At 71.5% G+C, this 115343-nt stretch carries 93 protein-coding genes, 7 tRNA genes, 1 other RNA gene and 1 pseudogene (1 of these 102 running past the window's edge); 32 read left to right on the plus strand and 70 right to left on the minus strand.

Annotated features, from left to right (window positions below; all coding sequences use genetic code 11):
- Window positions 1–152: 152 nt before the first annotated feature.
- The 4 genes from WFH25_RS15470 to ptsP form a co-directional block, all read right to left on the minus strand.
- Complete coding sequence (locus WFH25_RS15470) at window positions 153–1310, minus strand: mannitol-1-phosphate 5-dehydrogenase (protein ID WP_336698472.1); 1158 nt, start codon at window positions 1308–1310, stop codon at window positions 153–155.
- Window positions 1307–1744 carry a PTS sugar transporter subunit IIA gene (locus tag WFH25_RS15475; protein WP_022907882.1) on the minus strand — a complete coding sequence of 146 codons (438 nt, stop codon included), beginning with the start codon at window positions 1742–1744 and terminating at the stop codon, window positions 1307–1309. Before WFH25_RS15475 ends, WFH25_RS15470 begins: the two co-directional genes overlap by 4 nt.
- Before the next feature lie 85 nt (window positions 1745–1829).
- Window positions 1830–3386, minus strand: a complete 1557-nt coding sequence (locus tag WFH25_RS15480) for a PTS mannitol transporter subunit IICB (RefSeq protein WP_336698474.1) — start codon at window positions 3384–3386, stop codon at window positions 1830–1832.
- A 65-nt stretch (window positions 3387–3451) separates the two neighbouring features.
- Window positions 3452–5107, minus strand: coding sequence for a phosphoenolpyruvate--protein phosphotransferase (gene ptsP / locus WFH25_RS15485; RefSeq protein ID WP_083295279.1), 1656 nt, complete (start codon window positions 5105–5107; stop codon window positions 3452–3454).
- A 266-nt stretch (window positions 5108–5373) separates the two neighbouring features.
- Here ptsP and WFH25_RS15490 point away from each other — a divergent pair, with 266 nt between their 5' ends.
- Entirely contained in the window at window positions 5374–6144 is a 771-nt protein-coding gene (locus WFH25_RS15490) for a DeoR/GlpR family DNA-binding transcription regulator (protein ID WP_071303090.1), read from the plus strand.
- 76 nt (window positions 6145–6220) lie between these two features.
- A complete protein-coding gene (locus WFH25_RS15495; protein WP_070418429.1) occupies window positions 6221–6493 on the plus strand; it encodes an HPr family phosphocarrier protein in 273 nt (90 codons plus the stop codon).
- 66 nt (window positions 6494–6559) lie between these two features.
- On the opposite strand, the gene WFH25_RS15500 is transcribed toward WFH25_RS15495, so the two are convergent.
- Window positions 6560–6895, minus strand: coding sequence for a hypothetical protein (locus tag WFH25_RS15500; RefSeq protein WP_336698476.1), 336 nt, complete (start codon window positions 6893–6895; stop codon window positions 6560–6562).
- Between the two features lie 56 nt (window positions 6896–6951).
- Between WFH25_RS15500 and WFH25_RS15505 the strand changes: the two genes are divergently transcribed.
- From WFH25_RS15505 to WFH25_RS15540, 8 genes and pseudogenes are all read left to right on the plus strand, one after another.
- The gene (locus WFH25_RS15505) at window positions 6952–7794 is read left to right on the plus strand and encodes an exodeoxyribonuclease III (protein WP_336698478.1); all 843 of its coding nucleotides are present in this window, start codon (window positions 6952–6954) and stop codon (window positions 7792–7794) included.
- 37 nt (window positions 7795–7831) lie between these two features.
- Entirely contained in the window at window positions 7832–8842 is a 1011-nt protein-coding gene (gene trpS, locus WFH25_RS15510; RefSeq protein ID WP_336698479.1) for a tryptophan--tRNA ligase, read from the plus strand.
- A 2-nt stretch (window positions 8843–8844) separates the two neighbouring features.
- Window positions 8845–9444, plus strand: coding sequence for a GNAT family N-acetyltransferase (locus WFH25_RS15515; protein WP_175496049.1), 600 nt, complete (start codon window positions 8845–8847; stop codon window positions 9442–9444).
- Between the two features lie 90 nt (window positions 9445–9534).
- Entirely contained in the window at window positions 9535–10587 is a 1053-nt protein-coding gene (gene ribD, locus WFH25_RS15520; RefSeq protein ID WP_092386665.1) for a bifunctional diaminohydroxyphosphoribosylaminopyrimidine deaminase/5-amino-6-(5-phosphoribosylamino)uracil reductase RibD, read from the plus strand.
- A gap of 29 nt (window positions 10588–10616) precedes the next feature.
- Window positions 10617–11243 (plus strand): annotated as a pseudogene (gene ribA / locus WFH25_RS15525) (GTP cyclohydrolase II); the annotation flags it as partial.
- Window positions 11244–11455: 212 nt separating this feature from the next.
- Complete coding sequence (locus WFH25_RS15530) at window positions 11456–12868, plus strand: MFS transporter (protein WP_336698481.1); 1413 nt, start codon at window positions 11456–11458, stop codon at window positions 12866–12868.
- Window positions 12869–12976: 108 nt separating this feature from the next.
- Window positions 12977–13192, plus strand: coding sequence for a hypothetical protein (locus WFH25_RS15535; protein ID WP_022907338.1), 216 nt, complete (start codon window positions 12977–12979; stop codon window positions 13190–13192).
- 7 nt (window positions 13193–13199) lie between these two features.
- Complete coding sequence (locus WFH25_RS15540; RefSeq protein ID WP_336698482.1) at window positions 13200–15020, plus strand: ABC transporter ATP-binding protein; 1821 nt, start codon at window positions 13200–13202, stop codon at window positions 15018–15020.
- A 43-nt stretch (window positions 15021–15063) separates the two neighbouring features.
- On the opposite strand, the gene WFH25_RS15545 is transcribed toward WFH25_RS15540, so the two are convergent.
- The 3 genes from WFH25_RS15545 to WFH25_RS15555 all read right to left on the minus strand — a co-directional run bounded on the left by WFH25_RS15545 (window position 15064) and on the right by WFH25_RS15555 (window position 18309).
- Complete coding sequence (locus tag WFH25_RS15545; protein WP_336698483.1) at window positions 15064–15684, minus strand: isochorismatase family protein; 621 nt, start codon at window positions 15682–15684, stop codon at window positions 15064–15066.
- Between the two features lie 23 nt (window positions 15685–15707).
- Window positions 15708–17201 carry a D-alanyl-D-alanine carboxypeptidase/D-alanyl-D-alanine endopeptidase gene (dacB, locus tag WFH25_RS15550; protein ID WP_336698484.1) on the minus strand — a complete coding sequence of 498 codons (1494 nt, stop codon included), beginning with the start codon at window positions 17199–17201 and terminating at the stop codon, window positions 15708–15710.
- Window positions 17202–17328: 127 nt separating this feature from the next.
- A complete protein-coding gene (locus tag WFH25_RS15555) occupies window positions 17329–18309 on the minus strand; it encodes a Gfo/Idh/MocA family protein (RefSeq protein ID WP_336698486.1) in 981 nt (326 codons plus the stop codon).
- Window positions 18310–18477: 168 nt separating this feature from the next.
- Between WFH25_RS15555 and WFH25_RS15560 the strand changes: the two genes are divergently transcribed.
- A complete protein-coding gene (locus WFH25_RS15560; protein WP_336698488.1) occupies window positions 18478–20157 on the plus strand; it encodes an HAD family acid phosphatase in 1680 nt (559 codons plus the stop codon).
- A gap of 83 nt (window positions 20158–20240) precedes the next feature.
- On the opposite strand, the gene WFH25_RS15565 is transcribed toward WFH25_RS15560, so the two are convergent.
- The 9 genes from WFH25_RS15565 to WFH25_RS15605 form a co-directional block, all read right to left on the minus strand.
- Window positions 20241–20313: transfer RNA gene (locus WFH25_RS15565), tRNA-Thr, on the minus strand.
- 44 nt (window positions 20314–20357) lie between these two features.
- Window positions 20358–21002: a TetR/AcrR family transcriptional regulator gene (locus tag WFH25_RS15570; protein WP_092386427.1), complete on the minus strand. Its 645-nt coding sequence runs from the start codon at window positions 21000–21002 to the stop codon at window positions 20358–20360.
- 134 nt (window positions 21003–21136) lie between these two features.
- Window positions 21137–22279, minus strand: a complete 1143-nt coding sequence (locus WFH25_RS15575) for a DNA polymerase III subunit delta' (protein WP_071302639.1) — start codon at window positions 22277–22279, stop codon at window positions 21137–21139.
- A 25-nt stretch (window positions 22280–22304) separates the two neighbouring features.
- Window positions 22305–22940 carry a dTMP kinase gene (gene tmk, locus WFH25_RS15580; protein WP_336698491.1) on the minus strand — a complete coding sequence of 212 codons (636 nt, stop codon included), beginning with the start codon at window positions 22938–22940 and terminating at the stop codon, window positions 22305–22307.
- Entirely contained in the window at window positions 22937–25729 is a 2793-nt protein-coding gene (gene topA, locus WFH25_RS15585) for a type I DNA topoisomerase (protein WP_336698547.1), read from the minus strand. The genes tmk and topA overlap by 4 nt, the downstream gene beginning before the upstream one ends.
- A gap of 440 nt (window positions 25730–26169) precedes the next feature.
- On the minus strand, window positions 26170–26475 hold the full coding sequence (locus WFH25_RS15590; RefSeq protein WP_336698493.1) for a hypothetical protein: 306 nt from the start codon (window positions 26473–26475) through the stop codon (window positions 26170–26172).
- A 34-nt stretch (window positions 26476–26509) separates the two neighbouring features.
- Window positions 26510–26716 (minus strand): DUF4244 domain-containing protein, encoded by a 207-nt coding sequence (locus tag WFH25_RS15595; protein WP_070418415.1) that lies wholly within the window; start codon window positions 26714–26716, stop codon window positions 26510–26512.
- Between the two features lie 98 nt (window positions 26717–26814).
- Window positions 26815–27651: a hypothetical protein gene (locus tag WFH25_RS15600; protein ID WP_336698494.1), complete on the minus strand. Its 837-nt coding sequence runs from the start codon at window positions 27649–27651 to the stop codon at window positions 26815–26817.
- Window positions 27652–27659: 8 nt separating this feature from the next.
- Window positions 27660–28658 carry a TadA family conjugal transfer-associated ATPase gene (locus WFH25_RS15605; protein ID WP_336698496.1) on the minus strand — a complete coding sequence of 333 codons (999 nt, stop codon included), beginning with the start codon at window positions 28656–28658 and terminating at the stop codon, window positions 27660–27662.
- A 604-nt stretch (window positions 28659–29262) separates the two neighbouring features.
- Between WFH25_RS15605 and acs the strand changes: the two genes are divergently transcribed.
- Window positions 29263–31251: an acetate--CoA ligase gene (acs, locus tag WFH25_RS15610; protein WP_261647342.1), complete on the plus strand. Its 1989-nt coding sequence runs from the start codon at window positions 29263–29265 to the stop codon at window positions 31249–31251.
- A gap of 78 nt (window positions 31252–31329) precedes the next feature.
- Here the strand turns inward: acs and WFH25_RS15615 are convergent, their stop codons facing one another.
- Both WFH25_RS15615 and WFH25_RS15620 read right to left on the minus strand, forming a co-directional pair.
- Window positions 31330–31791 (minus strand): RidA family protein, encoded by a 462-nt coding sequence (locus WFH25_RS15615; RefSeq protein WP_071295954.1) that lies wholly within the window; start codon window positions 31789–31791, stop codon window positions 31330–31332.
- Window positions 31788–31946, minus strand: coding sequence for a hypothetical protein (locus WFH25_RS15620; RefSeq protein ID WP_022907077.1), 159 nt, complete (start codon window positions 31944–31946; stop codon window positions 31788–31790). Before WFH25_RS15620 ends, WFH25_RS15615 begins: the two co-directional genes overlap by 4 nt.
- A gap of 50 nt (window positions 31947–31996) precedes the next feature.
- On the opposite strand from WFH25_RS15620, the gene WFH25_RS15625 reads away from it, so the two are divergent.
- The 3 genes from WFH25_RS15625 to WFH25_RS15635 all read left to right on the plus strand — a co-directional run bounded on the left by WFH25_RS15625 (window position 31997) and on the right by WFH25_RS15635 (window position 35679).
- Complete coding sequence (locus tag WFH25_RS15625) at window positions 31997–34558, plus strand: transglycosylase domain-containing protein (protein ID WP_336698497.1); 2562 nt, start codon at window positions 31997–31999, stop codon at window positions 34556–34558.
- Entirely contained in the window at window positions 34555–35511 is a 957-nt protein-coding gene (locus WFH25_RS15630; RefSeq protein ID WP_336698498.1) for a metallophosphoesterase, read from the plus strand. Before WFH25_RS15625 ends, WFH25_RS15630 begins: the two co-directional genes overlap by 4 nt.
- 94 nt (window positions 35512–35605) lie before the next feature.
- A tRNA-Pro gene (locus tag WFH25_RS15635) sits at window positions 35606–35679 on the plus strand.
- 179 nt (window positions 35680–35858) lie between these two features.
- Here WFH25_RS15635 and WFH25_RS15640 read toward each other — a convergent pair.
- The 13 genes from WFH25_RS15640 to ffs all read right to left on the minus strand — a co-directional run bounded on the left by WFH25_RS15640 (window position 35859) and on the right by ffs (window position 57847).
- A complete protein-coding gene (locus tag WFH25_RS15640) occupies window positions 35859–36902 on the minus strand; it encodes an LLM class flavin-dependent oxidoreductase (RefSeq protein WP_336698499.1) in 1044 nt (347 codons plus the stop codon).
- 130 nt (window positions 36903–37032) lie between these two features.
- A complete protein-coding gene (locus tag WFH25_RS15645) occupies window positions 37033–37659 on the minus strand; it encodes a thymidine kinase (protein ID WP_071295952.1) in 627 nt (208 codons plus the stop codon).
- On the minus strand, window positions 37659–38360 hold the full coding sequence (locus WFH25_RS15650; protein WP_229086463.1) for a response regulator transcription factor: 702 nt from the start codon (window positions 38358–38360) through the stop codon (window positions 37659–37661). Before WFH25_RS15650 ends, WFH25_RS15645 begins: the two co-directional genes overlap by 1 nt.
- Window positions 38347–39585: a hypothetical protein gene (locus tag WFH25_RS15655; RefSeq protein WP_336698500.1), complete on the minus strand. Its 1239-nt coding sequence runs from the start codon at window positions 39583–39585 to the stop codon at window positions 38347–38349. The genes WFH25_RS15650 and WFH25_RS15655 overlap by 14 nt, the downstream gene beginning before the upstream one ends.
- On the minus strand, window positions 39582–40805 hold the full coding sequence (locus tag WFH25_RS15660; protein WP_070418406.1) for a sensor histidine kinase: 1224 nt from the start codon (window positions 40803–40805) through the stop codon (window positions 39582–39584). Before WFH25_RS15660 ends, WFH25_RS15655 begins: the two co-directional genes overlap by 4 nt.
- A 170-nt stretch (window positions 40806–40975) precedes the next feature.
- Entirely contained in the window at window positions 40976–42139 is a 1164-nt protein-coding gene (locus WFH25_RS15665; protein ID WP_336698501.1) for an Rv2578c family radical SAM protein, read from the minus strand.
- A gap of 46 nt (window positions 42140–42185) precedes the next feature.
- Window positions 42186–43673: a malate:quinone oxidoreductase gene (locus WFH25_RS15670; protein WP_336698502.1), complete on the minus strand. Its 1488-nt coding sequence runs from the start codon at window positions 43671–43673 to the stop codon at window positions 42186–42188.
- A gap of 139 nt (window positions 43674–43812) precedes the next feature.
- Window positions 43813–44865, minus strand: coding sequence for an aspartate-semialdehyde dehydrogenase (locus tag WFH25_RS15675; protein ID WP_309886395.1), 1053 nt, complete (start codon window positions 44863–44865; stop codon window positions 43813–43815).
- 17 nt (window positions 44866–44882) lie between these two features.
- Window positions 44883–46148, minus strand: a complete 1266-nt coding sequence (locus WFH25_RS15680; RefSeq protein WP_070418403.1) for an aspartate kinase — start codon at window positions 46146–46148, stop codon at window positions 44883–44885.
- Window positions 46149–46279: 131 nt separating this feature from the next.
- Window positions 46280–46879 carry a recombination mediator RecR gene (recR, locus tag WFH25_RS15685; RefSeq protein WP_070418402.1) on the minus strand — a complete coding sequence of 200 codons (600 nt, stop codon included), beginning with the start codon at window positions 46877–46879 and terminating at the stop codon, window positions 46280–46282.
- On the minus strand, window positions 46879–49821 hold the full coding sequence (locus WFH25_RS15690) for a DNA polymerase III subunit gamma and tau (RefSeq protein WP_336698504.1): 2943 nt from the start codon (window positions 49819–49821) through the stop codon (window positions 46879–46881). Before WFH25_RS15690 ends, recR begins: the two co-directional genes overlap by 1 nt.
- Before the next feature lie 142 nt (window positions 49822–49963).
- Entirely contained in the window at window positions 49964–57523 is a 7560-nt protein-coding gene (locus WFH25_RS15695; RefSeq protein ID WP_336698505.1) for a choice-of-anchor G family protein, read from the minus strand.
- Between the two features lie 227 nt (window positions 57524–57750).
- Window positions 57751–57847: signal recognition particle sRNA small type (ffs, locus tag WFH25_RS15700), an RNA gene on the minus strand.
- A gap of 37 nt (window positions 57848–57884) precedes the next feature.
- Here ffs and WFH25_RS15705 point away from each other — a divergent pair.
- Window positions 57885–58559 (plus strand): SDR family oxidoreductase, encoded by a 675-nt coding sequence (locus WFH25_RS15705; protein WP_071302619.1) that lies wholly within the window; start codon window positions 57885–57887, stop codon window positions 58557–58559.
- A 149-nt stretch (window positions 58560–58708) separates the two neighbouring features.
- Here WFH25_RS15705 and WFH25_RS15710 read toward each other — a convergent pair whose 3' ends face one another.
- Together WFH25_RS15710 and pta are read right to left on the minus strand one after the other, a co-directional pair.
- Entirely contained in the window at window positions 58709–59905 is a 1197-nt protein-coding gene (locus WFH25_RS15710; protein WP_336698507.1) for an acetate/propionate family kinase, read from the minus strand.
- A gap of 52 nt (window positions 59906–59957) precedes the next feature.
- The gene (pta, locus tag WFH25_RS15715; RefSeq protein WP_071302617.1) at window positions 59958–62066 is read right to left on the minus strand and encodes a phosphate acetyltransferase; all 2109 of its coding nucleotides are present in this window, start codon (window positions 62064–62066) and stop codon (window positions 59958–59960) included.
- A gap of 120 nt (window positions 62067–62186) precedes the next feature.
- Here pta and WFH25_RS15720 point away from each other — a divergent pair.
- Together WFH25_RS15720 and WFH25_RS15725 are read left to right on the plus strand one after the other, a co-directional pair.
- A tRNA-Ser gene (locus WFH25_RS15720) sits at window positions 62187–62274 on the plus strand.
- Between the two features lie 300 nt (window positions 62275–62574).
- Complete coding sequence (locus tag WFH25_RS15725) at window positions 62575–63216, plus strand: hypothetical protein (protein WP_070418396.1); 642 nt, start codon at window positions 62575–62577, stop codon at window positions 63214–63216.
- A gap of 4 nt (window positions 63217–63220) precedes the next feature.
- Here the strand turns inward: WFH25_RS15725 and WFH25_RS15730 are convergent, their stop codons facing one another.
- Window positions 63221–65191, minus strand: a complete 1971-nt coding sequence (locus WFH25_RS15730; RefSeq protein ID WP_336698508.1) for a helicase HerA-like domain-containing protein — start codon at window positions 65189–65191, stop codon at window positions 63221–63223.
- Window positions 65192–65253: 62 nt separating this feature from the next.
- Window positions 65254–66510 (minus strand): multidrug effflux MFS transporter, encoded by a 1257-nt coding sequence (locus WFH25_RS15735; protein ID WP_070419497.1) that lies wholly within the window; start codon window positions 66508–66510, stop codon window positions 65254–65256.
- Between the two features lie 271 nt (window positions 66511–66781).
- On the opposite strand from WFH25_RS15735, the gene WFH25_RS15740 reads away from it, so the two are divergent.
- Window positions 66782–67363: a TetR/AcrR family transcriptional regulator gene (locus WFH25_RS15740; protein ID WP_070418395.1), complete on the plus strand. Its 582-nt coding sequence runs from the start codon at window positions 66782–66784 to the stop codon at window positions 67361–67363.
- Between the two features lie 19 nt (window positions 67364–67382).
- On the opposite strand, the gene WFH25_RS15745 is transcribed toward WFH25_RS15740, so the two are convergent.
- The 7 genes from WFH25_RS15745 to WFH25_RS15775 form a co-directional block, all read right to left on the minus strand.
- Window positions 67383–67928 carry a substrate-binding domain-containing protein gene (locus tag WFH25_RS15745; protein WP_336698510.1) on the minus strand — a complete coding sequence of 182 codons (546 nt, stop codon included), beginning with the start codon at window positions 67926–67928 and terminating at the stop codon, window positions 67383–67385.
- A gap of 10 nt (window positions 67929–67938) precedes the next feature.
- A complete protein-coding gene (locus WFH25_RS15750) occupies window positions 67939–69327 on the minus strand; it encodes an MFS transporter (RefSeq protein WP_336698512.1) in 1389 nt (462 codons plus the stop codon).
- A 73-nt stretch (window positions 69328–69400) separates the two neighbouring features.
- Window positions 69401–70546 carry a cystathionine gamma-synthase gene (locus WFH25_RS15755; protein WP_336698513.1) on the minus strand — a complete coding sequence of 382 codons (1146 nt, stop codon included), beginning with the start codon at window positions 70544–70546 and terminating at the stop codon, window positions 69401–69403.
- A 47-nt stretch (window positions 70547–70593) separates the two neighbouring features.
- Window positions 70594–71958: a cystathionine beta-synthase gene (locus tag WFH25_RS15760; RefSeq protein ID WP_070418392.1), complete on the minus strand. Its 1365-nt coding sequence runs from the start codon at window positions 71956–71958 to the stop codon at window positions 70594–70596.
- 10 nt (window positions 71959–71968) lie between these two features.
- Window positions 71969–73402: a mechanosensitive ion channel domain-containing protein gene (locus WFH25_RS15765; RefSeq protein WP_070418391.1), complete on the minus strand. Its 1434-nt coding sequence runs from the start codon at window positions 73400–73402 to the stop codon at window positions 71969–71971.
- Window positions 73399–75624 (minus strand): adenylate/guanylate cyclase domain-containing protein, encoded by a 2226-nt coding sequence (locus tag WFH25_RS15770; protein ID WP_336698515.1) that lies wholly within the window; start codon window positions 75622–75624, stop codon window positions 73399–73401. Before WFH25_RS15770 ends, WFH25_RS15765 begins: the two co-directional genes overlap by 4 nt.
- Window positions 75625–75850: 226 nt before the next feature.
- On the minus strand, window positions 75851–77746 hold the full coding sequence (locus WFH25_RS15775) for an ABC transporter ATP-binding protein (protein ID WP_336698548.1): 1896 nt from the start codon (window positions 77744–77746) through the stop codon (window positions 75851–75853).
- 92 nt (window positions 77747–77838) lie between these two features.
- Here WFH25_RS15775 and WFH25_RS15780 point away from each other — a divergent pair, with 92 nt between their 5' ends.
- Together WFH25_RS15780 and WFH25_RS15785 are read left to right on the plus strand one after the other, a co-directional pair.
- Window positions 77839–79308: an amino acid permease gene (locus WFH25_RS15780; protein ID WP_442892426.1), complete on the plus strand. Its 1470-nt coding sequence runs from the start codon at window positions 77839–77841 to the stop codon at window positions 79306–79308.
- Between the two features lie 351 nt (window positions 79309–79659).
- A complete protein-coding gene (locus WFH25_RS15785; RefSeq protein ID WP_336698517.1) occupies window positions 79660–80445 on the plus strand; it encodes a hypothetical protein in 786 nt (261 codons plus the stop codon).
- Between the two features lie 153 nt (window positions 80446–80598).
- Here WFH25_RS15785 and rplL read toward each other — a convergent pair whose 3' ends face one another.
- The 4 genes from rplL to WFH25_RS15805 all read right to left on the minus strand — a co-directional run bounded on the left by rplL (window position 80599) and on the right by WFH25_RS15805 (window position 84168).
- Window positions 80599–80982, minus strand: coding sequence for a 50S ribosomal protein L7/L12 (gene rplL / locus WFH25_RS15790; RefSeq protein WP_022907351.1), 384 nt, complete (start codon window positions 80980–80982; stop codon window positions 80599–80601).
- A gap of 51 nt (window positions 80983–81033) precedes the next feature.
- On the minus strand, window positions 81034–81549 hold the full coding sequence (rplJ, locus tag WFH25_RS15795; RefSeq protein WP_070418388.1) for a 50S ribosomal protein L10: 516 nt from the start codon (window positions 81547–81549) through the stop codon (window positions 81034–81036).
- A 269-nt stretch (window positions 81550–81818) separates the two neighbouring features.
- The gene (locus WFH25_RS15800) at window positions 81819–83417 is read right to left on the minus strand and encodes a sensor histidine kinase (protein ID WP_336698518.1); all 1599 of its coding nucleotides are present in this window, start codon (window positions 83415–83417) and stop codon (window positions 81819–81821) included.
- Window positions 83418–83427: 10 nt separating this feature from the next.
- Window positions 83428–84168, minus strand: a complete 741-nt coding sequence (locus WFH25_RS15805) for a response regulator transcription factor (protein ID WP_031274250.1) — start codon at window positions 84166–84168, stop codon at window positions 83428–83430.
- 105 nt (window positions 84169–84273) lie between these two features.
- Here WFH25_RS15805 and WFH25_RS15810 point away from each other — a divergent pair, with 105 nt between their 5' ends.
- The 5 genes from WFH25_RS15810 (at window position 84274) to WFH25_RS15830 (ending at window position 89871) form a co-directional block, all read left to right on the plus strand.
- Window positions 84274–85350 carry an acyl-CoA dehydrogenase gene (locus WFH25_RS15810; RefSeq protein WP_336698520.1) on the plus strand — a complete coding sequence of 359 codons (1077 nt, stop codon included), beginning with the start codon at window positions 84274–84276 and terminating at the stop codon, window positions 85348–85350.
- Window positions 85347–86705, plus strand: a complete 1359-nt coding sequence (locus WFH25_RS15815) for a PIG-L family deacetylase (RefSeq protein WP_336698521.1) — start codon at window positions 85347–85349, stop codon at window positions 86703–86705. Before WFH25_RS15810 ends, WFH25_RS15815 begins: the two co-directional genes overlap by 4 nt.
- Window positions 86702–87430 (plus strand): glycosyltransferase, encoded by a 729-nt coding sequence (locus WFH25_RS15820; protein ID WP_336698522.1) that lies wholly within the window; start codon window positions 86702–86704, stop codon window positions 87428–87430. The genes WFH25_RS15815 and WFH25_RS15820 overlap by 4 nt, the downstream gene beginning before the upstream one ends.
- Window positions 87431–87517: 87 nt before the next feature.
- Window positions 87518–89056 (plus strand): ABC transporter permease, encoded by a 1539-nt coding sequence (locus WFH25_RS15825; RefSeq protein WP_336698523.1) that lies wholly within the window; start codon window positions 87518–87520, stop codon window positions 89054–89056.
- A gap of 83 nt (window positions 89057–89139) precedes the next feature.
- Window positions 89140–89871, plus strand: a complete 732-nt coding sequence (locus WFH25_RS15830) for an ABC transporter ATP-binding protein (RefSeq protein ID WP_336698525.1) — start codon at window positions 89140–89142, stop codon at window positions 89869–89871.
- 96 nt (window positions 89872–89967) lie between these two features.
- On the opposite strand, the gene WFH25_RS15835 is transcribed toward WFH25_RS15830, so the two are convergent.
- The 6 genes from WFH25_RS15835 to WFH25_RS15860 form a co-directional block, all read right to left on the minus strand.
- Entirely contained in the window at window positions 89968–90903 is a 936-nt protein-coding gene (locus tag WFH25_RS15835; protein ID WP_336698526.1) for a biopolymer transporter Tol, read from the minus strand.
- A gap of 182 nt (window positions 90904–91085) precedes the next feature.
- Window positions 91086–91925, minus strand: coding sequence for a carbohydrate ABC transporter permease (locus WFH25_RS15840; protein ID WP_070418381.1), 840 nt, complete (start codon window positions 91923–91925; stop codon window positions 91086–91088).
- Window positions 91918–92913, minus strand: a complete 996-nt coding sequence (locus WFH25_RS15845; protein WP_092386365.1) for a carbohydrate ABC transporter permease — start codon at window positions 92911–92913, stop codon at window positions 91918–91920. The genes WFH25_RS15840 and WFH25_RS15845 overlap by 8 nt, the downstream gene beginning before the upstream one ends.
- 216 nt (window positions 92914–93129) lie before the next feature.
- On the minus strand, window positions 93130–94431 hold the full coding sequence (locus tag WFH25_RS15850) for an ABC transporter substrate-binding protein (protein WP_070418380.1): 1302 nt from the start codon (window positions 94429–94431) through the stop codon (window positions 93130–93132).
- A gap of 92 nt (window positions 94432–94523) precedes the next feature.
- A complete protein-coding gene (locus tag WFH25_RS15855; protein WP_070418379.1) occupies window positions 94524–95681 on the minus strand; it encodes a Gfo/Idh/MocA family protein in 1158 nt (385 codons plus the stop codon).
- Window positions 95678–96424, minus strand: coding sequence for a sugar phosphate isomerase/epimerase family protein (locus WFH25_RS15860; protein ID WP_092386363.1), 747 nt, complete (start codon window positions 96422–96424; stop codon window positions 95678–95680). Before WFH25_RS15860 ends, WFH25_RS15855 begins: the two co-directional genes overlap by 4 nt.
- Before the next feature lie 145 nt (window positions 96425–96569).
- On the opposite strand from WFH25_RS15860, the gene WFH25_RS15865 reads away from it, so the two are divergent.
- Window positions 96570–97781 carry an ROK family transcriptional regulator gene (locus tag WFH25_RS15865; RefSeq protein WP_071302604.1) on the plus strand — a complete coding sequence of 404 codons (1212 nt, stop codon included), beginning with the start codon at window positions 96570–96572 and terminating at the stop codon, window positions 97779–97781.
- A 123-nt stretch (window positions 97782–97904) separates the two neighbouring features.
- A complete protein-coding gene (locus tag WFH25_RS15870) occupies window positions 97905–98624 on the plus strand; it encodes a YqaJ viral recombinase family protein (RefSeq protein ID WP_336698527.1) in 720 nt (239 codons plus the stop codon).
- Here the strand turns inward: WFH25_RS15870 and WFH25_RS15875 are convergent.
- The 6 genes from WFH25_RS15875 to WFH25_RS15900 all read right to left on the minus strand — a co-directional run bounded on the left by WFH25_RS15875 (window position 98621) and on the right by WFH25_RS15900 (window position 102207).
- Window positions 98621–99229: a Pr6Pr family membrane protein gene (locus WFH25_RS15875; RefSeq protein WP_156794870.1), complete on the minus strand. Its 609-nt coding sequence runs from the start codon at window positions 99227–99229 to the stop codon at window positions 98621–98623. The genes WFH25_RS15870 and WFH25_RS15875 overlap by 4 nt on opposite strands.
- An 85-nt stretch (window positions 99230–99314) precedes the next feature.
- Window positions 99315–100004, minus strand: a complete 690-nt coding sequence (gene rplA / locus WFH25_RS15880; RefSeq protein ID WP_070418374.1) for a 50S ribosomal protein L1 — start codon at window positions 100002–100004, stop codon at window positions 99315–99317.
- Window positions 100005–100092: 88 nt separating this feature from the next.
- Window positions 100093–100524, minus strand: a complete 432-nt coding sequence (rplK, locus tag WFH25_RS15885; RefSeq protein ID WP_022906459.1) for a 50S ribosomal protein L11 — start codon at window positions 100522–100524, stop codon at window positions 100093–100095.
- Between the two features lie 142 nt (window positions 100525–100666).
- The gene (gene nusG, locus WFH25_RS15890) at window positions 100667–101716 is read right to left on the minus strand and encodes a transcription termination/antitermination protein NusG (RefSeq protein WP_336698529.1); all 1050 of its coding nucleotides are present in this window, start codon (window positions 101714–101716) and stop codon (window positions 100667–100669) included.
- Between the two features lie 119 nt (window positions 101717–101835).
- Complete coding sequence (gene secE / locus WFH25_RS15895; protein WP_370871658.1) at window positions 101836–102099, minus strand: preprotein translocase subunit SecE; 264 nt, start codon at window positions 102097–102099, stop codon at window positions 101836–101838.
- Between the two features lie 35 nt (window positions 102100–102134).
- Window positions 102135–102207, minus strand: a tRNA-Trp gene (locus WFH25_RS15900).
- A gap of 181 nt (window positions 102208–102388) precedes the next feature.
- Here WFH25_RS15900 and WFH25_RS15905 point away from each other — a divergent pair.
- Window positions 102389–103570: a pyridoxal phosphate-dependent aminotransferase gene (locus WFH25_RS15905; protein WP_336698550.1), complete on the plus strand. Its 1182-nt coding sequence runs from the start codon at window positions 102389–102391 to the stop codon at window positions 103568–103570.
- Window positions 103571–103646: 76 nt separating this feature from the next.
- On the opposite strand, the gene WFH25_RS15910 is transcribed toward WFH25_RS15905, so the two are convergent.
- The 3 genes from WFH25_RS15910 to WFH25_RS15920 are packed head-to-tail and all read right to left on the minus strand — an operon-like array spanning window position 103647 to window position 105549.
- Window positions 103647–104675, minus strand: a complete 1029-nt coding sequence (locus WFH25_RS15910) for a UDP-N-acetylmuramate dehydrogenase (RefSeq protein ID WP_336698530.1) — start codon at window positions 104673–104675, stop codon at window positions 103647–103649.
- Between the two features lie 2 nt (window positions 104676–104677).
- Window positions 104678–105103 carry a MaoC/PaaZ C-terminal domain-containing protein gene (locus WFH25_RS15915; protein WP_071296734.1) on the minus strand — a complete coding sequence of 142 codons (426 nt, stop codon included), beginning with the start codon at window positions 105101–105103 and terminating at the stop codon, window positions 104678–104680.
- Window positions 105100–105549, minus strand: a complete 450-nt coding sequence (locus tag WFH25_RS15920) for a MaoC family dehydratase N-terminal domain-containing protein (protein WP_083295268.1) — start codon at window positions 105547–105549, stop codon at window positions 105100–105102. The genes WFH25_RS15915 and WFH25_RS15920 overlap by 4 nt, the downstream gene beginning before the upstream one ends.
- Before the next feature lie 117 nt (window positions 105550–105666).
- On the opposite strand from WFH25_RS15920, the gene WFH25_RS15925 reads away from it, so the two are divergent.
- The gene (locus WFH25_RS15925; RefSeq protein ID WP_071296713.1) at window positions 105667–106038 is read left to right on the plus strand and encodes a hypothetical protein; all 372 of its coding nucleotides are present in this window, start codon (window positions 105667–105669) and stop codon (window positions 106036–106038) included.
- A gap of 768 nt (window positions 106039–106806) precedes the next feature.
- On the opposite strand, the gene WFH25_RS15930 is transcribed toward WFH25_RS15925, so the two are convergent.
- The 5 genes from WFH25_RS15930 to WFH25_RS15950 all read right to left on the minus strand — a co-directional run bounded on the left by WFH25_RS15930 (window position 106807) and on the right by WFH25_RS15950 (window position 109406).
- A tRNA-Met gene (locus WFH25_RS15930) sits at window positions 106807–106880 on the minus strand.
- A 32-nt stretch (window positions 106881–106912) separates the two neighbouring features.
- Window positions 106913–106984: transfer RNA gene (locus tag WFH25_RS15935), tRNA-Thr, on the minus strand.
- 91 nt (window positions 106985–107075) lie between these two features.
- Window positions 107076–108329: a M23 family metallopeptidase gene (locus WFH25_RS15940; protein ID WP_336698532.1), complete on the minus strand. Its 1254-nt coding sequence runs from the start codon at window positions 108327–108329 to the stop codon at window positions 107076–107078.
- A 113-nt stretch (window positions 108330–108442) separates the two neighbouring features.
- Window positions 108443–109264 carry an inositol monophosphatase family protein gene (locus WFH25_RS15945; RefSeq protein WP_092386347.1) on the minus strand — a complete coding sequence of 274 codons (822 nt, stop codon included), beginning with the start codon at window positions 109262–109264 and terminating at the stop codon, window positions 108443–108445.
- A 57-nt stretch (window positions 109265–109321) separates the two neighbouring features.
- Window positions 109322–109406 (minus strand) — tRNA-Tyr (locus tag WFH25_RS15950).
- Window positions 109407–109545: 139 nt separating this feature from the next.
- Here WFH25_RS15950 and WFH25_RS15955 point away from each other — a divergent pair.
- Together WFH25_RS15955 and cls are read left to right on the plus strand one after the other, a co-directional pair.
- Window positions 109546–110034: a YajQ family cyclic di-GMP-binding protein gene (locus WFH25_RS15955; RefSeq protein WP_069712130.1), complete on the plus strand. Its 489-nt coding sequence runs from the start codon at window positions 109546–109548 to the stop codon at window positions 110032–110034.
- Window positions 110035–110050: 16 nt separating this feature from the next.
- On the plus strand, window positions 110051–111511 hold the full coding sequence (cls, locus tag WFH25_RS15960) for a cardiolipin synthase (RefSeq protein WP_070418368.1): 1461 nt from the start codon (window positions 110051–110053) through the stop codon (window positions 111509–111511).
- Window positions 111512–111671: 160 nt separating this feature from the next.
- Here cls and WFH25_RS15965 read toward each other — a convergent pair whose 3' ends face one another.
- The 3 genes from WFH25_RS15965 to WFH25_RS15975 all read right to left on the minus strand — a co-directional run.
- Window positions 111672–112790, minus strand: coding sequence for a heparan-alpha-glucosaminide N-acetyltransferase domain-containing protein (locus tag WFH25_RS15965; protein ID WP_336698535.1), 1119 nt, complete (start codon window positions 112788–112790; stop codon window positions 111672–111674).
- Window positions 112791–112809: 19 nt separating this feature from the next.
- Window positions 112810–114192 carry an FAD-dependent oxidoreductase gene (locus WFH25_RS15970; protein ID WP_070418366.1) on the minus strand — a complete coding sequence of 461 codons (1383 nt, stop codon included), beginning with the start codon at window positions 114190–114192 and terminating at the stop codon, window positions 112810–112812.
- 82 nt (window positions 114193–114274) lie between these two features.
- Window positions 114275–115343 carry the 3' portion of a polyprenyl synthetase family protein gene (locus WFH25_RS15975; protein WP_070418365.1) on the minus strand. Its footprint extends 11 nt past the window's final position, so the window shows 1069 of its 1080 coding nt (coding positions 12–1080); the start codon falls outside the window, past its right edge; the stop codon is at window positions 114275–114277.

The following is a 115343-nucleotide window of genomic DNA, read 5'->3' on the forward strand; positions in this document are numbered from 1 at the left end:
GGGGGGCCCGCGCCCCGCGGGGGGGCCGCGCGGGGGGTCCGGGGGGGGGCGCGGGCCCCCCGGGGGGGCCGCGGGTGGGGGCCGGCGGGGGGGGGGGGGGGGCCCCCCCCCCCCCCCCGCCTCCAGTCCGTCAGGTGGATGCGTCGAGGACGCTAGGCGCGCGCGGACCGCACCCGGTCCGCGAACGCGGCGTGCAGCGGGTGCTGCTCGTCGAGCCCGGTGATCTCGGTCACGACCTCGGCGTCGCTCCGGTCCGAGCGCAGCAGCGCCTGGAGTTCGACGCTCTGCTCGTCGTCCGGCACGTCGAAACGCAGCGCGGCGCCCATGGCGTCGAGCAGCGCCGTCGGCTCCGTGCCGTCCTCGGCGAGGGCGGCGGCGGGCGACACGAAGCGCTCGTCGCGGGAGAGCTTGCGCAGCGGCTGTCGGCCGACGCGGGTCACGGTGTCGGGCAGGTGCGGGTTCTCGAAGCGCCCGATGATGGCCTGCACGTACGCACGGTGCACCTCGGGGTCGAGCTCGTGGCGGCGGACGAGCAGGTCGCTCGTCTCGGCGAGCACGGACTCGAGCTCGGACCGGACCGCGGGGATCGCGATGGCGTCCGAGATCTTGTCCGCCCCGGCGAGGAAGCCGTGGTACGCGACGGTCGCGTGCCCGGTGTTCACCGTGAAGAGCTTGCGCTCGATCGACGCGGCGAGGCCGTCGACGTAGTGGGCGCCGGGGATCTCCGGCTCGTTCCCGCCGAACGGCGTGCGGTCGATGGCCCACTCGAAGTAGGTCTCGACGGTGACGTCCAGGCCGGCGCCCTCGGGCTGCGCCGGGACGATGCGGTCGACCGCGGTGTTCGCGAAGACAGCCCTGGCGAGGGCCTGGTCGCGGACGTCGGCGGGGAGCGCCTCGACGATGAACTCGCGCAGGCGGTCGGTGGCGTTGAGGGCGTTCTCGCACGCCATCACGGCGATCGGCGCGGCGTCCGCGTCGCGCTGCTGGAGCGCCTTCGCGATGACCGGCGCGATGAACTTCAGGACGTTCGGTCCGACGGCGCAGGTGACGATGGACGCCGTGGCGATCTCGGCGACGACGGCCGATTCGTCCTGGGCGCTGTTCAGGGCACGGAAGTTCGTGACCTCGTGGTCGCGCGCGTTCTGACCGACCTCGTGCACGGTGTACGAGTCGGCAGCGGCGAGAGCGTCGATGAGGGGCGCGGCGACGTCGGCGAAGACGACCTCGTAGCCGGCCTCGTGCAGGAGCAGTCCGACGAAGCCGCGGCCGATGTTGCCCGCGCCGAAGTGGACGGCGGTGGGGGTGCTCACTCGTTGACCTCGCCGAGGATCGACAGGATCGCGGCGGTGTCCGGCGCGTCGGTCAGCTTCTGGACCTCGTCCTCGTCGCTGAACACGATCGCGATCTTGGACAGGATGTCGAGGTGCTCGTTGTTGACGCCGGCGATGCCGACGACGAAGCGGACGGGGTTGCCGTCCCAGTCGATCGGGGTCGCGTAGCGGATGAACGACAGCGCCGAGGACTTGATGGCGTCCTTCGCGTCGTTCGTGCCGTGCGGGATGGCGAGGAAGTTCCCCATGTAGGTCGAGACGCTCTTCTCGCGCTCGAGCATCGCCGGGTAGTAGTCCGCCGTGACCGCGCCTGCAGCCTCGAGGATCTCGGCAGCCTCCTTCATCGCCTCCGACTTGGTCGGTGCGGTGTCCTCGGTGTGGATCCGGATCTGGCTCTCCTGCAGGACGGGCATCGGGGTTCTCCTTGCTTCGTGACGTGGCGTCGTGGACGTGTGGAGGGGACGAGCCGTGGCCCGTCCCCTCCGATACTGCACTTCGTTACTGGTTCTTGAGCTGTTCGACGACCTGGTCGTACTGCGGCGCGTTCATGAAGTTGCCGACCGACACGTGCTGTGCGTTCGGGTTCTTCTGCTTCGCGCGCTCCGTCAGCTCCTCCTGCGTGATGATCAGGTCCTCGTCACCGGAGAGGTTCGCGATCGCCTTGTTGGAGACCGTGACCCCTTCGATGCCCGCCTTCTTGATCTTGTTGCGGAGGACGCTGGCGCCCATCGCGCTGGAGCCCATGCCGGCGTCGCAGGCGAACACGAGGTTCTGGACGCGGGTCGCGGTCGCGGTGGTCGCCGAACCGACGCCACCGAGCGAGGCCTCGGCCTCCTCCTCGTTCGCCGGGGAGTTGTTGCCGAGCAGGCCCGAGGTCGCGGCGTTGACGTCGCGGCCCTTGTTCGCCTGGAGCTTCGCCATCGCGGCGCTCATGTCGCCGCCGCCGTTCGCGAGGTCACGCTTACGGGTCGCGATGAGGAAGAACGACGCGACCGCGAACGACACCGCTGCGGACAGGATGACCGAGAGGATGACGCCGAGGAAGCTGTCCTTCGCCGTTGCACCGAGCACCGCGAAGATCGATCCGGGCGACGCCGGGGCGACGAGACCGGAGTGGAACGCGACGTTGGTCGCGACGCCCGTGGCACCACCGAGGATGACGGCGATGAACAGGACCGGCTTCTGCAGCACGTACGGGAAGTAGATCTCGTGGATGCCGCCGAGGAACTGGATGATGATCGCGCCGGGAGCGGTCGAGCGGGCGATGCCGACACCGAAGAAGGTGAAGGCGAGCAGGATGCCGAGACCCGGGCCGGGGTTCGCCTCGAGCAGGAAGAGGATGCTCTTGCCGGACTCCTGGACCTGCTGCGCGCCGAGCTGGTCGAGCACACCGTGGTTGATGGCGTTGTTGAGGAAGAACACCTTGGCCGGCTCGATGATCACGCTGGCGAGCGGGAGCAGCGAGTGCTGGACGAGGAAGTTCACCGCGTCGCCGAGGCCCTCGGCGATGAGCTTGAACAGCGGCGCGAGCCAGAAGAACCCGGCCATGGCCAACCCGAAGCCGAGGATGCCGGCCGCGTAGTTGTTCACGAGCATCTCGAAGCCCGGCCGGATCTTGCCGTCCCAGAGCTTGTCGATCTGCTTGATGAGGTACGCGCCGAGCGGCCCGCAGATCATCGCGCCGAGGATCATCGTCGTGCCGTTGGCGCCGATGATGACACCCATGGTCATGATCGAACCGACCACCGCACCACGGGTCTCGTAGACCATCCGGCCACCCTGGATCGCGATCGCGAGCGGGATGAGGTAGGTCAGGATCGGGCCGACGAGGCCGACGTTCGCGACGCCGCCCGTCTCACCGAAGCCACCGAGGATGCCCACGGGCGTCCAACCGGTCTCGATGAAGAAGGCGGTGATGATGCCCCACGCGATGAAGATCGCGATGTTGGGCATGACCATGCCGGAGAGGAACGTGCCGAACTTCTGAACGGCGACGCGTGCGCCGCCCCGCGACTTCGCGGGAGCGTCGGGCGCTGCAACGGACGACGTTGTCATGTGCGGTGACTTTCTGTGAGGTGCTGCTGCTGCGTGTGGAGGGGAGGTGGTGCTGGGGGTTCGGATCAGGCGGCGTGCGTCGCGGCCGCGGCGGACTTGGCGGCCGCCGCCGTGCTCGCGGCGAGTGCCGCCTGGGCCATCTCGCGGGCCTGGTCGAGGGTGTGCTTGCCGAGTTCGGCGCGCACGTCGGCCAGGGCCGCGGGGGTCATGGAGAGGGTCGTGGCGCCGAGACCGACGAGCACGACCGCGAGCAGCGGGTCGGCCGCTGCCTCGCCGCAGATGCCGACGGGCTTGCCGGCGTCCGCACCCGCTGCGCCGAGCTGCGCGACGAGGCGGAGCACGGCGGGGTGCCACGGGTCCTGGTAGGACGCAACGGTGCCGAGCATGCGGTCGGCGGCCATCGTGTACTGGGTCAGGTCGTTCGTGCCGATCGACACGAAGTCGGCGGAGGTGAACACCTGCTCGGCCATCAGCGCGAGCGAGGGGACCTCGGCCATCACACCGGCGGTGCGGATCCCGAGCTCGCGGGCGAGGTCGACGAAGTACTCGGTCTCCTCGGCGTCGGCGACCATCGGGGCCATCACCCAGAGGTCGGCCTCGGTCTCGGCGTCGGCCTGGGCGAGCGCGGTGAGCTGGTCGCGGAGCACCTCGGGGTGGTTCCGGAGCGCCCGGAGACCGCGTCGACCGAGGGCCGGGTTCTCCTCGTCCTTGTCGGTGAGGAACGGCAGGGGCTTGTCGGCACCCGCGTCGAGCGCCCGGACGACGACCTTCTTGCCCGGGAAGGCCTCGAGCAGCTGCTTGTAGGAGTCCTTCTGCTCGTCGACGGTCGGCGCCTTCGGCGAGTCGAGGAAGAGGAACTCGGTGCGGAAGAGCCCCACGCCCTCCGCACCGAGAGCAACGGCGCCCGCGGCGTCGGCCGGGCTGCCGAGGTTCGCGAGCAGCGGGACGGTGTGCCCGTCGGCGAGCGCGCCGGCGGTCAGGGGCGCTGCGGCCGCGGCGAGGCGGTCGGCGATGCGCTGCTCGACGTCGGCGACGAGTTCGGCCGACGGGTCGGTCACGACGGTGCCGGCGGCGGCGTCCACGACGACGACCGTGCCGTCGGACAGGTCGTCCGCGCCGGTCACGCCGACGATCGCGGTGATGCCCTTGGCGCGGGCGAGGATCGCCGTGTGCGAGGTCGGGCCGCCGTCACGCGTGACGAGGGCGAGGACCTTGTCGAGGTCGAGGAGCGCGGTGTCGGCCGGCGCGAGGTCACGGGCGACGAGCACGAAGGGGGTGTCCGACTCGGGCACACCCGGGGCGTGGACGCCGCGGAGCTTGGCGATGATGCGCTGGGCGACGTCGTCGAGGTCGGCGGCACGCTCCCCCATGTACCCGCCCATCGAGACGAGCAGGTCGCGGAACTGGCCGAACGCCTCGAACACGGCGCGCTCGGCGTTGGTGCCGCCGTCGATGCGGGCGTGCACGTCGTCGAGGAGGGTCGGGTCCTGCGCCATGAGCGCCTGCGCCTCGAGCACGGCCTGGGCGTCCCCGCCGGCGAGCTGCCCCCGCTTGTTGAGGTCCTCCGCCACCGCTGCGATCGCGGCGGCCACGGCCTGCTTCGCGTCGTCCGCCGAACCGGTCAGGGCGTCCTTCGACGGTTCGCCGAGCGGGTCGGCCATGCGGAGCACGGGGCCGTGGGCGACGCCACGGCCGACGCCGGTGCCGAGCAGTTCGGACATTCGAGACTCCTTCATCTCACGCGCGCTTGCGGTGGGGTGGTTCGTTCGGTGCGCGCAGCGCGGAGACGGGACCCCGCCGGTGCGGCTGAGCAGCACCATACCCCGATCCACGTTGACAAACAAACACATCCGGGGATAAAAATGCAGAAACAGATGCCCGTTTGCGTCTGGTGGCGGATCCGTTCGGGTCGCGGTCGCCGAAGACGTGCCCGGTCGTGTCCGTTCCGTTCCGACTCCCCCACCGCTTCCGAGACGACGAGGCCCCGATGTACGCACCAGAGCGCCACCAGCGCATCGTCGAACAGGCGCGTGCGCAGGGCCGGGTCGACGTCAAGGACCTCGCCGAGCTGCTCGAGGTGACCCCGGAGACGATCCGCCGCGACCTCACCTCGCTCGAGCGGCGCGGGCTGGTCCGACGTGCGCACGGTGGCGCGATCCCCGTCGAACGCATCACCCTGCACCCGGGGGTCGGCGACCGTGGCGGCATCAACCAGGCCGAGAAGATGGTCATCGCCGAGGCCGCGCTCGGCGAGCTGCCCGAGAACGGGTCGGTCATGATCGACGCCGGCACCTCGACGATCTGCCTCGCCGAGATGCTCCCGACCGACCGTGGCCTCACCGTCGTGACGCACTCCCTACCCGTGGCGATGGCGGTCGCGAACCGGCCGGGCATCGACCTGCACCTGCTCGGCGGCAACATCCGCAGCGACTCGCTCGCCGGCGTCGGCACGTGGACGCACCAGCTCATCGGGATGGTCAGCGTCGACGTCGCGTTCATCAGCATCAACGGCATCACGCCCGAGCGCGGCCTCACGACGCACAACATGGCCGAGGCCGCCGTGAAGTCCGCGATGATCAAGTCCGCGCGCCGCAGCATCCTGCTCGCCGACCACACCAAGTTCGGTCGCGAGGAGTTCGGCCGCGTCGCCCCGCTCGCCGCGATCGACACGATCATCACCGACCCCGGCGTGAACGCCGACCTCGTCCGCGAGGTCGAGGCCGCCGGCACCGAGGTCTTCTGGCCCGGCCGCGACTGACCCTGCGTCCCGCCCCGGAACCGCCCACCCCGCGCTCGCTACCATGAGCCAACCACCCATCGACAGGAGTACATCGATGTCCGAAGCCACCCGCACCGTCACCGTCGCCAGCGCGTCCGGCCTGCACGCACGCCCGGCCTCCCTCTTCGTCCAGACCGTGACCGCGTCCGGCCACCAGGTCACGATCGCGAAGGGCGACAAGTCCGGGAACGCCGGCAGCATCCTCGCGCTCCTCGGGCTCGGCATCGAGAACGGCGACGAGGTCACCCTCACGGTGAACGGCGACGACGCCGAGACCACCGCGGACAGCCTGGTCGAGTTCCTCAAGACGGACCACGACGCGGCCTGACCACAGGACGGACGGGAGGCGCGGTGCCAGCTGGCACCGCGCCTCCCGTCCGTCGTCCGGTCGCCCCTACTGCTCCTGCCCCAGCGGCGGGATCGGGCGCAGCTCGCCCCAGGCGAAGGCACTCTCAGCGATGAAGTCCTGCAGGTCGTCGGCGATCTTCAGCAGCATCTCCGGTTCCCCGTCGCGGAGCCACAGCCAGGAGTCGCCGTCGTCGCCGGCGACCGACCAGGCGAGCGCCATCCCCTCGTCGGCGACCTCGGTGTCGACCACCCGCCGCAGTCGTTCGGACCAGTCGCTGTACACCCAGAACTCCGCCGCACGGAACTCGTCCGGACGCAGCATCTGCTCGGCCACGGGACGGAACGCGGCGAGCAGCTCCCCCACGGTCATCACGACGGTCACGGCGCGAGCCTACGACCGTCGCTGTCGTGTCGGCACCCGCCGATAGGGTGTTCTGCATGACTTGCCTGCGCCTCGCATCCGTCAACGTGAACGGCATCCGTGCCGCGTTCCGGAAGGGCATGGGCGACTGGCTCGCCACGCGCGACGTCGACGTGCTCGCCCTGCAAGAGGTCCGCGCGTCGAGCGACGACCTCGCCGGGCTCCTCGGCGACGAGTGGGACATCGTGCACGACCCCGCCACCGCGAAGGGTCGGGCGGGCGTCGCGATCGCCTCCCGCCACAGCGCGCACGTGCACCGCGTCGCGCTCGGTGCGGACGACTTCGACTCCGCCGGGCGTTGGCTCGAGGCCGACTACGAGATCGGCGGCACCACGGTGACGGTCGTCTCGACGTACGTGCACTCGGGCGAGGTGGACACCCCGAAGCAGGACGAGAAGTGGAAGTTCCTCGACGCGATGACCGAGCGGCTGCCGAAGCTCCGCGAGCACAACCCGCTCGCGGTCGTCGTCGGCGACCTCAACGTCGGGCACGACCAGCGGGACATCAAGAACTGGAAGGGCAACGTCAAGCGCGCGGGCTTCCTGCCGCGTGAGCGTGCCTACTTCTCGCGGTTCTTCGGCGAGCAGGGGGCCGAGGTCGAGGGCGCCGACGGCACCACCGGGCCCGGTCTCGGCTGGGTCGACGTCGGTCGCGCCCAGGCCGGCGACGTCGAGGGGCCGTACACGTGGTGGTCGTGGCGCGGCCAGGCGTTCGACAACGACACGGGCTGGCGGATCGACTACCAGATGGCGACCCCGGAGCTCGCCGCGAAGGTCACGCAGTACACGGTCGACCGCGCTGCCGCGTACGACCAGCGATGGTCCGACCACGCCCCCGTGGTCGTCGACTACGAACTCTGACCCGCACCCCCACACTTCTCCAGCACAGGACAGCACCATGACCAAGACGCGCATCTTCTCGGGCATCCAGCCCTCGGCCGGTTCCCTCCACCTCGGCAACTACATCGGCGCGCTCATGCAGTGGCGGACGCTGCTCGACGACTACGACGCCATCTACTGCGTCGTCGACATGCACGCGATCACGTCCCCGCAGGACCCGGCCGAGCTCCGCGCGAACACCCGGGCGACGGCCGCGCAGTACATCGCCTCGGGCATCGACCCGACCAAGGCGACGCTCTTCGTGCAGTCGCACGTCCCGGCGCACGCCGAGCTCGCGTGGGTGCTGAACACGCTCACCGGCTTCGGCGAGGCGAGCCGGATGACCCAGTTCAAGGACAAGTCCGCCCGGCAGGGCACCGAAGCCGCGTCGGTCGGGCTCTTCACGTACCCGATCCTGATGGCGGCGGACATCCTGCTGTACGACACGAAGGTCGTGCCGGTCGGTGACGACCAGCGGCAGCACGTCGAGCTCACCCGCGACCTCGCCGGGCGCTTCAACTCGCGGTTCGGCGACACGTTCGTCGTACCGGAGGCCCGGATCCTCACCGACACGGCGCGGATCTACGACCTGCAGGACCCGACGAGCAAGATGAGCAAGTCGGCCGCGTCCGACAACGGCCTCATCCGCCTGCTCGACGACCCGAAGCGCACCGCGAAGAAGATCCGCTCGGCGGTCACCGACACCGAGCGGGAGATCCGGGCCGACCGTCAGGCGAAGCCGGGCGTGACGAACCTGCTGTCGATCCTCTCGGCGTTCACCGGCACCGCGGTCGCCGCGCTCGAGGAGTCGTTCCAGGGCAAGGGCTACGGGGACCTGAAGGGCGAGGTCGCCGACGCCGTCGTGGCCGAGCTCGAGCCCGTGCGCGCCCGCACGCTCGAGCTGCTCGACGACCCGGCCGAGCTCGACCGGCTCCTCGCCGTCGGCGCCGAGCGTGCCGAGTCCATCGCCGCCGAGACCCTCGCGAAGGTCTACGAGCGCATCGGCTTCGTGCCCCGCACCCGGCGCTGACCGTGCGCCCCGTCACGCTGTCGTCCGCCCGGGTGCACCTCGACGTGCCCACCCGGGCGGACGCGACGGCGATCACCGAGGCCTGCCAAGACCCGGACATCGTGCGATGGACGACGATCCCCACGCCGTACACCGCCCGGGACGCCACGACCTTCGTCGACGCGCTCGTCGGTCCGGGCTGGGCCTCCGACCGCGAGTACACCTGGGCGATCCGTCGGACGGGGTCCACCTGGCTCGAGGGGATCATCGGGTACCGCACGGCGCGGCGGGACCTCGGCTTCTGGCTCGCACCCTCCGCACGCGGGGCCGGGCTGATGCACGACGCCGTCGGCCTCGTGCTCGACTGGGCCTTCGCGCAGGGTGCGCCGGACGTGTACTGGGAGTGCTACGTCGGCAACACCGCCTCGGCCTCGGTCGCCCGTGCCGCGGGGTTCTCGTACACCGGCACCGGCGACGCGCTCATCCCCGGGCGGGACGGCGCTCCGACGACGGCGTGGAAGGGGCTCCGGCGGGCCGACGGCGCTCCCGCGTCCGACCTGCCGTGGCCGGCCGAGACGACGACGGCACGCCCGGATGACGCGTCACCGACCGTTCGCGGATAGTCTCGGACCGTGACCGTCACCCCTCGGCCGTCGGACTCCGCGGCCTCCCCCGCAGCGCACCCCTCGGTCTCGCCGGCCGAGCTCCGTGCGATGCGCCGCGGCCTCGAGCTCGCGGCCCTCGGCCCCGCGGTCGGTGACCACGTCCGCGTCGGCGCCGTGATCCTCTCCCCCGACGGAGCGGTCCTCGCCGAGGGCTGGCACAAGGGCGCCGGTACCCCGCACGCCGAGGTCGACGCGATGTCGAAGGTCGACCCCGCACACCTGGTCGGCGCGACCGCCGTCGTCACCCTCGAACCCTGCAACCACACCGGACGCACCGGTCCGTGCGCCGTCGCCCTGCTCGAAGCGGGGATCGGCCGCGTCGTGTACGCCGTCGACGACCCCGGGCCGGCAGCCCACGGGGGTGCCGAGCGACTCCGGTCCGGCGGAGTCGACGTCGTCTCGGGCGTCCTCGCCGACGAGGTCGAGGACTTCCTCGAGCGCTGGCTCCTCTCGGTGCGCCTCGGACGCCCGTGGGTGACGGTGAAGTGGGCATCGAGCCTCGACGGCCGGGCCGCGGCGGCCGACGGCACGAGCCAGTGGATCACCGGTGCGGCCGCACGCCAGCACGTCCACGAACAGCGCGCCGCGCACGACGCGATCCTCGTCGGGACGGGCACGGTCCTCGCCGACGACCCGAGCCTCACCGCGCGGGGCGACGCCGGGGAACTCCTCGCCGACCAGCCCGTCCCGGTGGTGTTCGGCGCCCGGCCGGTCCCCGACGACGCCGCGGTCCGCCGCCACCCTCGCGCCCTGCTGACGCTGTCCGGCCACGACCTCGCCGCCTCGCTCCACGCACTGCGGGACCACGGCGTGCACTCGGTGTTCGTCGAGGGCGGGCCCACCGTCGCCTCGGCGCTCATCGCGGCCGGTCTGGTGGACGAGTACCTCGTCTACCTCGCGCCCGTCCTGCTCGGCGGCCCCCGCGTTGCCCTCGGTGACGTCGGTGTGGGAAGCATCGGCGAGCGTCGCCGGTTGGACGTACTATCGACCACCAGCCTCGGCCCCGACCTGCTGGTCCGAGCCCGACCCCACCGCGCACCCCGGCCGGCGGCGGCCGAGCCCGGGATCGCGGGGCCCCAGAACGACCGGAGCACCACATGACCGATGCACTCACCTCCCCCACCCCCGGGAGCCCGGTCCAGTTCGAGGTGTCGACGAACGTCCCGACCACGCACGGCACGTTCGAGATGCGCGCGTACCGCGACCTCGTGACGAGCGCCGAGCACGTCGCGATCATCGCCACCGGCCCGGACGGCGCAGCACCGCGCGACGGCGCCCTCGTCCGGGTGCACTCGGAGTGCCTGACGGGCGAGGCGTTCGGGTCCCTCAAGTGCGAGTGCGGCCCGCAGCTCGACGCCGCGCTCGACACGATCGCGGCCGAGGGCGGCGTCGTGATCTACCTCCGCGGGCAAGAGGGCCGCGGCATCGGTCTCATCAACAAGCTCAAGGCCTACCGCCTGCAGGAGGACGGCCTCGACACGCTCGACGCGAACCTCGCGCTCGGTCTCCCCGCCGACTCGCGGGCGTACGGCGGCGCGGCGGGCATCCTCGCCGACCTCGGCATCACCACCGTCCGCCTCCTGTCGAACAACCCCGAGAAGCGCCGCCAGCTCGAGGAGCACGGCATCACGGTGGAGAGCCTGGTGCCGCTGGTCGTCGGCGTCTCCGCGCAGAACGCGGCGTACCTCGACACGAAGCGCGACCGGATGGGGCACCAGCTCCCCGCGCACCTCGAAGCGGGCAGCCCGCTGGCCTGACCGAGCGCCGGCCCGGCCCGGTCACGATCCAGCGGATTCGCAGGTTCACGACATCTGTCGTACGATGGTGGCCCCCGTCACAAGCGGTACACCACCACGAACCGAACGCACCCGATCAGTGCCCGCGCCACCCCGCGCGAACCGATCGGTGTCCGCCGTCCGGAACACCGCTGCGCTCCCCCCGAGCGTCATCCACGGAGTCTCCTCACCCCATGTCCGCCGCACCGGCACCCGCATCCCCGAAGACCGCAGGCAACCCGCGCTCCCGCGTCGTGATCGCCAGCCTCGTCGGCACCTCCATCGAGTTCTACGACTTCTACGTCTACGCGACCGCCGCGGTCCTCGTCTTCCCGACGCTCTTCTTCCCGAACGAGGACCCGACGGCATCGCAGCTGTCCTCGTTCGTCACGTTCGCCCTCGCGTTCTTCGCCCGCCCGGTCGGCTCGATCATCTTCGGCCACTTCGGCGACCGCGTCGGCCGCAAGGCGACCCTCGTGGCGTCCCTGCTCGTGATGGGCACCGCGACGTTCCTCATCGGCTGCCTGCCGACGTTCGACTCGATCGGCATCTGGGCGCCGGTGCTCCTCGCGGTGATGCGCTTCGCCCAGGGCGTCGGGCTCGGTGGCGAGTGGTCGGGCGCAGCACTGCTCGCGACCGAGAACGCGCCGAAGGGCAAGCGCGGGGTGTTCGGCTCGATGCCGCAGCTCGGTGCCCCGATCGGCTTCCTGCTCGCCAACGGCCTGTTCATCGCGATCAACGCGGCGATGCCCGCCGGCGCCGACGGCACCCCGAACCCGGACTTCCAGGCCTGGGGCTGGCGACTCCCGTTCCTGCTGTCGGCCGTCCTGGTGATCGTGGGCCTCTACGTGCGGTTCAAGCTCGTCGAGTCGACGGTGTTCCGTGGCGTCCAGGAGTCCGGTTCGGTCGCCAAGGTCCCGCTCGGCCGGGTGTTCCGCACCTCGTGGCGCGCCGTGATCGTCGGCACCTTCGGCATGGTCGCGACCTACGTCCTCTTCTACTTCATGACGACGTTCACGCTGTCCTACGGCACCACGGGCGCCGAGGCCGGCCCCCTCGTCCCGAAGATCGGCCTCGGCTACACCCGTGGCGAGTTCCTCACGCTGCTCATGATCGGCGTCGTGTTCTTCGGCATCTTCACGCCGATCGCAGGCATCCTGGCCGACAAGTTCGGCCGTCGTCGCACGCTCATCCCGACCACGATCGGCATCGCGCTCTTCGGCCTGACGTTCCAGTTCTGGTTCGCCGCGTCGACCGGTCCGATCACGGTGGTGACGTTCCTGATCGTGGGACTGTCGCTGATGGGCCTGACGTTCGGTCCGATGGGCGCTCTCCTGCCGGAGCTCTTCCCGACGAACGTGCGGTACACGGGTTCGGCGATCGCCTACAACGTCGCGTCGATCCTCGGCGCTTCGCTCGCTCCGACCATCGCGCTCGCGCTGTGGCAGCCGGACGGCAACATCTTCCTGGTCGGGCTCTACCTCACGATCGCCGCGGTCGTGACGCTCGTCGCCCTGTTCTTCATCCGTGAGACGAAGAGCGCCGCGCTCGACGCGGCGGACACCGCCGGTGAACCGGACGCAGCACCGGTGGACGCGCGCGTCTGACGCGACCACCTGCACGGACGGGAGGCGCGGTGCCGGCTGGCACCGCGCCTCCCGTCCGTCGTCAACCCGGGTTGACATCCGTCGGTGCGTCAATGTAGGTTGACACGCGTGGACCGACCGACCATCACGAGCCTCGCCGCCGGCGCAGCCGGAGACGACCCGTTCTCCGCCCTCGCCAGCGTGCGCGAACTCCGTCGTGAGCTCGACCGGACCGAGGAACTCGCGGCCCGACGTGCCCGGAACGCCGGCGCCTCGTGGCAGGAGATCGCGACGCTGCTCGGCGTCAGCCGCCAGGCAGTGCACAAGAAGTACGGCAGAAACTAGGAACACGATGAGCTCCCCCTTCGCCAGACCCAAGAAGACCGACGGTCCCCGCGCCACGTTCGGCCGACTGCTGAGCTACCTGTTCGAGAACAAGCCCGCGATGGTCGTCATCATCGTGCTGAGCGTCCTCGGTGCCGGTGCGTCCCTCGCGCAGCCGCTGCTCGTCAACCAGGTCATCACCGCCGTCCAGCACGGCAACACCCTGAGCACCCTCGTCTGGCTGCTCGTCGGACTCGTCATCGTCGCGGGCGTCCTCAACGGTGTGCAGCACTTCCTGCTGCAGCGCGCGGGTGAAGGCGTCGTCCTGTCCACCCGGCGGAAGCTCATCGCGCGCATCCTCAACCTGCCGATCTCCGAGTTCGACACGCGCCGCACCGGCGACCTCGTCTCCCGCGTCGGCAGCGACACGACCCTGCTGCGCGCCGTGCTGACGCAGGGCCTCATCGAGTCGATCGGCGGCGCCCTGACGTTCATCGGCGCCATCATCGCGATGGCCGTCATCGACCCGCTGCTCCTCGGCATCGTCGTCGTCATCGTGCTCGTCGCGATCGTCGTCGTCGGCGGGCTCAGCCGCCGCATCCGCGTCGCGTCGAAGCGCGCGCAGGAGAAGGTCGGCGACCTCACCGCGGCGGTCGAACGCGGCATCGGTGCCGTCCGCACGATCCGTGCCGCCGGTGCCACCGAGCGCGAGGTGCACGAGGTCGACGGCCACGCGACCGAGGCCTACCGTCGTGGCCTCGACATCGCGCGGATGTCGGCGTTCGTCGTCCCGGTCGCGAGCATCGTCATGCAGGTCGCGTTCATCGCCGTCCTCGGCGTCGGTGGTGCGCAGGTCGCAGCCGGCACCATCACGATCGCGACGCTCATCACGTTCATCCTGCTGCTCTTCATGATGATCATGCCGCTCGGCCAGGCCATGGGCGCTGCCGTCGCCGTCGCCCAGGCGCTCGGTGCGCTCGGCCGGATCGAGGAGATCCTGCACCTCCCGACCGAGGCGCAGGACGACCAGGCCGTCCGCGTCGCCGCCGCGGTGGAGAGCGACGACGCGATCGCCTTCGAACACGTGTCGTTCCGGTACGCGCGTCCGGCCCAGGCCTCCGGTGCGGACGGCGCCGAGCCGGCCGTCGACGACGACACCGCCTCCGACGACGTGGTGCTGCACGACGTGTCCTTCCGGGTCCCCCGCGGATCGCGGGTCGCACTCGTGGGTCCGTCCGGCGCGGGCAAGTCGACCACACTCGCCCTCATCGAACGGTTCTACGACCCGACCGACGGCGTCATCCGGCTCGGCGGCGTCGACCTCCGCGGCCTCGACCGCGCCGAGCTCCGCGCGCAGATCGGGTACGTCGAACAGGACGCTCCGGTGCTCGCCGGCACGATCCGGGCGAACCTGCTGCTCGGTTCACCGGACGCCACCGAGGACGACTGCGTGCGCGTGCTCGAGGCCGTCAACCTCGGCGAGGTCCTGCACCGCGACCCCCGCGGCCTCGACGCCCAGGTCGGCGAGGACGGCGTCATGCTCTCCGGCGGTGAACGGCAGCGGCTCGCGATCGCCCGGGCACTCCTCGCCGCTCCGCCGATCCTGCTGCTCGACGAGTCCACCTCGTCGCTCGACGGCGTCAACGAGCAGAAGATGCGCCTCGCGATCGATGCCGTGGCCGAGGACCGCACGCTGCTCGTGATCGCGCACCGTCTGTCCACGGTGGTGGACTCGGACGTGATCGTCGTGCTCGAGCACGGCCGGGTCGTCGGCGTCGGGACCCACTCGGAACTCGTCGAGTCGACGCCGCTCTACCGCGACCTGGCGAAGCACCAGCTGCTCGTCTGAGCGTGCGCGGCCGGGGTCGGGGTCGGACGACGGTGCGCCGCGCTCAGAGGAGCGCGCCGCCGGGGTTCGCCAGTCCCTCGTCCATGTCGCTGTGGTCGACGTGCCCACCTGCGGCGCGGATCTCGTCGAGCGCCCGCTCGCTGCGGGCTTCGTCCACCCCGACCACGAGGTCGTCGTACACGGCGACGTCGTAGCCGGCCGCACGGGCGTCGAGCGCCGAGGCGCGCACGCAGTGGTCGGTGGCGATGCCGACCACGTCGATCGTCACGACGCGGTGCTCGGCGAGGACCTCGGGCAGCCCGACGCCGCCCTCGGTGCGCGCCTGGAACGCCGAGTAGTCCGGCGTGCCCTGCCCCTTGAAGACGTGCACGTCGATCGGAGCGGTGTCGAGCCGCGGGTGGTACTCGGCCCCCGGGGTCCCGGCGACGCAGTGCACCGGCCAGGTCTTCTCGTAGTCCGGTCCCTCGGGACCGGCGAAGTGGCCGCCGTTGTCGTCGTCGCCGTGGTGCCAGTCGCGGGAGCCGACGATGAGGTCGTACTCGTCGGCGTGCCGACCGAGGAACGCCGTGATGCGTCGCGCGAGGTCGTCGCCGCCGGTCACACCGAGGGCACCGCCCTCGGTGAAGTCGTTCTGGACGTCGACGACGAGGAGTGCCCTGGACATGTGTCCATCCAACACCCGCGGCCTCAGGAGCCGGTGAGCCTGCTCCCGCACGAGTACGTCGCTGCCGTCACCGCGTCGAGTGCGGGCAGCGCCGCGGCCCGCGAGGACCCGATCGCGTAGAAGGCGAACGTCAGGCGGGTTCCGTCGGCCGCGTCGATGTAGCCGCCGAGGGTGTTCGCGCTGTCGATCCACCCGGTCTTCGCGTGCACCTTGCCCCGGGCGACGGCGTTCGCCCCGGTGAACCGACTGGCCAGCGTGCCGGACTGCCCGGACACCGGCAGGGCGTTCGCGAGCGTCCCGAGGCCCTTCGCACCAGCGGCGACCTGCACCATGAGGTGCGCGACGAAGTTCGGCGACACGGCGTTCGCGGCGCTCTCCCCCGAGCCGTCCTTGATGACGATGCCGGCCGGGTCGACGCCGTACGACTTCAGGGCCGCCTGGTACACGGCGGTCAGCGAGGCTGCGGAGCCGTCCGAGCCGGACTCCTTCGACGAGATCCGCGCGAGCATCTCGGCGAGGGTGTTGTCCGAGTTCGGGATCATCTGCCCGATGAGCGTCGACACCGGCTGCGAGGAGACCGTGGCGATCGTGTCCGTGCTGGTCGTGGCACGTTGCACGATCTGCGCGTTCCCCGCACCGGCGACCCCGGCGTTCGCGAGGGCCGTGCGGAACAGGTCCCCGGCGCGACCGACCGGGTCGGTGGAGCGCGGCGACGTCTGGGCGCCCGGGTTCGCGCGGTCACCGTCGACCATGAGCGCCGTGACGTTCGGCTGGTAGCCGATCGTCCGCTCGCTCACCGGCCAGGTGGGGTCCCAGGCGTCGGCGTCGTTCCAGTACGTGTCGTCCGTGACGATCGTCGTCACCGGGGTGTTGCCGAGCTTCGCCTTCACCTGCTGGGCGAGCTGCGCGAGCGTCGGGGCACCCGGGTACACCGTCGCTCCGCCTGCCGAGAGCGTGGCGTCACCGTGGCCGACGAGGGCGATCGCACCGCCGGACTCCTTCGTCACGGTGGTCGGGATGCGGTGGTCGCCGCCGAGGACGGCCAGCGCGGTCGCCGTCGTCAGGGTCTTCATCACGCTGCCGGTCTGTGCGGCCTCGTCACCGTTGCGCGAGAACAGCACCTCGCCGGTCTTCGCGTTCATGACGTACCCCTCGAACGCGCCGAGGCCGCTCGCCGAGGCGGCGTTCGTGATCGTGCACGTCCGGAGGGCGGAGGGGCCCGCGGCGTCGTCCGGCACCGCGCGGCCGCTCGGCGTCGGTGTCGGGGTGGGGGCGGCCGTCGTCGGTGCGGGGCTGCTCGACGCGGTGGCGGACGCCGTCGCGGCCGCCGTGGTGGTCGGGGTGGGCATCGTCGCCGCTGCCACGGCCACGGCACCGCCGGACCCGAGCACGAGCACGGCCGCGAGGCCACCCGCGATCCACGGCACCGGGCGGCGGGCGAACGAGGCGCGGACGGCGGTGCGCGCGTCGCGGAGGCGGTCCGCGACGCCGCGCGGTGAAGGCTGCTGGTCGGACATCGCGAACGATCCTACGGAACTGCGGGAGGAGCCTCCAGGCCCACTTTCCGGATCCGGACGTTCCGCGCCCTTCCGGGCGTCAGCCGTCGGTCGGTCGCGTCAGCCGTCGGCCGTCAGCCGTCAGCCGTCAGCCGTCGGCCGGGTACCGGACGCCGACCTGTCGGCGAGCCTCGTCCATGAGGGCCATGATCGCGACGGTCTCCTCGGGGTCCATCGGACCGCCCTCGTGGGTGCCGGACTCGACCATCGACTCGAACGCGCGGACCTCGTGCGCGTAGCCGGTGAGTTCCTCGCGCCCGTCGAACTCCTCGACGACGTTCCCGTCGCGGTCGCGGAGCCGCCAGGTCGTCGGCGTGAACCACGTCGAGTCCAGGTCGATGCGGCCGTCCTCGCCGATGACCGAGGCGGTGTTCGGACTGCGGAGGTCGAGCCCGAAGTGGAGCATCGACTGCGTCCCGCCCTCGTGCGTCAGCACCAGGCCCATCTGGGTGTCGACGCCCTGCTCGCTCAGGGTGCCCGCGGCGACGACCGACGTGGGGACGCCGAGGACGTCGACCACGAACGAGATCGGGTAGATGCCGAGGTCGAGCATCGCGCCACCGCCGAGCGCCGGGTCGTTCAACCGGTGTGCCGGGTCGGACGGCAGCGCCTGGTGGTGGGTCGCCTCGACGAGCCGGACCCGCCCGATGCGTCCCTCGGCCACGAGCTCGCGGATCATCGACATCTGCGGGAGGAAGCGCGTCCACATCGCCTCCATGACGGCGACGTCGGCGCGCCGGGCGGCGTCGACCACCAGGCGGGCCTCGTCCGCCGTGATCGTGAAGGCCTTCTCGACGAGGACGTGCTTGCCGGCCTCGATGGCGAGCAGTGCGTCCGCCGCGTGCCGCGAGTGCGGTGTCGCGACGTACACGGCGTCGACGCCGTCGTCGGCGACGAGGTCCTCGTAGGAGCCGTGCGCCCGCGGGATCCCGAACTCGGCCGCGAACGTCTCGGCGCTCGCGAGCGTCCGGCTGCCGACCGCGACGAACTCGACCCCCGCGGCCGTGCAGTCGCCCACGAAGGACCGTGCGATGCCGCCCGTACCGATGACTCCCCAGCGAACCGTCATGGGACCTGTCTACCAGGGGCCATGCTCGGCACACCGCTGTCCACCCGCAGCACTTTGGTATGGACTGCACTGGTGATTGCCAGCTAGCGTGCTGCTGCACCCCCTGAACGGGGGTCCCGCGGTCGCGTCCGACGGCCGCTCCCCCAGCAGAAAGCGATCAGGTCCTCCATGCGCCGATCCGTCCGGTCCGTCGTCGCCACGAGCGCGGCCATCGTCATCACCTCGACCCTCGTCGGTGTCACCCCGGCGACCGCGCACGGCTGGGGATCGCCCGGACACGGCTGGGCACCGCCAGGACACTCGGCCGACGCGGGGCTGCAGCCCCGGACGCAGTTCACGATGGCGGCCGACGGCTCCTCCGGCGCGAGCCAGGGCGGCGAGGGCATCCCGAACATCGACTCGGTCAAGAAGACCATCGCGACGTACTACGGCGACCCCGGCACCGGACTCGCGAACCGCACCGACTCCCCCTACATCCGCGAGATGCGGTCCATCGTCGACCGGCAGAGCGCCCAGCTGCAGCGCATCCACGACGCCGCGGTCCGTCGCGGCGAGAAGCCCGCGATCGTCCTCGACGCCGACGACACGACGCTGTGGACCTACGACATGGAGGTCGCGGACATGCACTTCGTGTTCGACCCGGCCCGCCAGGACGAGTGGGTGCAGGACGAGCGCTTCCCCGCGACGCCGTCGATGGTCGGCTTCGTGAACCGGGCGCAGTCGCTCGGGTTCACGGTCTTCGGACTCACCGGTCGGAACGACGACCAGAAGGCCGCCACCGTCCAGAACCTGTCGAAGGTCGGCTACACCGCGTTCACCCAGGACCGCTTCTTCACGAAGTGGACCGGAGTCGGTACGTCCCAGCAGCCGTCGTACATCACCTGCGCCACGGCGAAGTGCACGACCGTCGAGTACAAGGCGCTCACGCGGAAGCACATCGAGCAGGACCTCGGCTACGACATCGCGCTCAACGTCGGTGACCAGTGGAGCGACCTGCAGGGCGGGTACGCCGACCGCTCCGTTAAGCTGCCGAACCCGACCTACTACCTGCCCTCGGCAGACCTGCCCGGCGTGTCCGAGCCGCGCCTGACGCCCCGCACGCAATTCACCATGGCCGCCGACGGATCCTCCGGCGCCACCCAGAGCGGCGAGGGCATCCCGAACATCGACTCCGTGAAGTCGACCATCGCGACGTACTACGGCGACCCCGGCACCGGCCTCGCCAACCGCACCGACTCGCCCTACATCCGCGAGATGCGGTCCATCGTCCGGAAGCAGGCTCCCGTCGTCGCCGCCCAGTGCACCGTCGGCCGGAAGCTCCACCGCAACCCCGCCATCGTGCTCGACGCCGACGACACCACCCTGTGGACCTACGACATGGAGGTCGCCGACATGCACTTCGTCTTCGATCCCGCCCGCCAGGACGAGTGGGTGCAGGACGAGCGCTTCCCCGCCACCCCGTCGATGACCTCGCTCGTGTCGATCGCCCAGCGCTCCGGCTGCACGATCATCGGGCTCACCGGGCGCAACGACGACCAGAAGACCGCCACGATCGAGAACCTGCAGAAGGTCGGCTACCCGCAGTTCGCGGCGACGCAGCGCGGCACGCAGACGTACTACACGAAGTGGACCGGCGTCGGTGCCTCGCAGCAGCCGTCCTACATCACCTGCGCCACGGCGAAGTGCACCACCGTCGAGTACAAGTCGCAGACCCGTGCGCACATCGAGTCGCGCTCGGGTGGGCGGTACGACGTGGTGGCGAACCTCGGCGACCAGTACAGCGACCTGCTCGGTGGGTCGGCGGACCGGAGCGTGAAGCTGCCGAACCCGACGTACTACCTGCCCTGAGGCCGGGTCGGGCCGGGCGCGCAGGCACCCGGTTCGGGAAGCAGAAAGCCCCGGTCAGACACTGTCTGACCGGGGCTTCTCGGAGCCGCCTGTCGGAATCGAACCGACGACCTATTCATTACGAGTGAATCGCTCTGCCGACTGAGCTAAGGCGGCGGACGCTCCGTTGCCGGAGCGGCACGGGACACGACTATACAGGTTCAGACGAGCGAACGCGAAACGAGCGCGTCGAGGTCGGCGAACGACCGTTCGAGCTCGTCGACGAGGTGGGTGTCCGACCCCGCGTCCGACCACTCCCACCACGCGTGCCGCAGTGCAGCCAACGCCACGAGGGACGCCAGCCGCGCCCGACGACGCCGCTCCGGGGGCTCGCCGGAGGCGTCCGGAGCTCCGTCCGCAGCCGCCGCGAAGCGCGCCACGATGGCCCCCTCGATCGCCGCCTGGAACTCCTTCATCGACTCCATCCGCCGACTGAAGAGCTCCGGCGCGGCGCGGAGCACCTGCTGCCGCTCCTCGATCAGCCCACGCTCCTCGATGAGTTCGCGCGTCGAGTGCACGAGCAACGCCCCGAGGTCGGCCAGCAGGTCGCCCGTCGGCCCACCGGCCACGAAGTCCGCGAGGGTGTCGTCGTCCGGCAGCGTGGGATCGTCGCCGAGGATCGCGCCTTCCTTGTTCGGGAAGTAGTTGAAGAACGTCCGCGGCGACACGTCCGCACGCCGCGAGATCTCGTCGACCGTCACCGCCGCGAGCCCCTCCTCGATCGCGATGCGGAGCGCGGCCTGCTGGATCGCGAGTCGGGTGGCGCGGCGCTTCCGCTCGCGCAGGCCGGGTTCTGCGTCGGACATGCGGTGATTGTCCCATGCGCGGGGGCGCGGGCGGATGGGGAACGTCACAGGGTGCGGTTCGGGACGGCCTGGAGGCGCGGTGCGAGCGCGTCCCGCGTCTCACCTCGGGCAGGTGGTCCGGCCCAGGGCGCGGGTCAGCGGCGCGCGCGGGCGATGGTGACGAGCAGCGCCTCGAGCGCGAGGAGGGCCGCCACGTTCGCGGCGATGCGCTGCCGAGCGAGCGCGATGGCGTCGAGCACCTCGAGCGCAGCGGCCGGGGTCACCGACTGCAGCGCGTGGTCGAGCTGTTCCCGCATCGCGAGGTTCACCGGTTCCGCCGGCGCCCCGAGCCCGAGCAGCAACAGGTCACGGTACAGCGACGAGACATCGACGAGGATCCGGTCCAATCCGTCCCGGAGGCTCCGCGTCGCCCGACGCTTCTGGTCTTCCTCGAGCAGGCGCAGCTGCGAACGGAGTGCCGGCGGGATCGTGCCGCCGGGCTCGATGCCGAGCGAGCGCATCGCGGCGTCACGTTCCTCGGCGTCGCGCTGCTGTGTGATCGCCTTGGCGTCCTCGTCGGCGACGGCGAGCAGGTCGGCGGCGGCCATCACGGCGTCTCCGACGGTCCGGACGCCGAGCACCGTGCTGAGCGTGCGGCGTCGACGATCGCGGGCGTCCTCGCTGGTCGCCAGACGCTGTGCCATGCCGATGTGGCTCTGCGCCTGGCGTGCGGCGTCCATCGCGAGGACGCGGTCCACACCGGTCCGGGCGACGAGCAGGTCTGCGACGGACTCGATGCCCGGCACGCGGAGGCGGACCGACCGCACGCGCGACCGGATCGTCGGCAGCAGGTCGGCCTCGCTCGGGGCGCAGAGGATCCACACGGTGCGCTCCGGCGGTTCCTCGAGCGCCTTGAGGAGCAGGTTCGACGTGCGTTCCGTCATGCGGTCCGCGTCCTCGATGATCACCACGCGGTACCGGCCGACGGAGGGCGAGTAGTGCGACGACGTGACGAGCTGCCGGATCTCGTCGATGGTGATGATGACCCGCTGCGTCGTCAGGACCGAGACGTCGGGGTGGGTCTTCGCGGTGATCTGCTGGAGCGTGTGGTCGTCGTCCGGACCGTTGCCGACGAGTGCGGCGGCGAAGGCGGACGCGACGTTCGACCGGCCGGAGCCGGGAGGCCCGGTGATCAGCCACGAGTGCGTCATGCCACCGGTGCCGTCGGGCGATTCGGCCGCGTTGCGGAGCGACGCGACCGCTTCCTCTTGCCCTGTCAGGCCGTCCCACACGCTCACGGGATCATCCTGCCAGCCGCCACCGTCATCCCTCGACGATCCCGACCAGTGGACCGACCGCGGCACGAATCGCGCGCTGGACGTCCGTGGCCGGGGCGGACGCGTCCACGACGAGGAAGCGCTCGGGCTCGGCGGCTGCCATGTCGAGGAACGCGTGGCGGACCGTCTCGTGGAACGTCTCGGCCTCGGACTCGAGTCGGTCGAAGGTGTCCCCGCGCGCAGCGGCCACCCGCGCACGCCCGACGGTGACGTCGAGGTCGAGCAGGATCGTGCGGTCCGGCGTGAGCCCGTCCGATGCCCAGTCCGACACCGAACGGATGTGCTCGGCGCCGAGGCCGCGCGCGACCCCCTGGTACGCCACCGAGGAGTCGATGTACCGGTCCTGCAGGACCACGTCGCCGCGAGCGATGGCGGGGCGGACGAGGGTCTCGACGTGGTGCGCGCGATCGGCGGCGTAGAGCAGGGCCTCGGCCCGAGGCGCGACGTGGCCGCGCTCGTGCAGGACGATCTCGCGGATCCGCGTGCCGAGGTCGGTGCCGCCCGGTTCACGGGTGCGCACCACGGTCCGGCCGTGCTCCTCGAGCCAGGCGGTCAGCAGCTCCGCCTGCGTCGTCTTGCCCGCACCGTCGCCACCCTCGAGCGTGATGAACCGGCCGGTCACTTCTTCTTGGCCGCCGGCTTCCGCGCCGGTGCCTTCTTCTTCACCGGTCCCTTGGCGCGCTTGTCCGCGATGAGCTGCACGGCGCGGGCGTGGTCGACGGCCTCGACGTCCTCGCCGCGCGGGATCGTCGCGTTGGTCTCGCCGTCCGTGACGTACGGACCGAACCGGCCGTCCTTCATCTTGATCGGCTTGCCGGACACCGGGTCGGCGTCGAACACCTTGAGCGCTGCGCTCGCCGAGCTGCGGCCGCCGTACTTGGGCTGGGCGAAGAGCTCGAGCGCACCGGGGAGGTCGATGTCGAAGATCGCGTCCTCGCCCGGCAGGGTCCGGGTGTCCGTGCCCTTCTTGAGGTACGGACCGTAGCGGCCGTTCTGCGCGGTGATGTCGTCGCCGGACTCGGGGTCCTTGCCGACGACCCGCGGCAGGTCGAGCAGCTTCAGCGCCGTCTCGAGGTCGACCGTCTGCGGGTCCATCGACTTGAAGAGGGACGCCGTGCGCTCCTTGGGCGCCGCGGGCTTCTTCGTGGTCTTCTTCGCCGGTGCCTTCTTCGCGGCACCCTTCGCGGTGGTCTTCGCTGCGGGCTTAGCCTCGGCGGCGGCCGGCGTGGCCTGCGCGTCGAGCACCTCGCCCGTCGCGGCGTCGACCGCGGGTTCCGGCTCCGGTGTGCGCTCGGTCACGTACGGACCGAACCGGCCGTCCTTCGCGAGGACCTCTTTCCCGGTCTCGGGGTTGATGCCGACGACGCGGTCACCGAGCACCGGGGCGTCGACGAGCTCGCGTGCCTTCTCGGCGGTGAGCTCGTCGGGAGCGAGGTCCTCGGGCACGTTGACGCGACGGGGCTTCTCGGGGTCGTCGCTCGGCACCTCGATGTAGGGGCCGTAGCGACCGATGCGGAGGGTCAGCCCCGGCGCCAGTTCGACGGAGTTGATCTCGCGGGCGTCGATCTCGCCGAGGTTGTCGATGACCGTGCGGAGCCCGCGCTGGTCACCACCACCGAAGTAGAACTCCTTGAGCCAGTCGACCCGGTCGGCGTCGCCGTTCGCGATCCGGTCGAGGTCGGCTTCCATGTCGGCCGTGAACTGGTACTGCACGAGGTCACCGAAGTACTCCTCCAGCAGCCGGACCACGCTGAACGCGATCCAGTTCGGCACGAGCTGGGTCCCGCGCAGCGACACGTAGCCGCGGTCGATGATCGTCGGGCTGATCGTCGGGAAGGTCGACGGGCGACCGATGTCGAGGTCTTCGAGCGTCTTGATGAGGCTCGCCTCGGTGTAGCGCGGCGGCGGGGTGGTGTCGTGGCCCTTCGCGACGACGTCGTCGACGGCGAGGTGCTCGCCTTCCTTGACGTCCGGCAGCGCCACGTCGTTGCCCGAGCGGTCCGAGGACTCGTGGCGGTCCTCGTCCTTGCCCTCTTCGTAGGCGTTGAGGAACCCGCGGAAGGTGATGACCGTGCCGGACGCCGTGAACTCGGCGTCGGTGCCGTTCGCCGTGGCCGGGATGCCCTCGACGGACTCCCCGGAGGAGATGCCGAGCACGATCGACGCCGTGGAGCCCTTGGCGTCCGCCATCTGCGACGCGATGGTGCGCTTCCAGATGAGGTCGTAGAGGCGCCACTCGACACCGGTCAGCGTCCCCTCGAGCTGCGACGGGGTGCGGAAGGTGTCGCCGGCGGGGCGGATCGCCTCGTGCGCTTCCTGCGCGTTCTTGCTCTTGCTCGCGTAGACGCGCGGCTTGTCCGGCACGGTCGCGGCGCCGTAGAGGTCCGCTGCCTGCTTGCGAGCGGCGTCGAGCGCCTGCTTCGACAGGTTGACCGAGTCCGTACGGATGTAGGTGATGTAGCCGTTCTCGTACAGCGTCTGCGCCGCACGGGCGGTCTGTCGCGGCGAGAGGCGGAGCTTGCGCGCCGCTTCCTGCTGCATGGTCGACGTCGTGAACGGTGCTGCCGGGCGGCGCGTGTAGGGCTTCGACTCGACGCTGCGGACGGTGGCGTCACCGGCACGCTCGAGCACGGTGGTGAGCGCGGCCGCGGCGGCTTCGTCGAGGCGGACGGCCTCGCCCTTCAAGGCACCGCGGTCGTCGAAGTCACGACCGGAGGCGACCCGGGTCCCCTGGACCCGCGCGAGTCGAGCGGTGAAGGCGGCGTCGCCCTCCTTCTCGAAGCGCGCACTGAGGTCCCAGTAGTTGGCGGACACGAACGCGAGACGTTCGCGCTCACGGTCGACGACGAGACGCGTGGCAGCGGACTGCACGCGACCGGCCGAGAGCCCCGGACCGATCTTGCGCCAGAGCACGGGCGAGACCTCGTACCCGTAGAGACGGTCGAGGATGCGGCGGGTCTCCTGCGCATCGACGAGGGCGGTGTCGAGCTCACGGGTGGCTTCCTGCGCGCGCTGGATCGCCTCCTTCGTGATCTCGTGGAAGACCATGCGCTTGACCGGCACCTTGGGCTTGAGGACCTGCAGCAGGTGCCACGCGATGGCCTCGCCTTCGCGGTCCTCATCAGTTGCGAGGTAGAGCTCGTCGGCTTCCTTGAGCGCACGCTTCAGCTCGGAGACGGTCTTCTTCTTCGCGTCCGAGACGACGTAGTAGGGCTCGAAGCCGTTGTCGACGTCCACCGAGAACTTGCCGAGCGAGCCCTTCTTGAGCTCCGCCGGCAGGTTCTTGGGCTCGACGAGGTCCCGGATGTGTCCGACGGACGCCTGGACCTCGTATCCGTCACCGAGGTATTGCGCGATCGTCTTGGCCTTCGCGGGGCTCTCGACGATGACGAGCTTCTTCGTGCCTGGCACGTGTCTCCTTGATCGATGGTGCGCGTCGGCCCTGGACGACGAGCGCGTCCGGGTCGACCGGGGCACCGATGACCGGGGGCCGACAGGCACACCATACACATAGTGTTCGGGCTGGTCGTCCGCCGGACCGGCGACTGCGACTGCGCCCACGGCGAACGGTCCGCCGCCGACCACGACCCGGACCCGCGCGGCGGAGGCAGCCGTCCCGCAGGTGTCGAGGGCTGCCTGGTTCCGCGCTGCCACGCGCGTCGCGACGGAGCAGGGTTCGCCCGGGACGAGCCCGACGAGGGCCGCCGCGGCGGCGAGCGCCGAGGCGTCGGCAGCGGCCTGGGCGCGGATCGTGGCCACGCGCAGTCCGGCTCCGGCGAGCGCCGCCGTCAGGACGACGAGGACGATGCCGACCACCGCCGAGAGGAGGACCGTGGCGGACCCGCGCTCGTTCACCGTCCGTCCTCCGCAGCGCAGCCGGTGGCACGGAGCGGGACGGCGTCGAACGGCCCCGCGGCCCCTCGTGCTGCCCGGACGCAGACGACGCCACCGACGCGGTGCACCGTCATGCCGGCCCCGGGTGCGAGGTGCTCGAGGGCGGCGCGCCCGGCGTCGTCGTCCCCGCGACCGAACGCTCGTGCCGCCGTGGCCGCCGCGAGCTGGAGGCGACCGAGGCCGTCGACGACGAGCACCGCGGCGACGAGCGAGGTCAGGACGAGGGCCACGACGGGGAGCACGACCGCGAACTCGACGCTCACGGTGCCGCGCTCCCCGTCCGCCGCCGGGCGCGGGTCAGAGGGACAGGGCACCACGGACGAGTTCCGTGAGGATGCTCTGCACTTCTCCGGAGCGCATCACGGCGACGAGGACCCCGGCGAACGCGACGGCGGCGAGGATCACCACCGCGTACTCGGCCGTCGCCGATCCCCGGTCGTCGTCGAGTCGTCGCCGGAGTCGGGCGCCGAGGGGCTGGCGGTGCGTGCTGGGTGTGTCGGTCATGTGACTGTCCTTCCTGATGCGGTGCGATGCGATGCGATGCGACCAGCCTCGCCGCGGGCGTCCCTCGACACGGGGCCGGTCACCGGATCTGTGGAGGATCAGCCGACGCCGACGACGGTGGAGGAGAGGACCCCGACCACCACCGGGACGACCCCGACGAGGACGAACGCGGGGAGGACGCACACCCCGAGCGGCAGGACGAGCCGGACCGCGAGTCGTTCCGCGGCGGCGAGGCCCGCGGCAGCGACGTCGTCGCGGACGTCCTCGGCGGCCGCGCGGAGGAGCGACGCCGCCGGGACCCCGGCACGCTGCGCGAGTGCGAGGACCTCCCGGAGGTGTTCGCCGTCCTCAGCACGGCACGGTCGGTCGGCGAAGGCGGTCCGCACGGCCGCTCCCGCGTCCGCCCACGACCCACCACCCGACACCGCGACCGCCCACGCGTCGAGCAGCACGCCCGGCAGGTGCCCGTCGGGCGTCGCCGCGTGGACGAGGCGCGCGGTCCACGCCCGCCCCAGCACGACGAGCACGGTGGAGAGGACGACGCAGGTCCAGCCGATCGGCGACGCCACGAGCACCTGGACCGCGCCCGATCCCCAGGTCGACCCGAGCGCGAGGCCGAGCAGCGGCAGCGCGAGCACCACCCGGGCGCTCGCTCGTGGACCGGCGAGTGCCACGAGGACGGCGCGGTCCGATGCCGCCGACCGCCGGAGCGCTCCGGCGAGTGCGCGGACGGTACCCGCCGACGGCGCCCCGGTGTGTTCGGCGACGCGGAGCACGGCGGCGACGTCCTGCCACGCGGGACCGGCGTCCTGCGGGAAGCCGCCCACCAGTGACCACGCCCGGGTGGGCGGGACGCCGGCGGCGACGAGCGTCGCGACCCGGTCCAGCGTCCGGGCCGCCGCCGCTGGGTCGAGCGCCGCGCGCCGTGGGCGCACCGACCGTCTCACCGCGACCGGTCCACCGGACGGACCACGAGCCTCCCGTCCGGACCGACACGGAACGCACCCACCGCGCCCAACCGCCGCCGACCCGCGTGCCGCTCGACGTGCACCACCAGGTCGAGCGCACTGACCGCCTGCCGGGCGAGCGCCTCCGGCCCGAGCCCGGCGAGCGCACCGAGTGCCTCGAGCCGCGCCGCCACGTCGGCGATCCCGTTGGCGTGCACCGTCCCCGCTCCCCCGTCGTGCCCGGTGTTCAGGGCGGAGAGGAGTTCGCGGACCTCGGCACCCCGGCACTCCCCGACGACGATGCGGTCGGGTCGCATGCGGAGCGCCTCGCGAACGAGCCGGTCGAGGCCGAGCGCGCCGGCACCCTCGGCGTTCGCCTGCCGGGCCTCGAGCGTGACGACGTGCGGGTGGTCGATCCGGAGTTCGGCGACGTCCTCGACGGTGACGATCCGCTCGTCGGGCGGGACGGCCGCCAGCATCGCGGCGAGCATGGTGGTCTTGCCGCTCCCGGTCGCGCCGGTGACGAGCACGTTGCGGCGCTCGTCGACCGCTCGCTCGAGGACCGACCGAGGGACGCGCGCGAACGCTCCGAGCGCCTCGAGCGCCTGCAGGGTCGGCCGGGTCGGCGCGGGCAGACGGATCGAGACCGCGGTCCCACCGACGGAGACGGGTGCGAGCACGACGTGCACGCGGATGCCGTCGCCGTGGCGCACGTCGACGCAGGGCGTGGTCTCGTCGACGTGCCGCCCGCCCCGTGCCACGAGTTCGGTCGCGAGTTCCCGCGCACGCCGCTCGGGCAGCTCGGGTCCGGCTCGTTCGAGCCCGCGCCCCCGGTCGACCCACGTCCCGCGGCCGCCGACCACGAGCACGTCGGTGACGCCCGCGTCGCCGACGAGCGCGGCGAGCTCCTCGAACTCGGCGGCGACGACGTCCCGACTCCGGATCGGTCGCGTGGCGCCGGGCAGGAACGGGGCGTCGGCACGGTGTCGGTGCATGCGACCAGAGAGTAGGGAACGGCCGTCGCCGCTCGGAGGTCCACTCCACCTCCTGTGGAGAGCTGCCCGCTCGGCGAGCAACGGACCGTTTTGTACCCCGGCACGCAATGCCGTACCCCACTCGGTGTCCCAGCGCCGGCACACCCGCACGCCACGGCCCACCGAGCGGGGCCGGGCTGGGTTGTGCAACACGTGTCGAACAACCCGACGTACCGTTCCATGCAGGAGCATGGACAGGTCTGTCCACGCTTCGGCATGCCCGCGCGGATCGACGCGTGTCACCGACCACGAGCGCGGTCATCCGTGGCACGAACCGGCCCGGAAACGAGAAGAGGCGGCACCGGTTGGGGGGAACAGGTGCCGCCTTGACATCGGTGGATTGGGGGGAATCCGAACCGTTGCCGCCGGAAACGAGTCCAGCGGGAACTACTGTACCCCATGATCGGCCTCCGGAAGCAACCCCCGGATCGACTTCTGGGCGTGCCGCGGTGCACGCCCAGAGCGAACAGGACCGCCACGGCCGCACACGCCCCCGCCGACCCGCGCCCATGCCGAGGGGTAGTCTCCGACTGCACCCCTGCCGCAACGACGCGAAAGGACATCGATGTCCGCTCCGACCCAGACCGACCCCCGCAACGACGGAGCCCCCGGCAGCCCGGACACCCCGGACGCCGGCCGAGACGCCACGTTCCCCCCGTCGCCGGAGTTCGTCGCCGACGCCGTCGCACACGAGGACCTGCACGAGGCCGCCTCCGCCGACCGCGAGGCGTTCTGGGCGGACCAGTCCCGCGCGCTCCTCGACTGGCGGACGCCGTTCACCCAGACCCTCGACTGGTCCGGAGCCCCGTTCGCGAAGTGGTTCGCCGACGGCACGCTCAACGTCGCCGAGAACTGCCTCGACCGGCACGTCCGCGCGGGCAACGGCGACCGGGTGGCGATCCACTTCGAGGGCGCTCCCGGGGACACCCGACGCATCACCTACGCCGAGCTGACCGCCGACGTGCAGCGCGCCGCGAACATGCTCACCGACCTCGGCGTCGGGCAGGGCGACCGCGTCGTCGTCTACCTCCCCCTCATCCCCGAGGCCGTCGTCACGATGCTCGCCGTCGCCCGCATCGGCGCCGTGCACTCGGTCGTGTTCGGTGGCTTCAGCGCGGAGAGCCTCCGCGCCCGCATCGAGGACGCCGGCGCGAAGCTCGTCGTCACGGCCGACGGCGGCTGGCGCCGTGGCGCGGTCTCAGCGCTCAAGCCCGCGGTCGACGAGGCACTCGAGGGCGAGGGCACCGACAGCGTCGAGCACGTCCTCGTCGTCAAGCGCGGCGGCAACGACATCGCCTGGAACGAGCGCGACCTCTGGTGGCACGACGAACTGGCGAAGGCGGACCCCACCCACGAGGCGCAGGCCTTCCCCGCGGAGACGCCCCTCTTCATCCTCTACACCTCGGGCACGACCGGGAAGCCGAAGGGCATCGTGCACACCTCCGGCGGGTACCTGACCCAGGCGGCCTACACGCACAAGAACGTGTTCGACATGCACCCGGAGAAGGACGTCTACTGGTGCACCGCCGACATCGGCTGGATCACCGGGCACTCCTACGTCGTCTACGGCCCCCTCGCGAACGGCGTCACGCAGGTGCTCTACGAGGGCACCCCGGACGAGCCGAAGCCCGGCCGCTGGTGGGACATCGTCGACGCGTACGGCGTCACGGTCCTCTACACCGCGCCGACCGCGGTCCGCGCCGCGATGAAGGCCGGCCGCGCGGTCCCGGAGGCCCGCAGCCTCGAGACCCTCCGCCTGCTCGGCAGCGTCGGCGAACCGATCAACCCCGAGGCGTGGAACTGGTACCGCCAGGTCATCGGCCACGACCGCACGCCCATCGTCGACACGTGGTGGCAGACCGAGACCGGCGCCATCATGATCTCCGCGCTCCCCGGCGTCACGAAGCTCAAGCCCGGTGCCGCCCAGACACCGCTGCCCGGCATCGTCGCCGAGATCGTCGACGACGACGGCCACCGCGCCGACCCCGGCGAGAGCGGCTACCTCACCATCACCGAGCCGTGGCCGTCGATGGCGCGCGGCATCTGGGGTGACCCGGACCGCTTCGTCGAGACCTACTGGTCACGCTTCCCCGGTCGGTACTTCGCGGGCGACGGCGCCCGGCTCGACGGCCAGGGCGACATCTGGATCCAGGGTCGGGTCGACGACGTCATGAACGTGTCGGGACACCGCCTCTCGACGGCCGAGATCGAGTCGGCCCTCGTCGGGCACGAGGGCGTGGCCGAGGCCGCGGTCGTCGGTGCCGCCGACGAGACGACCGGGCAGGCGGTCGTCGCCTACGTCATCCTCACGTCGGAAGCGGCGGCCGACGTCGACCGCGAGTCGGCCGCCGCGGAGCTCCGGAACTGGGTGGGCAAGCGGATCGGCGCCATCGCGAAGCCCCGGCAGGTGGTGATCGTGCCCGAGCTGCCGAAGACACGCTCCGGCAAGATCATGCGTCGCCTGCTCCGCGACGCGGCCGAGGGCCGTCGCATCGGCGACACGACCACGTTGGCGGACCCGACGATCATGGCGACCATCTCGGAACTCATGTAGCAGGGACGACGCGAGCCGCGCCTCCTGTCCGATCGGACTGGAGGCGCGGCTCGCGTGACGTGCGCTGCTGACGGTCCGTCAGTCGGTGAGTTCCACCACCAGCTCGACCTCGACCGGCGCGTCCAGCGGGAGCACGGCGACGCCCACCGCACTCCGCGCGTGGACGCCGGCGTCGCCGAACACGTCGCCGACGAGCGTCGACGCGCCGTTCGCGACGCCGGGCTGCCCGGTGAAGGACGCGTCGGACGCGACGAACACCGTGACCTTGACGACCCGGGCGACCCGGTCGAGCGAACCGGCGACCGACTCGACGGCGGCGAGGGCGTTGAGTGCCGCCACCCGCGCCTGGGCCGTGGCGGTCTCGGCGTCGACCGTGCCGCCCACCTTGCCGGTGACCGGCAGCGCACCGTCCACGAACGGCAGCTGACCGGCCGTGTAGACGTACCGGCCGGTGACGACGGCGGGCACGTAGGCCGCGACGGGGGCCGCGACCGCCGGCAGGGTCAGCCCGAGCTCGGCGAGCCGGTCGGCGACGGTCATGCGTCGGCCTTCGGGCGCTTCAGGTAGGCGACGAGTCCGCCCTCGGGGCCGGTGACGACCTGGACGAGTTCCCACCCCTCGTCACCGAAGTTGTTGAGGATGGCGGTGGTGTTGTGGATGATCAACGGGGTCGTGAGGTATTCCCAGCGAGTCATGGAGATCCTTGCCAGCCTTTCAGTCGGCGGTGTCGTTTAGGCTGCATCCTATGTCTGCCCAGAAGACGTCTGCCTCGCGGACCAAGCCCGTCTCTGCAGTCGGCGCCTTCGTCGGTTTCGTCGGTTTCAGCGTGCTCGCCGGTCTGCTCGTCACGATCGGTGTCACCCCGGCCATCGCGGTCGCCGGTGTCACGACGACGTCGACGATCGGCGTGTTCGAGTCCCTGCCGGAGTACATCGAGATCGGTGACCTCCCGCAGCGCAACGAGCTGTACGCGTACCAGGGCGGCAAGAGCGTGCACTTCGCGACGGTCTACGACCAGAACCGTCAGGAGCTGAAGTTCGACCAGATCAGCGACCAGCTGAAGAACGCGGCGATCGACGGCGAGGACAAGCGCTTCTACGACCACGGCGGCGTCGACATGACCTCGCTCGTCCGTGCGGGCGTGGGCTCCCTCGCGGGCGGCCTCGGCGAGTCGGGCGGTGGGTCGACGCTGACCATGCAGCTCGTCCGCAACATCAAGATGAACCAGGCGCTCGAGCTCACCACTCCGGAAGAGCGTCTCAAGGCGTACAACGACGCGGTCGAGCAGACCATCCCCCGCAAGCTCGAGGAGATGAAGCTCGCCATCGGGCTCGCGAAGAAGTACACCCACAAGGAGATCCTCACCGGGTACCTCAACATCGCGTACTTCGGCGACCAGACCTACGGCGTGCAGGCCGCCGCACAGCACTACTACAACAAGAGCGCGACCGACCTGACCCCGGCCGAGGCCGCCTCGATCCTCGCGATCGTGCAGTCGCCGAACACGCGCAACCTGTCGAACCCGAAGTACTACGACGCCAACGTCGCTCGCCGCAACGTCATCCTCAAGTCGATGTACGCGCAGAAGCACCTGACGAAGGCCGAGTACGACGAAGCCGTCAAGTCGAACCCGAAGGACTACGTCCACCTGACGCAGCCGTCCCAGGGCTGCAAGGCCTCGGTCGGCGACGGCTCGCAGTTCTTCTGCGACTACGCCGTGCAGGTCGTCAAGGAGATGTCGCAGCTCGGTGCCACGCAGAAGGAGCGCGACGCCGCCTGGCGCAACGGCGGCTACAAGATCCAGACGACGCTCGACATCGACGCCAACGCGCAGCAGAAGCAGGTGCTCAACACCTACGACAACAAGGCCGAGACGAACTTCAAGCTCGGCGCAGCGCTCGACTCGGTCGAGGTCGGCACGGGTCGCATCCTGACGATGGCGCAGAACAAGGACTACGACCAGTCGCTGCAGTCCCCGCCGACGTCGACGTCGATCAACTACAGCGTCGACAAGAAGTACGGCGGCGGCATCGGCTTCCAGGTCGGGTCGACCTACAAGCTCTTCACGCTGCTGCAGTGGCTCAAGGCCGGCCACGGCCTCAACGAGACCGTGAACGGGACGCCGCACAACACCGCCGTCTGGCAGCACTGTGGCGAACCGAGCTACACGAACTGGGCGCCGAAGAACGACTCCGCGGGTGAGAACGGCAACTACACCGTCGCCCGTGCGACCGCGCTGTCGGTGAACGCAGCGTTCGCCTCGATGGCCGCCAAGCTCGACCTCTGCGACATCAAGCAGACCGCGCAGGACCTCGGCGTGCACTCCGGTGACGACAAGACCGAGCTCAACTCGTACCCGTCGTCCATCCTCGGCACGAACAACATCGCGCCGCTGACGATGGCCGCCGCGTACGCCGGCGTCGCCAACAACGGCACCTTCTGCGAGCCCATCGCGATCGACAACGTCACCAACGCCGAGGGCAAGAGCCTCGGCGGCCAGCCGAAGGCCTGCAAGCAGGTCCTCGACCCCTCCGTCGCGCAGACCGCGGTCTACGCGATGAAGGGCACGATCTCCGGCGGTACCGCGGTCGGCGCCCAGACCTACGACGGCACCCAGCTGTTCGGCAAGACGGGCACCACCGACGACGCCGACCAGATCTGGCTCGTCGGGTCGAGCACCCGCGTCGCCACGGCCTACTGGCAGGGCAACACCGACGGTGGCAAGAACAACCTCCGTCACTACAACAACGGTGTGCGAGGCACCTACGCGAGCGCCCGTGCGGACGTCTGGCGGCAGGCGCAGACCCCGATGAACGCGCTGTACCCTGCCGGTGCCTTCACGGACCCGTCGTCCTCGGCCCTGCGCGGCAACGCGAAGGCCGTCCCGGACGTGACGGGCAAGACCGCTGCCGAGGCGAAGGCCGCGATCGCCGGCGCCGGGTTCACCTACGTGGACGGCGGCGCGCAGCCGGGCTCCGCGAAGGCCGGCACCGTCTCCTCGACCTCGCCGTCGGCCAACTCGCTGCTCTCGAGCGGTTCGAGCGTCACCGTCTACACCTCCGACGGCTCGCAGATCGTCATGCCCGCGATCGCCGGAGCAACGCTGGACACGGCACGGTCGAAGCTCAACGAGCTCGGGTTCTCGAACGTGAGCATCTCCGACTCGTACGTCAAGGGCGGCGCCGGCAAGACGTGCCGTGTGGCCTCGGTCGATCCGGGCGTGCACGCCGCGGCGAGCAAGGACTCCGCGGTGACGCTGACCCTCTACGGCGACAAGAACGGCAAGGCGCCCAAGGACTGCAAGTGAGTCGCGGTCGCGCTGCGCTGGGGGTCATCGCAGCGGGCGCGGCCGTCGGTGCCGCGTCGGCGGCCTGGGGCACGCTCGTCGAGCGACGTCGGTTCGGCATCCGGTGGGAGACCATCCCGGTGCTCCCGCCGGGGTCGCGCGACGTCACCGTGCTGCACCTGTCCGACATCCACATGGCGCCGTGGCAGGCCGACAAGCAGCAGTGGCTGCGTGACCTGAGCCTCGTCGAGCCCGACTTCATCGTCAACACCGGCGACAACCTCGGGCACCCCACGGCCAACGCTGCGGTGGAGTACGCGCTCGAGCCGTTCCGCGGCGTCCCCGGGGCGTTCGCGTACGGATCGAACGACTTCTACGGGCCGACGCCGCGCAACCCGCTCAAGTACTTCGGCGGCCCGAGCACCCACAAGCACGGCACCCGCCCGGTCGAGCTCGACATCGACCGGCAGACGGCGTTCTTCGAGTCCCTCGGCTGGCTGGACGTGAACGACCAGGCACACGCCATCGAACTCCGCGGATCGCGGTTCGAGCTGTTCGGGACGTCCGACGCCCACCGCGACTGGGACCGGCTCGACCTGCTGCCGACCAACGTCGACGAGATGCGCGGCGACGTGCCCTGGTCGGAGGACGAGGACGGCCCCTCCCCCGTCGCCCTCGGCATCACCCACGCGCCGTACTGCCGGGTGCTCGACGCCTTCGTCACCCAGGGCGCCGACGTCATCTTCGCCGGGCACACCCACGGCGGCCAGGTCCAGGTCCCCGGTGTCGGCGCGCTCGTCACGAACTGCGACCTGCCGCGTCGGTACGTCAGCGGGCTGCACAAGTGGCAGCACCGTGGGCACTGGTCGTGGCTCGAGGTCTCTGCGGGCCTCGGCACGTCGATCTACGCGCCGGTCCGGTTCGCCTGCCGACCCGAGGCCGTCGTGGTCACCCTGACCGCCCGCACGGACTGAACACGACGCGCCCGGGAGTTCGCCGGATGGTCACGACCACCCCCGATCATCGGATAGACTTCTGGGGTTGCTCCGGTACGGAGTGACCACACCGCGGGGTGTGGCGCAGCTTGGTAGCGCGCCTCGTTCGGGACGAGGAGGTCGCAGGTTCAAATCCTGTCACCCCGACACTGTGTTGAGACAGTACGAAGAAGGCCCTGGTTCTCCGGAACCAGGGCCTTCTGCCTTGCGTGGGGTGTCGGCCGGGGGCGCTCGCGCGTTCGTGAGCAGAAATGGTCGGGTGGCGTGCGGCGACCCGACCATTCCTGCTCACGAAGTGGCCGCGGGCGGGCGCCCCCGCGGGCGCGTCAGACCGACGCGCTCTCCCCCGCAGCCACGAGCCGGCCCTCCGCGTGCAGCCCCGCCACCACGTCGAGCGCCTGGTGCCGGTACCGCGCCTGGGCTGCGCCAGGAGCGACGATCACGCCGTTCGCCCCGGTCGAGGCCACGAGGGCGTTGATCTTCGCCGCGACCTCGTCCGCGGTGCCGTACGCCTGACGCTCGGTCCGTGCCTGGATGAACCGCCGCTCGAGGTCGCTGAACTCGTACGCGCGGGCCTCCTCCATGGACACCGGCTCGGGCTTCGCGCCCTGCCGCATCCGGATGAACGAGATCATGCCCGGGGCACTCTGCTCGTCGATCACGGCGGGGTCCTCGTCGGTGACGACCTGCACGCCGATCAGCGCGTTCGGGGTCTGCCGGAAGCGCGACGGCCGGAAGGAGTCACGGTAGAGCGCGAGCGCGGCCTCGGTGTTGTCCGACGCGAAGTGGTGCGCGAAAGCGAACGAGACGCCGAGGGCACCGGCGACCTGCGCGCTGTACCCGGAGGACCCGAGCAGCCAGAACTCCGGCACGTCTCCGTAGCCCGGCACCGCTTGGATCCTGGCGAGGGGGTTCGAGGGGTCCATCCCGGTGAAGAAGCCGATCAGGTCGGCCAGCCGGTCGGGGAAGTCGTCGACGTCGAGCCGGTCGGTGCGGCGCAGCGCCATCGCGGTCGCGCCGTCGGTGCCCGGGGCACGCCCGAGGCCGAGGTCGACCCGGTCGCCGTAGAGCGCGCGGAGCGTGCCGAACTGCTCCGCGATGACGAGCGGCGCGTGGTTCGGGAGCATGACGCCGCCGGAGCCGATCCGGATGGTGGACGTCGCGGCCCCCACGGCGCTGAGCAGCACCGCCGGCGCGGAGGACGTGATCCCCGGCATGCCGTGGTGCTCGGCGACCCAGAAGCGCTCGTAGCCGAGCTTCTCGGCGTGCACCGCCATGTCGATGGAGCCCTGCAGGGCTTCGGTGTTGGACTGGCCGTACTCGCGGGTCGCCAGGTCGAGGACGGACAGGTGCACGGATGCGTCGCTCATGCAGTCGCCAACGCCACCCGGCCGACGTGCATTCCGCACCGTGTGCGGGCCTGGAGGCGCGGGTCGGCGCCGACCCGCGCCTCCAGTCCGGCAGACCGTCGCGTCTGCACGAGGCGGGCCGGCGGACTCGTCAGTCGCCGTCGAGGCGTCCGCCGGACTCCGTGAGGTAGCAGTTGGCGCACAGCGACTCGTAGGTGACGTCCACGCCGTCGATCGCGACCTGCGACCCGTCGAAGACGAACCGTCCGTCGACCTTCCGGGCGTTGAAGACCGCCTTGCGGCCGCAGCGGCAGATCGTCTTGAGTTCCTCGAGCGAGTGCGCGACCTCGAGCAGGCGGGCGCTGCCGGGGAACGCCTCGGTGCGGAAGTCCGTCCGGATGCCGTACGTGATGACCGGCACCTCGTCGAGGACGGCGATGCGCAGCAGGTCGTCGACCTGGCGGGGCGTGAGGAACTGCGCCTCGTCGACGAGCACGCAGCTGACCGGCCGGACCATGCCGTCGAGCCGGTCCGACTCGGGGTCGGTGGCACCGGCCTCGGTGACGGCCGCGCGGACGTCGGCGTCGGGCGTGAACACGATGTCGACGGTGCGGGTCACCCCGAGGCGCGAGACGATCTCACGGTCGCCCTTGGTGTCGACCGACGGCTTCGCGAGGAGCACCCGGTGACCGCGTTCCTCGTAGTTGTAGGCCGCCTGCAGGAGCCCGGTGCTCTTGCCGCTGTTCATGGCGCCGTAGCGGAAGTAGAGCTTCGCCACTACGCGAGGAACCCGTCCTCGGCCGCACGACGGATGAGGTCGGACTTCTTGGACGCGGGCCGGCCGACCTTGCTGTACTTCTCGCGCACGCGGCGCAGGTAGGTCTTCGCGGTCTCGTACTGCACGTTCATCTGCGCGGCGACCTCGTTCGTCGAGTAGCCCGACACGTACAGGCGCAGCGCTTCCTCTTCGCCGTGGCTGAGCTTCGGCCGCTGGTGCGCGTTCGCCCCGGTCGGCAACGGCCGCCAGTCGCGCTGCGGCGGGGTGTCCCGCGCGACGCCCATGATCTCGCGCGCGACGTCCATGACCTCGCGCATGGGGAGCGACTTCGACAGGAAGGCGGCGGCGCCGGCGGCGAGCGCACGGTCGCGGGACTCGCGGCTGTCGACGCTCGACAGGACGATGACCTTGGCCCCGGCGGCACGGCAGGTGCGCACGCGGGCCTCGATCGAGACGGGTTCCTTGAGCTGGAAGTCGAGGAACACCAGGTCGGTCGGGAAGTTCTCGCTGTGCACCATCTCGAGCCACGTGTGGGCCGTCAGCGCGAGGTCGAAGTCGAACGCGTTCACCGCGATCCAGCTCGACAGGCTGTCCAACAGCACCTCGTGGTCGTCGAGGATCGCCAGCCGCACGCGTCGTGTCCCCGGGTTCGGGACGGCGGGCGCACCATCCGTGATCCGGCTCGGGTCAGTGCTGGTCATACGAGAACCTTAGTGCGAGGGCGGAGGGTCGGACCGCGACGTCCAGATCGGGGAACGTCACGCGGAGGACCGCGAAGTAGGGGTCGAAGGTGCGGTGGATGCCGACGTCGGAATCGGCGACGGCGAGGTCGATCGCGACGGCCACGCCGCGGCCGGTCGCGGGCGGCTGCGCGGTGCCGGTGGTCCGCTCGTCGCCGCTTGCGCCTCCGTCCGAGTCGCCGGTCGCCCCGTCGTCCGTCCCCGTCCGTCGGATCGTGGCGCGGAACCCGGCGGGGTTGACCGTGGAGGCACGCAGTGCGGCCCGCAGGAACGTCCGGACGACGGTGCGCTGGTCGGCGTCGAGGGTGGCGATGAGCCCGTCGGGGTCGTCGACGACGGCGTCGGTGCCCCCGTCGGTGCGGACGGCCTGCTCGAACCAGGTCCGGTCGGCGTCGGCCACCATCGAGCGCCGGATGCCGTCGGCGATCGACCGGGCCCGGGCGCGGTCGGCGTCGGTGATGACCTCGCGCGTGCGGAGCTCGGCGAAGAAGGGTGCGACGTCGCGGGCGAGGATCGTCGAACGGTCCTGCTGCACGCTGGCGTCGATGCCGTCGCGCTCCGCACGCTCGACCGAGTACGACCCGGCACGGATCTGCACGCGCTCGGCGAGCCCGGCGAACGTCCACGCGAACACCGCCGAGGCCGCGGTGAGCACGAGCGTCGGCGCTGCCGCCAGGAACGCCGCGACGCCGATCGGGACGTGGTGCGGGAACGCCCACGCCACGATGCCCCACGAGACCCCGGTGACGACCGCGAGCAGCAGGCCGCCCAGGGCCAGGTCCGTCCAGGGGCGGTACGGCGCCGTCATCACGATGCCGGTCGCGGCGAGCAGGGACATGAAGTCGTTCAGTGCGCTGCGGTCCGGGCCCCACTGGGCGGCGACGCTCGTGATCGTCGCCGCGGCGAGGAGCAGCACGTGCACCACGAAGGCCCAGCGCGGGAACGGTGCGCGGAACGGACTCGACGCGACGAACACGACCGCCCCGGACGCCGCGACGAGCAGCACGGTGAGGGCGCTCAGGGTGGGGCTGCCGACGACGTCCCGGTCGAAGACGGACACGAACAGCGCCCACAGCACGCCGCAGGCGCCGAGCACGATGGCCAGCGGACGGGACCCCATCGCGCCGAGCGGGTCGTACTGCTGCGCGGTGCGGCCGGCGTCGCGGGCGGGGCCGGGGCGCGTCACCGGCCGACCTCGGACCCGGCGTTCGGCACCGGGGTCGTCCCGGTGACCGCGCCGTACGGCACGGACATCATGACGCTCGTCCCCGAGCCCGGCGACGACCACACCTGGACGTCGCCGCCGACCCGGCCGATCCGCTCCCGCACGGACCCGCGCAGGCCCATCCGGTCGGGGCTCGTCGTGGACTCGTCGAAACCGCGGCCGTCGTCGACCACCATGACCGTGCACGCCACCCCGTCGTCGAACACGCTCACCTCGGCCGCGTCGGTGCCCGCGTGCTTCCGGACGTTCGCCAGGCACTGGCCGACGGCACGGAGGATCGCCGTCATCGCCGCCTGGTCCAACCGGACGAGGGCCGCGGGATCACCGGTGACGGTCACCGTGAGTCCGAGCGCCCGGTGGTCGTCGACCATCTGCTCGAACGCGCGCACCGCGGCACCGGGTTCGGCGCGGGCCGGGCGGGCCCCCGGTGCGAGCCACTCCTTGCCCGTGAGCATCGCGACGTCCGCCTCGACCGTGCGGGCGAGCTGCGGGTCCATCGGGCCGTCGGGCGCGAGGGCGATCGCACCGAGGTGGTTGAGGACCGTGTCGTGCAGGATGGCCGCCGCCTCGGCCTCGACCCCGGCGCGGTACGCGGAGACGTGCTCCTCGCGCGCGGAACGGAGCAGCTCGGGCTGCACACGCTCGGAGCGGGCGGTGTTGCGGCTCGTGATGAGCACGAGGGCGATGACGAACGCGAGCGTCACCCACGCGAGCACGAGGGGGTGCGTGGGACCGCCCGCCTGCGCGATCGCGATCGACGTCGCGACCCGACCGACCAGGAACCCGGCGATCGACCACAGTGCCACCCGCCCCGCGACCGCGCCGGCACCGCCCACCAGCACGAGCGGGATGATCGACAGGGAGAGCAGGTACGAGGCGACCCACCCGGCGGGGACCTCGCGTTGCACGACCACGGCGAACCACCACGCGCACACCCCGCCGACGACGAGGAACGCGACGGCCGACCGCCACGTGCCGAACTGCACGTGGACGGCGATCATGCCGAGCATCGGGACCAGCGCCAGCACGGCACCGATCACCCGCACGTCCGGTTCGGCCAGGCGGTAGAGCACCAGGGCGATCGCGGCGGCGGCGAGCGAACCGATCGCCGCGGCGTGGAAGGCCCGCACGGTCGACCACGCGTTCACTCGCGGAGCGAGGTGCGTGGGGATGCCGAGCACGGGTGGGGGTCCTTCCGGACGTGGGGGAACGCCGCCCACGATCCAACCACGGTTGGTGCGACCGTGTACCCCGATTGTCGGAGTGATCGGCGACCCGCTCGATGATACCGGCACGCGGGTGTTCCCGGTGTCCCCCGAACGCGGACCGACGCCCTCGTGCCCGAAGCCCGTCAGAAGAGCGTCGGCACGACCGGTGCAGCGCGTGGGACCAGGCGCTGGTCGAACCCCGGGTCGGCGCGCTTGAGCGGCGAGGACGTCGGACGGGACTGCTCCTCGAACGGCGACGGTCCGGAGATCGCTCCCGCCGGCGTCGCGGGCGCTGCCCCCGGCTCGCTCAGCCGGTTCGAGAACCCCATCGAGCCGGTCGCCGGATCGACGTGGCCGAGCCCCATGCCGTGCGCGCGCAGGATCGGACGGACCCGCTCCGACAACCAGCGCCGGTAGTCCTTCGGCGCGAAGGTGTTGTCGAGGTACATCGACCGGTACCGCTCGACGAGGTCCGGCCGGGTGCGCTGGAGCCACGCGAACCACCAGGGCTTCACGCCGGGACGCAGGTGGAGTGCGGAGTACATGACGCTCGACGCCCCGGCCGCCGCGGCTCGCCCGACGGCGCCGTCGAGGTGGGCCCGGGTGTCGGTGATGTACGGCAGGACGGGCATGAGGAACACGGAGCACGTCAGGCCCGCGTCACGGATGGCCCGGACCGTCGCCAGGCGCGCCGCCGTCGTCGGGGTGCCTGGCTCGACCTGCTGCTGGAGTTCGTCGTCGTAGACCGCGATCGACATCGCCAGGTCGACCGGCACCGACCGCGCGGCCTCGACCAGCAACGGGATGTCGCGGCGCAGCAGGGTGCCCTTCGTCAGGATGCTGAACGGCGTGCCCGAGTCGGCCAGGGCACGGATCACACCGGGCATCAGCCGGTACTTGCCCTCGGCCCGCTGGTACGGGTCGGTGTTCGTGCCGAGCGCGACCGGGTGTCGGTCCCAGCTCGGCTTCGTGAGCTCGCGGTGCAGGACGTCGGCCACGTTGGTCTTCACGACGATCTGCTGGTCGAAGTCCGCTCCCCCGTCGAACTCGAGGTAGGTGTGCGTCGGGCGGGCGAAGCAGTACACGCACGCGTGGCTGCAGCCCCGGTACGGGTTGATCGTCCACCCGTACGTCCCGCTGCCGTCCGCGCTCGGGACGCGGTTCAGCGCGCTCTTGGCCAGGACCTCGTGGAAGGTGACACCCGCGAACTCCGGCGTCGTCACGCTCCGGACGAACCCGCTGTTCGACTCGAGCCCGGGGAGCGCATCGCTCCGCGAGGCATCGATCGCCTGCCCACTCCACCGCATGCAGTCATTCGAACACACGTTCGAACGACACGCAAGCGGGTTCGGCTCAGTGGTGGAGTCCGAGCATCTTCGCCGTGCGCTCGAGCGTCGCGTCGGCGAGCTCCGCGTCAGACCCGAGGTCCTGCCCGTAGGTGGGCACCATCACGCGGACCGCGGATTCCCAGCGGTCCCAGCGGTCCGGGAAGCACTTCCGGAGCAGGCCGAGCATGATCGGCACCGCGGTGGACGCCCCCGGGCTCGCACCGAGCAGGCCGGCGATCGAGCCGTCGGCCGAGGTGATGACCTCGGTGCCGAACTGCAGGACGCCACCCTTGTCCTTGTCGGGCTTGATGACCTGCACGCGCTGTCCGGCGGTGATGCGGTGCCAGTTGCCCGGCTCGGCGCTCGGCATGAAGTCGCGCAGGGCGTCGAACTTCGTCTGCTTCGAGGCGAGGAGCTGCCCGATCAGGTAGCGCACGAGGTCGAAGTTGGAGAACGCGACGCTCAGCATCGGCCGGAGGTTGTGCGGCCGGATCGACTTCACGAGGTCGAAGAGCGAGCCCTGCTTGAGGAACTTCGGGCTGAAGCCCGCGTACGGCCCGAACATGAGCGAGGCGTTGCCGTCGACGATCCGGGTGTCGAGGTGCGGGACGGACATCGGCGGTGCACCGACACTGGCCTTGCCGTAGACCTTCGCCGAGTGCTTCTGCACGACCTCGGGGTCGTCGGTGCGGAGGAACTCGCCGGAGACCGGGAACCCGCCGTACCCGCGGATCTCCGGGATGCCGGACTTCTGCAGCAGGTGGAGGGCCCCGCCCCCGGCGCCGACGAAGACGAACTTCGCCGCGATGCGCTGGGTAGACCGACCGATCTCGTTGCGGACGTCGAGCACCCAGCCCTCGCTGACGGTCGAACGCGTGAGCTTCGTGACCTGGTGCGACGGCTCGAACTCGACACCGTCGATCTCGAGCTGGTCGAAGAGCTGCCGGGTGAGCGACCCGAAGTCCACGTCGGACCCGGCGGCGGAGTAGGTCGCCGCGATCGACTGGTCCTTCTTCCGACCCGGGATGAGCGCGGGCGCCCACTTCCGGATCTGCTGCGGGTCGTCGGAGAACTCGAGCCCGGCGAAGAGCGGGTGGTTCTGCATCGCCTCGTACCGCTTGCGCATGTACTCGACGTTGTCGGCACCCCACACGAACGAGATGTGCGGCGTGGGGTTGATGAAGTTCGACGGTTCCGGCAGGTCACCGGTCTCGACGAGGTGGGCCCAGAACTGGCGCGAGACCTGGAACTGCTCGTTGACGGTCACGGCCTTGCTGATGTCGACACGGCCGTCCGACAGTTCCGGCGTGTAGTTCAGCTCGCAGAGCGCGGAGTGACCCGTCCCGGCGTTGTTCCACGGGTTCGAGCTCTCCTGCGCGACGGTGCCGAGGCGCTCGTAGACGCGGATCTTCCAGGTGGGTTCGAGCCGGTGGATGATGGCGCCGAGGGTGGCGCTCATGATCCCTCCCCCGACCAAGACGACGTCGATGGGGTCCACCTGCTTCACTGCCACCCGACAATGCTAGCGGCGTCGGCTGACAAGCCGGGCCGGGAACGCCAGGAGGCGGGGGGGGGGCGGGGGCCCCCCCCCCCGCGGGGGCCCCGGGGGGGGCCCCCCCCCCCGCCCCCCCCCCCTCCTGGATCGCACAGGGTTACGCAGCGACCGTCCGGCGCGCGACGATCGCCTCGGCGATCTGCACCGCGTTCAGCGCGGCGCCCTTGCGGAGGTTGTCGTTGCTGACGAAGAGCGCGAGTCCGTGCCCCTCGGGTGCGGACTGGTCCGCACGGATGCGGCCGACGAAGGACGGGTCCTGCCCGGCGGCCTGCAGCGGCGTCGGGACGTCGGCGAGCTCGACCCCGGGCGCATCGGCGAGGATCTCGGTCGCACGCTCGGGCGACAGCGGGCGCTCGAACTCGGCGTTGACCGAGATGGAATGGCCCGTGAAGACGGGCACGCGGACGCACGTCCCGGCGACGAGCAGGTCGGGGAGCTCGAGGATCTTGCGGCTCTCGTTGCGGAGCTTCTTCTCCTCGTCGGTCTCGCCCAGCCCGTCGTCGACGATGCTGCCCGCGAGCGGGATGACGTCGAACGCGATCGGGCGGACGTACTTGACCGGGTCGGGGAACGTCACGGCGGAGCCGTCGTGCGTGAGGGCCGCGGTGTCCTGCTCGAGCGCTGCCCGCGCCTGGCCGAGCAGTTCCTCGACGCCGGCGAGCCCGGAACCCGAGACCGCCTGGTAGGTGGTGGCGACGAGGCGACGGAGGCCGGCCTCGGTGTCGAGCACCTTGAGGACCGGCATGATCGCCATCGTCGTGCAGTTCGGGTTCGCGATGATGCCCTTCGGCGCATCGTCGATGGCGTGCGGGTTCACCTCGCTCACGACGAGCGGGACGTCCGGGTCCATGCGCCAGGCGCTGGAGTTGTCGACGACGAGGGCGCCCGCGGCGGCGAACTTCGGCGCGAGTGCCCGCGAGGCGGTGGCGCCGGCCGAGAACAGCGCGATGTCGATGCCCGACGGATCGGCGGTCTCGGAGTCCTCGACGACGATCTGCTCGCCGCGGAACGGCAGCGTGGTGCCGGCGGACCGGGCGCTCGCGAAGAACCGGACGTGGTCGGCCGGGAACGCGCGCTCCTCGAGCAGGCGGCGCATCACGGCGCCGACCTGGCCGGTGGCGCCGACGACGGCGACGGTGAGGGTGCTCATGCGGTGCTCCTGACGGGTCAGCGGCCGGTGCCGGCGTAGACGACGGCCTCGGAGTCGGCGTCGAGGCCGAACGCGTTGTGCACCACGCGCATGGCCTCGTTGAGGGTGTCGGCACGGGTGACGACCGAGATGCGGATCTCCGACGTGGAGATCATCTCGATGTTGATCGACGCCTCGTGCAGGGCGCGGAAGAGCGCCGCCGAGACGCCCGCGTTCGTGCGCATGCCGGCGCCGACCAGGGCGAGCTTGCCGATCTGGTCGTCGTACTGGATGCCCTCGTAGCCGATGTCGGCCTTCGCGACCTCGAGCGCGGTCAGGACGCCCTGGCCCTGGTCCTTCGGCAGCGTGAACGAGATGTCGGTCCGCCCGGTGACGGCCTCGGACACGTTCTGCACGATCATGTCGATGTTCGCACCGGCGCGGGCGACGATCGTGAAGATCTCCGCCGCCTTGCCCGGGGTGTCGGGCACGCCGACGACGGTGATCTTGCCCTCGGAGAGGTCTCCGGCGATGCCGGTGATGATCGGTTCTTCCACGGTTTCCCCCTCTGCAGGGTTGTAGACGATGGTTCCCTCGGCGTTGCTGAAGGAGGAGCGGACGTGCAGGGTGACGCCGTGCCGACGGGCGTACTCGACGGCACGGATGTAGAGGACCTTCGCACCGGATGCTGCGAGTTCGAGCATCTCCTCGCTGGTGATGCGGTCGACCTTCTTGGCCTTCGGAACCACGCGCGGGTCGGCGGTGAAGATGCCGTCCACGTCGGTGTAGATCTCGCAGATGTCGGCGTCGAGCGCCGCGGCGAGGGCGACGGCCGTCGTGTCCGAACCGCCGCGGCCGAGCGTGGTGATCTCGCCGGTCGTGCGGTTGAAGCCCTGGAAGCCGGCGACGATCGCGACGTGCCCGGCGTCGAGTGCCTCGCGCACGCGCTTCGGGGTGACGTCGACGATGCGGGCCTTGCCGTGCTGGGCGTCGGTGAGCATGCCGGCCTGGCTGCCCGTGTACGACGACGCCTCGACCCCGAGGCTCTTGATCGCCATCGCCAGGAGCGCCATGGAGATGCGCTCCCCCGCGGTGAGGAGCATGTCGAGTTCACGTCCGGCGGGGATCGGTGTCACGGAGTGCGCGAGGTCGACGAGCTCGTCGGTGGTGTCGCCCATCGCCGAGACGGCCACGACGACGTCGTTGCCGGCCTTCTTCGTCTGGACGATCCGCTTCGCCACGCGCTTGATGCTCTCGGCGTCCGCGACGGACGATCCACCGAACTTCTGCACGATCAAGGCCACTGGTTGGTACTCCCGGGGACGACGGTTCCGCGACTGTCACGCGGTCTCATGATGGTAGTCGGTGTTTCGAGGATGTTGCGTCAGAGCCGGTACAGACGCAAGGATCCTGCGCGCTGCTCGGCTCCGGCAGGTCAGCCGCCGACGACCCGACGGCCCTCGAACGCGCGGCCGAGCGTGACCTCGTCGGCGTACTCGAGGTCACCGCCGACGGGCAGCCCGGACGCCAGGCGGGTCGTGCGGATGCCCATCGGGACGAGCAGTCGGCTGAGGTACGTCGCCGTGGCCTCGCCCTCGAGGTTGGGGTCGGTGGCGATGATGACCTCGTCCACCGTGCCGTCCGCCAGTCGCGTCATGAGCTGCTGGATGCGCAGGTCGTCCGGGCCGATGCCGTCGATCGGGCTGATCGCGCCGCCGAGCACGTGGTACAGCCCGCGGAACTCGCGCGTCCGTTCGATCGCGGCGACGTCCTTCGCCTCTTCGACGACGCAGATGACCGCCGGCGACCGACGCGGGTCACGGCAGATGCTGCACTGCACGTTCTCGGTGACGTTGCCGCAGATCTCGCAGAAGCGGACCCGCTCCTTGACGTCCGCCAGGAGCTCGGACAACCGGGTGGGGTCGAACGACTCGGTCTGGAGGATGTGGAACGCGATGCGCTGCGCCGACTTCGGTCCGATGCCGGGGAGGCGACCGAACTCGTCGATGAGGTCCTGCACGATGCCGTCGTACATCAGGCGCCTTCCTCGTGGAGGGAGGTCTCCTCGATGAACTGGGCGTTCAGGATCTCACGGACGACGGCCTCGCCGTAGCGGCCCGCGACGGGGGTCCGGCGGACCTGCGGTGCGGGTGCGGCGGGTCGCTGGGCCGGTGCCGGGCGCTGCTGGCTCGGCGCGGGGGCGGCGGGCTGCTGCGGTGCGGCGGACTGCTGCGAGTCCGAGTAGGGGTCGCCGTCGCCGTACGGGTCGTCGTCGAGCGGGTAGTCGTCGACGGGGACGTCCGGGCTGCCGCCCGGTGCGGCGGCCGGACCGCCGGACGGTGCGGTGGTCGGACCGGTGGACGGCTCGGCGCCCGGGCCGCGGTCGGCGTCGGTGTCCGGAATGCCGGGAGGCGCGGCCTGCGTCGACGGGGTCGCCTGCGGTGCGGGGGCGCCCAGCGAGGACGCGGGGCGCAGCTGTGCCGCGAGGGCCGCGTCCACCGTCGGGTCGGACGTGGTCGGGACGGGAGCGACGGGCTCGCCGGTGTCGGTGGTGCCGAACGGGGCCGACCACGAGCGCTCGGCCCCGGCGGTGGGATCCGCGGCGGGGATCGTGGCGACGGCCCACTCGGTGACCGGGGCGCCGGTGGGCTCCGGGGCGGGGGTGGGCTCCGCGGCGGGGGTGGGTGCAGGGCGGGACTGCGTCGGGCGCTGGTCTCCCTGCGCGGGCGCCGCGTCCGGCCGTGCCGGAGCCGGTGCCGATGCCGATGCCGATGCCGATGCCGGCGACGGTGCTGGTGCCGCGTGCTCCGACGGTGCCGTCTCGTGCGCGGCGGACTCAGGCGCCGAGGGTGCTCCGGTGGCGGATGCGCCCCCGCCGGACTCCTGGGCAGCGGACCGGTCGGCGGAGTCCTCAGCCGCCGGCCGCCCGGCGGACCCGTGCGGCTCGGCCGTCGTCGGCTCCGGACGTGCGGGAGCGGCCGGAGCCGTCTCGGCGGACCGGTCGGCACCGGGCCGTGCAGCACCCGCAGCACCGGCAGCACCCGCAGCGTCAGGGGCAGGCGCGGCACTCGGCGCCGGCTGCGCGGCCCCCTGCGGCGGCTGGGCCCCGGGCTGCTGCGGCGGTCGCTGCTGCCCCGGCCCACCGGGACCACGGGCGACGAACTTCACACGGAGCCCGAGCACGTCGACGATCGCGGCCCGCAGGAGCTCGCTGACGCTGGCGTTCGGGTCGGACATCTCCTTGAACGAGGCGACGTCCTGCTGGCTCGGGAACGTGAGGGTGAGGACGTCGTCGCGCAGCGCCGTGACCTGCGCCGTGACGACCACGGACCACGCCGAACGCTTCTGCCGCTGGACGTGCTCGACGATCTGCGGCCAGGAGTCGCGGAGCTGCTGGAACCCGACGGCGCCGATGGGACGCACGGCCGGCTCGTCGCCCGCAGTCGTGCCCTGGCCGGTCGAGGACGCGTTCGCAGCTCCCGCGGCGGGCGTCGGCGTGGCTCCGGGTGCCGGCGTGGACCTGGGTCCGCTCGACGGCGCCTCGGGTGCGCTCGGCACCGCGGCGGCCCACGAGGCAGCGGCATCCCGAGCGGTGGCACCGGGGTCGGTCGACGTCGGGGCCGGGGTGGCGGCCGGTTCGGCGGCGGCCGGAGCAGGAGCCGGCGTCGGCGTCTGGGCCTGGGCCTGGGCCGGAGCCGCGGGGGCCTGGGCCGCCCGAGGAGCGGGTGCCGCCGGCTGCGTGCTCGGCGCGGGGGCGGTGGTCGACCCCGCGGCCGGGAGCGACTCCGGCCCGGCCTGGTGCCCGCCGGCGTCCCCGACACCGATGCGTCGCTCGAGTCGCTCGACCCGGGCGAGGGCACCGCGCTGGGTGTCGTCGGCCTCGGGCACGAGCATCCGCGCCGTCATGAGTTCGAGGTGCAGCCGCGGCGAGGTCGCCCCGGTCATGTCCGTCAGCGCCCGGTTCGCGATGTCCGCCGCACGCGAGAGCCCGGTCGCACCGAAGACACCGGCCTGCCGGGTCATCGTGTCGAGCTCTTCCGGCGAGACGCCCCGGAGGACGGCCGCGGCGCTCTCGTTGGTCGCGGCCACGACGATGAGGTCACGGAGGCGCTCGAGGAGGTCCTCGACGAAGCGACGAGGGTCCTGCCCGGTCTGCACGACCCGGTCGATGGCGGCGAACGCCGATGCCGGGTCGGCCACGGCGAGCGCGTCGACCACGTCGTCGAGCAGTGCGGCGTCGGTGTAGCCGAGGAGCGCGACGGCCCGCTCGTACGCGATCGCCCCGTCCTCGCTGCCGGCCATGAGCTGGTCGAGCAGCGACAGGGTGTCACGGACGGAACCACCGCCGGCGCGGACGACCAGGGGCAGCACGCCGGGCGCGACCGAGACCGATTCCTGCTGGCAGAGCTGCTCGACGTACTCGAGCATCGCGGCCGGCGGGACGAGGCGGAACGGGTAGTGGTGGGTGCGCGAGCGGATCGTGCCGATGACCTTCTCGGGCTCGGTCGTCGCGAAGATGAACTTGACGTGCTCCGGCGGTTCCTCGACCAGCTTGAGCAGCGCGTTGAAGCCCTGCGGCGTCACCATGTGCGCCTCGTCGAGGATGAAGATCTTGTAGCGGTCGCGAGCCGGGGCGAACACGGCGCGGTCGCGCAGGTCACGGGCGTCGTCGACACCGTTGTGGCTGGCGGCGTCGATCTCGATCACGTCGAGCGATCCCCCGCCGCCGCGTGCCAGTTCGACGCAGCTCGGGCAGACGCCGCACGGGGTGTCGGTGGGGCCTTCGGCGCAGTTCAGGCAGCGCGCGAGGATGCGCGCGGACGTCGTCTTGCCGCAGCCGCGCGGCCCGCTGAACAGGTAGGCGTGGTTGACCCGGTTCGTGCGCAGGGCCGTCCGGAGGGGATCGGTGACCTGCGACTGTCCGATCAGCTCGGCGAAGTTCTCGGGCCGGTAACGGCGATACAGGGCGGTGACCACGCCCCAAGGGTAGCCGGGACGACCGACACCCGATGGTCGGACCGGACCGCCTGTGGGAAGTGGGCGGCGGGCGCGTGACGAACCGCGCCTCCCGTCCGTGCAGACGACGGGACGGGAGGCGCGGTTCGTGCGTGCGACGGACTCAGACGCGTCCGCGGCGGCGGAGGCCGCGGGCGAGCCGCGACAGGCCCAGCAGGAGGAAGCCGAGCACCACCAGGCCACCCGCTGCCCCGGCGAGCGGGGCCACGTCGGCACCGGTGAACGCGAGCCCGCCGGACCCGGAACCGGTCCCGCTCCCGCTCCCGGACCCGTTGCCGCCGGTCCCGGGCGCGCCCGGCGTCCCGGGCGCACCGGGCGTTCCGGGTGTCCCAGGCGTCCCAGGCGTTCCGGGCGTCCCCGGCGTGCCGGGGCCACCCGGCACCGCGGCGTCGACCACGACCGCGACCGACTGCACGGCCGACGTCGCACCCGCCACCGTCTGCGTCACGCGGATCGTGTGCTGCCCGACCGCCAGTCGCAGGACGACCGACCAGGTGCCGTCCTCGGCCGCCGTCGTCGTGACGGGCGTGCCGTCGTCGGCGACGACCGTGACGGTCGCTCCCGGCTCGGCGGTCCCGGTGACCCGCCAGTCGACGGTCCCGGCGGCCGAGGCCGTCTGGTGCGCGCCCGGCGTGGGCGAGGTGACCGCGAGCGGCTCCACCGCGTCGACCACGATCGGGACCGGCTGCGAGACCGTCGTCGTGCCGTTGACGGACTGCGACGCCTCGATGGTCCACTCCCCCTCGGGGACGCGGTCGAACGTGACGCTCCAGTCACCGTCGGCGTCCGCGGTCGTGGTGCGGACCTGCCCGTTCGACAGGCGCACCGTGACGAGCGCTCCCGGTGTGGCGTGCCCGGTCACGGTGAAGCTGCCGGTGTCGCCGGTGCCCGTCGCGGGGATGAGCTGGCCGGGGACCGGGCTCGTGATGGTCACGTCGGTCGGCTGGGCGACCACGACCCGCACGGTGCTCGTCACCGGGTCGGAGGTCACGCCGCCGACGGTCTCGGTGACCGACACGGTGTGGGTGCCCGGCGGGACCCGGGTGACGGTGACGGTCCACGAACCGTCACCACCCGCGGTCGTCGTCGCGGTCCGGCCGTCGATGTCGACGGAGACCGTGGCGCCCGGCTCGGCGGTGCCGCTGACCGGGATCGACGTCGTGGCACCGGTGGTCGGGACGACCTGGCCGTCGGTCGGGCTGGTGACCCGGACCGGTGCGGCCGCGGCGACGGAGAACCCGACCTGCGGGGCGTTCGTCGTCGTCCCGCCGACCGTCTGCGCGGCGGTGATCGTGTGCGGGCCGGTGCCGACGTCCGGCACGGTGACGGCCCACTCGCCGTCGCCGTCCGCCGTCGTCGTGACCGGGGCCCCGCCGTCGACGCGGACCGAGACGGCCGCGTTCGGGGCGGAGACACCGGTGACCCGGACGTCCGTGGAGCCGCCGAGCACGCGGTAGGCGGTGCCGTTCTCCGGGGAGGTGACGATGATCGCGTCCACCGCGGCGACCTCCACCGTCAGGTCGCGCTCGATCGGCGACGACGTCGTGCCGTTCACGACCTGCGTGACGACGATCGTGTGGTCGCCGGCGTCGAGACCGGTGAGCTCGGTCGACCAGCGGCCGTCCGGGCCGACCGGGACCTGGACGGGGTCGCCGTCGTCGGTCACGATCCGCACGGTGCCGCCGGGCTGCCCCTGGCCGCTGACCGGGACGCTCGCGGTGGTGGTGCCGGCCGGCACGGTCACGGTGTCGCCGTCCGCCGGCGTGTCGACCGTCAGCGCCGCACCCGCGGCGACCGTGAACGTCGTCGAGACCGGCGCCGAGGTCGATCCCGCGACCGTCTGGGTGGCACGGACGGTGTGCTCGCCGGTGCCGAGGCCCTCGAGGTCGACGGACCAGGTGCCGGCGGCGGTCGCCGTCACGGTCCGGGGGTCGCCCCCGTCGACCGCCACCCGGACGGTCGCCAGCGGCTCGGCGGCGCCGTTCGCGGTCACGGTCGCGATCGAGTCCTGCTGCGCGACGCGCACGGTCGATCCGTTCGCCGGGGTGGCGATCGTGATCGGGTCCGCGACGAGCACCCGGATGCCGACGGTGACCGGGGCGGAGACGGTGTCACCGATCCGCTGCGTGACGCTGACCGTCGGGGTGCCGGCGGGCACGTCGGGCACCGAGACGCTCCAGTCGCCGTCGGTGTCCGCGGTGGTGGACTCGCTGCGTCCGCCGCCGAGGTCGACCACGACGGTCGCACCGGACTCCGCGGTCCCGCTGACGTCGACCGTGGTGGTCGCGCCCTCGCCGGCGACGGTGTACTCCTGGCCTGCCGTCGGTTCGGCGATCTCGACCGGGGCTCCGGCCTCGATCTCGAAGGCCGACTCGACCGGGGTGGTGGACGTGGACCCGTCGACCGTCTGCGTGACGCTGACGTCGTGCGTGCCGACGCCGAGGTCCGGCACGTCGACGCTCCACGCGCCGTCGTCACCGGCGGTGACCTCGACGGGGTCGCGGTCGTCGACGGTGACCGTGACGGTGGCGCCCGGCTGGGCGTCACCGGCGATCGTCACCGTGGTGGTGGCGTCGCCGTCCGCGACGGTGATCGGGTCCTCGCCGGGCTGGCGGACGGTCAGGTCGGCCGCGGCGACGACGGACACCGGTCGTGCGACCGCCGCGCTCGTCGTCCCGTTCACGGCCTGGGTGACCTCCGCCGTCCACGAGCCGGTGGGCACGTCCTCGACCGTCGTGGCCCAGTCCCCGTCGTCGTCGACCCGTGCCGTCGCGGTCCCGCCGTCACCGAGGTCGACCGTGACGGTCGCCCCGGGCTGGCCGGTGCCGGCGAACCGCACGTCGGTCGTGGCGTCGTCGTCGGCCACCGTCACGGAGGTGGCCCCGGCCGGGGTCGTCACCGTGAGCGGCGCACCGGCGCGGACCGACACCGCCGCGGTGACGGGTGCCGACGTCTGCCCGCCGACGACCTGCGTCGCGCGGACCGTGTAGTCGCCGACCGGGACGTCCGCGAACGTCGTCTCCCAGGCGCCGTCGGCAGCGGCGGTCACCTCGTCGGAGTCGCCGTTCGACAGCGTCACCGTGACGGTGGCCCCGCCCTGTGCCCGTCCCGCGGCCCGCACGTCGGCCGTGCCGGCCGCGTCGGCGACCGTCAGGACGGCGCCGTTCGTCGGAGCGGTCAGGGAGAGCGCGGTCCCGGCACGGACGGTGACGGTCTGTGCGGGACTGGAGGCGCTGGTCCCGCCGACCGTCTGGGTCGCGGTGAGCGTCGGGTCACCGACACCGACCCCGCCGAACGTGACCGTCCAGTCGCCGTCGCCGTCCGCGGTGGTGGTCGCCTCGTCGTCGCCGAGTCGCACCGTGACCGGAGCGTTCGGCTCGGCCGTCCCGGTGACCGTGACGTCACGCGTCGCGTCGGCATCCGGGACGAGCAGCACGGCGTCGGCGGCCGGGGTCGTCACCGTGACCGCGTCCGCGGCCTCGATCGTGACGGTGCGCGTCGCCGGGTCGGAGACCGCCGGGGACGAGACCGTCCCGGGCAGCGTCTGCGTCACCGACACCGGGTGCTCGCCGACCGCGAGGTCCGGGAAGGTCACCGACCAGGTGCCGTCCGGGGCGACCGTCGTCCGCTGGTCGTCCTCGCCGGTCGTGCTCGCGGTCACCGCGGCGCCGGGCTGGCCGGTGCCGGAGACCGTCACGTCACGTCGGACGTCGTCGCCCGCGACCGTGATCGGCGCCGTGCCGGGGGTGGTGATCGCGAGCTGCGCGGCCGTGACGACCTGGAACGTGGTCGGGATCGCGGTGGTGACCACGCCCTCGACGCTCTGGCTCGCGTTCACCGTGTACGTGCCGGTGGGTGCGAGACCGGTGGCGTCGACGCTCCACACGCCGTCGCCGTCGGCCGTGGTGGTGAACTGCGTGTCCGGGCCGAGCGAGACCGTGATGTCCGCGTCCGGCTCCGAGGTGCCGGAGATCGGGACGGTCGCGGTCGCGTCGCCGTCGACGACGACGAAGCGCGAACCGACGGCCGGCGAGTCGATCGCGACGGCGGTCCCCGGCACGACGGTGAAGTCGCGCGTCACCGTGGGTCCGGTCGTGCCGTTCACGGTCTGCACGGCGGTGACGGTGTGGTCGCCGATGCCGAGCTGCGTCGGGTCGGTCGCCCAGTTGCCGGAGCCGTCGGCGACCACGTCGACCGGGTCGCCGTCGTCGACCGTGACCCGCACGCTCGCACCCGGCTCGGCGGTACCGCGCACGACGACGCCGATCTGGCCGCCCGCTCCCGCGGGGACCTCCTGCGCGTCCGTGGGCGACTCGATCACCAGGTCGTCGGCGACGGCGATCGCGAAGTCCCGGTCGACGGCTGCGGACGTCTGCCCGCCGACCGTCTGCGTGACGCTCGCGGTGTGGTCGCCCGTGCCGACGTCCGGCAGGGTCACCGACCACGCACCGTCGTCGTCGGCGGTGGTGGTGACCGGGTCGCCCGTCCCGTCGAGGACGACGCTGATGCCGGCGCCCGGCTGCGCGGTGCCCGAGACGACGACGTCGATCGTCGAATCGTCGGTCGCGACGTCGGTCGTGCTGTCCTGGGTCGGCGAGGTCACGGCGAGCGCCGCTCCGGCGACGACCGTCACGACCTGGCGGACCGCCGGCGAGGTGGTCCCGCCCACGGTCTGCGTCGCCTGGATCGTGTACCGGCCGACCGGGACGTCCTGGACCGTGGCGGTCCAGTCCCCGTCGCCGTTCGCGGTCGCGGTGGCGGTCAGCCCGCCGCCGAGCGAGATCGCGACGTCGGCGCCGGGCTCGGCGGTGCCGGTCACGTCGAGGTCGGTCGTCGTGTCCGCGTCGAGCACGGTGACGGTGGCACCGGGTGCCGGGGCGGTGATCGCGATCGGGTCACCGGCGGCGACGGTGAAGTCGCTCGTCACGGGGCCGGAGGTCGTCCCGCCCACGGTCTGCCGAGCGGTCGCGGTGCGGTCGCCGACCGGGACGCCCTGGAAGGTCGCCTCCCAGTCGCCGTCGCCGGTCGCGGTCACCGTCGCGGTGAAGGACCCGCCGATGCCGACCGTGACCTGCGCGTTCGGTGCGGCGGTGCCGGACACCGTGACGGGCGTGGTCGAGGTCGGGTCCGCGACGGTGATCGTGCTGCCGTCCTCTGGCGCGTCGATCGTCAGCGCCGGGGCGGCCGTGACCGTGAAGGAACGTGTCACGGGGGCACTCGTCGAGGACCCGACGGTCTGCGTCACCTGGGCGGAGTACGACCCCGCGGGGACACCCGTCACCGTCGTCGACCAGGTACCGCCGGCGTTCGCCGTGGTCGTGGCCGTGCGGCCGCCACCGAGGTCGACGTCGACCCGGGCGCCGGGCTGCGCCGAACCGGAGAACGGCACGTCGCGGGTGGTCCCGGCGAGCGGGAAGTCCTGGCCGGCCGTCGGGCTGTCGACCGTGAGGCCGGCTGCGGCGACGACCCGGAAGGCCCGGGTCACGGGCGCCGAGGTGGTGTCCCCGACGGTCTGCGTCACGCTCGCGGTCGGTTCGCCGATCGGGACGTTCGGCACCGTGGTGCTCCACGCGCCGCTCGCGTTCGCCGTGCCGGTCGCGGTGAGGCCGCCGCCGAGGTCGACGTCGATGCGGGCGTTCGCGGTCGCGGTGCCGGTCAGGGTCACCGGCGCGGTGGTGCCGGTGGTCGTGAAGGTCTGCCCCGCGGTCGGCGTCGAGATGGTCAGGGCCTGCTGCGCGACGACCGAGAACTGCTGCGTGGCCGAGCCCGCCGCTGCTCCCCCGACGGTCTGGGTCGCGGTCGCGGTGTACGAGCCGGTGGGCACGTTCGCCACCGAGGTGGTCCACGTCCCGTTGGCCGCCACGGTCGCGGTGCCCGTCCGGCCGCCGCCGAGGGTCACGGCGATCGTGGCTCCGGGTTCGCCGGCGCCACTGACGGTGACGCTGCGGGTGGAGGACGCCGTCGGCACGCTGAACACCTGGTTCGCGGTCGGTGCCGTGATCGTCGGCGCGACGAAGGCCGACGCCCGCACGGTCGACGTGGCGAGGTCGACGGTGGCGACGTTCGCCCCCGGCAGGATCGACAGCCGCAGGGCGTGCACGCTCCGCGAGCCGGGGTCGTACCCGCGGCCGTCGCGGAACCCGGTCGTGGTGTCCTGCGCGTTGACGGTGAGGTCGACGACCTGGCGGAGGAGCAGGACGACCGGCGACAGCAGCGTCGCCACGGCTGTGGTCGTGGTGGTCAGGGTGGTGCCGAGCTGCGTGAGGGCGGTCCCGCCGATGATCGGCCGGAGCGCGGTCTGCAGGGTCGGGACGACGATGCCGGAGACGACCGGCGCGAGCACGGTGCCGAGGGGCAGCGGCAGGCCGACGAGGCTCCCCGATGCGGTGACGGTCGGGTTCGCCGTCGCGGTGCCGGCCAGCGCGCCGAGGGTCGTGTCGACCTGCAGACCGATCGCGGCCGCCGACTGCCCGAGGACGGTGGCGTTGGTGGCGATGTTCACGCGCACCGCCGTGGAGTTGATCGTGTTGACCACCGCCGTCTGCAGCGTGGTGGGCAGCTGCGTGCCGAGGATCGTGGCGATGCTCTGGTTGATCGAGTCCACCGCGACCGTCGTCAGCACCGGGGTGTTCGCGGGCTGGCCGTTGAGGGCCGTGAGCTTGTCGAGGTCCACCGTGATCGTCCCGGTCGCCGGGACGATCGTCACGGCGCCGTCCGTCAGCGGCTGCTGGAGGACCTGGGTGAGGGTGCCGTCGAGGTTGAGGTCCACGTTCGCGGTGATGGTGGTGCCGCTCACGTTCACCGTGCCGAGCAGCGCCTGGCGGAGGAGCGTCTGGATCTGGCCGGACACCGCTGCGGTGGTGCCCTGCAGCGCTCCCCCGGTGCCGAAGACGCCGTTCACCGAACCCGACACCGTGCGGAGCTCGTCGCGGAGCGAGGTCGTCAGCCCCTGGACGGCGGGGCTCGTCAGCGTGAGGTCGGCTCCGGCGATCCGGTAGTCGCTCGTGGTGCTGACCGTCGCGCCGCGCGTCGCGGACAGGGTCGAGGCGAGCGCCCCGACACGCAGCTGCGCGTTCGAGAGCACCGTCGTGTCGGCACCGACCCGGCTGAAGAGCGGGTTGAGGTCGAGCGTCGACGCCCCGGTGCCGATCCCGGTCCCGACGCCGATGCCGCCGTCGTTCGTCAGGAGGCCGGAGGACGCCGTCGCACCGTTCGCCGAGGTCGTCGCGTACTGGCCGGCCACCCCGAGGGTGAGGATGCCGTTCGCCCCGAGCAGGTCGATGTCGTTGCCGAGGTCCACCCCCACGGTGTTCAGGGCCTCGACGTTGAGCGGCTGGTTCGTCGTCCCGCCGCCGGTCGTCGCACCGCGTGCGGAGTAGGCGCCGCCGAGCTGGGCGATGCCGTCGACGTCCACGATGCCCGAGCCGCTGAGCAGGAGCCCCTCGGCCTCGGAGACGTCGGTCTGTGCAGCCGCAGCGGGTTGGATCGCCACGGTGGCGGCGAGGAGCGCCGTCACCGTGGCGATGACGCCGCCGCGCAGGAGGAGACGCCGATCGTCCGATGCTCGTCGTCGAGCTCGGCCGCCAGCACCGAAGATCCGTCGTGTCCAGTCGCCCGCCGTCGTGGGTACACGGGTACCCCGCAGCGACACGTGCCTGCGCATGCGTGTCTCTTTTCCTGGCGAGCGCGCTCGCCACCTGATCCGGAACTCCCCCGCTGGTGAGGCGGTGGAGCGTCAGGAGCCCTGGTTGGGGGTTCCTGAGGGCGATCTTTGCACACGATCAGGTTGCTGTCCGCAACCCGTTACGAAAGAGACACCGGGCGCACGAAAAGACTCCTCACGCACCCGCACCGGGACAGACACAGCCCCGGTTACCCTCTCCCGGGAACGGAAAAGACTCCTCACGCACCCGCCAGAGCCCGGTTACCCTTGCTGCGTTTCCGCCCTGGGGGAGTTGGCCTGGATGGCGTCACGTGAGGAGCCGCCGAGAAGTCTACCGGACGCGACGGGCAAGATCGGACACATGAAGATCGCCATCGCCGGAGGCCACGGCCAGATCGCCCTCCTCCTCGCCCGCCAGATCACCGACGCCGGCCACGACGCGGTCGCCATCGTCCGCAACCCCGCGCACGTCACCGACGTGGAGCAGCAGGGCGGACGGGCGATCGTCGCGGACCTCGAGCAGCTCGACGACGACGAACTCGGGCTCCGGCTGCGCGGGGTCGACGCGGTGGTGTTCGCCGCCGGGGCCGGTCCGGGGAGCGGCGCCGAGCGGAAGCTCTCGGTCGACCGGGACGGGGCGATCCTCCTGGCGGACGCGGCCGAGCGCGCCGGCATCCGCCGCTACGTGATGATCTCGGCGATGGCGGCGGACTCGTACGATCCCGAGCGTGCGGTCGTGCCCGCTCGGTCCGAGGCCGACGTCTTCCAGGTGTACCTCCGTGCGAAGGCCGAGGCGGACGCGAACCTGCGGGCGCGGAGCCTCCGGTGGACGATCGTCCGACCCGGGGGTCTGCTCGACACGCCGCCCCAGGGCACGGTCGACGTCGGCGCCACGGTCCCCCGCGGCACGATCCCACGCTCGGACGTCGCGGCGGTGGTGCTCCACGCGCTCCTCGACGACACCGCGGTCGGCGTGCAGTTCGAGGTCACGAGCGGCGACACCCCGATCCCCGCGGCGGTCGCGTCGCTCGGCTGACGCCCAGACGGCAGCGGCGTCGAACCACGGATCCGACATCGAACCGGGCGACGACGGTGGTTCGACGTCGGATTCGTGGTTCGATCGCGGCGCCGTGCCCGTCGCAAGCGCGCCGCCCGCGCCGCGCCCGCGCGGCGCCGCGCCGCGCGTCAGAGCGCGACCGCAGCCGACTGCCGGGCGATCTCCAGTTCCTCGTTCGTCGGGATCACGAGCACCGCGACGCGCGACGTGTCCGTGGAGATGAGCCGCGCCTCCCGAGATGCCAACTCGTTGCGGTCCGCATCGATCTCGATGCCCAGGTGCTCGAGCCCCGCGAGCACGCGCCGGCGCAGGAGCGCGTTGTTCTCGCCGACGCCCGCGGTGAAGACCACCGCGTCCAGCCCGCCGAGCTGCGCCGTGTAGGCGCCGACGTACCGACGGATCCGGTGCCGGTACACGGCGAGCGCTGCCTCGGCGACCTCGTCGCCGTGCAGCGCCGCGTCCTGCACGTCGCGCATGTCCCCGTTGCCGGTCAGGCCGAGCAGCCCGGACTCCTTGTTGAGCATGGTGTCGAGCTCGTCGAAGGAGAGCCCGGCCTCGCGGTGGAGGTGGATGAGGACCGCGGGGTCGAGGTCTCCGGAGCGGGTGCCCATCACGAGACCCTCGAGCGGGGTGAGGCCCATCGAGGTCTCGATCGAGCGTCCACCGTCGATCGCCGCGGCGGACGCCCCGTTGCCGAGGTGCAGCACGATCGTCTTGAGCTCAGCGAGCGGACGGCCGAGGAACTCTGCCGCCTGCTCGGACACGTACTTGTGGCTCGTCCCGTGCATGCCGTAGCGGCGGATCGCGTACTTCGCGGCGAGGTCGGCCGGGATCGCGTACGTGTAGGCGTGCGGCGGCATCGTCTGGTGGAACGCGGTGTCGAACACGGCGACCTGCGGCACGTCCGAGAAGACCTGCTTCGCGGCGCGGATGCCCTCGAGGTTCGCCGGGTTGTGCAGCGGCGCGAGGCTGTTCAGCGCCTCGATCTGCCGCTCGACCTCGTCCGTCACCACGGTGGCCCGGTCGAAGGTGGTGCCGCCGTGCACGACACGGTGGCCGACCACGGCGGGCGGGTGCTCGTCGAAGGACGGCCCGACCTTCGCGAAGGCGTCGATCATGGCCTGGAAGCCGGCCGCGTGGTCGGCCACCGGGGTCGAGTCGTTCGACGAGGACTCCCCCGTGAGCGCGTTGGTGTGCTTCCATGCCCCCGTCGACTCGCCGATGCGTTCGACGAGCCCGGAGGCGAGCGTGCGCTCCCCCTCGAGCTCGATGAGCTGGTACTTGAACGAACTCGATCCGGAGTTCACGACGAGGGCTGCGGTCACGGGATGGGTCACTTTCTCGGTCGGACGGGAGGCGCGGTGCGGGTCGCGCGGGTCAGCCCGCGTCGGTCGCGGTGCCGGCCTGGATCGCGGTGATCGCGACGGTGTTGACGATGTCGCCGACGAGCGCACCGCGGGAGAGGTCGTTGATCGGCTTGCGCAGGCCCTGCAGGACCGGGCCGATCGCCACGGCACCGGCCGAGCGCTGCACGGCCTTGTACGTGTTGTTGCCCGTGTTGAGGTCGGGGAAGATGAACACCGTGGCGCGACCCGCGACGGGCGAGTCCGGCATCTTCGTCGACGCGACCGTCGGGTCGGCGGCGGCGTCGTACTGGATCGGCCCCTCGACGAGCAGGTCCGGGCGGCGCTCGCGCACGAAGGCGGTGCCGGCGCGGACCTTGTCGACGTCCGCTCCCGAGCCGCTGTCGCCCGTCGAGTAGCTGAGCATCGCCACGCGCGGGTCGATGCCGAACTGCGTCGCGGTCTCGGCGGACGAGATCGCGATGTCCGCGAGCTGCTCGCTCGTCGGGTCGGGGATGACCGCGCAGTCGCCGTAGACGAGGACCCGGTCGGCGAGGGCCATCAGGAAGACGCTCGACACGATCGAGGTGTCCGGCCGGGTCTTGATGATCTCGAACGACGGCCGGATCGTGTGCGCCGTCGTGTGCTTCGCGCCGGAGACCATGCCGTCGGCGAGCCCGAGCTGCACCATCATCGTGCCGAAGTAGGACACGTCGGTCACGGTGTCGCGGGCGAGCTCGATCGACATGCCCTTGTGCGCCCGGAGGCGGGTGTACTCCTCGGCGAAACGCTCGCGGAGCTCGGGGTCGAACGGGGACACGAGCTGCGCGGCGTCGAGGTCGAGGCCGAGCTCGGTCGCCCGGGTCCGGATCGCGGCGGGGTCGCCGAGGATCGTGAGCTCGCACACCTGACGCTGCAGGAGCGTGGACGCGGCACGGAGGATGCGGTCGTCCTCGCCCTCGGGCAGGACGATGCGCTTGCCGTACCCGCGGGCCCGGTCGAGCAGTCCGTGCTCGAACATGAGCGGCGTCACGACCCCGGAGGGCGTGAGCTGCAGGCGGTCCCGCAGGGCGTCGGCGTCGACGTGCTGCTCGAACAGCGCGAGCGCGAGGTCGGCCTTGCGGGGCGAGTCCGCCGCGAGGCGTCCGCGGGTCTGGGTGATGCGGAGCGCGGTGTCGTAGGTGCCGAGGTCGTTCTGCGCGATCGGCAGCGAGCTCGACAACCCCTCGAGCAGGCGGGAGATCTGCGGTGCCGTCTCGAACCCGCCGTTGAGGATCACCCCGGCGAGGCTCGGGAAGGTCTCCGACTGGTTCGCGAGGAGCGTCGCGATGAGGACGTCGCTGCGGTCCCCCGGGACGACGACGATCCCGCCCTCGATCAGGCGCGGCAGGACGTTCTCCATGCTCATGCCGGCGACGACGGTGCCGAGGGCCTCGCGGTCGAGCAGCGCTTCGTCGCCGCGCACCAGGGTCGCCCCGGTGGCCTCGAGCAGGGCGCGGACGGTCGGGGCGACGAGGACGCGGTCCTCGGGGATGGCCCACACGGGCAGGTCGGGGTGGTCGTCGCTGACCGCCTGCCGGACGCTCGACACGACCGACGGCAGGGCATCGGGGTCGGCACGGTTCACGACGATGCCGAACAGCTGGGCGTGCGCGGCGCGGAGCTCGCTCGTCGTGACGTCGGCGACCTGGGCCATGTCCTCGGGGGTGCGGGCACCGCGTTCGGCGGCGTCGCGGCCACCGAGCACGAGCAGCACCGGAGCGCCCAGGTTGACCGCGACCTTGGCGTTGAACGACAGCTCCGTCGGGCTGCCGACGTCGGTGTAGTCCGACCCGAGCACCACGACCGCGTCGCACTGCCGCTCGACCTGGGCGAAGCGGGTGACGATCGTCGCGAGCGCCGCGTCCGGGTCGGCGTGCACGTCGTCGTAGGTGACGCCGACCGCGTCGTCGTAGGAGATGCCGACCGCGGTGTGCTGCAGCAGGAGCTCGAGCACGTAGTCCGGCTCGTCGACGGAGCGGGCGACCGGTCGGAACACCCCGACCCGTCCGACCGAGCGTGCGAGGGTCTCGAGGACACCGAGGGCGACGGTGCTCTTGCCCGTGTGTCCTTCTGCTGACGTGATGTAGATGCGGGTCGACACGCGTCCAGGGTAGTCGGCGCACACGGCACGACATCTGGGAGCCCCGGCACTTCCGACACGCGGTCGTGAGCACTCCGGAGAACCTGTACCATTGGGTGTCGTCGTCGGAAGACGGCGCCAGGAGAATTCGCCTAGTGGCCTATGGCGCACGCTTGGAAAGCGTGTTGGGTGCAAGCCCTCGGGGGTTCGAATCCCCCATTCTCCGCCACCAGTCCGGAAGCCCCGGGAACCGATCGGTTCCCGGGGCTTCCGTCGTCCGGGGCGCTCCAGCGCACTCCGGACAGGACGGTCCCCCACCCGGCGGACCCCGCCGAACCCCGTTCGCCATGGACTGGCCGGGAAACGATGCCGAGGGGTGGAACGGGCTGTCCCCGATACCCGTCGGTCGCCTAGACTGACCCGAAGGACGGCCCCGGGACGGGTCGGACACGGTGCACGGAGCGGCAGGGGCGCGCTCCCCGGGCGAGCGTCGAACGCTGCCCGGGCACCCGAGGGACGAGGAGTCCACGTGGGGGACCTGACGGCGCCGGCAGCAGCTCGGCCGAGCGCGACCGTGTACGACGTGGTCCTCCGGCCGCGTCGCTCGCTCGTGCGCTCGACGATCCTGAGCGTCGTGTTCTCGGCCGTCCCCCTCGCCGTCGCCCTCGTCTGGGTCTCCCTCCCGATGCGCCTCTGGCCGGTCGTCACGGGTGCGGTCATCCTGCTCGCGGCCGCCGTCGCCGTCGTCTTCGTGCGCCTCGGCACCGCGTTCATCGGCATCGACCCGGTGGCGATCACGGTGCGCGGCGTCCTCACGCAGAACCGTCGGGTGGACCGCGACCGCGTCCACAGCCTGGTCCTCGCCACCACGTACGGCAGCGCGGTCGAGCGCACGACGCGCGAGCTCATCGCCCTCGACGCCGCCGGCGCCCACCTGTTCCGCCTCCGCGCCGACACCTGGAGCGACGCCGGCATCGACAGCATCGTGGACGCCCTCGGCGTGCAGGTCACCGACGAGACCCGGCCGATGTCGATCCGCGAGTTCGTGCGGCGCTACCCGGCGAGCCGGTCCTGGTACGAGCAGCGCGGGGCGTACGTCGCCGTCGGTGCGGTGGCGGTCCTCGCGGTCGCCGGGCTGCTCGTGGTCGAGACCACCGGCCTCCTCGGCTGACCCCTCAGCGACGCCGGCGCAGGGTCGAGAAGATCCCCTGCACGACCTCCTTGGCGATCGTCCTGCCCAGCCCGGACCCGAGCAGGTCCGACAGCGGGTCGTCCGCCTTCCGTGACGTCGTCGTCCGGGACGACGTGCGCCCCGACCGCCGCGCATCGGCCGCCCGTTCGGCTCGCTCGAACTCCCGCTGCGCCCGCTCGTACTCCTTCTGTGCCGCGGCCCGTTCGCGCGCCTCGGTCTTCTCCTTCGCCGCGGCCTCCTTCGCCGCGGCGGCAGCGGCGCGGGCCGCCTCCTTCTCCGCCTCGGCGGCAGCGGTCGCAGCGGCCTTCTCGGCGTCCGCGGCAGCCGCGTCCGCAGCGGCAGCCTCCATCCGGCGGGCGAGCATCTCGTACGCCGAGTCGGGATCGAGCCGCGTGCCGTAGGTGGGCAGGAGCGGCGATGCCTGCACCCGCGCCGTCATCTCGGCCGCGGGCATCGGGTCCATCGAGCCCTCGGGGGCTCGCAGGCGCGTCCAGGCCACCGGCGTCGGCGCGCCCTTCTCGTTCATCACGGTGACGATCGCCTCACCGGTGGCGAGCGAGGTCAGCACCTCCCCGAGGTCGTAGTCGCTCGTCGGGTAGGTCGACACCGTCGCCCGCAGCGCCTTCGCGTCGTCCGGGGTGTGCGCCCGCAGCTGGTGCTGGATCCGCGAGCCGAGCTGGGCGAGCACGTCGTTCGGGACGTCCTTCGGGGTCTGCGTGACGAAGAAGATCCCGACGCCCTTCGAACGGATGAGCCGGACCGTGCGGACGATCTGCTCGAGGAAGTCCGCCGACGCCCCGCTGAAGAGCAGGTGCGCCTCGTCGAAGAAGAACACGAGCTTCGGCTTGTCCTGGTCGCCCACCTCGGGGAGCTCGTTGAAGAGGTCGGCGAGGAGCCACATCAGGAACGTCGAGAAGACCTCGGGCTGGTCCTGCACGCCGGGCACCTCGAGCAGGCTGACGATCCCCCGGCCGTCGGCGGCGGTGCGGAGGAACACGGTCGTGTCGATCTCCGTCTCGCCGAAGAACTGGTCGGCGCCCTTGTCGGCGAAGGTGATCAGCTCGCGGAGGATCACCCCGGCGGTCTGCTTCGACAGCCCGCCGAGCTCGGCGAGCTCCGCCTTGCCCTGGTCGCTCACGAGGAAGGTCAGCACGCTCCGCAGGTCGGACAGGTCGACGAGCGGCAGCCCCGCCCGCTCCGCGTAGTGGAACACGAGCCCGAGCGAGGACTCCTGCGTGTCGTTCAGCCCGAGCACCTTCGACAGCAGGAGCGGTCCGAACCCGGACACGGTCGCACGGATCGGCACGCCGGTCCCCTGCCCGCCGAGCGAGTAGAGCTCCGCCTCGCTCGCCACCGCGCGCCACTCCTGGCCGATCCCGGCGGTGCGCGCGAGGAGCTTGTCGTTCGGCGTGCCCGCGACCGCCAGCCCGGACAGGTCGCCCTTGATGTCGGCGGCGAAGACGGGCACCCCGTTCGCGGCGATCTGCTCGGCGAGGACCTGCAGCGTGCGCGTCTTGCCCGTGCCGGTCGCGCCCGCGACGAGACCGTGTCGGTTGAGCATGCCGAGCGGGATCCGGACCTGCACGTCGGGCACCGCGGCACCGTTCACGAGGGCACCGAGCTGCAGCGCGCTGCCCTCGACCTCGTAGCCGGCGCGGATCGCCGCGACGGCGTCCGCGCCGAGCGGCCCCTCGGTGGTGGTCGGCTCGGGAGGCACGGTGCCGGTCGTCGACGTCGGCTCGCCCGCCGGGACGGTCGCGTCCACCGCCGGGGCCGGGGAGTCGACGACCGCCGGCTCCGCGTCGGGCTCGAGCCGCGCCTCCTGGCCCTGCGTCACCGCGGCGGCGAGTTCCTCCGCCCGCTGTACCGCCTCGTCCGCGAGGCGCCGGGCCTCGTCGGCCGCCTGCTTCGCTGCCTCGGCCGCTGCCCGTGCCTGCGCCACCACGTCGCTCATGTCCACAGCATACGAACGGCCGGACGCTCCTGTCCGGCGCGTGCCGTGGCACCGTGCGACGGTCAGTGCGTGAGCGCTGGGACCGTCCTCGGTCGGACGACCGCCCAGAGCAGCACGATCGCGACGGCCGACGTGCACGCCATCACCACTGCCATCGGGGTCGCCGTGGTGATGCCGATCCACCCGACCACGGGCGAGATGATCCCCGCCACGCCGAAGTTCAGCGCGCCGAGGAGCGAGGCGGCGGTGCCGGCCTCCTTGCCGTGGGCGGCGAGTCCGATCACCTGGACGAGCGGGAACGAGAAGCCGCACGCGGCGATGAAGAACCAGAGCGGCACGAGCACCCCGACCAGTCCGGCGCCGAGCTGGTCGAGCACCATGATCGCGACGGCGGCGAGGAACAGGGTCGCGGTCGAGCACGCGAGGATCCACTGCGGTCCGACGCGCTGCGCCAACCGCGCGGAGACCTGCACGCCGACGACGACGCCGACCGAGTTCACCGCGAACAGCAGACCGTACTGCTGCGCGTCGAGCCCGTACAGGCCCTGGAACAGGAACGGTGACGCGCTGAGGTACGAGAAGAGCCCGCTGAAGACCATCGCCCCGATGAGCGCGACCCCCACGAAGACACGGTCGGAGAAGAGCGCCCGGTACCGCTGCCCGATGGTGGAGTGCCCGGCCTCGTGCCGACGTGCCGGCGGGAGCGTCTCGACGATGAGCAGGACCGCGGCGAGCACGACAGCGGCGCCGTAGCAGGCGAGGAAGACGAAGATCCCGTGCCAGCTCACGAACCGGAGCATCTGCGAGCCGATGAGCGGGGCGAGGATGGGCGCCAGGCCGTTCACCATCGCGAGGCGGGACAGCATCCGCACGAGCGGCTTGCCGCCGAACAGGTCGCGCACCGTCGCCATCGCCACGACGCCACCGGCCGCTGCACCCATGCCCTGCAGGACGCGGAAGAGCGCCAGCACCTCGACGTTCGGCGCCAGTGCGGCTCCGAGCGATGCTGCGACGTGCAGGCTCGTCGCGATGATGAGCGGCAGCCGGCGACCGACCTTGTCGCTCCACGGGCCGACCAGCAGCTGTCCGGCCGCGAAGCCGAGCGTCGTCGCGGTGAGGGTGAGCTGCACCGCCCCGTCGGTGATGCCGAACTCGTCCTTGAGCGACGGGAACGCCGGCAGGTAGAGGTCGATCGTGAACGGTCCGAGCGCGGTGAGGGCGCCCAGGACGAAGACGTAGACGAGTCGCTGCCGGCGGGAGAGCGCGTCTCCCGGGTGCAGGACGACACGGAGCGAACCGGTGGTGGCGGGCGCGGTCACGAGCAGGAGTCCTTCGACGGTGAGGGGTGGGGAGGTGATCGCGGCGTCGATCGAATCGATTCGTCCGCGGAACCATCCTACGGGTCCCCCGAGCACCACCGCAGCAGTCCGGGGCGTTCTCCCGCGTGTTGCCACGGCTCCCGCCCCGCTCGGACGCGGCACATGCGGTACCGTCGGACTGCTCGCCGCCGGTCGACCGCCGGCGGACGTCGTCCCGCCCGTTCCGCCGGAACACCGGCGGGACGGAACCGGATCAGAAGGGGGTGGCGTCATGGTGGATGCCCGCATCCTGCACACGACCGCTGCCCTGCGCGAGGCCATCCTGCGACTGGCCGCCGACCGGCCGGTGTCCGAGATCACGGTCGCCGACGTCACCCGGGCGGCCGGCATCAACCGCGCCACGTTCTACTCGCACGCGGTCTCCCCCGGGTCGTTGCTCGCCGACGTCCTCACACCGGAGCTCGACCGCATCCGCGAGGACGACGCCGAGGTCCGACGCGCGGCGTTCGCCCGGGGTGCCGGCGTCGACGAGTTCGCGACGATCACCCGACGCGGCATCAACGCCGTCGTCGAGCACGTCGTCGCGCACCGCGAGATCTACGGCAAGGCGCTGCCGGACCCGAACGACGCGTCGCTGCACCGACTCCTCGTGGAGCACTTCACGGTGTCGAGCGAGCAGCACATCCGGACGCTCGAGCGCGAGCACCGGCCGGAACTCCTCGACGACGTCGCCGCGGGCTTCGTGGCGCAGGGCTTCGTCGGCGCGATCGAGGCCTGGCTCGCCGGACCGCGACGGTCGCGGAAGGCACTGGTCGACACGATCGTGCTGTCGTTCCCGTCGTGGTGGCGCTGACCGCCCTGCCCGACGGACGTCAGTCGGTCGTGGGCTTCTCGCCGCGCTGGAGCGACTCGACCACGTCGACGGCCCCGCTGACGAGGTCGGCCTGGTCGTCGCCGGCCGGCACCCGGTAGTCCGCGGAGACCCCGTCGCCACCCGTGCCGCTCGTCGGCAGCGGGTCCCCCAGCGACACCACGACGACACCGGCGTCGTGCGCCGTCTGGATGACCCCGGTCAGCGCCGAGGCGTCGACCGCCCGCACGAGCAACGCCTTCGCGCCCGTGCGGACGAGCTGGTCCACCGCGGTGCGCTGTGCGGCGGCGGACCCGTCGGCCGGTGCGACGCGGACGTCCGGGGCGAAGCCGGCGTCGGTCAGTCCAGACCGCAGGTCTGCGCCGAGCGTGTCCTGCCCGGGTTCGAGGACCACGCCGATGACCGCGTGCCGGTCGAACCCGCCGTCGGAGCTGGTCAGGTCCGTGCTCTGCACCGGCGTGGGCGCGGCCGACGTCGTGCCCTGGCAGCCGGCCAGGGCGAGGGCCGCACCGATGACGACGGTGGCGGTGACGACGCGGAGGAGCACGACCGCCACGCTACCCGCCCACCGCGACGACGGACGGTGCCGGGACGGGGCCGAGCCGACGGACCGCGGCGACGGCGAGCACCGCGATCAGGGTCATGCCGCCGAACACGAGCGGGAACGACACCGCGGCGTCGGCACCGCCCGTCCCGATGAACAGCAGCCCGGTGACGGCGAGCCCGATCACGCTGCCCGAGGCGTCGGCGATGGTCAGGGCCGAGCTCGCGAACCCGTCGTCGCCCTCGCCGGAGAAGCGCAGTGTGAGCATCGAGGTCCGCGGGTAGATCGCCCCCATGCCCGCGCCGCCGACGAACCACCCGACGACGAGCAGCCACCACGGCAGGCCGAACATGGCGACCGTCAGCGCCGTGAGCAGGCTGACGAGCACGAGCGCGAGACCGATCGCGAAGGTCCGGGTCGCGGTGAGCCGTTCCTCGCCCAGCCGTCCGTGCAGCCAGCTCGACCCGGCCCAGCTGAGCGCCGCGACCGTCAGCGCGAGTCCCGCCGACGAGGCGGACAGGCCGTCCTTCGCCTGCAGCAGGAACGGCACGTACGCCTCGCTGCCGAAGAACGAGGCGGCGACGAGCCCCCGCAACAGGATCACCGACGGCAGCCCGGGGGCGGCGCGGAAGGTGCCGGCGGGCAACAGCGGGCGGAGTGCGAACCACGTCCCGACGAGGCCGATGAGCACGGCGGCGACCCGCGCCCACGCGCCGAGGTCCGGGGCGACGTTGAGCAGCAGGATCGCCACCGCGGCGGCGACCGACCAGCCGATCCGGGACCGCTGCCACGCCGGACGGAGCTCGGGTGCGGGTGGGTGCAGCCGGCCGAGGGTCGGGACGAGCAGGGAGAACGCGCCGACCGCGATGACGAGTGCACCGGCGAACACCCAGTGCCAGTTCCAGACGTCGGTGACGATGCCCGCGAGCGCCGGACCGACGAGCGCCGGCACCACCCACGCGGCCGCGAACCCGGCGAACACCGGGCCGTGCAGGTCGGCGGGGAAGATCCGGGCGACGAGGACGTAGAGCACGACGTCGATCGCGCCGGCACCGAAGCCCTCGACGAGCCGGCCGACGAGGAAGACCTCCATCGTCGGGGCCAGCATGACGACGGCGGTGCCGACGGCGAAGAGGCCGGCCGACACCCACGCCACGATGCGTCCACCCGCGCGGTCGGTCCAGTTGCCCGCGAGGACCATGCCCGGCACGCCGGCCGCCAGGGGTGCAGCGAAGGCCAGCGCGTAGAGGGTCTCGCCGTCGAGGTCGCGGCTGATCTCCGGCATGACGGTCGTCATCGCCAGGTTCTGGAACGCCGCGACCGCGACGATCGCGACCATGCCGACGGTGGCGAGGGCGTACGGTCCGCTGAACAGACTGGTCCTCGTCGCCGCGGTGCTCACCCGATCATCGTAGGGCCGCCCACCGACGCCGGGCGGGCCGCCGAGGTCGGGCCCGCCACCGCCGTCGAGCGGGTCAGCGCGCGAGCGCCTGCTGCAGGTCCGCCACGAGGTCGCCGGCGTCCTCGATGCCGACCGACAGGCGCACGACGTTCTCCGGCACCGCCAGCTCCGTGCCCTTCACCGACGCGTGCGTCATCTCGGACGGGTACCCGATGAGCGACTCGACCCCGCCGAGCGACTCGGCGAGCGCGAACACCTCGGTCGACTCCGCGAAGCGACGCGCCGCCTCGGGCCCACCGCGCAGCGCGACCGAGAGCATGCCCCCGAAGCCGCGCATCTGGCGTGCCGCGACGTCGTGGCCGGGGTGCTCGGCGAGCCCCGGGTAGTACACGCGCTCGACACCCGGAGCACCGACCAGTGCCTCGGCCACCGCCTGGGCGTTCTGCGAGTGCCGCTCCATCCGGACCGCGAGGGTCTTGATGCCGCGCGTGGTGAGGAACGCGTCGAACGGCGACGAGATCGCCCCGGCGCCGAACTGCAGGAACTGCACCTTCGCGGCGAGCTCCTCGTCGGCGAGCACCACGGCGCCGCCGACGACGTCGGAGTGGCCGCCGAGGTACTTCGTCGTCGAGTACACGACGACGTCGGCGCCGAGCGACAGCGGCTGCTGCAGGTACGGCGACGCGAAGGTGTTGTCGACGACGACCACGGCACCGGCCGCGTGGCCGATCTCGGCGAGCGCGGCGATGTCCGCGATCTTCATGAGCGGGTTCGTCGGGGTCTCGACCCAGAGGACGGTCTGCGCCGGAGCACCCTCGAGCGCGGCACGGACGCGGTCGGTGTCGCTCATGTCGACGACCACGAGCTCGACGCCCCACGGCACGTGCAACCGGCTGACCAGGCGGTGGGTCCCGCCGTACACGTCGTTGCCCATCACCACGCGGGCACCGGGGACGAGCGTGGCGCGCAGCAGGGCGTCCTCGGCGGCGAGCCCGGACGCGAACGAGTACGCCGCGACGCCGCCGTCGAGGTCCGCCAGGAGGGTCTGCAGCGAGTCGCGCGTCGGGTTGCCGGCGCGGGAGTACTCGTAGCCGTTCCGCATGCCGCCGACACCGTCCTGCACGTACGTCGACGTGAGGTGGATCGGGGGGATGACGGCGCCGGTGGGGCCGTCGGGCTCCTGGCCGGCGTGGACGGCGCGGGTGCTGAACTCGGTCATGCGGGCTTCGTTCCTCGTTGGGTCGGGGGCGTCACGCGGGACGCGGGTCACTCGGACAGGTAGGCGAGCAGGTCGTGGCGGGTCAGCACGGTGACGGGCTTGCCGTCCTCGACGACGAGCAGGGCGTCCGCCGACTCGAGCGCACGTCGCGCCGACGAGACCGACTCGCCGACGCCGATGAGCGGGAGCGGGTCACCCACGAACCCGGACAGCGCGTCCGTCATCTTCGCGGCGCCGGTGAAGACCTGCTCGAGCAGGTCCTTCTCCGCCACCGCGCCGACGACCTCGCCGATGACGACGGGCGGTTCGGCGCTGAGCACGGGCATCTGCGAGACGCCGTACTTCGTCATGATGTCGACGACCTCGCGCACGGTGTCCGCCGGGTGGGCGTGGACGAGGTCGGGCAGCCGGCCGTCCTTGCCCGCGATGAGCGACCCCACCGTGCGCTCGTCGTCGGTCTCGGCGAAGCCGTAGGAGCGCATCCACCGGTCGTTGAAGATCTTGCCGAGGTAGCCGCGGCCGCCGTCCGGCAGGAGCACCACGACCACGTCGTCCTCGGTGAGGTCGCGGGCGGCGCGGAGCGCGGCGACGACCGCCATGCCGCTCGAGCCACCGACGAGCAGGCCCTCTTCGCGGGCGAGCCGACGGGTCATCGCGAACGAGTCGGCGTCCGACACGGCGATGATCTCGTCGGGGACCCCGGGGTCGTACGCGGTCGGCCAGAAGTCCTCGCCGACGCCCTCGACCAGGTAGGGGCGACCGGTGCCGCCCGAGTAGACGGAGCCCTCGGGGTCGGCACCGACGATGCGGACACGGCCGTCCGAGGCCTCCTTCAGGAAGCGTCCGGTGCCGGAGATCGTGCCGCCGGTGCCCACGCCCGCGACGAAGTGCGTGATGCGCTGCTCGGTGTCGCGCCAGATCTCCGGACCGGTGGTCTCGTAGTGGCTGCGCGGGCCGTTCGGGTTGGCGTACTGGTTCGGCTTGTAGGCGCCGGGGATCTCGCGCACCAGCCGGTCGGACACCGAGTAGTACGACTCCGGGTGCTCGGGCGGGACGGCCGTCGGCGTGACGACGATCTCGGCGCCGTACGCGGTGAGCACGTTCCGCTTGTCCTCGCCGACCTTGTCCGGCAGGACGAACACGCACCGGTAGCCGCGCTGCTGGGCGACGAGCGCGAGGCCGACGCCGGTGTTGCCGGAGGTCGGCTCGACGATGGTGCCGCCGGGGCCCAGGTCGCCGGAGGCCTCGGCCGCGTCGATGATCCTGGTGGCGATCCGGTCCTTCGACGACCCACCGGGGTTGAGGTACTCGACCTTCACGAGGACGGTCGCGCGCACCCCCTCGGTCACCCGGTTGAGCTTGACGAGCGGGGTGTCGCCGACGAGGTCGACCACGGAGTTCGCGTAACGCACGCGGTCGAGTCTAGGCGGCGGACACCGTCTTCCGCTGGGATGCGACGTGGGCGGACACCGCCGCGGAGACCTCCTGCCGGCGGCGGTCGATGACCTCCCCCATGTCCCGGGCGAGCGCCGGCGTGCCGCGCACGATCTGGTCGAGCGCGGTGGCGGGCACGACCAGCACCGCGACCTCGGTGAGCGCGACGGCGGTGGTGAGCAGCGCCTCCCGGGTCAACGCCGTCTGCCCGAGGTAGTCGCCGGTCTCGACGCGGGTCGCCGGCAACTCGGCGTCCTCGAACGGGACGCGCAGGTCGACGCTGCCGGACAGGACGAACCGGACCGCGTCCGGCACCGTGCCGGCCGTGACGATCGTCTCGCCGGCGGCGTACCGCTCGAGCCGGACGAGCGGTGCCAGCGCGGCCCCGTCGTCGCCCGTCAGGTACAGCGTGGGCGCGATCGACGCCAGGGCGGCGTCCCGACGCTCGTCGGTGACGAAGTCGTCGGTCGTGTCGCCGTCGAGGCCGAGCCCTGCGCGCCGGGCGGCGTACCAGAGCCACATCCGGAACTGGGCGAGCGCGTCGCCCTCCTGCGACGGTCCGCGGACCTCGAAGGACACGGTGTACGACGATCCGCCGGTCGGCACCGCCACCGGCTGCGTGCCGGGGTACCGCTGGGGCAGGCCGGACGCGACCCGCTGCAGCAGGGCGACCACCGCTGCCGGAGGGTCGTCCGTCGTGAACGTGACGTCCGTGGCGACCGGGAACGTGCCTCCTGTCCGGCTGAGGTTCGTGAACGACGCCCCCGCCAACGAGGAGTTCGGCATGATGAGGATCCCGGCGCCCGTGTCGATGTGCACCGACCGCCAGTTCACCTCGACCACCCGGCCGCGCACGCCACCGGCGTCGAGCCAGTCCCCCAGCCGGAACGGCTGCTCGAACAGCAGGAACAGCCCGGCGATCACCGGACCGACGGCGGACTGCAGCGCGAGGCCGATGACGAGCGAGCCGACACCGAGCGCGGTGAAGATCCCGCCGACGTCCGCACCCCAGACGATCTTGAACACCAGCGCCAGCCCGAGCGCGATGAGCACGATGCGGGCGATGTCCACGAAGATCGACGGGATCTTCTCGCGCCAGGTGCCCTTGCGGGCGTTCGTGAACAGGACGATGTTCAGCCCGTTCAGGACGAACACGATCACGAGGAACCCGAGCACGGTGCCGATGATCTGGTTCACCACGGGCTTGCCCGGGTCGACCGCGTCGGTGACCTGGACGGACAGGACGAGGATCGCGATGATCGGCACCACGGCGTTCCGCAGCAGTCCGACCACCTTGTGCAGCGAGTTGCCGCGTCGCTCGAGGTTCGACTGCAGCTCGGTCAGGACGAGCAGCAGCAGCGGCAGGCCGACGATGACGCTGATCGCCGGCCAGAACCACGGCTGCTCCCAGAACGCGGTCACGACGCCGCTCCGGTGCGCTCGAGCTTCCAGACCCGCTGCGGTCCGGCCTGCGTCTGCACCTCGCCGGCGTCCTGCACGCCCCCGCGGTCGCCGAGCTTGTCGACCACGCGCTGCGTCGCGTACACGCCCGGCGCCGGGGCGATCCCCTGCACCCGGTACGCCAGGCTGACGGCGTCGCCCCACATGTCGTAGACGATGCTCGAGCGCCCGACGAGCCCGCTCGTGACCTGGCCGGTGTCGATGCCGGCGCGCAGGCCGATCTTCGACCCGTGCTGCGCGTTGAAGCGCTCGAGCACGCCCTGCGCCTCCTCCGCCCAGTCGACGACGCGGCGGACGTTGTCCACGCGCGGCACGCTCAGACCGCAGCTGGCGAGGTACCCGCTCCGGGTCGTGCGCACCCGCTCGACGCCGTGGCGGGTGGCCGCCTCGTCGAGGGAGCGCCAGACGTCGTTGACGAGGGACAGGGACTCCTCGGCGGTGAGGCCGGCGGCGAACTCGTCGAACCCGATGATGTCCGCGTAGACGACGGCGACGTCCTGGTGGTCGGCCGCGATCGTCTCGTCGCCCTGCTTGTAGCGACGGGCGACCTCCTCCGGCATGAGCGTCAGCAGCAGGGTGTCGTTCTGCCGCCGCTGCTCGTCGAGCAGATCCTGCTTCACCTGCAGGCTGCGGCTCATGTCGTTGAACGCGAGTCCGAGGTCGCCGATCTCGTCGCCGGCCTTCGTCTGCACCTCGACGCCGAGGTCGCCGGACGAGACCCGGTTCACCGCCGTCTGCAACCGGCGGATCGGCCGGACGAACACCTGGGCCAGCAGCAGGGACAGCAGGCTGACGAGGACGATGATGCCGACGAGCGCGAGGCCGATGTTCCGGGCGAAGTCGTTCACCGGGGCGAACGCCTCGGCCGTGTCCATCTGCGCGACGACGACCCAGCGGAGCCCGTCGACCTCGAGCGGCGCGTACGCCGCGAGCACTTCCTTCCCGCGGTAGTCCGTCGAGATCACCGTCCCGGACTTCCCCTGCAGCGCCCGTGTCACCGGGGTGGTGTTCACCTCCTGCAGGAGCACGGATCCCTTCACCGCGACCTGGCGGGCCGCGGTCGACGGCGCCGTCCCGGCAGCGACGACGTCGCGCCGGTACTGCTTCGGGTGCTCGATGAGCTGGCGCGGGTACGACCGCATGAGGTGGTCGGCACCGACGAGGTACGACTCCCCGGTGTCCCCGAGGCCGTCGTCCTTCCACTGCTCGTTGCCCGTCATGACCTGCGTGATGAGGTCGACCGGCACCTGGACGGCCATCACCCCGATGATCTTGCCGTCCTCCCCCACCGGCGACATCACCCAGAGCGTCGGGACGTTGAGGCTCGGCACGTACCGCGCGAAGTCCGTCACCACGAAGTCGTCCGAGCTCGTCAGCTGCAGGGCCTGCTGGTACCCGGTCGCGAGGTTCGAGTCGCGGTAGGGCCCGCTCTCGAGGTTCGTGCCGAGGTCCGCGCCGGAGTACGCCGAGTACACGACGTCCCCGTCGGTGTTCATGAGCAGGAGGTCCTCGTACCCGGCGGCCTCGACCGCCTGCTTGAAGTACGGCTGGTACTCGGCGTGCGCCGCCGACCACGCACTGCCGTCACCGGCGTCGTCCTGGTCGATGGCCTTGTCGTAGTCGGTGAACGGCGCCGTGTACCGCGCCTGCAGGTAGGCCTGCGGGTCCTCGGTCGGCGCGAACTGGTCCGGGTTGGCGGTGCCGCCGTTGCGGTCGTCGAGCTGCGGGACGAAGGAGTCCCGGTACCAGTCCTCGACCTTCGTGTGGTCGTCGTCGGACACCGGCCGCGACTGCAGGTCGTCCCACCCCGACTCGAACGCCTTCGTCGCGCCGATGACGCTCTCGTTGCGGGTCTGCGCGACGACCGTCTGGGTGAACTGGCCGAACGAGCGCTGCAGTTCGGTGATCCTCGCCTCGCGCAACGAGGTCACCTGGTTGAACGCCGCGGCCTCGAGCGAGCTCCGGCCGTTCAGGTAGCCGACGACACCCACGACCAGCGCCGCCACGATGCTCACCGCGAGGAGCATGACGAGGAGCTTGGACTGGATGTCGAGGGAGCCGCTCGTGAGGAACGCGCGGAACTTCCCCTTCTTGCGGGGCGCGTCTTCGACGACGCGTGGTGCATCGGGGGCGATCGGGCCCTTCGGCGGGATGGGGTCGGACGTCGGTGGGACAGCTGTCACTTCGGACTCCGCTCAGGGGCACGGTGCGCTTGCGTGTGGTTCCTTCACAGCTACCACACGAGCATCGTTCGTGTCCGCTGGGTCGGCCGGAAACTGCCGTGGTCGCGACCCGGCGACGGGCGGGGGGGGCGGGGGGGGCCCCCCCCCCCCCTCCCGTCCCGCCTGCGGTGCGCCTGGTGCGCGCTCGGCTGGTGCGCGCTCGCCTGGTGCGCGCTCGCTTCGTGCGTCAGCTGCCGACGGCGTCGGCGGGGGCGTTCTGCTGGTGGTGCAGCATCGCGTAGGTGCCGTCCCGTTCGAGGAGCTCCTCGTGCGTACCCTGCTCGACGATCCGGCCGTGGTCGAGCACGAAGATGACGTCGGCGTCGCGGATCGTCGAGAGCCGGTGCGCGATCGAGATCGTCGTCCGGCCCGCCGCGGCGTTGTCGAGGGCCGTCTGCACGACACGCTCGGAGATCGAGTCGAGGGCGCTCGTCGCCTCGTCGAGCACGAGCACCGGTGGGTCCTTGAGCAGCACCCGCGCGATCGCGATCCGCTGCTTCTCGCCGCCGGACAGCCGGTAGCCGCGCTCCCCGACGACCGTCTCGTAGCCGTCCGGGAACGAGGCGATCGTCTCGTGGATGTTCGCCGCGCGCGCGGCCTGCTCGATCTCGTCGTCGGTCGCGTCCGGCTTGGCGTAGCGCAGGTTGTCGCCGATGGTGGCGTGGAAGAGGTAGGTCTCCTGGCTGACGATGCCGACGTGGCGCATGAGGTCCTCGTGCGCCAGCTCACGGACGTCCTGCCCGGCGAACCGGACCGAGCCCGCCGTCGCCTCGTACAGCCGCGGCACGAGGTACGACACGGTCGTCTTCCCCGCACCCGACGGCCCCACGAACGCGGCGAACTGACCGGGCTGGAGCTCGAACGACACCCCGCGGAGGGTCGGCTTGTCCGCCTCGCCGTCCGGGTAGGTGAACGTCACGTCGTCGAAGGCGACGTGCCCCACCCGGGACTCGTCGACGGGCTTCGCCGTGGGCGGGTCCGTGATGGCGGGCTTGAGGTCGAGGTACTCGAAGATGCGGGCGAACAGCGCGCCGGAGGTCTGCAGGTCGAGGACGACCCGGAGCAGCCCGACGGTCGGGAACAGCAGCCGGGACTGCACGGTGGTGAAGGCCACGATCGTGCCGGCCGTGATCGGCACGTCGCCGATGATGAGGTACGCGGCGACGACGTAGATGATCGCCGGGATGATCGACAGGAAGATCGACACGATCGCGAAGAACCACTGACCGGACATCTGCTGACGGACCTGCAGGCGGATCTGGTTGCGGTTCTCGTTGCCGTACCGCTGCGTCTCCGCACGCTGCTGGTTGAAGCTCTTCGCGAGCAGGATGCCGGAGACGCTCAGGGCCTCCTGCGTGATCGCGGTCATGTCCGACAGCGACTCCTGTGTCTGCGCGGCGATCTTGGCGCGGACCTGGCCGACCCGTCGCTGCGCGATCACGAGGAGGGGCAGCAGGACGACCGCGACGAGGGTCATCTGCCAGCTGAGGAGCAGCATCGCGACGACCGCGGCGATCACCGTCACCGTGTTGCCGAGGATCGACGAGATCGTGTTGTTGAGCACGCTCGCGACGCCGCCGACGTCGTTCTGCAGGCGGGACTGGATGACACCGGTCTTCGTGCGGGTGAAGAACGCGAGCTCCATGCGCTGGAGGTGTCCGAACAACCGCATGCGCATCGCGCCCATGACCTTGTTGCCGACCGTCGCGGTGAGGTACGTCTGCCAGACGCCGATCCCCGCGCTCGCGATCCAGAGCACCACCATGGCACCGACGAGGACGTACAGCACGGGCAGGTCCGGCCCGCCGCCGCCCTTCGGGAAGAGCCCCTCGTCGAACGCCCGCTGGGTGAGGAGCGGCGGGACGACGGAGATCGCGGCGCCGATCAGCACCAGCACGACGGTCAGGATGATCGCGTTCCGGTGCGGCACGAACAGCCCGGCGATGCGCTTGAGGAGGTTCGGGATCTTGGGCGCCTCGGCGTTGGCGGCCTTCTGCGCTTCGAAGTCGCCGCTGGAGATCCGGCCGCCACCGCGACCGCCACCACCGCCGCCGCCGCCGCCGCCGCGCATCCCGCCATGCATGCTCACGACGCGTCACCCCGATCCATGCTGCAAACCTAGCCCCGGGGTGGGACATCGGGCCGCCGTGGCTCATTTGACCCCGTTCAGGGGGCATGCGACCATTTCCCGTCCCCTTCCCCGCACCACTCGAGGTCCCATTGACGTCCGCGCCCACCCGCCCCACGTCCCTCCGCGCACAGCTCGCCCGACGGAAGCCGATCGAGCAGCTGCAGGCCGAGGCCTCGGCGGGGGTGGACGGCGAGCCGCTCCGGCGGTCGCTCGGGGTCTGGCACCTCACGATGATCAGTGTCGGCGCCACGCTCGGCACCGGCATCCTCGTCGTCCTCGGGACCGCTGTGCCGCTCGCCGGTCCCGCGGTCTGGATCTCCTTCGTCGTCGCCGGTGTCGCCGCCCTCCTCTCGGCGCTGTCGTACGCCGAGATGGCGGGTGCCGTGCCGACGTCCGGGTCGAGCTACTCGTACACCTACGCCACCATGGGCGAGGGAATCGCCTGGGTGTGCGGCTGGTGCCTCGTGCTCGAGTACGCCGTCTCCGTGGCCGCCGTCGCGGTCGGCGCGAGCGAGTACGTCGACGAGACCCTGCGGGTGTTCGGGCTGCACCTGCCGACCGCACTGTCGGCGCCTCCGGGCGAGGGCGGCATGGTCAACCTGCCGGCCGCCGTCCTGGTGCTGCTCGCCACGGCGATCCTGCTCCCGGGTGCGCGCGAGAGCGCCTGGGTGAACACGGTCATGGTCATCGTGAAGATCGCCCTGCTCGTGTTCTTCGTCATCGTGGCGTTCTCGGCGTTCCAGGCGCAGAACTTCGAGCCGCTCGCGCCGATGGGTGCCGCCGGGGTCACCGCGGCCGCGTCCCGGCTGTTCTTCTCGTACATCGGGTTCGACGCCGCGTCGACCGCCGGGGAAGAGGCGAAGAACCCGCGGCGGGACCTCCCCCGCGCGATCATCGGGTCGATCGCGCTCATCACGGCGCTGTACATCCTCGTCGCGATCGCGGCCATCGGCGCCCGCTCGTGGACGTCGTTCTCGTCGACCGAGGCCTCGCTCGTGCGCATCGTCGTCGACGTCACCGGACAGCCGTGGGTCGCCCTGGTGTTCTCGATCGGCGCCGTCATCGCGATCGCGAGCGTCGTGCTCACCGTGCTCTACGGGCAGACCCGCATCCTGCTCACGATGGCCCGCGACGGACTCGTGCCGAAGGTGTTCGGCCGGGTCTCGCACCGCACCGGCACCCCCGTCTGGAACACCCTCATCATCGGCGTCGTCGTGACCATCGTCGCCGCACTGGTGCCGCTCGGGGAGCTCGCGGACGCGACGAGCATCGGCACGCTCGTGGCGTTCGCCCTCGTGAACGTGTCGGTCATCGTGCTCCGTCGGACCCAGCCGTCGCTCGAGCGGTCGTACCGCGTGCCGCTGTTCCCCGTCGTGCCGATCGTCGGCGCGCTCTGCTGCGTGCTGCTCGCGGTGTTCCTCGGCATCGGCACCTGGATCGCCTTCGGCATCTGGATGGTCGCCGGCGCCGCGCTCTACCTGGCCTACGGCCGCCGCCACAGCACGCTGCGCTGACGCGTCCGCTGCGCCGCGGGCCCGCGGGCCCGCGGGCCCGCCCGCCCGCCCGAGACTCGGCTTCCCGGACATTTTCGCGGTCTGCGAGCCGCGAAAGTGTCCGCCCGGCCGAGTCTCGGCACTCCCGCACAACGCGCCACGAGTGCCGGCCTGTCCACAGCGAGCTCGGACATGAGCCGCACATCCCCCACCGAGCGCCAGCATCTCGGCATGCGATACCGCCGAACTCGACCACCGCTCCTCCGTGCTCGCGGAACCGATCCTTCCGAGAGCCGTCGGCTCAGACGACTCCACGCGGCCGGCAAACTCGTGCGCCTCCGCGCTTCGGTCTACGTCGCAACAGACGTCTGGATGGTGGCCGAGATTGCGGACCGCCACCTCATCCGTGCCTGGGCGATCGCGCCGGAACTCCCGGGATCGTCCGTCTTCTCGCACCAGACCGCCGCACTGATCCACGGCTGGCCCTTGATCGGCGGGATCACCGATCGCGTCCACGTCATCGACGAGACGCTCCGGGGTGTCGAACACCGAGCGGGCGTCGTGCGACACAGCGCAGCGGGACGGCCTCCCGACCGGGCTCCCGGACGCTTCGACGGCGTTCCGGTTGCCGATGCGGTCTCCACCGCCGTGCTCCTGGCGACGACGTTGGAACCACACGTCGCAGCGGTGGCGGTCGACTCCGCGGTCCGGGCCGGACAGGTCGATGTCGACCGCTTCACACGGGCGCTCCCCGCTGGCCCGAGTCGCGGCTCGCGGCGGGCGAGGCTCGTTTCGATGGCGCTCGACGCCCGGCACGAGTCCGTCGGTGAGTCCTTCACCGCGATCCGGCTCATCGAGCACGGAGTCCGATCGATCGAACCACAGCACGAGTTCCGGACAGGAGAGCGCATCGACCGCGTGGACTTCTGGCTCCCGGATCTCGGAGTCGTCGTCGAGTTCGACGGCAAGCAGAAGTACGTCGATCCCGCGATGCTCGGCAACCGTTCACCGCAGGAAGCGTTGTGGCAGGAGAAACTCCGCGAGGATCGCATCCGCAGCCAGCCCGGGGTGAGGACGGTCATCCGGGTGACGTGGTGGCACTTGCTCGAGCCGGATCGCCTCCGCGCGCTCTTCCGCGCGCATGGTGTGCTCTTGTGACCACGCGAGACTCGTCTCAGCGGCCACTTTTGCGGCTACGTCGCTACGAAACTGTCCGCCGGGCCAAGTCTCGGCGCAGCCCGCCGTAGCCCCCGCACGCGACGAAGGCCGCCGCCCCGAGGGGCAGCGGCCTTCGTGACCGAACGGTCGAGACTACGCGAGCTCGATCGTGGCGCCGGCGGCCTCGAGGGCCTCCTTCGCCTTGTCGGCCGTCTCCTTGTTGACACCCTCGAGGATCTTGGCGTCGGCGGTCTCGACGAGCGCCTTGGCCTCACCGAGGCCGAGCGACGTCAGGCCACGGACCTCCTTGATGACCTGGATCTTCTTGTCACCAGCGGACTTGAGGACGACGTCGAACTCCGACTTCTCCTCAGCGGCCTCGGCCGGGGCGCCGGCGGCGGCCGGAGCGGCAGCGGCGACCGGGGCGGCCGCGGTGACCTCGAAGACCTCTTCGAACTTCTTCACGAAGTCCGAGAGCTCGATGAGCGTGAGCTCCTTGAAGGCCTCGATGAGCTCGTCCTGCGAAAGCTTCGCCATGATTTTCTCCTACTACTAGCTAGATCGTGTGGTTGTGGAACGCGAGCCTGATCAGGCCGCGGACTCCTGCTTCTCGCGAAGGGCGTCCACGGTGCGGACGGCCTGCGAGAGGGGGGCCTGGAACAGGTACGCAGCACCGAACAGCGAGGCCTTGAAGGCGCCGGCGAGCTTGCCGAGCAGGACTTCACGGGACTCGAGGTCGGCGAGCTTGTCCACCTCGGTCGCGGAGAGCGGGTTACCGTCGAAGTAACCACCCTTCACCACGAGCTCGGGGTTCGCCTTGGCGAATGCACGCAGCGACTTCGCGACGGCGACGGTGTCACCGTGGACGAAGGCGAGAGCGGACGGACCGGCGAGCTCGTCGTCGAACGACGAGATGCCGGCGTTGTTCGCCGCGATCTTGGTCAGCGTGTTCTTCACCACGGCGTACGTGGCGTGCTCACGGATCGAGTTGCGGAGCTCCTTGAGCTGCGCGACCGTGAGACCGCGGTACTCGGTGAGCAGAACGGCGTTCGAGCTACGGAAGGACTCCGTGAGCTCGGCGACCGCAGCTTCCTTGTTCGCCATGGTTCTCCTTGGGGTTCTTGCCGGCAGCCCCAGGACTCCACCACATGAAAAAAGCTCCGGCGCAGAGGCTCGGAGCTGCTCCCCCACGAACGGAAGGAGAGGTTCGGAACACCTGCGCGGGCTGCCTCATGAGTGAGGACCTTCGTTCGCGCTGCGAGCAGCACGACAACCGGCGGTCTTTGGCTTCGAGAACTGTAGCACGGCACGCCGGTCGCGACCAACCATCGGACGGGAGGCGCGGTGCTGGCCCGCACCGCGCCTCCCGTCCGTCAGTCGGTGGCGGACGGGACCGGGGTCGCCGACCAGTCGTCGGTCGCGTCCCCGGACGCGGACGCGGACGACGCAGCAGGCGCAACGGCCACTGCCGACGCACCGCCAGGCGCGGCCACGGACGACGCCGCGGCCGACGCCGCCTCGGTCGCCGGCCGCTCCGACGGCAGGTGCACCGTGAACACGGTGTCCCCCGGCTCGCTCGTCACGTCCACGGACCCGCCGTGCGCCTGCACGACCGCGTCCACGATGGCGAGCCCGAGCCCCGTCGACCCCGCGGTGCGCGAGCGGGAGCTGTCGGCGCGGGCGAACCGCTCGAACAGCTTCGGCAGGAACTCCGGGTCGATGCCCTGCCCGGTGTCCCGCACGGTCAGGTCCACGCCGGTACCCGAGGCCGACGGCGCGAGCCCCACGGTGATGCGGGTGCCGTCCGGGGTGTGGGTCCGGGCGTTGGTGACGAGGTTGACGATCACCTGGTGCAGGCGCGCGGCGTCGCCCACCACCGTCACCGGGGTCGACGGGACGTCCACCTCGATCGGGTGGTCCGGCGATGCCGCGTGCGCGTCGTTCACCGCGTCGAGCACGAGCCCGGTGAGGTCCACGTCGTCGAACTGGATCTCGCGGCCCTCGTCGAGTCGGGCGAGCAGCAGCAGGTCCTCGACCATGCTCGTCATGCGCTTCGACTCGGACTCGATCCGGCTCATCGCGTACACGACGTCCTTCGGCAGGTCCGCACCCATCCGACGGGTGAGCTCGGCGTACCCGCGCACCGATGCCAGGGGCGTCCGGAGTTCGTGCGACGCGTCGGCGACGAACTGGCGGACCTTCTGCTCCGAGCGCTCGCGGGCCTGCATGGCGCCGGCGATGTGGCCGAGCATCCGGTTGAAGGCGCTGCCGACGCGGCCGACTTCGGTGCGGGGGTCGGTGTCGGGCACGCGGACGTCCTGCAGGGCGTCGCTGCGCTCGAGTGGCATGCGGGCGACGGTCGAGGCGGTCTCGGCGACCCGTTCGAGCGGCCGCAGGGACCGGCGGACGACGACCGCGGCGACGACGGACGCGGCGACGAGCGCTGCCGCGACGACGATGATCACGACGAGCAGCAGCGACCGGACGCTCTCGTACACGGGCGACATCGGGAGTCCGACCACGAGGACGGCGTTGCCGAGCACCGGGTTGTCGACCTGCACGGCGGCCACGCGGTAGCGGCCGAGCGATCCGCCGAGGTCCATCGTGGCCGGGTCGACGCCGACCTTGACGTTGCCCAGGCGGTCGAGCTGCGTCGTCGTGAGCTGCAGCCGCGAGCTGTTGTCGGTCAGGACGATCCCGCCCGCGCCGCCACCGGAGAAGTAGTACGCGGTGAGGGTGCCGGCCGCCTGGCCGAGGGGTTGCAGGGCGTCGTCGTTCGGGCGCTGCCCGTTCGGGTTCTGCTGTCCCTCGCCGAACTTCGTGCTCGCACGGTCGGTCGCCTTCGAGAGCTGGCTGTCGATCGTGCCCGTCTGGATGGACGCGAGCGCGATGATGCTCCCGGCACCGATGACCGCACTGACGGCGACGACGAGCGCGACGATGCTCAGGACGAGCCGACGACGGAGGGTCACTGCACCGACCTCAGGACGTGGGCTTGATGACGTACCCGACGCCGCGCACGGTGTGGATCATCGGGGTCTCGCCCGCGTCGATCTTCTTGCGCAGGTAGGAGATGTAGATCTCGACGACGGAGGACTTGCCCCCGAAGTCGTAGGACCAGACGCGGTCGAGGATCTGCGCCTTCGACAGCACGCGGCGCGGGTTGCGCATCAGGAAGCGGAGGAGCTCGAACTCGGTCGCGGTCAGCTCGATCGGCCGACCGGCGCGGGACACCTCGTACGACTCCTCGTCGAGCACCAGGTCGCCCACGACGATGCGCGAGTCGCCGGCCTCGGAGATCGAGATCTGCGAGCGACGGATGAGCCCGCGGAGCCTCGCCACGACCTCTTCGAGGGAGAAGGGCTTCGTGACGTAGTCGTCGCCGCCCGCGGTGAGACCGGTGACGCGGTCCTCCACGGAGTCCTTGGCGGTGAGGAACAGCACCGGGGTGTCGTCGTTGTTCTGCCGCAGCCGGCTGAGCACCTGCAGACCGTCGAGGTCCGGCATCATCACGTCGAGCACCATCGCGTCCGGCTTCCACTCGCGCGCCGTGCTCAGTGCGTCCTGGCCGCCGTTCGCGCTCTTGACGTCCCAGCCCTCGTAGCGGAGCGCCATGGACAGGAGGTCGGTGAGGCTGGCCTCGTCGTCGACGACGAGGATGCGCAACGGGGTTCCGTCGGCACGCGTGAGGCGCGGGGCTGCTGCAGGCTGGGAGATGGTCACGTCTTCGAGTATCGAGAGTTTCCTATGAGCGGTCTGTGGAGCGCCCCTCGGCGCTCTGTGGATTCCCGAGCAGGCACTCGGCGTCCGCTCCGTACCGTGAGCGCCATGCTCCGATCCTCGGCCTGGCCGGCCTCCGCCCGATCCGTCGACACCGCGCGCATCGAGGAGTCCGCCCGGATCGCAGGCGGTCCCGGGAGGCGCGGCGCGACCCCGGCGGACCGGCTCGCGCTCGCGCGGTCGGTCGCCTCCACGGCCCCGCTGCTGTCCGCGGGGACGGCCGGCGGGTCCTTCGCCGCGCTCGCTGCCGTGGCGGCCGCGGACGTCGCGCTCGCACGCACGGTCGAGCCGCACCTCGACGCACTCGGCATCCTCGCGCAGGCCGGGGTGGACGCTCCGGAGGGGTCGACGTGGGGCGTGTTCGCCGCCGAGGGCCCGGGGCTGCGGCTCACGGCGACGTCGGGCGGGTCGGGCGGCTCGTTCGCGCTCGACGGCACGAAGCCGTGGTGTTCCCTCGCGTCGAGCCTCTCGAACGCGCTCGTCACCGCCCACGTCGGGGACGACCGGCAGCTGTTCGCGGTGGACCTCCGGCAGGACGGTGTCACGGTGCACGACGAGGCCTGGGTCGCCCGTGGCATGCCGGACGTGCCGAGCGGCCCGGTCGACTTCGCCGGGGTGCACGCGACGCCCGTCGGCGCTCCCGGCTGGTACCTCACGCGTCCGGGGTTCGCCTGGGGCGGGATCGGTGTCGCGGCGTGCTGGTGGGGTGGCGCGGTCGGACTCGCCCGGGTGCTCCGCTCCCTGGTGGTGTCCCGGCCCGAGTCCGAGCTGCTGCAGGCCGCCCTCGGCGCGACGGTCGCCGACCTCGCCGACGCCGAGGACGCCCTCGCCGACGCCGCGGCCCGGATCGACGGCGCGGGCACCGACTCCGGCGCCACGGCCGCCCCGATCTCCGACGACGACTGGTCGCTGCTCGCGCAGGTCGTGCGCTCCCGGGTCCGCCGGGCCGTCGACGCCGTCCGGGAGCGGGTCGTGCGGACGATCGGCCCCGCTCCCCTGACCTCGGACCCGGCGGTCGCCGCGCGCGTCGCCGACCTCGAGCTCTACGTGCTGCAGGACCACGGCGATCGGGACCTCGCCCGCACCGGCCGCATCGTCGTCGAGCGCGGCGGTGTCGCGTGGTGAGCTTCGACCACCGCGAGCCGGGCACCGACCCCGCCGACTGGACGCCCTTCCTGCGGTCGGTGCCCTCGCTGCCGGTGCGGCTCGACGGGGTCGCCGCGGTCGTGGTCGTCGCGCCGCACCCCGACGACGAGACCCTCGGCGCCGGCGGGCTGATCGCGTCCGCCGCGGACGCCGGTGTCCCCGTGCACGTGCTGCTCGTGACCCGCGGCGAGGGCTCGCACCCGGACTCGCCGAGCACCTCCCCCGAGCGACTCCGGGTGATCCGGGACGCCGAGTTCCGGGCGGCGCTGGCGGCACTCGCCCCCGCGGCGAGCGCGACGGTCCTGGACGTCCCGGACGGTGGGCTCCGTGAGCACCCGGACGTGCTCCGGGCGGCGCTCACCGAGCGGGTCGGGCCGGTCGACGGTCCCGTGCTCGTCGTCGCGCCGTGGCGTGGGGACGGGCACCGGGACCACCGCGTCGCGGGCGAGGTCGCCGCGGACGTCGTCGCTGGGACTCCGGGAGCGGAGCTGCTCGAGTACCCGATCTGGGCGTGGCACTGGGACGACCCGTCCGACCCCGCGGCGCCCTGGGACCGGGCCCGGTCGCTGGCGCTGTCGTCGGCGGTCGTGGACCGGAAGCGCGCCGCACTCGACGCCTACCCCTCGCAGACCCGGCCGCTCTCACCGGCCCCGGGCGACGAGGCGATCGTCGACGCCCGGCACGCCGCGCACCACCTACGGCCGACCGAGTGGTTCTTCGCCGTGTCCGCGGTGCAGTCCTCCCGCTCCCGGGAGTCCTTCGACGCCCACTACGAGCGGAAGCCGGAGGGCTGGGACTTCGAGGGCTCCTGGTACGAACGGCGGAAGCGTGCCGTGACCCTGGCGGCGCTCCCCCGCGAGCGGTACCGGTCCGCGCTCGAGCTCGGCTGCGCGACGGGGGTGCTGACGGCCGCGTTGACCGAGCGCGCCGACGCCGTGCTCGGGACCGACATCGCCGCGGCACCACTGGAACGTGCCCGGCTGCGTGCACCGGCCGCCCGGTTCGTCCAGGCCGAGCTGCCGTCGGAGTGGCCGGACGGTCGATGGGACCTCGTCGTGGTGTCCGAGGTCGGGTACTACCTGTCGCCGGCGGACCTCGACGCCACGATCGACCGGGTGCTCGGTTCCCTCGACGACGACGGTGTCCTCGTCGTCTGTCACTGGCGGCACCCCGACGACGACGCCGTGACCTCGGGTGACGCCGTGGACGCCCGGATCGCCGTGCGGTGGCCGCGGCCCGCGCTCGTCCGGCACGTCGAGGAGGACTTCGTCCTGAGCGTCTTCCCCGGTCCGTCGGTGGTCTCCGTCGCGACGACGGAAGGGCTGACCCCGTGACGCTCCCCGCACGCGTCGACGTCGTCGTGCCGGCGCACGACGAGGAGGACGGCATCGGCGGCTGCGTCGAGGCCCTCGCCGACGCGGTCCGGGTCCTGCGGCGAGCGCACCCCACCGTCGAGGTGTCGGTCGTGGTCGTCCTGGACGGGTGCACGGACCGGACGGCGTTCGTCCTCCGGTCGGCAGCGGCCGCGGACCCGCTCTGGACCGAGGTCCCCCTCGAGGTCGTCGAGACCGCGCACCTCGGCGTCGGACGAGCACGGGCCGTCGGGACCACACGTGCCCTCGCGACGGGACCGGAGCCGTCCGCGCGGTGGACGGGCCACACGGACGCCGACTCCCGCGTCGACCCGGGCTGGCTCGTGCAGCAGGTCGAGGCCCACGCCGACGGCGCGCACGTCCTGGTGGGGGCGGTGGTCCCGGACCCGGACGACCTCGACCCCGTGGTCCTCGCCCGGTGGACGCACGCGCACCCGCCGGGGTCGACGCTCGGCCACGTGCACGGTGCGAACCTCGGGCTGCGGGGGGACGTGTGCCTGGCGATCGGCGGCTTCGACCCGGTGCCCGAGCACGAGGACGTCCGGCTCGTCGAGCGGGCACGAGCCCTCGGGTTCGACGTGCGTGCGACGACGGACCTCCCCGTGGTGACGAGCGGCCGGTTCGACGGTCGGACACCGGGCGGCTACGCCGAGCACCTCCGCCGGACGTACGGCGACGCCAGCTGAGGCTTCATCGGAAGTTCTTGGGATCCCGCAGCGCCGCTCATCGACTGCCTCCCTACGGTCTCCTCGACCCCAACACCGAGGAGAACCATGTTCCTGAACTACCTCAGGCGCGAACTCACGAACCGCAAGAAGCAGACCGTCATCATCGCGATCGGCATGGCGCTCGCCATCGCCCTCGTGGTCATCGTGTCCTCGATCGCGGGCGGCGTGAAGGCCGCGCAGGCGAGCGTGCTGCAGTCCGTCTACGGCGTCGGTACCGACATCACCGTGACGAAGACCGAGACCCCGACCGGCTCCGCCACCGGGCGTCCGAGCTTCGACTTCGGCAGCCAGGGCAGCTCCGGCAGCGGCAGTGGGTCGACCGACCTCTCGCAGTCCCGGCTCGCCGTCTCCCGCGGGTCCAGCACGCTCAGCGCGTCGGACGTGCAGACCGTCACGAGCACGAGCGGAGTGAAGGCCGCGACCGGTGTCCTGACCCTCGAGAACAGCACGTTCTCGGGCCAGGTGCAGCAGCAGTCCGACAGCAGCAGCAGCTCGAGCGACAGCAGCGGCACCGGGACCCAGCAGGGTCCGCCGAGCGGCGGCGAGGGCGGCGGCGGCTTCGGCGGCGGGTCGTTCAGCGTCGACTCGTTCACCGTCACGGGCATCCCGGTGTCCGGTGACACCGTCGGGCCACTGACGAGCACCGAGCTCACGAAGGGTCGCGCGTTCACATCGGCGGACGCGGGCAAGGACGTCGTCGTGCTCGACGCCGCCTACGCGAAGAGCGAGTCGAAGGCCGTCGGCGACACCGTGTCCATCGGCGGGAAGGACTTCTCGGTCATCGGCATCGTGTCGTCCACCGGTTCGTCGTCGACCACCGGTTCGAACACGTACATCCCGCTGGACACCGCGCAGGCACTGGCGGACCTCGACGGCAAGGTCACCTCGATCTACGTCTCGGCCTCGTCCTCGTCGGACGTCGGCACGATCAAGTCCGCGCTGCAGAAGCAGCTGACCAGCGCCACCGTGTCGACCGAGGCCGACCTCGCGTCGAGCGTCTCCGGCTCGCTGAGCACCGCCTCGAGCCTCGTCTCGAACCTCGGCACCTGGCTGTCGATCGTCGTCCTCGCGGCGGCGTTCCTCATCGCCATCCTCTTCACGATCTCCGGCGTCACCCGACGCACGCGGGAGTTCGGCACCCTCAAGGCGATCGGCTGGTCGAACGGCCGCATCACGCGCCAGGTCGCCGGCGAGTCCCTCGTGCAGGGCATCATCGGCGGCGTGATCGGTGCGGCCGCTGGTCTCATCGGCATCCTCGTCGTGAACGTCATCTCCCCGACGATCTCGGCGAGCGCCTCGTCCACGACGAACCGCGGCGGCATGGGCGGCGGTGGGATGCCCGGCGGCGCGGCGACGGCGGCGGCCGGCAGCGGCACGACCGGTGGTGCCCCCGCCGGTGGGTTCGGCGGCGGCGGTGCGAGCACGGCCTCGACGACCGACGTCGTCCTGCACGCCCCCGTCACCGTCGAGGTGATCCTGCTCGCGATCGGCCTCGCCGTGCTCGGCGGCCTCATCGCCGGCGCACTCGGCGGCTGGCGGGCGAGCCGGCTCCGTCCGGCCGAGGCCCTGCGGAGCGTGGCCTGATGCCCGGGCCGACCACCGGCGCGACCCCCGTCGTCGCCGGCCCCGACAGCACCGCATCGACACCGGAACCGACAGGAGCCCCCGTGACCAGCATCGACACCGCGCCCTCCGCTGCGGAGGCGAGCCGCGCCTCCAGGCCGATCTACGCCCTGAAGAACGTGAGCAAGACGTACAAGCAGAAGAACCGGACCGTCACCGCGCTGACGAACGTCGACCTGACCATCCCGCAGGGGCAGTTCGTCGCGATCCAGGGGCCGACCGGCGGCGGTAAGTCGACCCTGCTGCAGATGCTCGGTGCGCTCGACCGTCCGAGTGCCGGCAGCGTGCTCCTCGGTGACCAGGACGTGGCGAAGCTCGGGGACGGGGCGCTGACGAACCTGCGGGCGACCGAGATCGGGTTCGTCTTCCAGAGCTTCAACCTCATCCCGACGTTGACGGCGCTGGAGAACGTCGAGACCGCGTTCGCCGGGTCCCTCGCGAACCGGTCGCGGTCGGAGATCCGCGACCGGGCGACCGCGGCGCTCCGGGAGGTCGGCCTCGGCGAACGGCTCGACCACCTGCCCGCGGAGCTGTCCGGCGGGCAGCAGCAGCGCGTGGCCATCGCGCGGGCGCTGGTCAAGAACCCGAGCGTGCTGCTGGCGGACGAGCCGACCGGTGCGCTCGACGAGGCGACCCGTGACGAGATCATGGGGCTCATCGAGAAGCAGTGGAAGGAGCGCGGGCTCACCGTGGTCATCGTCACGCACGACTCGTGGGTGGCGAAGCGGGCCGAGCGCCGCCTGCACATCAAGCAGGGCCAGGTGCGCGAGGTGTAGGCGGGCCGGCGGCCGCCCGTGCCGAGTCTCGGCCACGCGGACACTTTCGTGGCACTCGACCCACGAAAGTGTCCGCGGCGGCGAGTCTCGCGCCCCTCAGCCGCCCACCGGGTAGTCGCAGTACGCGAACCAGCGCGAGTCCGGCGACCACGGCGGCACGTTCACGGTCCCCTGCCCGCCCTCGAGCGTGACGAGGGTCTCCGGCTGGACGGCGATCCGGGCGCCGCGCACGAGCGAGCCGGGCAGGAGCCGGAGCTCCACGCGGTGGTCAGCGGGGTGGCCCTGCACGCCGGGCTCGTACGACAGGTAGAGCAGGTGGGCACCGTCCGGCGAGACGTGCGGGAACCAGTTCACCCGGTCGTCGTTCGTGATCCGGACCGGGTCGGTCGCCCCGGGCCAGAGGGCGACGAGCTGCGCAGTGCCCGGCGTGAACCGCTCCGAGTTCCACACGAGCATCTCGCCCGCGAACGCGACGCCGTCGTCGGGGTGCTCGTCGCGGGTCAGGAACGTCGGGTCCCCGGTGGCCGGGTCGACGAGGGCGACGTCGGTGGTCCAGACGCCCTCCTCGGTGCGCTCCCCGACGATCGCCGCGAGGGTCTCGCCGTCGGGCGCGATGCCGTGCAGGTAGAACTTCCGGACGACCGGCAGCGCGGTGGTGACGTCGGTGAGGGTCGCCGCCGCTCCCCCGGCCGGCACCGGCACCCGGTACAGGTCCCCGTCGCGGGCGCTCACCACGACGGAGTTGCCCGAGGGGTCGAGCACGTGGTCGTTGTTGATCTCGGGGACGCCGGGCATCGGGACGCGCACGAGGGCGGTCTCGTCGAGCACGGCGTCGCCGTCGGCAGGGGGCCGCAGCAGCCAGAGGTCGCCGTTCCCGTTCAGCACGAGGGTGCCGTCGGGCAGCACGTTCGGCGCCTCGACGAGCACCGAGCTCGACTCGAACACGAGCCTGCTCGTCCGGCTCTCGACGTCGTACACGTGCACCCGGCTGGTCTGTCCCGGCAGCAGTTGCCGCCCGCGTGGCTCGCTCATGGTCCCATCCTGTCCGGATTCCGTCCGCCGAGTCTCGCCCCGGCGGACACCTTCGTGGCCTCGCGGACGCGAAAGCGTCCGCCCGGCCGAGTCTCGGTATCGGCGCGCACACCAGCGCACTCACGCACGGGAGGGGGGGGGGGGGGCGCCCCCCCCCCCCGCCTCCCGTCAGGCGGTCCCGCCTACTTCACCGCACCGGCCGTCAGGCCGGCCACGAACTGCCGCTGCACGATGAGGAACGCGATCACGACCGGGATCGAGACGACGAGGGACGCCGCCATGATCTGGTTCCAGTACACGTTCGTCTGCGTGGAGTACTGCTGCAGACCGACGGCCAGCGTCTGCCCGTCGCCGTTCGTCATGACCGAGGCGAAGAGCACCTCGCCCCATGCCGTCATGAACGAGTAGATGCCGACCGCGACCAGACCCGGACGCGCCGAGGGCAGGATGACCCGGAACAGGGCACCCATCGGGCCGGAGCCGTCGACCATCGCGGCCTCGTCGAGTTCACGCGGGATGGTCTCGAAGTAGCCCGCGAGCATCCAGATCGAGAACGGGAGCGTGAACGTCAGGTAGGTGATGATCAGGCCGGTCCAGCTGCCGACCAGCTGGATGCCGAGCGCGTTCCCGAGGTTCGTGAAGATGAGGAACAGCGGGAGCAGGAACAGCACGCCGGGGAACATCTGGGTGGAGAGCACCGCGGTGGTGAAGGTGCTCTTGCCCTTGAAGTTCCAGCGCGAGACACCGTAGGCGGCGAAGGTCGCGATGATCAGCGAGAACACCGTCGCGACCGTGCAGACCACGAGCGAGTTGATGAAGTACTTGCCGAGCGGGACCGTCGACCACATGTCGATGAACGGCTGGATGGTGATGTTCGTCGGGATCCACGTGAAGTCGTTCTGCACGTCACCGAGCGGCTTGATGGCCGTGGTGATCATCACGTAGAGCGGGACGACCGTGAACAGGGTCAGGACGACCAGGGTCACGACCTTGAAGGACTTGGCGCCGAATGTCTCACGCACGGACGGACCTCCGGTTGGTCACGGCGAGGTAGATGCCGGTGACGATGAGCAGGAAGATGAGGAGCAGGACGCTCATCGCGGCACCGGAGCCGAAGTTCCAGGTGATGAAGGACGCGTTGTAGATGTGGAAGCTCAGCAGGTCCGCCGCCGGGGGCTGGGCGGTCGAACCGAACAGCACGAACGGTGTGTTGAAGTCGTTGAACGTCCAGAGGAACATCACGAGCACGAGCGTCACGTTGACCGGGCGCACCATCGGCAGCGTGATCGAGCGCCACTGCCGGAAGGGCTTCGCGCCGTCGACCGAGGCGGCCTCGTACACGTCGTTCGGCACGGACTGCAGGCCGGCCATGAGCATGAGGAACGCGAACGGCCAGGTCTTCCAGATCGCCACGACGACGACCGACACGAAGGCGTTCGAGCCGATCAACCAGAACGGCCCGGTGCCGTTGAACAGGTGCAGCTGGTCCACGAGGATGTGGTTGATCGCACCCGAGTCACGCTGGAACATGAACTTCCAGGTGATGATGCCGGCGTACATCGGCAGCGCGTACGGCACGAGGAAGAGCGTGCGGAAGAGCCCGCGACCCTTGAACGGCTTCTGCAGCGCGACCGCGGCGGCCATGCCGAAGGTCCACGAGAGCCCGACCACGAGGACCGTGAAGCCGCACGTGATGAGGAACGAGTTCAGGACGCCCTTGCCGATCGCCTGGTCGAAGTCGATGACGACCGAGTAGTTGCGCAGCCCCGCGAACGGTGCAGCACCCCAGTTGGCGATGAAGTACTTGGTGAGCTGGATGAACGAGATCCAGATGCCGGTGAGCATCGGCACGATGTGGATCAGCAGCTCGAAGAGGATGGCGGGCGCGACGAGCGCGTAGGGCAGCCAGTGTCCCTTGCGCTTCCGACCGGGCGGACGGCCCGACGTGGTCGGGCCCTTCGTGTGGGTCAGGTCGATGCGCTCGGAGTCGGGCAGGACCGAGGTGGACATGAGCGGGGGCCTTTCGGCAGGAGGGGGATCGGGTGCTTCGCGCGGACCGTGGCAGCGGTCGGGAGGCGCGGCATGCGTGAGCCGATCGGCTCACCCCCGGCGTGTGGCCGGGTGCGGAACCGCAGGTCGCGGGCTCGACGTGGGCGCGGCCGTGGACCTGAGGGGTGGAGGCCCGGGGCGCGTCCTGGGGGACGCCCCCCGGGCCTCCTGGGCGGATCAACCAGCGGCCTGGGACACCTGGTCCTGGGCGGTCTGGAGCGCCGACTTGATGTCGCTGTCCGAGACGGTGGAACCGGTCGCGATCTTGGCGAACATGTCGTTCATCGCCTTGCCGACCGTGGACTCGAACTGGTCCTCGGCGGGCACCAGCGGGAGCGGCTTCGCCTTGTTGTTGTAGATGTCGAGGAACGTCTTCGTCTGCTCGTCGGTGACCGAGTCAGCAGCCGCGGCGAGCACCGGCAGCGCCGAGTACGGCTTGTCGAGCGTCGTCTGCGTGTCCGCGCTCGTCATGTACTTGACGAACTTGAGCGCGCCGTCCTTGTTCTTCGTGTTCTTGAAGATCGACAGGTTGATGCCGGCCGGGAAGGACGCGATGTCCTGACCGTCAGCGGTGGTCGGGAACGGCACGACGCCGAACTCGTCCGTCTTCATGCCCTGCGACGTGATGGTCGCGTTCGCGTTGTTCTGCGTGAGCATCATCGCGGCCTTGCCGTTCGCGAAGTCCGAGACGGCCTGGGTGCCGTTGTCGTACTGCGCGTTCGACGGGTTGACGACCTTGTCGGACTGCATCAGGTCGAGGTAGCGCTTGATGCCGTCGACGTTCGCCTTCTGCGTGAAGGTCGGCTTGCCGTCCTTGTCGAACCACTCGCCGCCGTTCTGGGCGGAGGTGATGAACGCGAAGTGCGAGTTCTCGGTGTACGAGCCACCGGCGATGGTGAAGCCGTACTTGTCACCCGAGGTGAGCTTCTTCGCGTCGGCGGTGAGGTCCTCCCACGTGGTCGGCGCTTCGATGCCGGCGTCCGAGAACATCTTCTTGTTGTAGTACAGGCCGTAGGCGAGGCCGTAGAGCGGGACGCTCGTGACGGTCTTGCCGGGCGCGCCACCGGTCGAGAGCGCGACCTTGCCGAACTTGTCGGACCCGCCGATCGCCTTCATCTCCGAGTCACCGAACTCCTGGAAGGCGCCGGTGGCCTGGAGCGAGGTCGCCCAGGTGTTGCCGATGTTGACGACGTCCGGGCCCTGGCCCGAGGTGACGGCGGTCTGGATCTTGTTCTGCAGGTCGTTCCAGCCGATGACCTGGAGGTCGACCTTGATCCCGGTCTCCTTGGTGAACTTCTTGAGGACGGGGGTCAGCACCTCCTTGTCGTTCTGGAGCGACGTGCCCTGGTTGGACGCCCAGTAGGTGAGCGTCTTGGAGTCGCCGGACGAACCGGAGCCTCCGGAGGAGCAGGCTGCGAGGCCGGTCACGGTGAGTGCCGCGGCCGCGGTGATGGCCAGTGCGCGGATGGCAGTGCGCATGACTCTCTACTTTCTCGTCGTTGAGATGGTGCAGGGGGTGGTACTGGTCGTGCTGTCGGGTGCTGCTGTGTGTGCGGTGCCGCTCTGGCCGGTCAGGCCAGGGTCGACGCCGCGGGGTCCCAGCCCTCGGGGAGGGTCGGGGAGGGTGCGACGGTGCTCTCCACGAGCACCGCCTCACCACGTTCGGCTGCCTCGGCGATGGAGACCATCACGTCGAGGACGTGGAAGGCGAGGGCACCGGGGACCCGGTTCTCCTCTCCTGCACGGAGCGAGCGGGCCAGGTCGACCACGCCGGTGCCGCGCGAGTAGGTGGACCCCACGGCGGGGATCGTCTCGGGTTCCTCGGAACCGAGTGCGTACAGCTCGGTGTCGCCGTCGAAGTTGTTCGGGTCGGGGAACACGACCGTGCCGGTCTCGCCCGCGATCTCGACGAAGCCGGTGCGGCCGCGGTCGGACTCGAACGAGAAGACGCTCTGCGCGCTGCCGCCGTTCTCGAACTCGATGAGGGCCGAGTGGTTCGTCGGGACCTCGACCGGGAACTCGGTGCCCGCCTTCGGGCCGGAGCCGATGGTGCGGGTCGCGCGGGACTTCGACGCGGTCGCGGTGACCTTCTTCACGGGGCCGAACGCCTGCACGAGGGTCGTGATGTAGTACGGGCCGATGTCGAACAGCGGGCCGGCGCCGTACGCGAAGAGGAACTCGGGGCTCGGGTGCCACGACTCCGGGCCGGGGCTCTGGAAGAGCGTCAGGCCGTTGAGCGGGGTGCCGATGCGACCGTCGCGGATGGTGCGCAGCGCGGTCTGGAGCCCGGCACCGAGGAACGTGTCCGGGGCGACGCTGACGGTCTTGCCGGCGGCACGGGCGGCGTCGCGCAGCTCGGCGGCGCTCGCACGGTCGAGGGCGTAGGGCTTCTCGCCCCAGACGTGCTTGCCGGCGGCGAGGGCCTGCAGGGCGACCTCGACGTGGGCGGCCGGGATCGTCAGGTTGACGACGATCTCGATGTCGTCGTTCGCGAGGAGCTCCTCCACCGTGCCGGATCCGGCGACGCCCCACTTCTCCGCCTGGGCCGCCGCGCGGGGCAGGTCGATGTCGGCGATGAAGTGCACCGTCACGTCGGGGAAGACCGTGAGGTTCGAGAGGTACTGGTCCGAGATGACCCCGGCGCCGATGACGCCGACGCCGACCGGGCCGGTGCGGGTGGTCTCGGTGGCGTCGACCTGCGTGTCGGTCGCGGTGGTGGTGTCGGTCATGCGCGGGCCCCCTCGAGGAACGTGTAGGAGTCGGTGACGGCCTGGAAGACGTCGCCCTCGTGGTCGTCGAGCTCGACGACGTGCAGCGCGTCCGGCGCCGCGGCGATGATCTCGCGGATCGGCATGACACCGTTGCCCACGGCGACCTGCTTCTTGTCGTCGTGCGAACCGTCGCCGTCCTTGACGTGCAGGAACTGGACCTTGTCGCCGTACTTGCCGATGATCGCCACCGGGTCGTCGCCGCCGACCTTCACCCAGTAGGTGTCGAGTTCGAGCACGACGTCGTCGGAGAGCGCGTCGGCGAAGACCTCGTAGGCGGAGACGCCGTCGATGCGGTTCGAGAACTCGAACGCGTGGTTGTGGTAGCCGAGAGTGAGACCGTGGTCCGCGGCACGGGGAGCGAGGGCGCTCAGCTCGCGGGCGATGGCCTCGACGTCCTCGCGGGTGGTCCAGCGGGCCTCGTCGATGTGCGGGTCGATCAGGGTCGTGAGGCCGACGGTGACGCTCGCGTGGAAGATCTGCTCGAGGTCCTGCTCGCCGGCGTCGAGGAGCCGGGCGTGGCCGCTCGGGCTCTGCAGTCCGGCCGCGGCGAGGGCGTCGCGCAGCGCCTCGGCGCGGTCGACGAATCCGAAGGCCTCGACGTTCGTGTAGCCGATGTCGGCGATGCGCTGCAGCGTGCCGGGCAGATCGGCAGCGAGGGCGTCGCGGACTGTGTAGAGCTGGACCGAGAGCGGTTGGGTCACCAGGGGTTCTCCTCGTCGAGATGGTGTGGTCGACGTCGACCGAGCGTCACACTATGACCACTTTTGTCGGCGGTCAAGCAGAAGTTCGTGGTTCTTCGACGAACTTCGTTGCGTGGCGCGTTCGATGTGTGCTTCACTCCCCCACATGGTCGACTTGAACCGGACGGCAGCGTCGCCTCCGGTCGGGACGAGCGAGCTCTTCCAGATCCTCCGCGACGGCGTGCCGCGGACCCGGGCCGAGCTCGCCAGCCTGACGGGACTCGCGCGCTCCACGATCGGCGTGCGCCTCGATGCCCTCATCGAGGTCGGGCTCGTCGGACCCGTGGACACCGCGGCGTCCACGGGCGGACGCCCGCCTGCGCAGGTGGCGCTCATGCCCCGCGCACGCCTGGTCATCGCCGCCGACCTCGGGGCCTCGCACGGCCGCGTCGCCGTCACCGACCTCGTCGCCGAGCCGCTCGCCACCCGCGAGGCACGCATCGACATCGCTGCCGGCCCGGTCCCCACCCTGACGTGGCTCGTCGAGACGATCGACGCGCTCCTCGACGAGGTCGGCCGCGCCCGGGACGACGTCATCGCGATCGGCATCGGCGTCCCGGGGCCGGTCGAGTTCTCCACCGGACGCCCCGCGAACCCGCCGATCATGCCGGGCTGGGACGGCTTCGACGTGCCGGGATGGCTGCGCGCGCACATCGCCGCCCACGTCCTGCTCGACAACGACGTGAACATCGCGGCCCTCGGGGAGCGCGAGCACGGCTGGCCGGGCGTCGACCACCTGCTCTTCGTCAAGGTCGCCACCGGCATCGGCTCCGGGATCGTCTCGGACGGCGAGCTCCAGCGCGGCGCGCAGGGCACCGCGGGTGACATCGGTCACGTCCGGGTCTCGAGCGCCGGCGACGTGCCGTGCCACTGCGGGAACACCGGGTGCCTCGAGGCCGTCGCCTCCGGTCCGGCCATCGCCCGACGACTCCGCGCGAAGGGGCACGACGTGCACTCCAGCGCGGACGTCCTCGAACTCGTCAACCGCTCGGACCTCGACGCCATTCAGGCGGTGCGCCAGGCCGGACGTGACATCGGCGAGGTCCTCGCCACCTGCGTCTCGCTCATGAACCCGTCGGTCATCGCGCTCGGCGGATCGATCACGCAGGCCGGGGAGCACCTCCTCGCCGGGGTCCGCGAGGTCGTCTACTCCCGCTCCATGCCCCTCGCCACGGAGCACCTGGTGATCGCGCAGTCGCGGGCCGGGTCGCTCGCGGCGCTCCAGGGGGCGGCGGCGCTCGCCATCGGGTACGCGCTCTCCCCCGCGGGGGTCGACGAGCTGGTGACGTTCGCCGAGGGGCGCCAGCTGGTCTCCTGACCGGTGCGTCGCGTCCGTGGGTCCGCCGGTGCGTCGCGTCCGTGCGTCCGCCGGTTCGTCGCGTCCGTGCGTCCGCCGGTGCGTCGGTTTCGTCTCGTCGGTGCGTGGGGAGAGAATCGACGGGTGACGATCGTGCAGCCCACCCTGTGGGGCGACCTGGACCCCGGCCTGGAGGCGCAACCCGCCCCCGGCACGCCGGCGTCGGTCGCATCCGTGGCCGGCTCCACGGCATCGGGCCCCGTCGTTCACGACGCGTTCACCGCGCTCCGGGGGCACACCGAGCGCATCGTCGCGCACTCGTCCGACCGCGTCGCGTGGCTCCGCGCCCGCGCCATGGGCATCACCGCCACCGACGTCGCCCGGCTCGCCTCCCTGCGCGCCGTCGACGCGGTCGTCACCGACAAGCGGTACGGCTCGCGGTTCTCCGGCAACTCGTACACGGAGCACGGCAAGGAACGCGAACCGGTCATCGCCGCCTGGGTCGCCGCGACGCACGGCATCCAGCCGTCCGCGCACCTGTTCCACGCCGCCACCAACCGCGCCCACCTCGCGACCCCGGACGGCGTCGGCGTCGACGGTTCGTCACGGGTCGTCCTCGCCGAGATCAAGACCACCGGCAAGGGCTGGCGGAGCATCCCCCGGCACTACCTCCGCCAGATCTGGTGGCAGCAGTACGTGCTCGGTGCCGACCGCACCCTGTTCGTCTGGGAACGCCACGACGGCTTCGTGCCGGTCGCCGACGAGCCCGAGTGCCGGTGGGTCGACCGCGACGACGACCAGATCCGCGGGCTGATCCAGCTCGCCGACCTCGTGCTCGACCGGCTGCGCGACTTCCGGAGCTAGACCTTCACGATCCGCAGGCGACTCATCCCGATGACGAGCACGCCGAGCAGGACGATCGACACCGCCACCCCGAGGCAGTACAGCGCCACGACGCCGTAGCCCAGGTCGGGGTTCAGGAACGGGTACGGCACCCATCCGTCCGTCGCGCCGCGGACCAGCACCACGATCGTCCAGACGGCCGGGTAGATCAGGAACCACCACACGTGGCGGAGCAGGAGCTTCGACCGGTCGGAGAACAGCAGCCAGTCCAGCACCGCGTACGCGGGGAGGACCTTGTGCAGGATGTCGTTCGACCACTGCACGTTCGCCGACACGTCGACCCCGGTGAGCAGGGTGTTGTAGACGATCCCGGTCGTCGCGATGTACACCGTCGCCGCGCCGCGGAACAGACTCACGCGCAGGTCCCCGCGCTTCCGGCGGGCCGCCGCGACGAGGGTCACGGCGAATGCCAACGCGATGATGATGTTCGACTGGATCGTGAAGTAGCCAAAGAAGTTCCACGGGTTGTAGCTCGGGAGCTTCGAGCTGACCAGCCACTGCCCGACGATGGCGGCCACGACAGCGATGACCGCGAGCAGCCGGAGCGAGTTCACGAGGGTGCGCACCAGGCCACGCTACCGGCACACCGCGCCGGGTACGCGAAAGGACCCGCACCGGGAGCGGTGCGGGTCCTTCACTGGGTCAGATGACTCAGATGCTGTTGACGTCGAGCGGGATGCCCGGGCCGAAGGTCGTCGAGACGGCGCCCTTCATGATGTAGCGGCCCTTCGAGGCGCTCGGCTTGAGGCGGTTGATCTCCTCGAGCGCGGTCGAGATGTTCTCGTCGAGCTGCTCCGGCGTGAACGAGGCCTTGCCGACGACGAAGTGCACGTTGGCGTGCTTGTCGACGCGGAACTCGATCTTGCCGCCCTTGATGTCGTTGACGGCCTGCGCCACGTTCGGGGTCACGGTGCCGGTCTTCGGGTTCGGCATGAGGCCACGCGGGCCGAGCACCTTACCGAGACGACCGACCTTGCCCATGAGCTCCGGCGTCGCGACGGCGGAGTCGAAGGCGGTGTAGCCCTCGGCGACCTTCGCGATGAGCTCGTCGCCACCGACCTCGTCGGCGCCGGCGGCGATGGCGGCCTCGGCCGCTGCGCCGACCGCGAAGACGATGACGCGGGCGGTCTTGCCCGTGCCGTGCGGCAGGATGACCGTGCCGCGGACCATCTGGTCCGCCTTGCGCGGGTCGACGCCGAGCTTCAGGGCGACCTCGACGGTGGAGTCGGTCTTGGTGGAACCGGTCTCCTTCGCGAGGGCGACTGCCTCGGTGGGGGTGTAGAACTTGTCGGCCTCGATCTTCGCGGCCGCGGCCTGGTAGGCCTTGGACTTCTTCGCCATGGTGTTCTCCTTGGGAGCTACGTGGTTGACGAGCCGGCGCGGCTCTCCCACGGAAGGGTGTTCGGTTGTGTGCCTGAGCAGGTGGGGCTTACGCCTCGACCGTGATGCCCATCGAGCGAGCGGTGCCGGCGATGATCTTCGCGGCCTGCTCGATGTCGTTGGCGTTCAAGTCGGCCTGCTTGGTCTCGGCGATCTGACGGACCTGGTCCATCGAGATCTTCGCGACCTTGACCGTGTGCGGGGTGGCGGAACCCTTCTGCACACCCGCGGCCTTCTTGATCAGCTCTGCCGCCGGCGGGGTCTTGAGGACGAACGTGAACGAACGGTCCTCGTAGACGGTGATCTCGACCGGCACGACGTTGCCACGCTGCGACTCGGTCGCCGCGTTGTACGCCTTGCAGAACTCCATGATGTTGACGCCGTGCTGACCGAGCGCCGGACCGATCGGCGGGGCCGGGTTGGCGGCGCCCGCGTTGATCTGCAGCTTGATCAGGCCCGTGACCTTCTTCTTCGGTGCCATGACTTGTCTTCCTCCTGGAATCGAACGCACGGGGATCCGTGCACTCTCCCGCTGGCCCGGCCGTTCCGGACCGCGGTGAAGCCCCGCACGCACGAAGCGTGCGGGGCCAAACTCGTTGAGTCTACCCGATGATCGGGTTGGACTACAGCTTGGTGACCTGGTCGAAGCTGAGCTCGACCGGGGTCTCGCGCTCGAACAGCGAGACGAGGACCGTGAGCTTGCCGCTCTCCGGCTTGATCTCGGAGATCGACCCCGGGAGACCCGCGAACGAGCCTTCCTTGATGGTGATCGTCTCGCCGATCTCGAAGTCGACCTCGGCCGCCGGCTGGGACTGTGCGCCGCCGGAGCCCTTCGCGCCGCCCTTGGTCGGAGCGGCCTCGGCCACCTGGACCAGGGACTTCAGCATGCCGAACGCCTCGTCGAAGCGGAGCGGCGTCGGATTGTGGGCGTTGCCGACGAAGCCGGTGACACCCGGGGTGTGCCGGACGACGGACCACGAGTCCTCGTTGAGGTCCATGCGGACGAGCACGTACGAGGGGATCCGGACGCGGGTGACCAGCTTGCGCTGCCCGTTCTTGATCTCGACGACGTCCTCCATCGGGACCTCGACCTGGTAGATGTAGTCCTCCATCGACATCGAGACCATGCGGTTCTCGATGTTCGACTTCACGCGGCGCTCGAAGCCCGCGTAGGAGTGGATGACGTACCACTTGCCCGGCTTCATCCGCAGCTCGGCCTTGAAGGCCTCGTACGGGTCGACCTCGGCCTCTTCTTCGTCTTCTTCAGCGTCGAGGGCCTCGTCGGCGGCGATGGTCGCGTTGGCCTCGGCCGCGGTCTCCGCTTCCAGCTCGACCTCTTCTTCGTCCTCGACTGCCTCGACGGCGGCCTCGGCCTCGTCGGCGGTGTCGATCTCGAGCGCGTCGTCCACGACGGCGTCGGCCTCGGGGTCGCGCGACTCGGCCAGCGCGGTGAGCGCCTCGTCGATGCCGGCGTCGACGGTGCCGTCGTCGGGCTCGTCGCTCAGGCCGAGAGACTCGTCGTTCTCGTCCTCGATCTCGATGGCTCGCTCTTCGGCGGACTCGGCCGAACGCTCCTCGCCGGTCTCGACGTCGCCTTCCTGGTTCTCCTCGACTTCGGAGGACTGCTCGGCAGCCGTGGCGAGGTCGATGTCGTCGCGGGAGTTGTCAGACACTGTCGAATCTTTCCGTTCGGTGATGCGGATCGGGTTGGCGGGCGGATCGGTTCACGACCGGCGCCGTCTCGGGCGACCGTACTCCTGTCCGCGAGCGGTCAGGACAGCCGGCGTCCGGCTCAGGCCGTCGGCCCGTTGCCGAACACGTACCCGACGCCGAGTCCGAACACGAAGTCGAGGACCGACACCAGGATCATCATCACGACGACGAAGACCAGGACGACGCCCGTGTAGCTGAAGAGCTCCTTGCGGGTCGGCGTGACCACCTTGCGGAGCTCGCCGAGGACCTGACGGATGAAGAGCACGATGGCAGCGAACGGACCACGGCGCTCGGCCCGGTCCTGCTTCGCCTTGGCGACGACGTCATCCGCCGTCGTCTCCATGTCTTTGCTCGCCAACTTCTACCCTTCCAGATGTGCAGGGCGGACAGGACTCGAACCTGCAACCTGCGGTTTTGGAGACCGCTGCTCTACCAATTGAGCCACCGCCCTTCGGACACGGTTCGTCACCGATCCGTGTTCCGGTGGTCGAGTGTACGGGAGTCCGTCACACGGTGTCCACTTGACGGATGCTCCGGCGTGCCGCGCCGGTAGGCTGGGCCCCGTGAGCACCGAAGCCCCAGGCCCCGAGTCCACCGCCCACCCCGCTGCCGCGACCACCGATCGGCCGCGCATCGCGTCCCGCATCGCCGCGATCGCCGAGTCCGCGACGCTCAAGGTCGATGCGAAGGCCAAGGCGCTCAAGGCCGCCGGTCGCCCGGTCATCTCGTTCGCCGCGGGCGAGCCGGACTTCGCCACGCCGCAGCACGTCGTCGACGCCGCCGTGCAGGCAGCGCAGGACCCGAAGAACCACCGGTACACGCCCGCGACCGGCCTGACCGAGCTCAAGCAGGCGATCGCCGAGAAGACCGCCCGCGAGTCCGGCATCACCGTCGACCCCGCCCAGGTGATCGTCACGAACGGCGGCAAGCAGGCCGTCTACCAGGCGTTCCAGACGATCGTGGACGACGGCGACGAGGTCCTCCTGCCGGCGCCGTACTGGACCACCTACCCCGAGGCCATCCGGCTCGCCGGGGGCGTCCCCGTCGAGGTCTTCGCCGGCAGCGACCAGGACTACCTCGTCACGGTCGACCAGCTCGAGGCAGCCCGCACCCCGAAGACCAAGGCGCTGCTGTTCTGCTCGCCGTCGAACCCGACCGGCTCGGTCTACACCGCCGAGCAGACGAAGGCCATCGGCGAGTGGGCGCTCGAGCACGGCATCTGGGTCATCAGCGACGAGATCTACCAGGACCTCGTGTACGACGGTGTGCGGTTCACCGGCATCCTCGAGGCGGTCCCGGCCCTCGCCGACACGACGATCCTCGTCAACGGCGTCGCGAAGACGTACGCGATGACCGGGTGGCGTGTCGGGTGGTTCATCGGCCCGTCCGACGCGGTCAAGGCGGCGTCGAATCTGCAGTCACACCTGTCGAGCAACGTGTCGAACGTGTCGCAGCGCGCCGCGATCGCCGCGCTGACCGGCCCGCAGGAGCCCGTCACGGCCATGCGCGAGGCCTTCGACCGCCGTCGTCAGGCGATCGTCGCGGGTCTGAACGCGATCCCGGGCTTCGTCACGCCGACCCCGCATGGAGCCTTCTACGTCTACCCCGACGTCACGGCGCTCCTCGGCCGCGAGTGGGCCGGCTCGACTCCGACCACGACGCTCGAACTCGCCGACCTCATCCTCGAGCACGCCGAGGTCGCGGTCGTCCCTGGTGAGGCGTTCGGCCCCTCCGGCTACCTCCGCCTGTCGTACGCGCTCGGTGACGACGACATCGCCGAGGGCGTCGCGCGGCTCGCGAAGTTCTTCGCGTAGTCACCCGTCGTTGCAGAACGGCCCACCTCGTCGAGGTGGGCCGTTCCGCGTCGCGGGCCAGGAGGCGCGGCTCGGCTCAGGCGAGCAGGTCGCCCACCACGACGGGTTCCGGCACGAGCGAGACACCGAAGCGGTTCAGGACGGTCACCTGGACGTAGCGGGCGAGTTCGGCCACCTGGGCGGCGGTCGCTCCCCCGCGGTTCGTCAGCGCGAGTGTGTGCTTCGACGAGATCGCGGCGCGGGACCCGGGGACGGCGTACCCGCGGTGGACGCCGGCGTGCTCGATGAGCCACGCGGCGCTGAGCTTGACGTCGTCGCCCGCCGGCCAGCGCGGCGCCTCGGCCGGCAGGGTCTCGGCGAAGGCGGCGGACACGATCGGGTTCGTGAAGAACGACCCCGCGCTCCACGTGTCGTGGTCGTCCGCGTCGAGGACCATGCCCTTGGACCCCCGGAGCCGCAGGACCTCGGACCGCACCGTCGCCGGCTCGACGAACGCCCCGAGCTCGACGCCGAGCGACCCGGCGAGCTGGGCGTAGCGGACCTGGACCCCGGCGCCCCGGACGGTGCCGAGCCGGAACTCGACCGTCAGCACGGCACCGCGCCGTCCGTGCTTGAGGGTCGAGGTGCGGTAGCCGAGCGCCAGCTCGGCCGCTGGTACCCAAGCGCGCTCCCCCGTCGACGCGTCGAGTAACTCGATCCGGGTGAGCACGTCGGACAGCTCGACCCCGTAGGCGCCGATGTTCTGCACGGGGGCGGCGCCGACGGTGCCCGGGATGCCGCTCAGCGCCTCCAGGCCCGTCCAACCGTTCTCGACCGTCGTGGCGACGAACGCGTCCCACGGCTCGCCGGCCGCGACGCGGACGGTGACGCCGTCGTCGTCCGCGTCGTGCTCGATGCCCGTCGTGCGCACGAGCACGACGGTGCCGTCGAAGCCGTCGTCGGCGACGAGCAGGTTGCTGCCGCCACCGAGGACCAGCCACTCGTCGTCGTCCCACGCGGCGGTGACGTGCGCGACGAGCTCGTCGGTGGTCGACGCCGTGAGCAGTCGCGCCGCGGGACCACCGACGCGCAGCGTCGTGAGGTCGGCGAGCACCGACTCCGTCACGGTCAGCGGAACGCCACCGTGACCTGCGCCTTGCCGAGCACGGTCTGCCCGGCGGCGGTCACGGTGAGGTCGATGCGCTGCGGACGGCCGTCGTCGTCGACGGTGCCGACCTTGGCGACGACGCCGACGGTGGCGCCCTGCTCCGGGTCGACGACCACGGGGCGGGTGAACCGGACGCCGTAGCGGACCACCCAGCCGCGGTCGCCGAGCCACTCGGAGACCGGCTGCACGGCCAGTCCCATCGTGAGCATGCCGTGCGCCAGGACACCGGGCAGGCCGACGGAGGCGGCGACGTCGTCGCGGTAGTGGATCGGGTTGAAGTCGCCGGACGCGCCGGCGTAGCGGACGAGCGAGTCGCGGGTGATGTGGACCTCGCGCTCGGCGACGACGGTGCCGACCTCGAGCGCGGTCACGGGTGCGGTGGTCATGCGTCGTCTCCTCGGACCACGAGGGTGGAGGTCGCCGTGACGACGTGCTCCCCCGCGGCGTCGTTCATCGTGCTCTCGGCCGTGACCATGGCGTTGCCGCCGAGGGTCTTCACGCTCGTCACGGTCAGGGTCGCGGTGAGCTCATCCCCGGCGACGATCGGTCGCTCGTAGGCGAAGGCCTGCTCGCCGTGGACCACGCGGGAGAAGTCGATGCCGGCGTCGGGCTCGGCGAGGAGCTGGGCGAGCGTGGCCTCCTGCACGACGACCGCGAAGGTCGGCGGGGCGACGACGTCGTCATAGCCGGCGGCGCGGGCGGCCTCGGGCTCGTGGTGGATCGGGTTCGTCGCGAACACGGCGCGGGAGAACTCGCGCACCTTCTCGCGACCGACCAGGTAGGGCTGGGCCGGCGGGAACGTCCTGCCGACGAGCTCGGGGTTCACAGACACGTCCGGCAGTCTAGCGACGCCCGCTCGGGGGGCCTGTGTTCATGAGTATGCATCGGCTATGCTGACCCGACGCGGTTCGGGGGAACCGACACCGATCTCCGGGGATGGGGAGGAACGATGGACCACACGACCGAGTTCGCCGTGCACACGGGCGACCGCTGCACTGCCATGGAGGCCGCAGGCGCCGCACTGCAGCAGGCGGGGCACCACGTCGAGTCGACGGGCGGGACGCTCACCGCGACGACCGGCAACCGGGTGCTCACGATCCTGCTCGGGGCGCTCGTGCACCCGTCGCGGGAGTTCCGGCGGTACGAGCTCTCGACGACCGTCACGGGGACGTCGACCACGATCACACTGCGGCACTCCGGGCACGGCACCGCGGTGTCGGGCGGGGAGATCGGTGCGAAGCGGCGGCACGATGCCTGGCGCAGCACGGCCGCGGTGATCGAGCGGGCGCTCCGGCAGGCGGGCGTGCTCAGCGCGCGGTAGCGCCGCGCGGGCGCGCCGCGCGGGCCACGCGGGCGCGGGCCGCACAGGCGCGTCGCCGGGCGCCGCACAACGCAAATCGCTGCGAACCGCGTCTTCGCACGGTGCGGCGTGGCTTGCGTTGTGCGCAGGCGCCCGGCGCTGCCGGCGCCCGGCTGCGCCAGGGCCGGGGCCGGGGACGAACCACGGGAACGACACGGAACCAGGCCGTGGGGCCGGTTCGACGTCGGGAACGTGGTTCGACGCCGCGCGCCCGATACGGCAGCGCCGCGGCGCACTCTCTCCAAGAGCGGCCGGGGACGGGGAGGAACCACGGAAACGACACGGAACCAGGTCGTGGGGCCGGTTCGACGTCGGGAACGTGGTTCGACGCCGCGCGCGGACCGCGACGGCAAGCGGTCGCCCGCGCCGGCACGCGTGCCGCACAACGCAAAGCACGGCGAACCGCGCAGTCCCGCGGTTCGGGGCGACTTGCGTTGTGCGCAGGCACCCGACGCCGCGGCGGGCGGGGCAGCGCCGCGGCGCACCCCCGCCACGCGCAGGCGGGGCGGCGCAGGCGCGGCCGCAGCCCGGGACGAACCACGGGAACGACACGGAACCAGGTCGCGGGCCCGGTTCGATGTCGGGAAGGCGGTTCGATGCTGCGCCGCCGCGACGCGCACCGACGCCGACGCCGACGCCGACGCCGACGCCGACGCACCGAGACGCGGACGCGCGCGGCACCGCCCCGAGAACGACGAAAGCCCGGCGAACGAATCGCCGGGCTTGCGGTAGCGAGGGCGGGACTTGAACCCGCGACCCCACGATTATGAGTCGTGTGCTCTAACCAACTGAGCTACCCCGCCAAGGATCCGGCACGACTACCGCACCGGGTCGGAGCCCCGAGTCAGGATTGAACTGACGACCCCTTCCTTACCATGGAAGTGCTCTACCACTGAGCTATCGGGGCATGTGCCGCTCGGCGGCACCACACGAGGATAGCAGACCCGCGACGGTGGTCAGGAACCGGCCGTGACGCCCGGGCGTGCCGCGTGGAACCGCTAGTTCGCGTTGGCCTCGAGCCACGCCAGCGGGTCCACCGGGACACCGTCGACGTGCACCTCGAGGTGCAGGTGCGGACCGGTCGAGTTGCCGGTGCTGCCGACCAGACCGAGCTCGTCGCCGACCTCGACCTGCTGGCCCTTGACGACCTTGAAGGAGTTGTCCTCCATGTGGCCGTAGACGCTGACGAACTGCTTGCCGTCGACGTCGTGCTCGACCCAGACGTCGTTGCCGAAGCCGCCGTCGTTGGCCTGCACCTTGAGGACGGTGCCGGCGGCGATGACCCGGATCGGCGTGCCCTCACCCGGAGCGAAGTCGACGCCCATGTGGTTCGTCGAGCAGAAGGAGCACCCCTCGACCTGGCGTCCGCCGAACCCGGAGGTGATCGGCACACCGGTCAGGAACGGCCACTGGATCGTGCCGTTCGGGTCGTTCGTGAAGCTCGAGGAGTCGACGTTCTTGTACTGCGTCGCCGAGGACACCGAGTACTGGTCGCGGTTCGTCTCGGCGTCGGTCGCACCGGCACCGACGCTGAGGGACTGCGTGTCACCCGAGGCCGTCGCCCGCGCCGACGTCGAGCCGGGCTCGGGGGTGTACAGCGCCTGTGCGGGCAGCGAGGTCGACACGACGAGCCCCGCGACGAACAGCAGCGCGCCGACGGCCGTCACCCGCGAGGCCGCCCGACGGAACGACGCACCCTGCGACCCCCGCGCGGCACGTGGCGCGACCCCGGCGACCGGAGTCGCTGCAGCGGGAGCCGTGCGAGCGATGTGACGCGTGGCACGGTCGGCCTGCACGGGGGCGGTGGCGGCACGCCCGGTCCGACGGGACGCCGGCACCTGCCCGAGGACACGGCGCGCGGCCGGCGCGGCCGACGTGGGGGCCGCGACCGCCGGGGCAGCAGCCACGACCGGCGACGAGGGCGCCGGCGGCGTCACGGGCGATGCGGTCGCCGCGGGCATCGCGGGCGAGGCCGGCGCGAGGTCGATGGGCGACACGGGCGCGGCCGGGGTCGCGGGTGTCCCCGGGCTCACCAGGTCGTCGAAGGTCGCGTCACCGAGGGCGGCCCGGGAGGCGCGGCTCGTCTCCGCCACGTCCGTCGCGTGCTCGACGCGTTCCGGTGCTCCCCCGGAGGACGCCGTCGCCGCCGCGCGTTCCGCCTCGATGCGGGCCCGTCGGGTCAGGTGGACGACCGGTGCGGGAGCGTCCGCGGAGCCGTCGGTGTGCACGGGCGTGAGGGGAGCGTGGGGCATGTGTTCGGCGTGGATCCTGATCGGGGCGAGACGCGCTCGTTGGTAACGAGCAGATAACGGGACCCGAGCACGCTAGCAGGAGCGTCCGGGAGACGCCAGTCCTCGGGATGTCCTCACCCGGCGAGCACGGACTCCTCGAGGCGCCGCAGCAGGTCCGCGAGCTCGTCCGCGACCGCGGGTGCGGCGAAGAGGAACGACCGCGTGCCGCCGGCCTCCCAGATCCGGGTCTCGGCGCCGGCCTCACGGGCGACGATCGACCCGGCGGCCATGTCCCACGGGTTGATCCCGCGCTCGTAGTAGGCGTCCACGGTGCCGACGCCCACCGCGCAGCAGTCCAGCGAGGCCGCTCCCCCACGGCGGATGTCGCGGACCTCGCCGATCAGTCCGGCGAGCACCGCGACCTGCTGCCGTCGGCGCTCGGCGGTGTACCCGAAGCCGGTGGCGACGAGCGTCTCGGCGAGCGAGGCCGGCGTCCCGACGTGCAGCGGCACCCCGTCGCGCGTGGCATCTTCGCCGGCGGCCGCGCGGAACACGACGCCGGTCGCGGGCTGGACGACGACGCCGGCGATCGGCTCCCACGAGGTCGGGTCGGCCGGGCCGCGCACCACGCCGATGCTCACGCCGTACTCGGCGCTGCCGTAGAGGTAGTTGACGGTGCCGTCGATCGGGTCGACCACCCACGTGATGCCCGAGGTTCCGGCGCCGGTGCCGGACTCCTCACCGAAGAATGCGTCGTCCGGCCGGGCCTCGGCGATCCGGGCCCGGACGAGTGCCTCGACCTCACGGTCGGCAGCCGTGACCACGTCGACGATGCTCGACTTCCGGTCGGCGACCTCGACCCCCTCGACCCGTCGGCGTGCGGCGAGCGCTGCTGCCTCTCGGGCGATGGACTCGGCGAGGTCGGCGAACTGGACGGGGGTGAGGTCGGAGGGCATGTGTCCATCCTCGCGGAAACGGAACGGCCCCGTCCGATGAGGACGGGGCCGTTCCGATGGTGGCAAGTGAGGGATTCGAACCCCCGAAGGCTACGCCGGCTGATTTACAGTCAGATCCCTTTGGCCGCTTGGGTAACTTGCCATGTGCGCACCCGGCCCGTGTAGTCACCAACCGAAGGCGCGCATGAAAGCATAGCCGATCCGAGACGGTGCTCGTGACCACCGTGGGCCGATCCACGGGTGCCGAACCGCGCCTCCCGTCCGCCGTTAGGCTGTCCCGCATGGCAGACAGTTCCTTCGACGTGGTCAGCAAGGTCGACAAGATGGAGGCGGAGAACGCCCTCAACCAGGCCGCCAAGGAGATCGAGCAGCGGTACGACTTCAAGGGCGCCGACGCATCGATCGCGTTCAGCGGTGAGGACGTCCTCATCAAGGCGAACTCGGAAGAGCGCGCGAAGGCCGTCCTCGACGTCCTGCAGAGCAAGGCGATCAAGCGGAACATCAGCCTGAAGAGCCTCGACGCGGGTGACCCGTACCCGTCGGGCAAGGAGTACCGCATCGAGGTGAAGTTCAAGAACGGCATCGAGCAGGACGTGGCGAAGAAGATCGGCGCGTTCCTCCGGGCCAACGCCCCGAAGACCGTGAAGAACCAGATCCAGGGCGACGAACTGCGCGTCTCCTCGAAGAGCCGCGACGACCTGCAGAACACGATCCAGCTCCTCAAGGGTGAAGAGTTCGACGTGCCGCTGCAGTTCATCAACTTCCGCTGACGCGCCGCCCGCCGCTGTGGAGCACTGGCTCACCGTCGCGATCACGGTCTTCCTGGTCCTGCTGGACCTGGCGATCCGCGTCTTCTCGATCATCTACGTCCCGATCAACCGGAAGCCGCAGACCGCGACGGCCTGGCTGCTGGCGATCTTCCTCATCCCCTACATCGGGTTCATCGTCTTCCTCGTCATCGGGTCGACGAAGCTCCCGCACGCCCGGCGTGAGAAGCAGACCGAGATCAACGCGTACATCCTCGAGCAGACCGAGGGGATCGAGCGCGTCCGGCGCGACCACCCGTGGCCGGCGTGGCTGGACAGCATCACCCGCCTGAACCGCGAACTCGGCGCCATGCCCCTGGTGGGCGGCAACTCCGCGGAGCTCTACCCCGACTACGACGAGTCGATCGCCGAGATGACCCGCGCGATCGACGGCTCGCGGCGGTTCGTGCACGTCGAGTTCTACATCGCGACCCTCGACGACACCACGCGCCCGTTCTTCGAGGCGCTCGCCCGCGCCCAGGCCCGCGGCGTCACCGTCCGGGTCCTGCTCGACCACTGGGCGAGCCGCGGCTACCCGGGCTACAAGGACACCCTCGCGTTCATGGACCGAGCGGGCATCGAGTGGCACCTCATGCTCCCGCTGCTGCCGCTGCAGGGGAAGTTCCAGCGCCCGGACCTCCGCAACCACCGGAAGATCGTGGTCATCGACGGGTCGATCGCGTTCACCGGGTCGCAGAACCTCATCGACAAGTCCTACGACCTGAAGTCCCACATCGACAAGGGCATGCAGTACAAGGACCTCTTCGCGCGGTTCGAGGGTCCCGTCGTCGCCGGCCTCAACGCCCTGTTCGTGACCGACTGGTACAGCGAGACCGACGAGCTGCTGCTCCGCGAGAGCGACCCCGTCCAGCGGGCCGACCGCGGTGACGCACTCGACTGCCAGGTCGTCCCGTCCGGCCCCGGGTTCGACGGCGAGAACAACCTGCGCCTCTTCAACGCCCTGCTCTACTCGGCCCAGCAGAAGGTGTCGATCACCTCGCCGTACTTCGTCCCCGACGACTCCATGCTCTACGCCATCACCACCACGGCGCAGCGCGGGGTCGAGGTCGAGCTGTTCGTCGGCGAGATGGGCGACCACGCGATGACCTGGCACGCGCAGCGCTCCTACTACGAGGGGCTGCTCCGGGCCGGCGTGAAGATCTGGCTGTACCGGGCGCCGACGATCCTGCACGCGAAGCACTTCACGATCGACGACGACGTGGCGGTGATCGGGTCGAGCAACATGGACATGCGTTCGTTCAGCCTCAACCTCGAGGTCTCCGTGATGGTCCGCGGCAGCCGCTTCGTCGATGCGCTGCGCGAGGTCCAGGACGCCTACAAGGAGCACAGCTTCGAGTTGACGCTCGACGCGTGGGTGGAACGGCCGCGTCGGTCGCAGGTGCTCGACAACGTCGCGCGGCTCACGGCGGCGCTGCAGTAGCGGCCGGCCCAGGAGGCGCGGGTCGCGACCGGCGGGCAGGTGCGGGCCGCGGGTGGTCGCCCGGGCGCGGTGCGAGTTCTCGTCCAGCGTGCGAGGGCGCACGACTCCCACGCTGCGCGGAACCTCGCACACTCCTGATCGCGACCGCGCGGCGGCGGGGTCAGCGCGGGTCCGGCACCAGGCGGGTGAGCCGGGCGGTCACGCGCTCGAGCGGCCCCCGCCCGAGGAACCGCCTCCAGAGCATCGCGAACACGATCGACCCCAGCGCGAACCAGCCCCACGCCGCCGCCGAGTCCGGGTACGTCGGCAGCGCCGCGAGCACGACGAGGTGCCCCGCGTAGACCGTGAGCGGCATCGACCCCACGGCGGCCAACGGGTACCCGATGCGTCGGACGACCTCGCTCCGTCCGTCGAACACCAGCGTGCAGAGCGCGATGACGGCGACGGCCACCCCCGCGGTCCCCACGACGTCGACGATCGACGAGGAGTGGTCCCGCGGCGACAGGAACAGCTGCGCCGTGGCCTCGGCGGCGGTGCTCCCCTCGCCCGCGTACGGCACACCGGGGAACGCGAACCCGGCGTCGGCGGGTACCGGCGCGACCGCGTTGCCGACGATGTAGGCGAAGGCGGCGACCACCGCGCCGGACGCGAGGAGGACCACCTGGGTGCGCCGCGCCTCCAGTCCGACACGGGCGACTGCGAGACCGACCAGCACGTACGCCAGGAAGGTGACCACGGGGTAGACGAGGCCGAGCTGGACCTCCCACATGCCGGCGTCCGCGTAGAGCGGGACGATGCCGAGGGCGACGACGGGCGACAGCACGGCGCACGCCGCTGCGAGGACCAGCAGCCAGCGCGCACGGACCCGGAGCACCGGGATCGCCAGCAGGAACAGCACGCCGTAGGTGGGGAGGATGACGTAGACCGGCGTCTGCAGCGCCATGAGCAGCAGGCCGACCGCGACGACGACGAGCGCGCGGATCGCGAGCCGGCCACGGACCCGACCGATCCGCGGCGGGCCGGGCGGCGACGTCCGGCCGCTCGTCAGACCGATCGAGACGCCGGCGAGCACCGCGAAGAGCGACGACGAGCGACCGTGGGCGGCGGCCGCCCAGGTGCCCGGGTCCGACCAGTCGACCTGGTCGGCGATGCCCCCGACGTGGGTCGCCATCATGCCGAGCAGCGCCAGCGCACGGGCGACGTCGACGCCCTCGAGCCGGACCCCGGAGACGGACACGCCCCGCAGCGCGGTGGGCGGTGCGGGGCGTGCGGTCGCCATGGCGTTCGCGGGCTGCCGGTCAGCTCGTCGCCGAGCCCGTGCGGGCGTCGACGCGGCCGAGGGACACGTCGACCATGTCCTCGCGCGGGACGACCTTGATGCGTTCGCGGCCCTCGGCCTCGCCGAGGGCGAGCTCGTGGGTGTCGAGGTTGTGCCAGCCGTCGAGGTCGGTGTACTCGACACCGCGCTCGGCGAGCAGGGCCGGGATCGCGCCCTCGGACGGGTCGGCCGGGGTCCACCAGCTCGCCTGGTCGTTCACGATGTGCTGGACGGTCTCCATCGCGTCGGACTTGGTGTGGCCGATGAGCCCGACGGGGCCGCGCTTGATCCAGCCGGTCGCGTAGACGCCCGGGATCTGCTGGTTGTCGTCGTCGAGGACCTGGCCCTCGTGGTTCGGGATGACGCCGTGGCGCTCGTCGAACGGGACGCCCGGCAACGGCGAGCCGAAGTACCCGACCGCGCGGTAAGCGGCCTGGATCGGGATCTCGCGGATCTCGCCCGTGCCCTCGACGCCGCCCTGGCCGTTCGGCCGCGTGCGCTCGTACCGGATGGCGGTGAGCTTGCCGTCCTCGCCGACGAACTCGAGGGGCTTCGCGTAGAAGTGCAGGTGCAGTCGGCGGCTCGCCTGGCCGGTCTCACGGGTGCGCCACTGCTCGAGGACGCGGTTCATCACCATGACCTGCTTGTTCGTGGCGATGGCGGTCTTCGAGGCCTCGTCGTGGTCGAAGTCCTCGTCGTAGACGATCATGTCGACGTCGCGGAGCTCGCCGAGCTCGCGGAGCTCGAGCGGGGTGAACTTCACCTGCGCCGGGCCGCGGCGGCCGAACACGTGCACGTCGGTGACCGGGGACGCCTTGAGTCCCTCGTACACGTTCGCGGGGATCTCGGTCGGCAGCAGGTCGTCGGCGTGCTTCGCGAGGATGCGCGAGACGTCGAGGGCGACGTTGCCGTTCCCGATCACCGCGACGCTCTCGGCCTCGAGCGGCCACGTGCGCGGGACGTCGGGGTGGCCGTCGAACCAGCTGACGAACTCGGCGGCACCGTACGACCCCTCGAGCTCGACACCGGGGACGTCGAGGTCGGCGTCCTTGATCGCACCCGTCGAGAACACGACCGCGTGGTAGTGCTGCCGGAGGTCGTCGAGGGTGATGTCCTCGCCGAAGCGGACGTTGCCGAACAGCCGCACGACACCGCGGTCGAGCACGTCGCGCAGCGCGTTGACGATGCCCTTGATGCGCGGGTGGTCCGGGGCAACGCCGTAGCGGACCAGGCCGTAGGGGGCGGGCAGCTGCTCGAACAGGTCGATCGACACGTCGTGGCCGTGGGCCTCGCGCAGCAGGATGTCGGCGGCGTAGATGCCGGCGGGGCCTGCGCCGACGATGGCGACTCGGAGGGTGGGCACTGATCGTCTCCAGTTCGTTCGGGTGGGGTGCTCCCGAGGGGGTTCGAGGGGCAGGACCGTCGGTCTCCGCGGCGGTCCGGCGCTAGCGGCTGCGTTCGACGACGGACTCGGCGAAGCGGACGAGTGCCCGCTTGACGGTGCCGTCCGGCAGGGGTGCGAGGGCGTCGACGGCGTCCGTCGCCCAGCGGACCGCGACGGCACGGGTCGCGGCGGTCGCCTCGTGCTCGCGCAGGGCGGCCACGGCGGACTGGTACGGCGCCGAGTCGACGACGTCGTCCGGTGCGGCGTTCACGTCGCGCTCGATGCGCCCGAGCAGGTCCACCGCGTCGGGAGCACCGGTCGCGGCGAGGCGCTTGAGCTGCAGCAGCGGCAGGGTGTCGACGCCGGCGCGCAGGTCGTTGCCGGCGATCTTGCCGGTCTTGGCCTTCGCGGGGGCGAGGTCGATCACGTCGTCGACGAGCTGGAAGGCCACGCCGACCTTCTCGCCGAAGGTGCCGACGGCGTCGAGGTACGTGCGGTCGGCGCCCGAGAACATCACGCCGGCACGGGCGGCCGTCGCGATGAGCGAGCCGGTCTTGTCGCTGAGCACCTGGATGTAGTGCTCGACCGGGTCGTCCTCGGGCTGGGGGCCCGTCGTCTCGTGGAGCTGCCCCATGCAGAGCCGCTGGAAGGTCTCCGCCTGCATCCGGATGCCCTCGGTGCCGAGGTCGGCCGTGATGAGGCTGGCACGCGCGAACAGCAGGTCGCCGGTGAGGATCGCCACGTTGTTGCCGTAGGTCACGTGGGCCGCGGGGACACCGCGTCGGACGGGCGCTTCGTCCATCACGTCGTCGTGGTAGAGCGACGCCAGGTGGGTCGTCTCGATGCTCACGGCGGCCTTCACGACCGCGTCGGTCACCCCGTCACCGAGCTGTGCGATGAGGAGCGTGAGCGTCGGCCGGATCCGCTTGCCCCCGGCCGACAGCAGGTACCGGCTCGTGGTGTCGGCGAGGGTGTCGGTGGAGCGCATGGCTTCCTCGAGCCCCTGCTCGACGAGCTCGAGGCCGTCGTCGACCGCGGCGATGAACCGGCGTTCCGCGGGCGTGGCGAACAGTCGCTCGCCGATGCCCAGCGATGCGCGGAGACTCGGTGCGCGACGTGCGACCGGGACG

Source organism: Curtobacterium sp. USHLN213, assembly GCF_037144815.1.
Classification (GTDB): domain Bacteria; phylum Actinomycetota; class Actinomycetes; order Actinomycetales; family Microbacteriaceae; genus Curtobacterium.

Excerpts from the sequence above, each read along its gene's own strand:
- WFH25_RS15530 (WP_336698481.1), top strand. The coding sequence starts at position 11,456 with ATGTCCGCCGCACCGGCACCCGCATCCCCGAAGACCGCAGGCAACCCG.
- recR (WP_070418402.1), bottom strand. The coding sequence starts at position 46,879 with ATGTACGACGGCATCGTGCAGGACCTCATCGACGAGTTCGGTCGCCTC.
- WFH25_RS15665 (WP_336698501.1), bottom strand. The coding sequence starts at position 42,139 with ATGCGGTGGAGTGGGCAGGCGATCGATGCCTCGCGGAGCGATGCGCTC.
- WFH25_RS15555 (WP_336698486.1), bottom strand. The coding sequence starts at position 18,309 with ATGACGGTTCGCTGGGGAGTCATCGGTACGGGCGGCATCGCACGGTCC.
- WFH25_RS15650 (WP_229086463.1), bottom strand. The coding sequence starts at position 38,360 with ATGACCAGCACTGACCCGAGCCGGATCACGGATGGTGCGCCCGCCGTC.
- WFH25_RS15925 (WP_071296713.1), top strand. The coding sequence starts at position 105,667 with ATGGACCACACGACCGAGTTCGCCGTGCACACGGGCGACCGCTGCACT.
- WFH25_RS15570 (WP_092386427.1), bottom strand. The coding sequence starts at position 21,002 with ATGTCCGACGCAGAACCCGGCCTGCGCGAGCGGAAGCGCCGCGCCACC.
- WFH25_RS15835 (WP_336698526.1), bottom strand. The coding sequence starts at position 90,903 with ATGAGCGAGCCACGCGGGCGGCAACTGCTGCCGGGACAGACCAGCCGG.
- WFH25_RS15845 (WP_092386365.1), bottom strand. The coding sequence starts at position 92,913 with ATGTCCACCTCGGTCCTGCCCGACTCCGAGCGCATCGACCTGACCCAC.
- WFH25_RS15615 (WP_071295954.1), bottom strand. The coding sequence starts at position 31,791 with ATGACCGTCGCCGACCGGCTCGCCGAGCTCGGGCTGACCCTGCCGGCG.
- WFH25_RS15490 (WP_071303090.1), top strand. The coding sequence starts at position 5,374 with ATGTACGCACCAGAGCGCCACCAGCGCATCGTCGAACAGGCGCGTGCG.
- WFH25_RS15595 (WP_070418415.1), bottom strand. The coding sequence starts at position 26,716 with ATGACCGACACACCCAGCACGCACCGCCAGCCCCTCGGCGCCCGACTC.
- WFH25_RS15480 (WP_336698474.1), bottom strand. The coding sequence starts at position 3,386 with ATGACAACGTCGTCCGTTGCAGCGCCCGACGCTCCCGCGAAGTCGCGG.
- WFH25_RS15850 (WP_070418380.1), bottom strand. The coding sequence starts at position 94,431 with ATGCGCACTGCCATCCGCGCACTGGCCATCACCGCGGCCGCGGCACTC.
- WFH25_RS15620 (WP_022907077.1), bottom strand. The coding sequence starts at position 31,946 with ATGACTCGCTGGGAATACCTCACGACCCCGTTGATCATCCACAACACC.
- acs (WP_261647342.1), top strand. The coding sequence starts at position 29,263 with ATGTCCGCTCCGACCCAGACCGACCCCCGCAACGACGGAGCCCCCGGC.
- secE (WP_370871658.1), bottom strand. The coding sequence starts at position 102,099 with ATGGAGACGACGGCGGATGACGTCGTCGCCAAGGCGAAGCAGGACCGG.
- WFH25_RS15780 (WP_442892426.1), top strand. The coding sequence starts at position 77,839 with ATGCGACCATTTCCCGTCCCCTTCCCCGCACCACTCGAGGTCCCATTG.
- dacB (WP_336698484.1), bottom strand. The coding sequence starts at position 17,201 with ATGTCCGACCAGCAGCCTTCACCGCGCGGCGTCGCGGACCGCCTCCGC.
- WFH25_RS15755 (WP_336698513.1), bottom strand. The coding sequence starts at position 70,546 with ATGACCGAGTTCAGCACCCGCGCCGTCCACGCCGGCCAGGAGCCCGAC.
- WFH25_RS15705 (WP_071302619.1), top strand. The coding sequence starts at position 57,885 with ATGAAGATCGCCATCGCCGGAGGCCACGGCCAGATCGCCCTCCTCCTC.
- rplJ (WP_070418388.1), bottom strand. The coding sequence starts at position 81,549 with ATGGCGAACAAGGAAGCTGCGGTCGCCGAGCTCACGGAGTCCTTCCGT.
- WFH25_RS15965 (WP_336698535.1), bottom strand. The coding sequence starts at position 112,790 with ATGGCGACCGCACGCCCCGCACCGCCCACCGCGCTGCGGGGCGTGTCC.
- WFH25_RS15775 (WP_336698548.1), bottom strand. The coding sequence starts at position 77,746 with ATGCATGGCGGGATGCGCGGCGGCGGCGGCGGCGGCGGTGGTGGCGGT.
- WFH25_RS15540 (WP_336698482.1), top strand. The coding sequence starts at position 13,200 with ATGAGCTCCCCCTTCGCCAGACCCAAGAAGACCGACGGTCCCCGCGCC.
- WFH25_RS15505 (WP_336698478.1), top strand. The coding sequence starts at position 6,952 with ATGACTTGCCTGCGCCTCGCATCCGTCAACGTGAACGGCATCCGTGCC.
- WFH25_RS15940 (WP_336698532.1), bottom strand. The coding sequence starts at position 108,329 with ATGCCCCACGCTCCCCTCACGCCCGTGCACACCGACGGCTCCGCGGAC.
- WFH25_RS15865 (WP_071302604.1), top strand. The coding sequence starts at position 96,570 with ATGGTCGACTTGAACCGGACGGCAGCGTCGCCTCCGGTCGGGACGAGC.
- WFH25_RS15730 (WP_336698508.1), bottom strand. The coding sequence starts at position 65,191 with ATGAGCGACGTGGTGGCGCAGGCACGGGCAGCGGCCGAGGCAGCGAAG.
- ptsP (WP_083295279.1), bottom strand. The coding sequence starts at position 5,107 with ATGTCCGAACTGCTCGGCACCGGCGTCGGCCGTGGCGTCGCCCACGGC.
- WFH25_RS15825 (WP_336698523.1), top strand. The coding sequence starts at position 87,518 with ATGTTCCTGAACTACCTCAGGCGCGAACTCACGAACCGCAAGAAGCAG.
- WFH25_RS15855 (WP_070418379.1), bottom strand. The coding sequence starts at position 95,681 with ATGACCGACACCACCACCGCGACCGACACGCAGGTCGACGCCACCGAG.
- WFH25_RS15695 (WP_336698505.1), bottom strand. The coding sequence starts at position 57,523 with ATGCGCAGGCACGTGTCGCTGCGGGGTACCCGTGTACCCACGACGGCG.
- WFH25_RS15605 (WP_336698496.1), bottom strand. The coding sequence starts at position 28,658 with ATGCACCGACACCGTGCCGACGCCCCGTTCCTGCCCGGCGCCACGCGA.
- WFH25_RS15675 (WP_309886395.1), bottom strand. The coding sequence starts at position 44,865 with ATGAGCACCCTCACCGTCGCCGTCGTCGGCGCCACCGGCCAGGTCGGC.
- rplK (WP_022906459.1), bottom strand. The coding sequence starts at position 100,524 with ATGGCACCGAAGAAGAAGGTCACGGGCCTGATCAAGCTGCAGATCAAC.
- WFH25_RS15785 (WP_336698517.1), top strand. The coding sequence starts at position 79,660 with ATGGTGGCCGAGATTGCGGACCGCCACCTCATCCGTGCCTGGGCGATC.
- WFH25_RS15955 (WP_069712130.1), top strand. The coding sequence starts at position 109,546 with ATGGCAGACAGTTCCTTCGACGTGGTCAGCAAGGTCGACAAGATGGAG.
- trpS (WP_336698479.1), top strand. The coding sequence starts at position 7,832 with ATGACCAAGACGCGCATCTTCTCGGGCATCCAGCCCTCGGCCGGTTCC.
- WFH25_RS15740 (WP_070418395.1), top strand. The coding sequence starts at position 66,782 with ATGGTGGATGCCCGCATCCTGCACACGACCGCTGCCCTGCGCGAGGCC.
- rplL (WP_022907351.1), bottom strand. The coding sequence starts at position 80,982 with ATGGCGAAGCTTTCGCAGGACGAGCTCATCGAGGCCTTCAAGGAGCTC.
- WFH25_RS15625 (WP_336698497.1), top strand. The coding sequence starts at position 31,997 with ATGTCTGCCCAGAAGACGTCTGCCTCGCGGACCAAGCCCGTCTCTGCA.
- rplA (WP_070418374.1), bottom strand. The coding sequence starts at position 100,004 with ATGGCGAAGAAGTCCAAGGCCTACCAGGCCGCGGCCGCGAAGATCGAG.
- WFH25_RS15640 (WP_336698499.1), bottom strand. The coding sequence starts at position 36,902 with ATGAGCGACGCATCCGTGCACCTGTCCGTCCTCGACCTGGCGACCCGC.
- WFH25_RS15545 (WP_336698483.1), bottom strand. The coding sequence starts at position 15,684 with ATGTCCAGGGCACTCCTCGTCGTCGACGTCCAGAACGACTTCACCGAG.
- WFH25_RS15915 (WP_071296734.1), bottom strand. The coding sequence starts at position 105,103 with ATGACCACCGCACCCGTGACCGCGCTCGAGGTCGGCACCGTCGTCGCC.
- WFH25_RS15475 (WP_022907882.1), bottom strand. The coding sequence starts at position 1,744 with ATGCCCGTCCTGCAGGAGAGCCAGATCCGGATCCACACCGAGGACACC.
- WFH25_RS15810 (WP_336698520.1), top strand. The coding sequence starts at position 84,274 with ATGCTCCGATCCTCGGCCTGGCCGGCCTCCGCCCGATCCGTCGACACC.
- WFH25_RS15945 (WP_092386347.1), bottom strand. The coding sequence starts at position 109,264 with ATGCCCTCCGACCTCACCCCCGTCCAGTTCGCCGACCTCGCCGAGTCC.
- ribD (WP_092386665.1), top strand. The coding sequence starts at position 9,535 with ATGCGCCGCGGCCTCGAGCTCGCGGCCCTCGGCCCCGCGGTCGGTGAC.
- WFH25_RS15495 (WP_070418429.1), top strand. The coding sequence starts at position 6,221 with ATGTCCGAAGCCACCCGCACCGTCACCGTCGCCAGCGCGTCCGGCCTG.
- WFH25_RS15560 (WP_336698488.1), top strand. The coding sequence starts at position 18,478 with ATGCGCCGATCCGTCCGGTCCGTCGTCGCCACGAGCGCGGCCATCGTC.